Here is a 115343-nt window from a genome sequence, read left to right on the forward strand (position 1 = left end):
CCGCTCGTCGAACAGACCCGCGACGGCTTGGTGGAGAGCATCCACTATGGATCGCTGATCGCCCTGAACGCCGATGGCAGCAGTGCCATCGAAGCCGGCCAGCCGGACGCGCCCATGTACCCGCGTTCCTCCCTTAAACCGCTCCAGGCCGTAGCCCTCCTTCGCGCGGGCTTGGATATCCCCCAGAAGCTCCTCGCCCTGACGGCCGCCAGCCACTCAGGCAGCAAAGCGCATCGCGACGGCGCCGCCGAAATCCTGGCGCTTCACGGCCTGACCGAAGCGGCACTGGGCAACAGCACTGACCTGCCATACGGCGTCGTTGAGCGCGAAGAATGGCTCCGCGCCGGCAACGGCCCCACCCAACTTGCGCAGAACTGCTCCGGCAAGCACGCGTCCATGACCGCGGTGTGCGTCATTAATGGTTGGCCCGTGGAGGGCTACCTGAACCCGGAACACCCGCTTCAGGTCCTGGTTCGTGACACCATCACCGAACTGACCGGCGAGGACGCAGCCGCAGTGAGCACTGATGGCTGCGGCACCCCGCTTTTTGCCCACACGCTTCACGGAATGGCCCGCGCTTACGGCCGCATCGCCGCCGCTGACCAAAGCACCTACGAGGGCAAAGTTGCCCACGCCATGCGCCGCTTCCCGGAGATGGTAGGCGGCGAAGGCCGCGACGTCACTGCGCTGATGCGCGCCGTCCCGGGGCTGCTTGCCAAGGACGGTTTTGAAGGCCTCCAGCTGGTGGGCCTGCCGGACGGCCGCGGCGTGGCTGTGAAGATTTCCGACGGCGGTGACCGCGCGCGCATGCCCGTCACCGTTGAGGTTCTCCGCCAGTTGGGCGTCGACGGCGGCAGCCTGGACACGCTTCAAAGCCCACCGGTGCTGGGCGGCGGCCTTCCGGTCGGCGAGCTCCGCGCCGCGCAATTTTTCAGCAAGAACTAAACCAAGGACAGCTATGACCACCGTCGATCAGGCGATCCCCATCCGTTCCGAACACGACCTCCTGGGGGACCGCGACATTCCCGGGAACGCCTACTGGGGCGTCCACACCCTGCGGGCTATCGAGAACTTCCCCATCACCGGACAGCCCCTGTCCACCAACCGTCACTTGGTCCGCGGCCTCGCCGCGGTAAAAATGGCGGCAGCACGCACCAACCACGAGCTCGGCCTCCTGGATGCTGAACGTGCCGGAGCCATCGAGCAGGCCTGCCAGGACGTCATGGACGGCATGCTCCAGGAGCAGTTCATGGTGGACGTGATCCAGGGCGGCGCGGGAACCAGCTCCAACATGAACGCCAACGAGGTCATCGCCAACCGCGCGCTGGAAATCCTTGGCCACCCCAAGGGCGATTACTCCAAGCTGCACCCGAACGACCATGTAAACCTGAGCCAGTCCACCAACGACGTCTACCCGACGGCGGTAAACCTCGCCACGATCTTCTCGGTGAAGGAACTCCTCCTCGCCTTGGAAGAACTCGAGCTGGCGTTTGCCGAGAAGGGCCGTGAATTCCGCACGGTAGTGAAGATGGGCCGCACCCAGCTTCAGGACGCCGTTCCCATGACCCTGGGCCAGGAATTCGGCGGATACGCCGTGACCATCGCCGAGGACCGGGCCCGCCTGGACGAATCCCACATGCTGATCCACGAAATCAACCTTGGCGCCACCGCTATTGGCACTGGCCTGAACGCGCCAGTCGGTTACGCAGACGCTGCATGCCGCCACCTGGCCGAAATCACGGGCCTTCCGCTCCTCACGTCGGCGGACCTCATTGAGGCCACGCAGGACGTCGGCGCCTTTGTTCACCTGTCCGGCGTCCTCAAGCGCGTGGCAGTGAAGCTCTCCAAGATTTGTAACGACCTCCGCCTGCTGTCCTCTGGACCGCGTGCGGGTTTGGGCGAGATCAACCTGCCGGCCGTACAGTCCGGCTCGTCGATCATGCCCGGCAAGATCAATCCGGTGATCCCGGAAGTGGTCAGCCAGGTGGCGTACGAAGTCATCGGCAACGATGTCACAGTCACCATGGCCGCGGAGGCGGGCCAGCTCCAGCTGAACGCCTTCGAACCGATCATTGTGCACAGCCTGCACAAGAGCATCTCCCACCTGGAAGCAGCGTGCCGCACCCTTACGGCACGCTGCGTCCGGGGCATCACCGCAAACACCGAACGGCTACGGCTTACCGTGGAGCAGTCGATCGGTCTCGTCACGGCATTGAACCCCCACATCGGTTATGCCTCCGCCACGGCCATCGCCCAAGAAGCGCTGGCCACCGGCAAGGGTGTTGCAGAACTCGTCCTGGAGCACGGTCTGTTGACCGCTGCCCAGCTTGAGGAACTGCTCAGCCCGGAACGTCTGGCAAACCTGAGCAAGTAAGCCGAAACCGGCCAGTAAGCCCAGCGGCTCAAAAGAGCCGTCCCGCCCGATAAGGCACACCCCCGAGGCCCTGTCCTGCGCTCCGGCCCCCGACCAGACGCGTCCAGGACACCCCCAACAGGACACCCCTAAGGATTCCAATGACCAACCCACCCATTACGGACCACACGGTCCCGGCCCAAGCGCATGCCAGCGAGAAAGCCCTCCACACGGAGGACAAGGGCTACCACAAGGATCTGAAGCCCCGCCAGATCCAGATGATCGCGATCGGCGGTGCAATCGGCACCGGTCTGTTCCTCGGCGCAGGTGGCCGCCTCAACGCTGCCGGCCCTTCGCTCGTCATCGCCTATGCCGTATGTGGCTTCTTCGCGTTCCTGATCCTCCGCGCGCTCGGTGAACTCGTTCTCCACCGCCCGTCGTCGGGATCCTTCGTTTCTTACGCCCGTGAGTTCTTCGGTGAGAAGGCCGCGTTCGTTTCCGGCTGGTTCTACTGGATCAACTGGGCCACCACCACCATCGTGGACATCACAGCAGCGGCGCTGTACATGAACTTCTTCGGCAAATACGTCCCGTGGATCGGCGTCGTTCCACAGTGGGCCTGGGCGCTGATCGCACTGGTCGTGGTCCTGGGCCTGAACCTCGTATCGGTCAAGGTCTTCGGCGAGCTTGAATTCTGGTTCGCCATCATCAAGGTGGCCGCACTGGTGGCGTTCCTGGTGTTGGGCACCTACTTCGTCATCTTCGGCACACCCGTCGAGGGCCAGGAAGTTGGCTTCAGCCTCCTTTCGGACAACGGCGGCATCTTCCCCAATGGCATCCTTCCCATGATCATCCTCATGCAGGGTGTGCTGTTCGCCTACGCATCGATCGAGCTCATCGGCACCGCCGCCGGTGAAACCCCGAACCCTGAGAAGATCATGCCCAAGGCCATCAACTCCGTGGTCTTCCGTATCGCAGTGTTCTACGTCGGCTCGGTCATCCTGCTGGCTCTGCTGCTCCCGTACACCTCATACGAGAAGGGCGTCAGCCCGTTCGTAACGTTCTTCGGATCCATCGGCATCCAGGGCGTTGACGTCATCATGAACCTTGTGGTTCTCACCGCCGCACTGTCCTCGCTGAATGCCGGCCTGTACTCCACCGGCCGTATTCTGCGCTCGATGTCCGTTGCCGGCTCCGCACCGAAGTTTGCCCAGCGCATGAACAAGGCTGGTGTCCCCTACGGTGGCATTGCGATCACGGCAGGCGTCTCGCTGCTCGGCGTTCCGCTGAACTACCTCGTCCCGTCACAGGCGTTCGAGATCGTCCTGAACGTTGCTTCCGTCGGCATCATCGTCACGTGGGCCACCATTGTCCTGTGCCAGATGCAGCTCAAGCGCTGGGCAGACAAGGGCTGGCTCAAGCGCCCGTCCTTCCGGATGTTTGGTGCGCCGTATACCGGTTACCTCTCGCTCCTGTTCCTGGTGGGCGTGCTGGTGATGGTCTTCATCGACTCCCCGCTCACCATGCTTGTCACGGGTATCGCCTGCGCACTGATGGTGGTCGGCTGGTACCTGTGCCGCAAGCAGATCCATGAGCTTGCTGCGACCCGCGACGGCTACACCGGCAGCGCCCCGGTGGTTGCTAACCGCCCCATGCGTGGCGGCGACTCCTAACAAGCCCCAAGCAGCGCCCGACGGCGGCACCCGGGTTCCGTAACATCGGAGCCTGAGTGCCGCCGTCGTTGGTTAACGGGCCCAAGTAGCCGTGGTTGTTCCCAGGGCTGGGAACAACCACGGCTAGATGCGGGAGAACGCGCCTAAGCCAAACATCCGATGATTCGCGACTACTATGGACCCATGGCTGTCACAGATGAGGCGATTGGCAAGATCAAGGACATGCTGATCCGCGGGGAACTCAAAGCCGGGGATCGGCTTCCACCGGAGAAGGAACTGAGCGAGCGGCTCGGCCTTTCGCGCAGTTCACTGCGTGAAGCGGTGAAGGCGCTGGAGCTCATCCGCGTGCTCGACGTCCGCCGCGGCGATGGAACCTACGTCACCAGCCTCGACGCCAAGCTGCTCAACGAAGCCGTCGCTTTTGTGGTTGACCTGCATCAGGATCGCTCCATCCTGGAACTCTTTGAGGTCCGACGAATCCTGGAACCCGCCACAGCCCACCTCGCTGCCGGCAAGATCGGGCCAGCCGAACTCACGGCACTCCGCGCCACCATGGACGGCATCGATGAAAACACCGACGTCGAAGAACTGGTAGCCCACGACCTCGAATTCCACAGCATCATCACCGAAGCCGCAGGGAACGACTACCTGGGCAGCCTGTTGGAAGCCCTGTCCAGCAGCACGGTTCGTGCCCGGATCTGGCGTGGCCTGACGCAGGAAAAGGCCGTGGCGCACACCCTTGCCGAGCACCGTGCGATCGCCGACGCCTTGGAACGCGGCGATGCCGAGCTGGTCCGGGCCCTCGTGACGGTCCACATCAGCGGCGTGGAGAACTGGCTGCGGCAGGCGCTCTAATCCCTCGAAAGCGCTAGTCCTGTGGAAGCGGCGTAACCGGCAGCCCGTAGGTGCGAATGGCTGTCGCCTCGAGTACGGCATCCTGTTCCGGGACGCTCAGTGTAGACACGAGTTCCAACAACACATCCAAGGTCCTGCCGTACGGCGCACCGAGCGTACTGACTGGCCAGTCGCTGCCGATCATCAAGCGATCGGGGCCGAAGGCTTCCAGCGCTTCCTCGAACAGCGGCCGCAACGCATCAGCCGAGTACTCGACGCCGGGCAGGTGCAGGCCTGACACTTTAGCCACCGTGTTGGGCAGCCGCCCGAGTTCTCGAAAATCAGAGCGCCAAACATCAATCGCAGCCGCATCCGCAAGCGGTGGCTTCCCGAGATGATCCACGACCACGGTCAGCGCAGGAAGTTCTCGGGCAAGCCGGACAGTGGCTCCCAAGTGACGCGGGAAGGCATCCGGAACATCGAAGGCCAGGCCGCGTGCAGCAACCATGGCCAGGGATTTCCGTACCGAGGGCAGGTCAAGGAAGTCATCGCGGCGATCGTCGTGCACCAAGTGCCGGACTCCGCTGAACACGGAATGCGCGGTGAACGCGTCCAGCTGCTCCGCGGCCTGTGTTGGCGAATCCAGTTGGACCCACCCCACGACGCCGAGTACCCAAGGATTGCGCGCGGCCACCCCAAGCATGCTCTGGGTGTCGGCAACCGTATCGTCCGCCTGGACCAGTACCGCTCCCCTGATCCCGGCTGCGGCCAAGACCTCTCCGGCCTCATCCTCCCCGAAGCTGCGGAACAGCGCGCCGTGCTGCGGGCCCAGCCACGAGTAGGGTCGGACACCCCCGTTCATGGAGGCCTCGAGGTTCCACAGGTGCAGATGCGCGTCAATCACGCCCCCAGAGCCTCCAATGCATCCCACAATTCTTCCGGCACTGATTCCTGCATACGGCTGGCGTTCGAGGTGACTTGTTCAGCTTTGCTGGCTCCGACTGTCACGTTCACCACGGCCGGATGCCGCAACGGGAACTGGATTGCCGCCGTCGGAAGTTCAACGCCGAAATCCCGGCAGACCGCGGCAAGCGCCCGCGCACGCTCGACCACTTCACGCGGGGCGCGGTCGTAGTTGTAATGCGCGTCGTCGGGGACTTCGGGACGTGCCAACAACCCGGAGTTATAGACGCCAACATTCACGACGCCGGTGCGGCGCTCCACACACCGGTCAAGCAGCGGGACGCTGGGCTGCTCAAGCAGTGTGTAGCGGCCTGCGAGCATGACGAGGTCCAGGTCCGCGGCCTCGACACACTCCAAGGCTGCCTCCGCGGAGTTGGTGCCGACGCCAATGGCTTTGACCACCCCTTCTTCGCGCAGTTTTTCCAGCGCTGGAAGGGCCTGGGAGATCCCGGCCTGGAGATCGTGAACATCGGGATCGTGGAGGTACGCGATGTCCACGTGATCCAGACCCAGGCGTTCCAAGGAGTCCTCTATGCTGCGCCGAATGCCGGCTTCGGTGAAATCCCACACCCGCCTGGTGGTGGCGGGGACGTCGAAGCCTTCGTCGTCCTTTACTGAACCGTCCTTTGCCGCGGCGCCGCCGGTGTTGGCTTCCAACAAGCGGCCCACTTTAGTGGAGATGACGAATTCGTCCCGAGGTTTCTCCCGGAGGACAGCACCCAGTCTCTGCTCAGACAAGCCCAGGCCATAGTGCGGTGCGGTATCAAAATAGCGAAAGCCTGCGTCCCAAGCGGCCAGGACAGTGGCCATGGCTTCCCCATCAGGGATGGCCTTGTACAGGTTCCCGATGCCGGCCGCACCGAATCCGAGCCTGCCGAGGTTAAGTGGTTCCAGGTTCATGGCAGCTCCCATACTTTCTGGATACCCGAATCGTTCCCGGAGTAATCGTCCTGAACCTCAAGAAGTTCGGCCATCCGGGCTTGCCAAGGGACGTTCGCCGGATGATCGGCGAGCGCCCGCCGCATGGCTTGGTAGTCCTCGACGTCCACCACGTGGAAAAGGTCCAGCCCGCTGCGCCAGATCCGCCAATTCCGCACGCCGGCTCCTTTAAGGGCTTCGACCAGTTCGGGTGGGATGTTTGCGTGGGCGTGGGCGTATTCCTCCTCGGTTCCGGGCTTGAGGCGGGTGTGGAGGGCGATGCTTTCAGTCATTGAAGTCCCCCGGCTTCAGGAACAGCTCAAGCACGGGCACAGCGACGTCGGGCCGCTGGACGGGGAGCTTGATGGTCAGCGTCCCGGCCGGCTGGCCGCCGGGGGTGATGTTGATGGCTTGCTGTCCGGGGTCACCCTCTTGCAGGAAGACTTCGGACGCATCGTTGAGGAGTTGGGCGTACTCCACCTTGCCAGCCAGGTCCGGGAGATGGACGTATTCAAAGGGCCACGCGAAGAGGTGCACGTACAGCCGGTTCCCGCGCTGGGTGTAGCGGGTATCCGGTGGTGCTGTGAACTGGGATGTTCCTGCACCGTAAATGGAGCGGGAGTGCAGTTGCATCCATTCGCCGATCCCTTCGAGGGAGGCGAGCGCTCTGGGGTCGATGCTGCCCCGGCCTGTTGGGCCTACGTTGAGCAGAAGGTTTCCGCCCTTGGAGACGCCATCCACCAGCATTCGGATCAGCAGGTCCACGGATTTGTAGTTGAGGTTGTCGCGGTCGTAACCCCAGCTGCCGTTCAACGTTTGGCACGCCTCCCAGCTGACCGGGGCGCCGTCGACCATCATGGGACCTGCTGGCTGGTACTGCTCAGGGGTGACAAAGTCTCCGGGGATCCCCAGGCGGTCATTGACCACGATGTCGGGCTGGAGTTCCCGCACCATGGCGAGCAGCGTTTCGGAGTCCCAGTCCTTGGCGCCTTTGGCGCCCCAGAACCCGGCGTGTTCATCTTCGTCGTAGGAGAAATCGAAGAACAGGTAGTCGATGGTGCCGTAGTTGCTGAGGAGCTCACGGACCTGGCCGTGCAGGTACTCGCGGTAGCGTGCCATATCGCGCCCGGCGTTGAGGCTTTCGACGTCGGTGATGTTGCGTTGCGGGTGCACGCCATCGATGGTGAAGTCGGGGTGGTGCCAGTCGATCAGCGAGTGGTAGAAGCCGACTTTGAGCCCTTCAGCCCGCAGCGCTTGAACGTAGGGTGCGATCAGGTCACGGCCGGCTGGCGTGTTGGTGGCTTTGTAGTCGGTCAGAGCGGAGTCCCACAGGCAGAAGCCGTCGTGATGCTTGGTGGTGAGGACCACGTACTTCATGCCGGCCTTACGCGCTGCGCGTGCCCACTCGTTTGGATCGTAGAGATCGGGGTCAAAGCGCCGGAAGTATTTGGAGTACTCCTCCACAGTGGTTTCCTCCCGGTTCATCACCCACTCGTGCCGGGCAGGCAGAGCGTAGAGGCCCCAATGGACAAACATGCCAAAGCGGGACTCTTCAAACCAAGGTGCGTGCTGGATCAACGGGATACCTTCCGTGTGCCGGGAGTTGGTGGTGCTTTTGGAGCGACAGGGCAGGATTGGGAGGGGCGCAGAGGGGCACAGGGCCCCACCCAATCGGGCGTGATTCTATTCGTAGAGGTTGGGCTTAATGGTCTCGGAGTCGATGTTCTTTGCGTCGTACCAGTAGAAGCCCGTGTCGATCTTGCTCGGCAACTTCTCACCCTTGATGGCGGCAACGGCTGCCTTGACGGTTTCGTAGCCGATGCCGACCGGGTTCTGGGTGACGGCGCCGGCCATGAGTCCGGACTTGATGGCGTCGATTTGCGCCTTGCCGGAGTCGAATCCGACGATCGTCAGCTTGCCCTTGAGGCCGAGTTCTTCCACGGCCTTGACGACGCCGATTGCCGAGCCTTCGTTGGTTCCGTACATGCCTTTGAGGTTCGGATTGGCGGTAATGATTGCCTTGGCAGCGTCTGCCGAGAGCAGCTGGTCGCCACCGGCGTACTGGATGGCGACGATCTTGACACCGGGGTTGTTCTTCTCGATGTATTCCTTGAAGCCGTCGCGGCGGTCGGTGCCGGACTTGGACGTCTGGTCGTGGCCGATGATGGCGATCTCGCCTGACCCGCCAATCAGTTCAGCAAGGTGCTTGGCAGCCTCAGCTGCTGCAGCCTTGTTGTCGGTGGAGGCCGTGGTGGCCGGGATGGTGGAGTCGACGCCAGAGTCGAACGCAATGACGGGGATGTTCTTGCTCTTGGCCTGCTCCAGGAGGGGCGTGGCGGCCTGCGAGTCCAGCGCTGCGAAGCCGATAGCTGCAGGCGACTTGCCCAGGGCGGTGGTGAGCATCTGGATCTGCTGGTCCACGTCCTTCTCGGTGTTCGGGCCTTCAAAGGTGATATCGACATTGAATTCCTTGGCAGCTTTGTCCGCTCCTTGCTTAACGGCCTGCCAGAACTGGTGTTGGAAACCTTTGGACACGACAGCGATGTACGGCTTGGCGCCGTCTGCTGCTGCTCCGCTGGCACTCGCGGATCCGGCCGGTGCCTCGCAGCCGGCGATGGCGACGGCACCGAGGGCGAGGCCGGTGAGGGTAAGGAAGGAACGGCGGTTGTGGATGGACTTGCTCACGATTGAAGACTCCCTTTTTCTGAGGATGCGTTCTGGAGAGGATGTGGGTGGTTGGAGCGGAAGCACAGCGGCTATTTGGCGGTCTCCTTCCTGCGCAGCATGTCCAGATAGACCGCTACGAGGATCACGACGCCGATTGCCACGTTCTGCCATTCCTGCGGCACGGAGATGATGCGCAGGCCGTTGGTCAGGACGGACATGATGAGGGCGCCGATCACTGTTCCGACGATGGAGCCTTTGCCTCCTGCGAGGGATGTTCCACCGATCACGACGGCGGCAATCGCCTGTAGTTCGTAGCCCATGCCCTGCCCGGGCTGGGCTGAGTTGAGGCGGGCTGCGATGATGACGCCGGCCAGGCCTGTGAAGGCTCCAGCGGCCGTATAAATCCACAACTTCCAGTTCCGCACGTTGATGCCGGAAAGTGCCGTGGCTTCCTCGTTGGAGCCGATGGAAAAGGTGTAGCGGCCCAACAGTGTCTTGCTCATGACAAGCCCTGCCAGTACGGCCACTGCGAAGAAGATAAATACCGCGTTGGGAACCACCAGGCCCGGGATGGGCTTGCCGAGGGCGAGGTTGGCGAAGCCTTCAGTGCTGGTGAAATAGATCGGCTTGGTTCCGGAGACTACCAGGGCCATACCCTGTGCAACGAGCATGGTGGCCAAGGTGGCGATGAACGGTGGAATCTTCAGGAAGGAGATCAGGAACCCGTTGACGGCACCAATCACGGCTCCCATCAGGATGCCGCCAATGACGCCAGCCCACAGCGGCAGCCCAAGATAGGTCAGGACAACGCCTGTCATCACCGAGCACAGGCTCATGCCGGTACCGACGGAGAGATCAATGCCCCCGGTGATGATCACGAACGTCGCGCCGAGGGCCAGCAACCCGATCACCACTGTGGAGAGCAGGATGTCCGAAAGGTTGCTCGGCACCAGGAACCGCGAGTTCATTGCGCCGAAAAAGATCACCAGGACAATGAGTGAACCGAAGGCCAGGAGCTGTTGAAGGGATGAACGGAACCGGGTAGCCAGGTCACGTACGGGCTTCTGTTCGGCGGGTCCGGGCTTTGTACCCTGGTTGCGGGACGCGGGGGTCTCTACAAGGCTCATGCTGTCATTGCTCCTGGTGTGGCGATGGCGCGGCGGGTGGCCAGCTCCATGATGTGTTCCTGGGTGGCTTCAGCGTTGCTGAGGAAGCCTGTGATCCGGCCTTCGGCCATAACGGCGATCCTGTGGGACATGCGCAGGATCTCGGGAAGCTCCGAGGAGATCATGATGATCGATTTCCCACCGGCGGCCAGTTCGTTAAGGAGCCTGTAAATTTCCTCCTTGGCACCAACGTCGATTCCGCGTGTGGGTTCATCAAAGATGAGAATGTCGCAGTCCTTGACCAGCCACTTGGCGATCACGATCTTCTGCTGGTTGCCGCCGGAGAGATTGCGGGCCAGCTGGTGGATGGATGGCGTTTTGATCCGAAGCTTCCTGCTGTATTCCTCAGCGGTCCGGCGCAAGGCCGAATCCTTGATGAACCCGCCCGGCGCATTCGCGGCGAGCGAAGAGAGCATGATGTTCTCTTTCACGTCCCGCTCAAGCATGAGGCCAAGATGCTTGCGGTCCTCGGACACGTACCCGATGCCCAGTTTCGCGGCAGCAGCAGGGTTCGGGATGGCCGCATCAGCGCCGCGCACCTGTAGCCGCGTAAACGTGGCACGATCAGCGCCAACCAAGGCACGCGCCACTTCCGTCCGACCTGCTCCCATGAGTCCGGCAAAGCCAAGGATTTCGCCACGTCGCAGGTCGAAGCCGACATCCCGCAGCAAGGATCGCGTCGATAACCCCTCAACCGAAAGCACGACGTCGTTACGCACCTCGGTGGGGACCGCCGTCGGGCGCTGTTCTCCCGAAATCTGACGCCCCACCATCAAGGAAATGACTTCCTTCATGGTGGTCTCCGCCGTGCTGACTGTGTCCACGTACTCGCCATCGCGGATGACGGTGATGCGCTGAGAGATCTGTTTGAGTTCGTCCATGCGGTGCGAGATGTAGATGACGCCGGTGTCGGGAGAGATGAATCCACGGATGATCTGGTGCAGGGCGGCCACCTCGGCGTCATTCAGGGCTGCCGTTGGCTCGTCCATGATGATCACTTTGGAATCGTGGCTCAGTGCTTTCGCGATCTCCACCATCTGCTGCTTGGCGACCGTCAGCTGCCCTACTTTCTGACGGGGATTCAGCTGCAGCCCGATCCTGTCCAGCAGCTCCTGGGTCTGGTGGTTAAGGGCCCGTTCGTTCAGCACTCCGAAGCGCCGGGGTTCGCGGCCGATGAAAATGTTCTGCGCCACGGTGAGGTCCGGCATCAGGTTGAATTCCTGGTGGATGATGCTGATGCCCAGTTCCTGCGCGTGCTTGGGACTGTCCGGCACAAAGGCCGTACCGTTCAGCTCAAAGGCCGTACCGTTCAGCTCAAAGGTGCCGCTGTCCGGTGTATAGATGCCCGAAAGAAGCTTCATCAGCGTGGACTTTCCGGCACCGTTCTCTCCCACGAGCGCAAGGACTTCACCGTGGCGAAGCTCCAGCCCCATGTTGTTCAGGGCCCGGACTCCGGGAAAAGTCTTGCTGACTCCGTGGAGGGAGAGCAGTGGTGGTGCTTGCTGGGTCATGCGATCACTTCCTTGTGAGCGTGCACGTGCTGTCGCGGTACGTTATCGGGCCCAGACGGGGCCGTCGGGGAACGCGTATTCGGCCAGTGTTTCACGGACCATTTCGTTGCCCGCGCCAGGAGCCGACGGCGGCCAGTACACGCCGCTTCGGACATCCACGGGTGTGATGAAGTGCTCGTGCAGATGGTCCACGAACTCGATCATCCTGCCTTCTTTTGTCCCTGAAACGGCGACGAAGTCGAACATGGACAGGTGCTGAACGGCCTCGCAAAGCCCCACACCACCGGCATGAGGGCAGACAGGCACACCAAATTTGGCAGCGAGCAGCAGAATGGCGATGTTCTCGTTGACTCCAGCTACCCGGGCTGCATCAATCTGCAGGACCTGGAGGGAACCGGCTTGGAGCATTTGCTTGAACATCACCCGGTTCTGGACGTGCTCCCCCGTGGCCACGGGGACAGGGTCAACCCCGCGGGCAATCGCCGCGTGACCCAGGACGTCGTCAGGGCTGGTGGGTTCCTCGATCCAGGCGATGTCATAAGGGGCCAGGTGGGCCATCCAATCGATGGCTTCCTGGACATCCCAGCGCTGGTTGGCGTCCACCGCAATCCTGATGTCCGGCCCCACCGCCTCGCGGGCAATTCCCACGCGGCGAACATCGTCCTCCAAAGAGGCGCCTACCTTGAGCTTGATCTGCGCAAACCCGTCGGCCACGGCTTCCTTGGCCAGGCGGGTCAGTTTCTCGTCGCTGTAACCCAGCCAGCCCGGCGTCGTGGTGTAAGCGGGGTAGCCCTCAGCGCGAAGTGCCACTTTACGTACTTCCTTGCCCGCCTCCGCTGCGCGCAGGATTGCCAGCGCTTCATCCGGAGTGAGGGCATCGCTGAGGTATCTGAAGTCCACCAATGCCACGAGTTCCTCAGGACTCATGTCTGCGAGCAGTTCCCAGAGCGGCAAGCCCGCCCGCTTGGCCTTCAGATCCCAGAGGGCGTTCACCACCGCGCCAATGGCCATATGCATGACGCCCTTTTCCGGACCAAGCCAGCGGAGTTGGGAATCGTGGACCATCAACTTCCAGGTGGCGCCCATGTCTCCCAGGAGATCCTCCACGTTCCGGCCCAAAATGTGGTCCCGAAGAGCGTCGAGGGCTGCCGTCTCAACCTCGTTCCCGCGCCCGATCGTGAACACGAAGCCGTGGCCTTCATGACCGTCACCGGCATCGGTGCGAACAATCAGGTAGGCGGCTGAATAGTCGGGGTCCGGGTTCATGGCGTCGGAGCCATCGAGGTCCTGTGAGGTGGGAAAGCGGATATCGAAAGTGTCCACTGCGGTGATGACGCTCATTGCGCTCCTTGCTTGGCAGCCGGTTGATCTAGGTAGAGCTAAACATCCGATGTCTACCTTGTCAATGGGTCACATTTCCGTATTATGTAGTGAAACAGCACACTAGAGCTCGGATGTTAGTCCCAAACGCACGGAGGAAGCCATGACCTTGAAATTCGCCAGGCTGGGTACGGCCGGAAACGAACAACCGGCCGTCATCGCCCAGGACGCCGACGGCACAGAGAAGTACTTCGATCTCTCGCCGCTGACCAACGACATCGACGGCGTTTTCCTCGCCTCGGGCGGCTTCACCCGCACCCGCGAAGCCCTGGAATCCGGAAAACTTCCTGAAATCCAGGCAGAAGGCCTGCGCATCGGAGCGCCTGTGGCCCGTCCGGGCTCGGTCATCTGCATTGGCTTGAACTACACCGCCCACGCAGCCGAATCCGGGTCCACGCCGCCCGAGGTACCGGTGGTTTTCCTGAAGCCGTCCAACACCATCAGCGGTCCTTTCGACGCTGCCCCCATCCCGCCGTCGTCGGAAAAGTATGACTGGGAAGTGGAATTGGCAATAGTGATCGGCAAGGAAGCGTCCTACCTTTCGTCCCTGGACGAGGCCGAAGCATGCATCGCCGGCTACGCAGTGGCCAACGACCTCTCCGAGCGCGACTACCAGATTCCGGGAGCCGCCGGACAATGGACCAAGGGCAAGTCGCTCCCCGCCTCCACTCCCCTTGGCCCCTGGCTGGTTCCCGCAGCTGACGTGGATGCGGGCAACCTCCGTCTGAGGACCTCGGTCAACGGCGAAGCCCGCCAGGACTCGAACACCTCGGACATGATTTTCGATCCCGCCACGATCGTTCACCACCTCAGCCAGTACATGGTCCTGGAGCCTGGCGACGTCATCATCACCGGCACACCCGAGGGTGTGGCCCTGTCTGGTCGTTTCCCGTACATCCAGCCCGGCGACGTGGTGGAGCTGGAGATTGACGGCTTGGGACGCCAGCGGCAGGAATACTACCGCGCGCAGGCCGGGACCGTTTCCGCCGCCTCTGTCCACATCAACGCCTGATGGCATCCGCAGTGGGCCAGGAATTCGAAGGCCTGGCAGCACTCGTAACCGGCGGAGCGTCCGGAATTGGTGCGGCCATCGCCGACCGGCTTGCCGCCGGTGGCGCGCAAGTTGCCGTCCTGGATCTGACACCGGAAACCAGCCCGCACTTCGGCGTGGAATGCAACGTGGCCGATAACGCTTCGGTGCGCACCGCCGTCGAAACCGTTGCCAAGCAGTTTGGCCGCCTGGACATCGTGGTCAACAACGCCGGCATCGGCGCCCAAGGCGACATCTCCGCGAACGACGACGACGAGTGGCTCCGGGTCCTGAACATCAACGTCGTGGGAATTGCGCGCGTCAGCCGTGCTGCCCTGCCGTACCTGCGCGAGTCGCCGGCCGCTTCAATCGTCAACACGTGCTCCATCGCAGCCACGGCGGGGTTGCCGCAGCGGGCGCTGTACTCGGCGTCCAAGGGCGCGGTGCTGTCCTTGACGCTTGCCATGGCTGCCGACCACGTCCGCGAGGGCATCCGCGTGAACTGCGTCAACCCAGGCACTGTGGACACGCCCTGGGTCGGCCGCCTCCTGGATTCCGCCGCTGACCCGGCAGCTGAGCGCGCCGCACTCAATGCCCGTCAACCGCATGGCCGGATGGTGGACCCGGCCGAGGTTGCAGGCGCGGTGGCTTACCTCGCGAGCCCCCTGTCCGGTTCGACGTCGGGAACCTCCTTGGCGGTCGACGGCGGCATGCAGGGTCTGCGGCTAAGGCCGGTTCAGTAGGGGCTGCTTTGGTAGGGGATGCTGTGGTTGGGGCTGGTTTGGTGGCGTTTCAGTAGAGCCCGTTGAAGATGTTCCAGCCCCAACCGACAGTTTCAACACCCTTCCAACCGCCGCGGCCGTCGCCGTAGTACATCACCAGATCGCCACCGGCATTAACGCCGTGGACATCATTGAAACCGTCCCGGTTGAAGTCGCCAGCACTGCCGATCATCGTCAAGGCATTCCAGCCCTGCCCGATCTGCCGAGCGGTGGTCCAGCCACCGTGGCCGTCGCCGCCATACAGATACAGGCGTCCGGCTTTGTCTTTCGCCAGGACGTCCACGTTGCCGTCTCCATCCCAGTCACCAGGCCCGATGAGCAGGTCCATGACGTCCCAGCCGTGGCCGACCTTTTCCCGAGCACCCCAGCCGCCGAACGGCTGGGAAGGGAAGACGAAAAGATCGCCAGTTGCGTCGCTGGCCAGCAGATCGTTAGGTCCATCCCCGTTCCAGTCACCGGGCCCAATCGCGTTGTCCATGGCGCTCCACTCCCAGGTGCCCTGTGCGTTATCAGTGTGGAATCCGCCGTCGCCTGTCCCCGGGAACCGGTAGAGCGTCCCCGAGGTGTTCTCGACCATCAGATCAGCAATGCCGTCGTGGGTCAGATCGCCCCCGGCAATGATCCTGGTAAACAGTCCCCATCCCGGGCCTACCTGACGGCTTTCCTTCCATCCCTTTGATGTGTCCTCGCCGAGGTACAGCATGAGCGTCCAGTCATGGGTTCGGCCCAGCAGTTCGAAGACTCCGCGCCCCGTGAATCCTGCAGCCCGCAGTGGTTCTTTCTCTACCACTGCGGTTTGCTGCGTCACCACTTTCCGGCCGGCGCATGCGGCGGGCGAGCCACTGGCCACAGCGGAGATCCGACCGCCGAGGTCGTCCAATTCCACGACATGGAGGTAGGGGCTAAAACGGGGATCCGGTGCGATCGGTTCCCCGTCGCGAAGCCACTGAATGGAATATCCAGGGTCCCCGTATCCGCCGCAGCCTTCGAAGTGCTCCTGGGCCCCATCGACGATCAACACCGCCCCCACGATTGGGTTGCCCGATACTTTCACGTCCGGCGCGTCTACTGCGGACGCGGCCGGACCCGTTGCAGAAACTGCGAGCGCCAGAGCCAGCAGCACTGCTGTTGCGATTGACTTCCTTCTCGACACGTTCGCCCCCGCTCAGTAGAGCCCGTTGAAGATGTTCCAGCCCCAACCGACAGTCTCAACGCCCTTCCAGCCCCCGCGGCCATCGCCGTAGTACATCACCAGATCGCCAGCGGCATTCACCCCATGGACATCGTTGAAACCGTCCCGGTTGAAGTCGCCAGCACTGCCGATCATCGTCAAGGCATTCCAGCCCTGCCCGATCTGCCGAGCGGTGGTCCAGCCACCGTGACCATTCCCGCCGTAGAAGTAGAGCCTTCCGGTCTTGTCCTTGGCCAGCACGTCCACGTTGCCGTCGCCGTCCCAGTCCCCGGGGCCGATCAGCAGGTCCATGACGTCCCAGCCGTGGCCGACGTAAACTCCCGGCTTGATGACTCGCTCAAAACCTGAAGGGTAGAGGTAAAGATCGCCATTGGCCTCACTGGCGAGGAGATCATTCAAGCCATCGCCATCGAAGTCGCCGGGCCCCAGCACTTTGTCGAAGGCATTCCACCCCGGTCCAAAGCCATAGTCGATTCCGGGATCCTGATAAGTGTGGAAGCCGCCGTCGCCGGTGCCATTGAACTGGAACATCCTCCCCTCACTGTTCTGCGTGAGGAGGTCGTTGACACCATCGGCCCCAAAATCGCCGGCCCCGATGATTTTGCTGAAGCCTTCCCAGCCTGGCCCAACCTGCCGCACGTCCTTCCAACCCTTTGCGTTGTCCTGTCCGAGGTACAGCATCAGGGTCCCGTCATGCTTGCGTGCCATGACCTCAAAGGCGTTCCTGCCCGTGAAGCCCTCGGCCCTCATGGGTTCCTTCATGATGGGGTCCGATGGAGGCGTGGTTACTGTCCGATCGGCACAGTTCACGGGCGATCCCGTGACGACTGCAGAAATACGGTGACCGAGATCAGGGGTTCTCAAACGATACAAATACGGGTTCTCCGGTGGAACAACAGGAACGGGTACGCCGTCCCTCAGCCATTGAATTGTCATGTCGGGCTTCCAACTTCCGCTGCAGCCCTCGAAGTAGTTGGACGCGGCCACCGACAGATACGAACCCACAATGGTTCGCCCATCAAGGTGGACGTCATCAGGATCGATGGCCATTGCGGCGGGGGCCACGGCCGAAACCGCAAGTAGCACCGCCAAGAGCCCCGCAGCGCTTGCACGCCGGAAGCTGTCATTTTTCCATGAAATCATGCCCACATTTCTCCCAGCTCTTGCAACTACAGCCGAACAGCTTCCTTAGTAGAGCCCGTTGAAACCGCCCCAGCCGCGGCCCACTGTCTCCACGCCTTTCCACCCGCCTCGACCATCGCCGTAGTACATCAACAGATCACCGGCAGCATTTACGCCGTGGACATCACTGAACCCATCGTGGTTGAAATCCCCGACACTTCCGATTTTGGACAAGGCATTCCAGCCTTGCCCTACCTGCCTCGGCGTGATCCATCCGCCGCGGCCATTGCCGCCATACAGGAACAGCCGGCCGTCCTTGTCCTTCGCCATGACATCTACGTTGCCGTCACCGTTGAAGTCTCCCGGCGCGAAAATCAAGTCCATGGTGCCCCAGCCTTGGCCGACTTTTACCCGCGGACTCCACGAGCTTCTGTCAACCCTGGGGTATAGATAGAGGTCTCCCTTGGCGTCGCTCGCCAAAAGGTCGTTCAGTCCATTTCCATCGAAATCCCCGGGACCCACCACCTTATCCATCGCATTCCATCCTGAGCCGACGACATTTCGATAGTGGGTGGTGAACGCGCCGTCACCATAACCTTCGTACTGAACGAGGGCGCCTGAGAGGTCCGTAGCCAGGATGTCGTTGAGGCCGTCCGCGGTGATGTCTCCTGGGGCGATAATTCTCGTAAAGGACTCCCAGCCCGGCCCGATTCGCAGGACGCTCTTCCAGCCTTGCGACGCGTCCTGGCCCAGATACGAAAACAGCACCCCATCCGAGCGGCGGGCCTCCAATTCAAAGGCACCCCGGCCCGTGAAGCCCTCGGCCCGTGACGGTTCTTTCCGGATCACCCTTGGATCGTCCACCCGAACGGGCGGGCACTCCTGAGCACCGCTGACAACCGCCGAGATCCTGGATCCAACATCATCAATGGTCAGTGCATGGAGCGCTGTGGAATACCCAGGACTGGGCCCCACCGGCTTACCGTCCCGCAGCCACTGGACGGTGTAGTTCACCTGCGGGTTTGGATCGCATGCAATGAAGTAGTCGTAGGCTCGCTCGACGGAGAGCGCCGCACCCACAATGTTGGGGCCATAAATGACAAGGTCGTCGGCATCGACAGCGTTCGCCGCTGGCGCCAAGGACGTGCCGATAAGCCAGGCAGCCAGCACGCCGGCCGCGCCGCCTTTCAAGAATGATCTCCCAAAAAACAAGCCCACGATTCTCCCTCGCAACGCGCGCCACCACCGGTCTGTTGCGCCCATCCTAAATGGGATGTAAGACGCCGGGACGAAAGCGGGTGCCGACAGGCCGCCGTCGTGGGTTGCTCCGTAACGCAACGGGCCCGCAACGTTCCGGGCGGGTGGTTCGCCTATGCTCAACTCCAAGGCATCAACGGCGATCCACCAAGCACACCCAGGAGAAACCCCATGACCAACTGGCGTATCAGGGACTTCCATTCGTCCGATCTTGACGGCATCCTGCACCTCTGGGAGTCACTCAAGGCTGATGGTGTAGAGCCCGTGTACGCACTCTCTGAGGTCCTTGCCTCGTGCGAAAAGGACCACGCAGTGGTGGCGGTCCAGGGCGACCAAGTAGTTGGCGCCGCCGTTGGGCGTGCGGCCCATGACCAAGGCTGGGTCGTTTTCCTCGCGACACTGACAGAGTTCCGCGGCAGGGGCATTGGCACTTCTCTGCTGTCCGCCGTCGAGAACCGCATGGCTCCGCACGGACTCAACAAGCTGTCCGCGCTCATGCCGGAAACCGAGACACGCGTGGAAGCGTTCCTGGGCCGCGGCTTCGTGGTGAAGAAAAACCTGCGGTACTTCGAGCGGACCATCCCTGTGCAACGCCAGGAGCTGGAGCCACTGAGCCTGCTGGGTGGTCGGATCCTGGCCCGTGACCTGTGGGAAAACGTGGCGGGCATGAAGCGCGAGAAGGAACTCTTGGAACGCCGTCTGGTTCTCCCGCTGGCTGAGGCCGACCTCGCCGACGAGTACGGCGTGGTGCCGCCGCGCGCCGTCGTGCTTTTTGGTCCTCCGGGCACCGGCAAGACCACCTTCGCCAAGGCCATCGCGTCGCGGCTGGAGTGGCCATTCGTGGAGGTGTTCCCGTCACGGCTTGCGTCTGACCCCAAGGGACTGGCCGGGGCTCTGCGGGAGACGTTCCTGGAAATCGCCGAGCTTGAACACGCCGTGGTGTTCATCGACGAAGTGGAAGAGATCGCCTCGCAGCGGGCGGGCGATCCGCCGTCGCCGCTGCAGGGCGTCACCAACGAACTCCTTAAGATCATCCCGGCATTCCGCGAACAGCCCGGACGTCTCCTGGTCTGCGCCACCAACTTCATCCGCGCCCTGGACACAGCTTTCCTGCGCCATGGCCGGTTCGATTACGTCATCCCCATCGGCCTGCCGGACGTCCACGCCCGCGAGGCAATGTGGCAGCGGTTCATCCCCGCCACCGTGGTGGACGACGTCGACATCGCCCAGTTGGTGGAGCGCACCCAGGGCTTCTCGCCGGCGGACATCGAGTTCGCGGCACGCAGCGCCTCCCAGCGTGCCTTGGAAAAAGCAGTGTACGACGACGCACCTACTTCGGGTGCGTCGTCCACAGTCTCGTCGAACGGACGGAAGGGCCCGGTCACGCAGGACTACCTCGACGCCATCGCCGATACCCGGACGACCGTGAGTGACGAGGTGTACCAGGAGTTCCTCGAAGACATCGATGTGCTGGGCCGCGTGTAAGGGTTCCATCCGCGGGACCAGGTGCACCGGTAATCTTTGACCCATGTCCACAAATCCCCTGCGCCACGCGCTGTCCCGGATGGGCGGCCGCGATCCTCACGAGAAGCATCGCACGGCCACCCCGCTGGAGCTGTTCTTCGACCTGACGTTTGTCATTGCCTTCGGCGTCGCCGGTAGCCAATTCGCCCATGCTGTGGCGGAGGCACATTTCTGGCCGGGGCTCCTGGCATTCGCGTTCGCCATGTTCGCAACTATCTGGGCCTGGATCAATTTCACGTGGTTCGCCAGCGCCTATGACACCGACGACTGGGTGTTCCGCGTGGTCACCATGGTCCAAATGGTGGGAGTACTCATCCTGGCCATGGGCATAGAGCCGTTGTTCCACTCGATCATCGAAGGCAAGCACGTGGACAACGTGGCTATGGTGCTCGGCTACATCATCATGCGAGTGGCGCTGATCTTCCAGTGGCTGCGCGCTGCCCGCCAGGACCCTGCACGCCGTGAAACGTGCTTGCGGTATGCAAAGTACGTTGCAGTGGTGCAAGTCGGCTGGGTGGGGGTCCTCTTGATCGACGCGAGCGTGGCCACCACCTTCCTCATGGCAGCCCCGTTGTTCATCCTGGAGATGGCGGCGCCATACTTCGCGGAACGGAACATCCGCACCCCGTGGCACGCCCATCACATCGCAGAACGCTACGGGCTCCTGGCCATCATTGCGTTGGGCGAATGTTTGATCGGCGCGATTGAAACGCTGCGCGCGATCGTTGCCCTCCACGGCTGGACGTTGGATGCTGCGCTGGTTGGTTTGAGCGGGACAGGGCTGGCCTTTGCCCTGTGGTGGATTTACTTCATCCTGCCCTCGGGCCCGGCCCTCCACGTGCAACGGCACCGCTCATGGATATTCGGATACGGGCACCTTCCCCTTTTCGCAGCCATCGCCGCCACCGGCGCCGGACTTCACGTTGCCGCCTACTTCATTGATGATGAAGCCCACATCCCGGCGGCCGCCGCAGTTGCCTCGATCGCCATCCCGGTCATCCTGTTCAAGGTCTCGCTCAGCACCCTTTACGGCATCATGCTTGGGCTGGAGCGCAGCCACCTTTGGGGCACTACTTCGGTAGTGCTTGGCCTCGCCACGAGTATCGCAATGGCGGCCGCGGGCGCATCCGTGCCTGTGTGCATGCTGGAAATGATGGTGGTGCTCGGCCTCTCGATCGTTTTCGATGAACGCCAGGGACACAAGGGCCGGGCAGCAGCGTTGCGTCGACTGGAGGCGGCGGCGGGCTAAGGTGCGCTACTGGGCCGGTACGTTCGTGCCGGTTCTCATCGTAAATGCCCTTGATTTGGCTTTGCATAGGGAGCAAACTAAGGAATCGGCACGTTCGTACCGATTCCTACCAAGGGAGGACCGCGTGGCAGCCACCAACCTTATGGCAACTTTGGGTTCTGAAGTACGCGCCCGCCGTGCCTCGTTGAGCCTGAGCCAACAGGACCTCGCCGATCTCGCAGGTGTCTCGGAGCGGTTCGTCCGATTCGTGGAAACAGGCAAGAGCACAGTCCAGCTTGAGCCACTTTTGGCCGTACTCGACACCCTCGGCCTGGAACTTTCCCTCCGTCAAGCTGGCCTGCCCACGGCTTCTGAGATAGCTTCTGAGTCAGCACCATGACCTTCCACCGCATCGCCGACGTCTACAAGCAGGGCATCCTCGCGGCGCGCCTCGAACGCCATGAGGGCGGCACCAAGTTCAGCTACCTCCAGCGGTACCTCGACGCCGGCCTACCCGCCGTGGCAACGACACTCCCCGTGAGTCCCGAGCCCGTTTTCACGCCCAGCGGTGCAGTACCGCCCTACTTCACCGGCCTGCTGCCTGAGGGCCGGCGGCTCAACTCGCTACGACGCAGCGTCAAGGCGAGCGCGGACGACGAACTCGCCCTCCTCATGGCGGCGGGCGGCGACGCAGTGGGCGATGTCCAGACGGTCCCGCACGGCGAGGCGCTGGCGGAAGGGGGCGCCGCCGTCGTGCTTGACTCAAAACTGCCCCTGGACTTTGATGCGTTACTGGGCGATTCCGGATTGATCGATCCCGTAGCGTTGGCGGGTGTGCAGGACAAGTTATCTGCCGGAATGATTTCACTCCCCGTGGCGCAGGCGGGCAAGCGCTACATCCTTAAGCTCAACGCTCCGGAGTTCCCATCAGTGGTGGAAAACGAGTTCCTGATGTTCCGTTATGCGCGACGGCTGCGAATTCCGGTGAGCCATGTGCAGTTGGTGCACGACGTCGGCGGCCGGGTGGGGCTTCTGGTGGAGCGTTTTGACCGGGTCACCGCCCCCGACGGCTCGCCTCTGCGGCTGGCGGTGGAGGACGGCGCCCAAATCCTGGGGCTGTACCCGGCGGACAAATACAGCGTTCCGTTCAGCGAAGTCTGTTCAGCGCTGGCCGGGCATTGCCCTGCACGCCTTCCAGCAGTGCGCAATCTGGTCATCCAACTCGCGTTTGCCTGGCTGACGGGGAACGGGGACCTGCACGCCAAGAACGTTTCCATGGTGGAGGCGCCTGGAGTTCTTGGCGTCCGCGAATTCACCATCGCCCCGGTCTACGACATTCCCTCCACAGTGGTCTACGGCGACAAGACGCTGGCTTTGGCCGTCGGCGGGAAGAAGACCGGCATCTCACGCAAGCACTTCCTCGCCTGGGCCGCGAAGCTTGGGCTGACTGAACGGGCGGCCCAGCATTCAGTGGACATCGCCCTCAAGGCAACCGGCTCCTTGATCAGCGACCTCGACGGCGGCGCCTCACCGTTCGGAGCGAGGCAAACCAGGGAGTGGACCAAGGAGCTCAAGCATCGTCGGCGCCTGCTGGAGGGCTGACCCGTCGTGGCTGCTCAGGGCAGGCTTACTCAGGAACGATGTCGTCGAGCTCCGGAAGTAGATACGGGTTTACCCTCTGCAGGATCAACTCCACTTCTTCCCGCGGCACGGCCGTATAGAGCACCGGACGGGCGTCGGCGTAGCGGGTCATGGGCGGCTTGTCGGGCCATTTCTCTGCCAGCGCCTGGACTCGTTCCGGAAGGGAGTTGTGGGCATTATCGGCAATTTTGACCAAGGTGGCATCGTGATCCTCGGCCACAAACCGGATCCCTGCTTCATAATCGTCGGGGTCGTCGTGGAAGCGGCGTGTGACACGTTCAATGATGGCAAGGGCGCGCTCGGAGACCCCCATATCCAACAAGGCTTGCCGTGTGATGGGCGTATCCTCGGCGATATCGTGAAGGTAGCCCGCAATCTGGATGTCCTCGTCAAAGTCCGCTAGCGCGTCCCCCACCGCCAGGACATGCTCCCGATAAGGACGCTTGAGCTTGTCCTTTTGGCGGTTGTGGGCCACCTCGGCGAGTATCTTCGCGGTCTCAACGGTGAAGCGTGGTTCGGTCATGCTGGCCTCCGGATTGATGTAGGCCCCGAACAGGGATCGGACCTTTCTTCAGGCTAGCCGCAAAGTCCCGCGCAGCACCTACTCGGGTACAGCACCACTCCTGAACAGGGACTACTCCTGCCCTGGTACTACTCAACTCCTGAACAGCGACTACTCCTGAACAGCACGGGCAGCGATGCCTACCGCGAGCGCCCTCGGCACTCGCTGCGCGAGACCGGCGGCGATGCGGTTGGCCCAGCCGGACACAACACTTGCCGGCGTTCCGGGCCGGTCCAGCGCCTTGAGCGCTGTTTGCACAACCTGCGCTGAGGTTTGCATCCGCCCGACTGCCGCGGATTCGCTGCCGAGGACATCGAAGAACTCGGTGCGGGTGGCGCCCGGGCAGAGGGCAAGCACACGAAGTCCGGAGCTCTTGGCCTCGTGGGCAACGGCCTCGGTGAAGCTGAGGACGAACGCCTTGGTTGCCCCGTAGACGGCCATGCCAGGGATCGGCTGGAACGCGGCGGTGCTGGCGACATTCACCAGCGCACCCTTGCCCGAGGAGAGCATGCCCGGCAGGAAGGCCCGGGTGATATCCACCAAGGCAGCCACATTGAGTGCGATCTCGGAAGCGATGACTTCCGGGTCTTCCTCCACCAACGGAGCCCGGGTTCCGAAGCCTGCGTTGTTGATGAGGGTGTCCACTGTGATTCCACGCTTGGCCATTTCATCTACGAGTTCCTTGCCGACACCGGCCCGGCCAAGGTCCATGGGAAGCACGGCGACGGCTATGCCGTGCTCGCCCCGCAATTGCTTGGCCAAGTCTTCAAGACGGTCTGCGCGGCGGGCCACCAGGACAAGGTTGGAGCCTCGGGCAGCAAAGCGGCTTGCGAATTCAGCGCCAAGCCCGGAGCTGGCACCTGTGATCAGCGCAGTGGTACCGGAATAGGTCATGGTCATGGCGGTTCCAATCTGTAAACGCCGGCTTTGGATTTAACCGGCTCGACTCGAAGTAGTCAATGCCAACATCGTAGGCAGTGTCTACATTGTTGTCAATGACTACTTCTCAGCTAGACTATGAGTTATGACGGACCAGCCCTACCACCATGGCAAGCTGCGCGAGGCGCTACTGGAGCGCGCTATGGAAACCATTGAGCAAGCCGGCGTCGACGGACTCTCCCTGAGGCAATTGGCCCGGGACCTTAATGTCAGCCACGGTGCGCCGGCCAAACATTTCCGCGACAAGCAAGCCCTCATCGACGCCTTGGCGTTGGCTGGCTTTGAGCTGATGAACCAGCGCATACTCGCGGCTGCCCATGCCGGAGATGACCTTCGTCAGCGCTTTGCCAGCGTGGCCAACGCCTACGTGGACTTCGCGGTCTCCCACCCGGCACTCTTGACCGTCATGTACTCCACCAAGCATCACCCAGGGTCCAGCACTGAGTTGCGGAACATCGGCGAGCAAGGGATCCATGTGGCGCGCTCCCTCATTGCAGAGGCACAGGATGGTGGAGCGTTGGCTCCGGGCGACACGGAAACCCTGGCCATGGTGTGCTTCGTGAGCTTGCACGGCGCCGCGCTCCTTGCGGCAGGCAAGCAGTTGGACGGCAACAGCGTTGAGGACGTTGTTGCTGCCACCACGGACACCTTGTGGGCCGGCATGGCCGCCGGAGTTCCAGCCGCGCAGCTCTCAAAGACACCCCTCACCCGCCCCAGGACTGGGTGAGCCGCTCCAAACTCCAATGGAGAGCGGCTGAGTCCATCCGAAGGCCAGGAAATGAAAAAGAGCCCGCCGGAAGGCGGGCTCTTTTCCACTAATCTTTTGTCCGCGAGAGGAGGCCTAAGCCCACGAAGCACGCGACTCGTATTACCAAGCCTAGGATCAATACGTGTCTTATGCAAAGCCAGCCACCCAGACCGCGATACACGCGTCCCTCTCCGGACCTCGTATGTCCACCTATCTACAGGCCGCGTCAGGAGACATGAAGGTGGCTTTGGACCTTTACGGATGGAACGCCCGTGCGTCGGCGGCGTTGATGCTTCCCGCTCATTTCGCGGAAGTTACCGTTCGTAATGCTGTTTCGGAAGTCTTGACCGCCGTTTACGGTCCGGACTGGCCATGGAACAGTACGTTCGAAGGGAGTCTTCCGGGTACATCTCAGAACCGCGGCTACAGCCCACGGCGAGACCTCGTGGCGACCAGGAACAACGAACCCACTACAGGGAAAGTCATCGCTGAGCTCAAGTTCGTTTTTTGGCAGAAGATGTTTACTGCACGCCATGACGAGCGCATATGGGAACCGGCGATTCTGTCACTGTTCCCGCACACTTCCCTATCGACGGCCGCTTCACTGCGGGGGCGAATCTATGGTGACTTGGAAGCCATCCGCCTACTACGTAACCGCATCGCACACCATGAACCGATCTTCAGCCGCAACCTCGGAGACGACCTGCAGCGCGTCATTGAGCTTGTGGACATGAGATGCACCGAAACCTCCGGGTGGGTTCGAGACATAGAAACAGCGAGCACTATTCTCCAAGAGCGCCCCTAGCCCTCCGTTTTCCTCAATCCGCAGCATCGGGCCGGCCAACTCCCCGGACGAACAGCGCCTCCGTATGCAGCTGCCTTGGCGAGGTTCGAGGGACCCGCACCCCTGGCATGCTGGTGACGGCGGGTATTCGGGTGACCACCTACGACAGCCAGACCTTGGTTCCTGACCGGCAGCCAAAGTGGCCAAAAGGGCAACTGCGGGACTACGAAAGCCCCGCTATCGCCTCTCGCACGGCTGAACTGAGCAGGAGATTGTGGCAACCAATTCCTCCGGGCTCGGCCTGTTGCGGAACGTATCCAAAGCCAAGTTCATACGCCGGGTCCGCGAACCCCAAAGACGCGCTGGCGCCGTCGTGCCCGAACGCGCGGTAGCTGCCGAACGGCATCCGGCTGTGCGACTTCATGAAAACCGTGCCAAAGCAGCCGGTCTCGCCGAAGACGCGATCAATCCCGAACACCTGCTCAGCGGAAACCCTGCGAATGGTCTCCTCCGTCAGGAGGGGTGCGACGGCTTGACCGCCGGTCGCCAACCCCGTCGCTGCAGCAGCGTAGATTCTGGCCATGCCCTCAGCGCTGGAAACGCCCGCTACCGAGCTCATACCGGCGGCGCGGACCTCGCGGATGTTCGGAAGATCGAGGATGTCGCCCTCTGCAGCGTTGGCCGACAAGCCGAAATGGCTGGCGGGGTCCACCCAGGGCCACGTGGGATCTGCCGCCCAGCGGAAAGGCGCGAAGCGTTCTTCCTCAGCCTCCGGTAGGCCAAGGTAGAAGTGGGCACCCGTCACGGATCGGATGCGATGTTCGAAGACCTCCTGGACCGTGGAACCCGTGACTCGCCGGCACAGCTCCTCCATAAAAATGCCGATCGTCAGGGCGTGATAACCGAACGCCGCACCCGGCTTCCACAGCGGGGGAAGTTTGGCGAGCTTCGCGGCCGCGAGTTCGGAATTGTTGACTTCCTCAAGGCTCACGCCTCCCTCGACGCCCAACAGCCCGACCTGGTGCGAAAGGAGTTGGGAAACAGTGATGGAGGCCTTTCCTTCGGCACCGAACTCCGGCCAATATTTGACCACTTCCGCGTCGAGATCCAGTTCGCCGTCTTGAACCAGCAGAGCTATGACAAGGCCTGCCATGCCCTTGGAGCACGAGAAAACACCCGTGACTGAATCAGGACGGATGTGAGGCCCACCGCTGAGATCCAGCACTTTGACGCCCCGATGGTACGCCGCCACTTGGGCAGAATACTCAGGGTCTCGTTCGAGGAAACTACCGAACAGCTCGGCTACGGACTCGAAACCTGGGGCGATCACCTGTGAATGCATCCAGACAGCCTACTTGGCCCGCACTCAAGCTCTGGGAGTTTTCCACACCAAGGGCTCCCTCGGCAGCCTTCGGGGGTCGAACTCCGGCACGGCATCCTCCAAGGAACCGGCGGGTAATCCCAACGACTCAAGGAGGAGGTCGCGTACACGCTCCGCTGAAACTCCGACGGCGGCGAGGTCGCCCAGCGTCACTGCACCGTCCCGCTTTGCCAGCCTCACGCCGTCGTAGTTTACCACCAGCGGAACGTGGGCATATTCCGGGACTGGCAAGCCCAACAGGGTGGCCAAGTACACCTGCCGAGGAGTGGACGGAAGGAGGTCGTCGCCCCTGACCACTTGGTCGATTCCTTGGGCGGCATCGTCTACTACAACGGCCAGGTTGTAGGCCGTGACGCCATCGTTGCGCCGCAGCACAAAGTCGTCCACCGCACCCACGTAGCGGCCGTGCAACTGGTCCTCAACAGCCCACTCAGCGGCGTCCGATCGGAGGCGGATCGATGCCGGACGCGACGCCCGGCGGATCTCGCGCTCGGCCTCGGACAGCCTGCGGCACGTACCCGGATACGCGCCTTGTGGAGAGTGCGGCGCCGAGGGCGCTTCCTGGATTTCGCGGCGGGTGCAGAAGCACTCGTAGGTGCGGCCCTCGGCAGTCAGGCGGCTGATCGCTTCCTCATACAGCGCTCCGCGTTCAGTCTGACGTACGACGGCGGCGTCCCAGCTGACGCCGATGGCCTCCAGGTCGCGGAGCTGCTCCGCTTCCGCGCCGGACCGCGCCCGGTCCAGGTCCTCAACACGCAGCAGGAAGTCGCGGCCAGTCGATTTAGCGAAGAGCCAAGCGAGGATCGCCGTGCGGAGATTGCCTACATGCAGTTCGCCGGAAGGGCTCGGCGCGAAGCGGCCTGCAGACGTCATGGTCCAAGCCTATGCGTCGGCACACAACACAAGAGCCCCTCAGCTACCGCAACGATCCGGTGGCTCAGGGGCTCTTGCTGTGCTGCCCGTCAGGACGGCGGGTGCAGAATGACAATGCTGTGAACAAGAGTCAATCAGCGGCTGCTTCCTTGCGGGAAACCTGTACAGGGATCCGGGTGGTGTTCCAGGTGCCTGCTGCCTGCGGGATCCGGCGGTAGCCTCGCCCTGCTTCGTTGTCACCATTTCAGCAGTACGCATACAGTTGGTGCAATAGACGTGGCATTGAGTGGTCGATCTGACTAACCAGAGTTGAAATTGCAGACAGGAAGTGGTCATTTTGCAGGAACTCGACACGACGGACCGCAGGATCATCGCCGCCCTTGATGAGGATCCCCGCGTTCCCATCATGGTCCTTGCCCAGAAACTGCACCTGGCGCGCGGCACGGTCCAGTCGCGCCTGGAGCGGATGACGGCGTCGGGAGCATTGCGCCCCAACAGCAGCCGCGTGCTGCCCTCGGCACTTGGGCGAGGTGTGGCCGCTGCTGTGAGCGCCGAACTCGACCAAAGCCACCTCAATGAAGCCATCGCCGCGCTCCGGGAGATCCCTGAGGTGCTCGAATGCCACGCCCCTGCCGGCGATACCGACCTCATCATCAGGGTGGTAGCCAAGAGCCCGGATGACCTCTACCGGGTCTCCGAGGAAATCAGACTGTGCCCGGGAATCGTGCGTACGTCCACCAGCATGTTCCTACGCGAAGTGATTCCCTACCGGACTACCGGGCTGCTGAAGGAATAGCGCCTGGAAGGAATAGTCCTCAGACCGGCGGCCCAATGTTGGTCTTCAGGTTCTTCATCACCAACGTGGAAGTGAGACGTTCGACCGCCGGCAGGGCCGCCAGTTCGTCGTCATAGAAGCGCTGATAGGCAGGTAGGTCAGCCGCGATGACCTTCAACAAATAGTCGGGAGAGCCGAACAGCCGCTGCGCCTCAACGATGTTCGGGCTTGCGGTCACACGTTCCTCGAACTCCGCCATGATGGTGCGCTCCACCTGTCGAAGGGTGACGAATACGATTGCCTCGAATCCGAGTCCTACGGCAGCTGGATCGACGTCCGCGCGATAGCCCCGGATTACGCCTGAAGACTCCAGATCCCGGAGTCTTCGATGGCACGGAGCCACCGTCAATCCCACCTTCGATGCCAAGGCAGTAGCGGTCATTCGACCGTCTTCCTGGAGGTGGCGCAAAATACTTCTATCAATATGGTCAATCACGCAATGATCTTACCAAAATAGCCGGTTTCAGGGATAAATCAGGGAACACTTATCGGGCGATTTTCCCTAGAGTTTTCCTACCCACTACATTCCTGGAGAGATCGTGAACCCACAGCTGTTCCTCGCCTTCATGCTCGTCGCAGTCTCGTTGGCCTGCACACCCGGCGTGGATTGGGCGTATTCGATTTCGGCCGGACTTCGTCAGCGCAGCTTCGTGCCTGCTGTCGCGGGATTGTGCAGCGGCTATGTGATTCACACCGGGCTGATGACGGCAGGACTGGCAGCCTTGTTGGCGGGAGTCCCGGGCCTGCTTGGCTGGCTCACGATTGCCGGCGCCGCCTACCTGTTGTGGCTCGGCTTCGTAACCATCCGCTCATGGCGAGGGGCCAGCTTTAGTGCGGAAGGCGCCGTCGTGCAGTCCGGAAACCAACTCCGTACGTTCTTCCAAGGCATGGGCACCAGCGGCATCAACCCCAAAGGCCTGCTGTTCTTTGTGGCTCTGGTACCTCAGTTCGTCAGCCCCGAGGCCGCGCTGCCTGTCGCTGTTCAGTCCGGGTTGCTGGGGCTAACATTCGTGATCCTCGCCGGCCTGGTGTACACCGGGGTGGCGTTGACCTCGCGGAAGCTGCTCGCTTCACGTCCGGGCGCCGCGCGCGTGGTGACGCTGGCCAGCGGGATCATCATGGTTGGGCTGGGAGCAGTGCTGTTGACAGAGCAAATCCTTCCTGTCGTCGTGCGGGGCTAAGCGGCAAGAATCTCGTCAAGTCGCTCGTAGCCTTCGATTACGCCATAATTCATGCCTGTGGCTAGCGCCATGTCACGCGCTTCCACCGAAGGGTAGACCTCGCGGACGACGATTCTGGTGCGCCCGTCGATTTCCTCGAACCTGGTGGTGCTGATGCCCACCTGCCCCGGTGCGCCGTCGAATTCGAAGGTCATGATGATCAGCTCGTCGGTGTCTACTGTGTGGAAGACCCCACGGAATCCATACATTGCGTCCTCGTGGCCACTTTCGTAGTGCCAGCTGCCGCCGGTGGTGGCGTTGTATTCGGTGACGTTCAGTTTCGCGTCCCGCGGACCCAGCCACTTGGCCAGGAGATCGGGGTCCACGTGCGCCTTGAACACTGCGCTGACCGGTGCATCGAACTCGCGGACGGTATCTACGAACGGAACGCCGTCATCAGCAGTAATCGCCGTTGGATTGCTCATTTCAATTCCTCTTCTTCTTTTTGTTGTGACCCCTGGGGGACCCCGGGGCCGGATTCGATCAGGAGCTCGTCGAGTAGCCGGTAGCGACGCTCGGCGATCAGTCGATATTGGTCTATCCATGCCGTCAGCTCTTCGAGGGCGGCTGCGTCCAGGTGCACTGGCCTGCGTTGGGCGTCGCGGGAGCGGGTCACCAACCCTGCATGCTCCAGGACTTGGATGTGTTTTGAAACGGCCTGCTTGGTGATCGCGAAGGGCTCTGCCAGTTCGTTGACCGTTGCCTCTCCCCGTGCCAGCCGGGCAACGATTCCCCGTCTGACGGGATCAGCAAGGGCCATGAACGCCTTGTCCAGAGCGTCTGGATCCATAACCCTGCGCAACCTTTCTTTGTCAACCAAATGCTTTATCAATCACTTGGTTGATTACAAGATTACGCTTGCATCAGCGTCTGCACAATGACTTATTCCCCGCTGAGCTGCCTGAAGTCGTTCTCCCACAAACGACGCATCTCTGCGTCCTTCCGGATCACTTCCAGAGTCTCCAGCTCTGCCGGCGGGGCAGGTCGTTTGGAACGTGGAGTCAGCGTCCGCCGCCCCTGGTCCAACGCTAGAAGGGCGCGGTCCGTGAGGGCATCATTGCGCAATGCCAGGCTGGTCTTCCTCCGGCGAAGGACCTCTTTGAGCGCTGACTGGGCCGATTCAAAATCGCCACGCGCCCGCTGCGATCGAGCCCGGATCAGAAGCAAGGCTGCCGAGAGGTCATCCGTATTCAACAAACCCTCCGTGCACATCACCACGTCGCGGTGCCGGCCCAGCGCAAACGCTGCGGTGCAGCGCGCCAGGGCTGAAGGCAACGACGGCGGCAAACCCACCACTGCTTCCAACGCCGACTCGACCATCCCCATCTCCCGAAGGCAATGCGCGAGCGCCAGGAACACAGACTCCTCGCTGAACAAAACCGGGACTTCAATGCGTTCGGCCACCTCAACCCTGGTGACTACCTGCCCCAGGTAGATGGCCGAGAACTGGCTCGCGTCGTCGTCGATCCTTGTTGTTAAGCCGCGCCGCAACAACTCCGATGCCCGCAGGTAGCCGCCGTGTTTGTACGCCAATAGTCCCGCCATCACGTAGCACAGGCCCGCCCACCCAGGGTAGAGGCGGCCCAGGGAGATGAGCCGATCAGGCTCCGTTGCGGTGAAAACAGCCTCATGCACTGCCTTGGCCTGCTTGGTGGACAGGCGCTTCAACCGTGGGACATCGCCCAGCACAGAAAGTCGGGCAGGATCCCTGCCACTCAGGACACCGGAGAGCACCTCACCTACGCCGTCGGCCAATCCGCGGACCGTTGTGCGCACGTATCCTTCGCGGAAGGGAGTGAGATCCCGGGTGTCATGGAAGACCGATTGGAAGTCGCCGTTGGGAGCCTGGCTCATGAACCCATGCTAACTGGCACCAAGTGGCCATTCCCCTGCTATCGGAGGCATTTCAGGAGTATTATGGCGGCGTCGGCAAGGTTTTCCGACACCCCTTGCCGCGGGACGGTTCTCCATGAGAAGAGCCGTGTAACAGCGTGAAAGGGAGGACTTCATGACCACCGCTTCGCACCCCACCGAACACCATCATGCGATGGGGTTGTCGCTTCACAACACCGCCATGGGCGTTGGCATTGTTTTTCTGCTGGTAGGCGTCCTGGGCTTTATCCCGGGTATCACCACCAATTACGGCGCCATGACCTTCGCGGGACATGAATCCGGCGCCATGCTGCTTGGAGTGTTCCAAGTATCCATTCTCCACAACATCGTCCACCTGCTGTTTGGCGTGGCCGGTTTGGCCATGGCCAGGACAGGACGCATGGCTCGCCTCTTCCTCATTGGTGGCGGCGCCGTATATCTCGTTCTTTGGATCTACGGCCTGATCATCAACCAGGAAACGGGCGCCAACTTTGTTCCGTTCAACACCGCTGACAACTGGCTGCACTTTGTTCTTGGCGTGGCCATGATCGGTCTGGGTGCTTGGCTGGGCAGGGATGCCATGGACGAGACAACGACGGCACGGCGGAGGATGTAACGTCGCGGACGTCGGCTCAACGAACGACGGCGGTCGGCCCCTTAGTGGGGACGGTCGCCGTTATTTTTCCGCGCCGAGTTGGCATTTGACCCCAATGTTTGGGCCTGCGATTGGTCTTAAGTGCCATCTCGGTGATCCTCGCGCATGTTAGCCGAGCAACCTGTTTTCATAGGCGAACGCCACTAACTGGAGACGCGTCCGGACGCCAAGCTTCGTCAGCACGCTTCGCAGATGGCTCTTCACAGTAGCTTCGGAGACAAACAAGCTCTCCGCCATCTCGCCATTGCCCAAACCCTTTGCCGCGAGCAGGAAAACATCCCTCTCCCGAGCCGATAATGGTTCCAAAACAGAGAGATTGGGGCCCGCAACCTGCACCGTCCGGGCGGCATGCTGGAAGAGATCGTGGACAGAGCCGGGAGCGATCACGGAATAGCCGGAATGGACTGTGCGAATGGCGGCCAACAGAAACTCCGGCTCAGCGCTCTTGAGCAGGTACCCACTTGCGCCTGCCTGAACGGCCTCCACGACAGCGTGATCACGGTTAAAGGTGGTCAACGCAATGATCTTGGGTTGGTAGGATCCCCGCTGCTGCGCCAACTCGATGATCAGGCGGGTTGCGGTGACGCCGTCCATTTCCGGCATCCGCAGATCCATGAGGATGACGTCCGGCGGCTGTTCGGCTGCGCATTCCACGGCTTGTTTGCCATCAGACGCTTCCCAAGCCAACGTCATGTCGGGTTGGCTCTCCACCAGCATTCGGATTCCAGCGCGAAAGAGGGGTTGGTCGTCCACCAAGGCGACGGTAATAAGTGCGGACGAGTCAGCCACGCTCAGCGGCCTCCGGAACAGCAAGGACGCCTGCGGGTTCGAGAACTTTGATGTCGGATTCCGTCTCTGACGCTTCCTGCGCCGAGATTCCATGGCGTGTCCCGTAAGGGATGAAAGCAGTGACTCGGAAATGTTCGCCATCAGGTCCGGCGGTCAGCCAACCGCCGGCGAGGTGTGCCCGTTCACGCATCCCGGGAATGCCGCGACCGACTCGCTCAACCGGCTCTCCGGCGTCCGCTTCCCCCAATGGAGCGGACGCCGTGAGCAGGGAAGCAGCGTGCAGGGTCAAGCCTGGCCCGCTCCAATCCAGATGCAGGCGAACTGCCGTCCCGGTACCGGAATGCTTGAGCGCGTTCGTGAGGCATTCCTGAATGATCCGGAAGACAGCAAGTTCCTGCCCAGCACCAAGTTCCACGGTCTGGCCCGATTCGCTACGCTCGATCTTCAAGCTGCCGCGACGCATCTGATCGATCAATGCCGCCAAGTCATCCAGTCGCGGTTGAGGGGCAACCAGGCCATCTCCCCTTACTCCTTCTATAACCCGCTGCGCGTCCACCAAGGCGTGTCTTGCCGATCCAGCAATGTTTTCCAGTGCTTCAAGTACCACCTTGGGTTGGTTTTGGCTGAGGTAACGCGTCCCATCAGCTTGGGCAGTAATAACCGCTAAGGAATGAGCCAACACATCGTGGAGGTCCCGCGCGATCCTGCTGCGCTCCTGCTCCACGATGAGTTCGATTTCCGTCTCTTTCAGGCTCGCTTCGGCCACGGCCTGGGCTTGGGACAGGGTTCGCCGGTCCTCATACAGGGCCACCAGAATGCCCAACGTGCCGCAGGCTGCCGCTATGAGCATCAGGGTGCTGAGCAATTGCCAACCGTAGATCCGCAGTGCAGAAGCATCGCCTGAATAGAGCGGCATGAACCATCCCACGCCGCCGCCGTACCGCCAGGAAATCATCATGAAAGTCATGACTGCTGCAAAGAGGACATTGACCGCAGCCGACCAAATTCTCTGCTTCTTGGTGCCCGTCCACATAATGAAGGCCAAGGAAATGGACGATCCGAGGTAGATGGCCCAATGGTTCGCGGCCATCGCCGGTAAGACGTGCACAAGTTGTCCGAGCAGCAGACCACCGGTTAGCCCTAGAGAAACGAAGGGTTTCCTGCCCGCGAGGGCGATGCTCAGAGTCATCAGGACCAGCGGGACAGCACCTGGCCAATAAAAGCCCGGCCACGGCCCCATCCGGCCGGCTTCCCCCACGCACCACAGCACGAAGAAGATCACGGCCGCCGCAGGGGCGCCCCAACGCCGGAATACCTTCAGTGTTCTTTCCATGCCAGCCAGACTATCCACGCTGGAACACGGTTCTGGGCCAAATGACGTATCCAGCAGCCGATCTCCACCTGCGGGCCAGAAGATTCATCCTCTGGGCCAGCGGCTTCTTGTGGCTTGCGCGTCCTGCAGCTCAGCGTGGGGCGCGGCCACCAAGGCGTGTGGTGACCTTGGCCGCGGCGTCGGCACAAGCTTCGCCGAGGCTGGTCAGCGTGTCCTGCGAGACCCGGAACTTTGGTGCGGGGATGAGCACGGCCGCCACAATGTTTCCCCTGTGGTCGTAGACGGGCGAGGCCACGCCCACTTCCTCGATGGAGGTCTCGCCAAAGTTCACTGCCCAGCCGCGCTTGGTCGAGTCCTCCAGCCGCTCTAAGTACGCCTCCATGGCTTCCTCATCGAGGCCAGGAAGAGTGATCGCACCACTTCGGAGGAGATTACGGACACGATCCTTGTCCTCCGCGGCAAGGAAGACCTGAACGGATGAGCTGAGTGCCTCGTTGTAACGGACTCCCAAAGGGGCCAGGTGCTTGACCTGGTGCCGGCTGGGGATCTGCTCCACACTCATGGATTCGGTGCCGTTCCAGACCATGAGCGCGCTGGTCTCCCCCGTGCGCTCGGTCAGTTCCCGTAGTACCGGATACGCCACGCGCCGCTCTTCGAGTTCCGCCAGGAGTGGGCCCGCCATGGCGATCATTCCCAACCCCAAGCGGAACCTGCGCGAATCGACGTCGCGCTCCACCAAATGCTCTTGCTCCAAGGTCGCCAGGATGCGGGAAACTGTGCTCTTGTGCAGGCCAATGCGCCCTGCGATTTCAGTGACCCCCAATAGCGGCTCTTCTGCACTGAAACTCCGCAGGACCGCGATGGCGTTGACAATGACCGAGGTACCTTTGGCTTCGCCGTTGCCTGAAACGTCGTTGGATTCCGTGGGAGTCATGGGTTCACTATATTTGGCTGAGGCTGGCGGACTGTGACCGGGCTGGGCCGGTGGACGCCGTGCACTGCGCCCACCGGCCGGGTCACTAGGCTCCGATGATGTTGTACTCGGGGCCGAACGGGAACTTGGTGATGTTCTCCGCACCGTCTTCGCCCACCACGAGGATGTCGTGCTCGCGGTAGCCGCCGGCACCCGGTTGGCCGTCCAGGACTGTAATCATCGGTTCCATGGAAACCACCATGCCCGGTTCCAGCACGGTGTCGATGTCTTCGCGCAATTCAAGGCCTGCTTCGCGTCCGTAGTAGTGGCTCAAGACGCCGAACGAGTGGCCATAGCCGAACGTGCGATTCGCCAGGAGCCCGTGACCGACGTAGATCTCGTTGAGCTCGGCGGCGATGTCCTTGCAGACTGCGCCGGGCTTGATGAGTTCCAGGCCGCGCTTGTGAACCTCCACGTTGATGTTCCACAGTTCCAAGGAGCGCGCGTCCGGTTCGCCGTAGAACAGGGTGCGTTCCAGAGCCGTGTAGTAACCGCTGGTCATCGGGAAGCAGTTCAGCGACAAGATGTCGTGTTCCTGAATCTTGCGGGTGGTTGCCCAGTTGTGCGCCCCATCGGTGTTGATGCCGGACTGGAACCAGACCCACGTGTCACGGATTTCGGAGTCCGGGAAGGTGCGGGCGATCTCGTGGACCATGGCCTCGGTGCCGATCAAGGCGACCTCGTACTCAGTGATTCCAGCGGTGATCGCGCTGCGGATGGCCTCTCCGCCAAGATCGCCGATGCGGGCGCCGTGCTTGATGACTGCGATTTCCTCGTCCGACTTGATCATGCGCTGGCGCATCGCAGCCTGGGCAACATCCACCAGCGTGGCTCCCGAGAATGCGGCCTGGATCTTGTTGCGGTTGTCCAGCGGCAGGGAGTCATCTTCGACGCCGATGCGGCGCGGGTTGATGCCGCGGGTGCGCAGGACTTCCTGGATAGCGTGGATGTAGTTGTCCCGGCGCCAGTCCGTGTACACGAGGTTGTCGCCGTAGCTGCGGCGCCAAGGCATACCGGCGTCGATATTTGCCGTAATGGTGACAGTGTCATCCTTGGTGACCACCATGCCGTAGGAGCGGCCGAAATAGGTGAAGAGGAAATCGGAGTAGTACTTGATGGAGTGGTAGCTGGTGAGGATGACGGCGTCGAGGTCCTTCTCGGCCATGATGCTGCGAAGGCCGGTCAGGCGACGCTCAAACTCTGCATCCGAGAAAGTCAGGGAGACTTTCTCGCCGTTGTTGAGGACCTTGAGTCGATCGAGCTTGGCCACATCGTTGATGGCCTCGTTCTCGGTGATGGTCATGGTGGTTCCTTTCAATGGGTTGGTTGGTTTCAGACCTGCTGCAGTGGCTTCTTGGAAGTCTCGGCGGCGAACAGGACTGCGATGAGGGAAACAAGGGCGGCAGCCACGAGGTACCAGCCGGGGGCCAGCTGATTGTGGGTCATGCCGATGAGGAGCGTTGCCATGAACGGCGCAGTGCCGCCGAACAACGCGTTGGAGAGGTTGAAACTGACAGCGAAGCCCGTGTAGCGGACCTTCGTCGGGAAGAGTTCGGCCAGGAAGCTGGGTAGCGTGCCGTCGTTGAGGGTGAGCATTCCGCCCAGCAGGATCTGGACCAGCACGATCACCAGGAAGTTACGGGTATCCAGGAGCATGAACGCAGGGACGGTCAGCACCACGAACAGGACAGACGCGGTGATGAGCATCCGTTTACGGCCGAACTTGTCCGACGCGATGCCGGTCAGGAAGATGAAGCCGATGTAACTGGCCAGGGCGATCGTGGTAGCCAGGAACGATTCCGCCGCTCCGAAGCCCAGTTCCACTGACAGGTATGTGGGCATGTAGCTGAGGATCACGTAGAAGCCGACTGCGTTCAGCAGCACTGCGCCCGTGGCGATGATGAGTTGCTTACGGTAGGTCTTGAACATCGCCAGTGCCGGAGCCTTGACTGCGGGCTCCTTCTCGGACAGCTCACGGAACGCGGGCGTGTCCTCGAGCTTGGTACGGATGTACCTGCCGATCAAGCCCATGGGCGCTGCCAACAGGAACGGCAGGCGCCAACCCCAGTCGTTCAACTGTTCTGGCGTCAGGACTGAACTCAGCAGGGCGGCCAGCAAGGAGCCCAGCAGGAGACCCGCTGCGGTACTGGCAGGCACGACGGCGGCATAGAGGCCGCGGCGATTCGAAGGCGCATACTCCACCAGGAAGGCGGACGCGCCGGCGTATTCGCCTGCAGCGGAGAAGCCCTGGACCACCCTTACGAGCAGCAGCAGGATGGGGGCCATCACGCCGATAGTGGCGTACCCGGGGATCAGGGCGATACAGAACGTGGCCACCGACATCAGGACGATCGAGAGCGACAACGCCTGCTTCCGGCCCAGCCTGTCTCCGATGTGGCCCCAGATGAATCCGCCAAGCGGTCTTACGAAGAAGCTGACCGCAAAGACACCGAACGTCGCCAGCAAGGCTGTTTGGCGATCGGATTCCGGGAAGAAAACGGTCGAGATTATGCCGGCCAGGTATCCATAGACGGCGTAGTCGAACCACTCGACGAAGTTGCCGATGAAGCTCGCAGTGACGACGCGTCGGCGCGTGTCCTTGCTGACTGTGTGATTGCTGACTGTGTGATTGGGGCCGGATTCGGGAGAGGTGCCGGGTCCGCCATTGGACCGATCTCCCGGAGCGGCTGCCACAGAGGAAAGTTCATTACTCATGTGTTCCACCAAGAATATTTTGGGGTTGCATTAGAAGCAACACTGTTGCACCAGACTACGTGTGGGCTGCGTCACGGTCAAGAGTGTTTCCAAAAGTCATTCAAGGCTTTCCGGGCCGCTCCAGACGTATCCAGCGACGGAGAGCCGGATCCCATCGTTGTTGCAGTGAGGAAGACCATGTTGCATCAGTCGCCCCAAACCCCCGGATGTTCTCTCACATCGTGCAGCCGATTTCGGAACGTTCTCTCACTTTCATGAAGAAAGCCCGACGCCGGGCACCCACGGTGGGGGCCGACGTCGGGCTTTAGCGCGTGACAGCTATTCAACCGCCGCCGCAGGACATGAGAGAACGTCCTCCAAAAAACGGCAGGACATGAGAGCGCATCGGGGGCGGGGCTATTGGGCAGCGCGCGTCCAAGCGACGGCGACCCAGATGTTCTCTCACATCCTGCGGCCCATTTCGGAACGTTCTCTCACTTTCATGAAGAAAGCCCGACGTCGGGCACCCCAGATGAGCGCCGACGTCGGGCTTTAGCACGTGACAGTTATTCAGCCGGCGCCGCAGGACATGAGAGAAGGACCGCCCAAAGACAGTTGGACGTGAGAGAAGGACCGCCCAAAGACAGTTGGACGTGAGAGAAGGAACGCCAGAAGACGGCAGGACGTGAGAGAACATCGGGGGGCGGGTTGCGGTCGTATGGTTTTGTGAGACAGCTTGATGGGAGCTTCAGTTCAGATGACCACGCCCAGAAGAAAATACGATGCCGCTTTCCGTGAGGATGCTGTGCGGCTTGTTTTGTCCACGAACCGGTTGGTGAAACAGGTCGCCGAGGAGATCGGGGTGAAGGAAAGCACGCTGGGGAACTGGCTGCACAGGCATCGAGAGAGCCACCAGGGCGCCGCGCCGGTCCTGCCTGAAGAACGGGGGCCGGTGCCGTGGGACGAGCACCGGAAGGCACTGGCCGAAAATGAGCGGTTGAAGGCCGAGGTCGAGTTCCTGGGAAAAGTCAGCGCCTTCTTTGCCGCGAAGCAAAAGTAGAGGACTTCTACGAGTTCATCGAAGCGGAGAAGGCCAACTATTCCGTGGTGTGGCTGTGCCGGGCGTTGAAGGTCTCCCGGGCCTCGTTCTACCGGTGGCGCGCCCCTGCCGGGCCCTCACCGCGTGCCGTGCGGCATGAGGATCTGGTCACCGCGGTTACCGGCCTGTACGAGAAGGAAAATGGCCGTGCCGGCCGTGACCAGCTGACGCTTTTGCTCAACGCGGCCGGGACCAAGGTCTCCGCCCCCACCGTCGGGGCGATCATGCGAGAAAAGGGCCTGCGGGCCATCCGAACCCGGGCCTGGAAGAGGACCACGGTCCAGGACCCGCAAGCCAAGACCGCCCACATCGAGAACCACATGCTCGATGAACAGGGCAAACGCGACTTCACCTCCGCAGTGCCCGGGACCCGTCTGGTCGGAGACATCACCTACCTGCGCACCGGCGAGGGCTGGCTTTATCTGGCCACCGTCATCGACCTGTTTTCGGGCATGGTCATCGGCTGGTCCATGGCTGCCCACATGCGGGCAAGCCTGTGCACCGCAGCCCTGCAGATGGCACGGAACCACGGCCGTTTCGCCGAGCATGGTGTGGTGTTCCACTCCGACCGTGGCACCCAATACACCTCTGACGAATTCCAAGAATGGTGCGGCCAGAACGGGGTCACCCAGTCCATGGGCAAGGTCGGGGTGTGCTGGGACAACGCGGTCGCCGAGAACTTCTTCTCCCACCTCAAAACCGAGTTCTACCACCACCACGGATTCGGCTCCAGACTCGCAGCCCGGACCGGAGTGATGGACTACATCGAAGGCTGGTACAACCGCCGCCGTCCCAACCGCAGGGCCGGCGGCATCCCACCGGCCGCCGCCCACGAAAACCACCACAACCGCGCCCAGGAACCCCTGGCCGCCTAACACCAACGAAACTGTCTCAAAAACTTGACGAGCGCAGGTTATCCGGCAACGCGCGTCTAAGCGACGAAGGAGCGGAGACCTGGAGGACCCCACTGATCACCTCTCACACACAACCCTTCCGCAGATGTTCTCTCACATCCTGCAGCCGATTTCGGGAACGTTCTGTCACTTCCACGAAGAAAGCCCGACGTCGGCCACCCCAGGGGAGTGCCGACGTCGGGCTTTAGCACGTGACAGCTATTCAACCGCCGCCGCAGGACGTGAGAGAAGGACCGCCAGAAGGCCGTTGGACGTGAGCGAACATCGGGAGGGGGCAGGGTTGTCCGGAAGGGCGGGGCCTAGAGGACCTTGCGGATGGTCTCTTCGAAGCTGACCACGTGGTGCAGGGCGAGCTCGGCGGCGCGATCTTCGTCGCCGTCGGCTATGGCTGTCAGCAGTTCCGCGTGCTCGGAGATGTGGCCTGAGACGGAGGGCATCCTTTCCAGCATGTAGCACCAGATGCGGGTGGCGAGGTTGTCGTACCGGATCAGGACGTCTTCCAGGTGTGCGTTCGCCGAGGCCTTGTAGATCAGGCGGTGAACCTGGATGTCGTAGCGCATGAGTTCCTGGGAGGAATTGTCCTGGCCTTCAAGATCACGGATTGCACCAGCAACAGCGCGGAGCTCTGAACGCATGGCAGGGCTGGCCATGCGGGCAGCCTTCCTGGAGGCGAGTGGCTCCAGGAGCTCGCGGATCTCGGAGACTTCGGCCAGCTGGGTGATGTCCACTCCAGTGGCGAACGTCCCACGCCGCGGATAGGAGACCACCAAGTGGTCGCTTTCGAGACGCTTGATGGCCTCGCGGACGGGCGTGCGTCCAATGCCCAGTTCTGCAGCAATCTGGCCATCGTTGATGGGGTCGCCGGGTTTGATGTCCAGCATGATCAGCCTGTCGCGCAGGAGCAGGTACGCGTTCTCCGCCAGGGACGAACCCTGCGGAGTTGATTCCAGTGCTTCCAATGCGGCGCTCATTGCTCTCTCCCGTTGCTCGTACTTCAGTCTGCTGGATGAGTTACCGCAGTCCTGTTGACGACCATGTGATCTTCAACATACTATGGCAATAGTTCTAATATATCAGTTGCCTAACAGTCGGCCACTAGACAAGCTTTTGAAGGAGAACACCATGGTTGAACCGCTGATCCGCCCGCTCGCACAGGCGGACCCGGAGGTCGATCAGGCGATCGCCCTGGAACTCATCCGCCAGCAGTCCACGCTGGAAATGATCGCCTCTGAGAACTTCGCCCCCACGGCCGTCATGGAAGCACAGGGCTCGGTCCTTACCAACAAGTACGCCGAGGGTTACCCGGGCAAGCGCTACTACGGCGGCTGCGAACACGTTGATGTGATCGAGCAGCTGGCCATCGACCGCCTGAAGTCCCTGTTTGGCGCAGAGTTCGCCAACGTCCAGCCCCACTCCGGCGCCCAGGCAAACGCCTCGGCCATGCACGCACTGATCACCCCTGGCGACACCATCATGGGCCTGAACTTGGCCCACGGCGGCCACCTGACCCACGGTATGCGCATCAACTTCTCCGGCAAGCTCTACAACGTGGTCCCGTACGGCGTCCGCGAGGACACCCACACCGTAGACATGGCTGAAGTTGAGCGCCTCGCCCTCGAGAGCAAGCCGCAACTGATCGTAGCTGGCTGGTCCGCTTACTCCCGCCAGTTGGACTTCGCGGAGTTCCGCCGCATCGCGGACCTGGTGGGCGCCTACTTGATGGTGGACATGGCTCACTTCGCTGGCCTGGTCGCAGCTGGACTGCACCCGAGCCCGGTCCCGCACGCCCACATTGTCACCAGCACCACGCACAAGACCCTGGGCGGTCCCCGCGGTGGCGTCATCCTGACGAACGACGCCGACATCGCCAAGAAGGTTAACTCCGCCGTCTTCCCGGGACAGCAGGGTGGTCCGCTGGAGCACGTTATCGCAGCCAAGGCTGTGGCCTTCAAGATGGCCGCTGAGCCGGAGTTCCAGGAACGCCAGGTCCGTGTACTCGAGGGTTCCAAGATCCTGGCCCAGCGACTTCTCCAAGAAGACGTAGCTGCAGCCGGCATCTCGGTTGTCAGCGGTGGGACCGACGTCCACCTGGTGCTCGCCGATCTCCGCCACTCCGTCCTTAACGGCCAGCAGGCCGAGGACACGCTGCACCGCATTGGCATCACGGTCAACCGCAACGCCGTCCCGTTCGACCCCCGCCCGCCGATGGTTTCCTCGGGCCTGCGCATCGGCACCCCCGCCCTCGCCGCCCGCGGCTTCGGCGCTGAGGACTTCACCGAAGTCTCGGACATCATTGCGACGGCGTTGATCGCCGCAGCGAACAGCGGCACCCAAGCAAGCAGCACCGATAGCGGCACCGAAGGTGACGTCACCCTGGACGAAGCCACCGCCGTCGAACTCCGCCGCCGCGTCACCGCACTGGCGGACAAATTCCCGCTTTACCCACATCTCAGCAGCGGCAACGACGCCGCGACTGAACTCGAAGAAATGATTGGAGCAGCCCAGTGAGCGCGGACCACCTCCCCGAACACCCCGACTTCCTCTGGCGCAACCCGGACCCAAAGAAGAGCTACGACGCCATTATTGTTGGCGGCGGCGGGCATGGCCTGGCAACGGCCTACTTCCTGGCCAAGAACCACGGCATGACCAACATCGCCATCCTTGAAAAGGGCTGGCTGGCCGGTGGCAACATGGCCCGCAACACCACCATCATCCGGTCCAACTACCTCTGGGACGAAAGTGCTGCGATTTACGAGCACGCCCTCAAACTGTGGGAAATCCTGCCGGAAGAGCTGGAGTACGACTTCCTGTTCAGCCAGCGCGGCGTGATGAACCTCGCCCACACCCTGGGCGACGTCCGCGAAAGCATGCGCCGCGTAGGAGCCAACCGCCTCAATGGTGTGGACGCGGAGTGGCTGGACCCTGACCAGGTCAAGGAACTTTGCCCCATCCTGAACACCAGCGACAACATCCGCTACCCCGTCATGGGCGCTACCTACCAGCCGCGTGCCGGCATCGCCAAGCACGACCACGTGGCCTGGGCCTTCGCCCGCAAGTGCGATGAACTCGGCGTGGATATCATCCAGAACTGCGAAGTCACCGGCTTCATCAAGGACGGAAACCGGGTTACCGGTGTAAAGACAAGCCGTGGCAACATCAACACCGAAAAGGTAGGCCTTTGCGCCGCCGGTCACAGCTCGGTCCTCGCAGAGATGGCCGGCTTCCGCCTCCCCATCCAGTCCCACCCGCTCCAGGCGCTCGTGTCTGAACTGCACGAGCCGGTCCACCCCACGGTGGTCATGTCCAACCACGTCCACGTGTATGTGTCCCAGGCACACAAGGGTGAACTGGTGATGGGCGCTGGCGTGGACTCCTACAACGGCTACGGCCAGCGCGGATCGTTCCACGTGATCGAGGAGCAGATGGCAGCCGCCGTGGAGCTCTTCCCGATCTTCGCCCGTGCACACGTGCTCCGGACTTGGGGCGGCATCGTGGACACCACGCTGGATGCCTCGCCGATTGTTGGCCTCACTCCCGTGGAGAACATGTTCGTCAACTGCGGTTGGGGAACGGGTGGCTTCAAGGGCACTCCTGCGGCTGGTCTGACCTTCGCGCACACCATCGCAACCGGTACCCCGCACAAGCTCAACAAGCCTTTCGCCCTGGAACGCTTCGAGACCGGTGCCCTGATCGACGAACACGGCGCCGCAGCCGTGGCCCACTAGGAAGGACGGGAAAGACATGCTACTCATTTCATGCCCCAACTGCGGGCCACGCGACGAAACAGAATTCCACTACGGCGGCCAGGCACACGTTGCCTACCCGGAGAACCCGAACGACCTCACGGACCGCGAGTGGGCTGAATACTTGTTCTACCGCGAGAACACCAAGGGTTCTTTCGCTGAACGCTGGGTCCACAGCACGGGTTGCCGCCAGTGGTTCAACATGCTGCGGGACACCGTGACCTACGACATCCAGTCCATCTACGCGATGGGCCAGCCCCGCCCCGATGGCCAGCCCCGCCCGGATGGCGGAGCCAAGCCCGATACGCAAGCGGGCCTCGCTCCCGGCGCCGCAACAACAGGCGCCACAGCCCCCACCTCCTCGGAAGGAGTCTAGAAGTGACCAGCAAGAACGCACGCCTCGCCACCGGCGGACGCATTGACCGCAGCATCGCTTGGCGCTTCACCGTGGACGGCCAGGAATTCACCGGCCACCCCGGCGACACCATCGCCTCGGCTCTGCTGGCCAACGGCCACATCAACGCAGGCAACTCCCTTTACGAGGACCGCCCCCGCGGCATCATGGCCGCCGGCGTGGAAGAGTCCAACGCCCTGGTCAAGATCGCTCCCCGTTTCCCGGGCCACGTCGCCGAATCGATGCTTCCCGCCACCGCCGTGTCACTCGTGGACGGCATGAACGTCGAACTGCTCTCCGGCCTGGGCAAGCTTGACCCTGCCGAGGACAAGGCTGAGTACGACAAGAAGTACGTCCACACGGACGTCCTGGTGGTCGGTGGCGGTGTTGCCGGCCTGGCAGCTGCCCGCGAAGCAGTCCGCACCGGCGCCCGCGTCATCCTGATCGACGACCAGCCCGAACTGGGCGGTTCGCTCCTCTCCGGCTCCACGGCCGAAGGCCTGCAGGAAACCATCGAAGGCAAGCCGGCCCTGGAATGGGTTGCCGATGTGGAAGCCGAGTTGGTCTCCGCCGAAGAATGCACCGTGCTGAACCGCACCACCGCCTTCGGTTCCTACGATTCCAACTACTTCATCGCAGCCCAGAACCGCACGGATCACCTGACCGTTCCCGCCGCTTCTGGCGTTTCGCGTCAGCGTATCTGGCACATCCGCGCACAGCAGGTTGTCCTGGCACCGGGTGCGCACGAGCGTCCGTTGGTCTTCGAGAACAACGACCGCCCGGGCATCATGCTCGCCTCGGCTGTCCGCACGTACCTCAACCGCTACGCCGTCGCAGCCGGATCACGCGTCGTCATCAGCACCACCAACGACTCCGCCTACTTGCTCGCCACGGACCTGAAGGCAGCAGGCGTGGCGATTGCCGCCGTCGTCGATGCCCGTCCGCAGATCAGCGCGAAGGCCGCTGCCGCCGTCGAGTCCGGTATCCGGGTCCTCATTGGCAGTGCCGTGGCTGACACTTCCGCAGACGAGAACGGCCGCCTCAACGGCGTCACCGTCCGCAGTATTAACGACGACGGCGAACTCACCTCGGGCGTCGAGCACATCGCCGCCGATCTGCTTGCTGTTTCCGGTGGCTGGAGCCCTGTGGTGCACCTCCACAGCCAGCGCCAGGGCAAGCTGCGCTGGGACGACGACCTGGCCGCCTTCATTCCCGCGGCGCCCGTGAGGGACCAGCAGGTTGTTGGCGCAGGCCGTGGCAGCTACGAACTCCAGGACTGCCTTGCAGAGGGCATCTCGGCCGGAGTCGCAGCATCCATCGCTGCTGGTTTTGAGTCCGCAACCACCCCGGTGGACCTGCAGGCACCGGTGGCGAGTGCACCGACCCGCCAGCTGTGGCTTGTTCCCGGTCAGACCGGTGAGCCGGGCGAGTGGCACCACCACTTCGTTGACTTCCAGCGTGACCAGTCCGTAGCTGACGTCCTCCGCTCCACCGGGGCCGGCATGCGCTCCGTGGAACACGTGAAGCGGTATACGTCCATCAGTACCGCCAACGATCAAGGCAAGACCTCCGGCGTCAACGCGATCGGCGTTATCGCCGCTGCGTTGAAGTTCGGCGGTGCGGAAAGCGTTCCCGGCGTCGGCGAGATCGGCACCACCGCCTACCGCGCACCGTTCACCCCGGTGGCGTTTGCCGCTTTGGCTGGTCGCCAGCGCGGTGAGCTTTTCGATCCAGCTCGGGTCACCTCCATCCACCCGTGGCACGTTGCCCAGGGTGCGCTGTTCGAAGATGTTGGACAGTGGAAGCGCCCTTGGTACTACCCGCAGTCCGGCGAGGACATGGACACGGCGGTCCTGCGCGAGTGCGCAGCGGTCCGCGATTCCGTGGGCTTCATGGATGCCACCACGCTCGGCAAGATCGAGATCCGGGGCAAGGACGCCGGCGAATTCCTGAACCGCGTGTACACCAACGCGTTCAAGAAGCTCGCACCGGGATCCGCCCGCTACGGCGTCATGTGCACCCCGGACGGCATGATCTTCGACGACGGCGTGACCCTTCGCCTGGACGACGACCGCTTCTTCATGACCACCACCACCGGCGGCGCAGCCAAGGTGCTGGACTGGCTGGAAGAGTGGCACCAGACGGAGTGGCCGGAACTCGATGTGGTCTTCACCTCCGTCACGGAGCAGTGGAGCACCATCGCCGTCGTCGGTCCCAAGTCCCGTGCAGTGATCGCCAAGGTTGCTCCCCAGCTCGCCGAAAACGGTGGCCTGAACGCAGAAGCCTTCCCGTTCATGACGTTCCGCGAGACCACCCTGGCCTCAGGGGTGCAGGCACGTGTTTGCCGTATCTCCTTCTCCGGTGAACTGGCCTACGAAATCAACATCCCGTCGTGGTACGGGCTCAACACCTGGGAAGCCGTTGCTGCCGCAGGTGCCGAGTTCAACATCACCCCTTACGGCACCGAAACAATGCACGTCCTCCGCGCTGAGAAGGGTTACCCGATCGTTGGGCAGGACACCGATGGCACGGTCACCCCGCAGGACGCCGGAATGGACTGGATCGTCTCCAAGGCCAAGGACTTCATCGGCAAGCGCTCCTACCTCCGCAAGGACGCAAGCCGCGAGGACCGCAAGCACCTGGTGAGCGTCCTTCCCGTGGATCACTCGCTGAGGCTGCCGGAAGGCACGCAGCTTGTGGAGAAGGGCATCCCCGTCAACCCGGCGTACGGACCCGTCCCCATGGAAGGCTTCGTAACTTCGAGCTACCACAGTGCCGCGTTGGGCCGTTCCTTCGGCCTGGCCCTGATCCAAAACGGCCGCAACCGCATCGGCGAGACCCTCGTGGCCTCGGTGGGAGACCAATTGGTGGACGTGGTTGTCGGCGAAACCGTACTTTTCGATGTTGAAGGGACCCGCAAAGATGGCTGAAACAGCAACACCAGCAGAAACCGCACACGTCGACCGCGTACGGGGTGCCCGCCGCAGCCCGGCCGAGCACCTGGCCGACGCCTTCACCTCCGGCTCAGTGCCGGGCACGGTGACGCTCAAGGAAATCCCGTACCAGGCCATGGTGGGTATCCGGGTTGAGCGAACGTCCGACGCCGGAACCCGCGTTGCGTCCATCACCGGCGGCTTGCCTGCCACTTGTGGTGAAGTGACGGGATCGGACTCCGTCAACGTACTCTGGCTTGGCCCCACCGAGTTCCTGGTGGTCGCTCCGGAGGAGTCCCACGACTCGCTGGGCGGCTCCTTGGTCAGCGACTTGACCACGGCACTGGGCAGCGATGAAGGTCAGGTGGTGGACCTGTCCGCCAACCGCACCACGTTCGAGCTCTCCGGCAGCCACGCCCGCGCTGTGCTCGAAAAGACGTGCTCGTTGGACCTTCACCCCCGCGTCTTCAAGGCCGGTACAGCCGTGTCAACGGAGCTCGCACACATCCCCGTGATGCTGTGGAAGACCTCGGACGAGAACTACCGGATCTTTCCCCGGGCCTCGTTTGCCGACTTCCTGGGACGCTGGCTCCTCGATGCCATGCGGGAGTACGCCTCCCCCGAGGTCCCCTAATGGCACTGAGTGTGCTTGATCTGTTTTCTGTTGGCATCGGGCCGTCGTCTTCACACACGGTCGGCCCGATGCGGGCGGCAAAGCAGTTCACGGACGGTCTTGAATCGTCCGGCCAGCTTCCGGCCACGGTGCGCGTCCAGGCTGAGCTCTTCGGCTCCCTGGGCGCCACCGGCCGGGGCCACGGCTCCGATAAAGCCGTGGTGCTGGGGCTGCAGGGCCACTCACCCGAAACCGTCGACACCAAAACCGCGGACGATCAAGTGGCAGCGGCAGCCCTCGACGCCGAACTGCGCTTGGGCGGCGACCACCGGGTGGACTTCAATTGGGACGAGGACGTGATCCTCCACCGCCGCAAGTCCCTTCCGGCACACCCTAACGGCATGACCTTCCGGGCGCTTGACCACACCGGGGCTGTACTGCGTGAGCGCAGCTACTACTCGATCGGTGGCGGTTTTGTGGTGGATGGGGATGCCACGGGCACGGACAAAGTAGTAGCCGATGACACCGTGCTGCCCTACCCGTTCACAACCGCTGACGAGTTGCTTGCCATTTGTTCGCGCGAGGGCATGTCGATTTCCGATGTCATGTTGGCCAACGAACTCGTCTGGCGGTCTGAGGAGGAGCTCCGCGAGCGCCTTCTGGGCATCTGGGCTGTCATGCGTGAATGCGTGGACAACGGCTGCTCGGCCGAGGGAATCCTCCCTGGAGGTTTGAAAGTCAGGCGACGGGCGCCGTCGTTGTTTAAGAAGCTTTCCGAGACCGACGCCGAGTTGAAGGGCGAATCGTCAGCGGACCCCTTGCTCGCCATGGAATGGGTGAACCTGTTCGCGTTGGCGGTCAACGAGGAGAATGCTGCCGGCGGCAGGATTGTCACTGCACCGACCAATGGTGCCGCAGGGATTGTCCCTGCAGTGCTGCACTATTACACAAAGTTTGTTCCCGGAGCCAACGACGACGGCGTCGTGCGGTTCCTGCTCGCGGCGGCCGCCGTCGGGATTCTCTTCAAGATCAACGCCTCCATTTCAGGTGCCGAGGTGGGCTGCCAGGGCGAGGTGGGTTCCGCTTGCTCCATGGCCGCTGCCGGTCTTTGCGAAGTCCTGGGCGGAACGCCGGAGCAGGTGGAGAACGCCGCCGAGGTGGGGATCGAGCACAACCTGGGCCTCACCTGCGATCCCGTGGGCGGCCTGGTGCAGATCCCGTGCATCGAACGCAATGCCATCGCCAGCGTCAAGGCGATCAACGCTGCCCGCCTGGCCCTGCACGGCGATGGCAGCCACAAAGTGTCCCTGGACAAGGCCATCAAGACCATGCGCGAAACAGGCGCCGACATGAAATCCAAATACAAGGAGACCTCCCGTGGAGGACTCGCCGTCAACGTAGTGGAGTGCTAGCCATGACTGCCATCCAAACCGAATCCTCTACTGATTCCTCCGCCGGAACCACCGTGGAACACGTCCTTACCTTGGACTGCCCTGAAGGTCCCGGAATCGTGCACGCTGTGTCCGGCTTCCTGCTGGAGCATGGCTGCGACATCATCGACAACAAGCAGTACGGTGACCGCGCCGAGGGCCACTTCTTCATGCGGGTTCACTTCGCGTCCTCCGGTGACGAGACCACTGTGGATGCTTTGCGTGGCGCATTTTCCCCAGTGGGCGAGAAGTATGGGATGAACTGGCAGCTGGAACGCCAAGGGTCCAAGCGCCGCGTCTTGATCATGGTCTCGAAGTTTGGGCACTGCCTGAACGACCTGCTGTTCCGTGCGCGGATCGGTGAGCTGCCGATCGATGTCGTGGGCGTCGTGTCCAACCACACGGACCACCAGGGCTTGGCGGAGTGGCACGGGATTCCCTTCTTCCACGTCCCTGTGACCGCCGCTACCAAGCCTGCGGCGGAAGCGCGTTTGCTGGACATCATCGACGAACTGGACGTGGAACTCATTGTGCTGGCCCGGTACATGCAGGTGCTCAGCGACGACCTCGCCCGCAAGCTCGACGGGCGCGCCATCAACATCCACCACTCGTTCCTGCCCAGCTTCAAGGGTGCCAAGCCGTACCACCAGGCTTACGCCCGCGGAGTGAAGACCGTGGGTGCCACCGCCCACTACGTCAACGGCGAGCTGGACGAGGGCCCGATCATCTCCCAGCAGGTGGTTGAGGTGGATCACACGTTCGGACCGGACGATCTCGTAGCCGCCGGTCGGGACACGGAGTGCAAGGCCCTCAGCAACGCCGTTCGTTGGCACTGCGAGGGGCGGATCATCCTGAATGGGAACAGGACGATTGTGCTGAAGTAGGGCCTTGCGCGCCCCATTTCGATGGTTCCCTGCGCAGACGCTGTTGCGAACGGCGGTGTGTGCAGGGAACCATCGAATTGGCGTTTAAGGTGCCTGCAAACGCGCCAGCCGCGCCGCCAGATGCAGGGCAGCCAGCCTTCCCGTTCCCCGGGGATCTCCACCACACAGCTCGAAGATTCGCTGCAGCCGTTGGTGCATGGACTGCCGTTCCAAGTGCAGTTCGCGTGCGGCCTGGGCTGTGTTGCAGCCTGTGTCCAGCCAGACGGTCAGCGTCCGCAGAAGCTGGGATCGCCGCAGCCGGTCATGCTCGAGGACGGCGCCCAACTGCCGCTGCACGAACCCTTCCCGGGTGGTTGGGTCGAGATGTTCCTCAGCGAGGCGTTCCACGGCGAAGGCTTCAGCATCCACCACGCCATGTCCCACTAAATCAAGGTCCAGGGTCCGGCGCGCCTCCGCCAGCGACCACGGAGCCTCATCGATCCCCTTGCCCACCGGGCCAAGCGCTATCGCAGATCCGGCTGGCGTCTCCAAGGCCCGGAGCGCATCCATCAGGGCTGCCCGGGTTGCTGCGCCATCCCCAAGGGAAGCGAGCGCGATCAGCTCCGCATTATCCGCATAGCTGGCACTGTGCGGCACGTGTATACGCAGCAGTGCATCAAGGGCAGAGCGAAGATGCCCTGCACCGGTGGAGCGGATCACCAGCGCGGCAACCTGGCCATTGGCGGGAAAGCCCGACGCCGGCCCAAGCTGCTGGAGCTGCCACGATTGGCTCCCGGAATTGATGGCACGCATCAGTTCAATGCCCGCCAACTCCTTCAATCCTGGCGGCATCCGCTGCAACAGGGCCAAGCCAAGGATGTCCACGGACCGCTCTCCCGCCACGCGCGCGAGGCCACTGTCGCCGTCGTCGGGCACGTGCAGCTCCAAGCGGGCGGCGAGGACGCCACGCACCGGCACATCAACCGTGATGAGCCCGCTGTCCTCCGCCGGCGGCGCTGAACCTGCTGCTGGACCCGCTGCCGAGCTCGCCGCGGAACCCAGGGTGAGGCCCGACGGCGATACCAACCGCGCGCTGGCACCTGTCCGTTCTGCCAAGACAGCCAGAAGTTGGTCAAGTCCGCCGCCATGGGCGAGTTCAGCGGCCATCGCGTGGCTGGTTTGATCGCCGCGTTGAAGCTGTTCGACGGACTCGCTGACCAGGAGCGAGTTGATCTCCTGCATGACGGCAACGAAAGGAACAACGTGACGCAATTCAATAACGGGCAGGCCTGCGGCTTCGGCAGCTTCCAGCATGGGACCGGGAACTTCGGGCAGTGTCGATCCGGTTTCAAGGGCCAGTGCCGCTATACCGCGCGCTGCGAGCTCCCGGACGTATTCCGCTTGCCGCTCCGAGCTCTCAAGAGCAAGCGCCTGGCCGCCGCTGAGGAGCAGTTCGCCGCCACTGAGGAGCGGGGCGATGTCCAAAACCTCGCTGGAGTGCACCCAACGGACGGGGCGGGTCAGGGCGTCCGCCACCGAGTTAAGGAGACGGGGCTCGGCGGCTTTGAGGCTTTCACGTTCCAAGGCTTGGCCTAGAAGGATGGACATGACACTCCGTACGGTGGAATACAGTTTCTTTAGACACATCGTATCTTGTTGCTGTGATCTGTGGCACATACGCTGAAGGAGTCCCTTTCACACACGGAGGATCTCCCTCATGCAAGACAACCTCTCCCCTGCGTCATCGCGGCCTGCCTCACAGCAGCCTGCTTCACCGCAGCAAGGCTCAGCGCAGTCAGGTCCGGCAACGGCGCCGGCCCATGACAGCGAAGCCTGGCTGCAGCCCATTCCCGAGTCAGACCGCACCCGCAAGGTTTCAGGCCAGTTCTGGATCTGGGCCGGCGCCAACCTTGCTCCCATCAACTGGGTGCTGGGCGCACTCGGAATCCACCTCGGACTAGGCTTCGCCGACACTGTCTTTGTGTTGGTCCTGGGCAACCTGATTGGCATGCTGCTGTTTGGCTGCTTCGTCCTCCTTGGCCAAAAGACCGGCGCTACGGGCATGGTCCTCGCCCGGGCTGCGTTCGGCCGTCGCGGCAACTACCTCCCCGCCGCGATCCAGGCACTCCTGGTCATCGGATGGTGCGCGGTCAATACGTGGATCATCCTGGACCTTGTCATGGCTCTCTTCGGAACGCTGGGCTGGGTGGATCCCACCGCAAAGAATTACGTCTGGAAGATCGGCGTCGCCACCGTCATCATGGCCGCCCAGGTTGCCATTGCCTGGTTCGGCTACAAGGCGATCGCCGCTTTCGAAAAGTGGACTGTTCCGCCCACCATCATCATCCTGGCCGTCATGTCCGCCGTCGCATGGATCGGCATGAAGATCGATTGGGGTTACGCAGGTCCAGCTGGCCACATCCTTGAGGGATCCGAGCGGATCGCTGCAATGAGCGCCGTAATGACCGCCATTGGCATCGGCTGGGGCATCACCTGGTTCACGTACGCCGCGGACTACTCGCGCTTCGTCAGCACTTCGGTTCCCAAGCGCAAGGTCTACCTGGCTTCGGTCCTTGGCCAGTTCATTCCCGTGGTTTGGCTCGGCGTCCTCGGCGCGAGCCTTGCCACCAACAGCGGCGAGATCGACCCCGGCAAACTGATCGTTCAGAACTTCGGAGTCCTTGCCCTTCCTGTCCTCCTCATGGTGTTGCACGGCCCCATCGCCACCAACATCTTGAACATCTACACCTTCTCAGTGGCCACACAGGCCCTGGACATCAATATCAATCGTCGCAAGCTCAACCTGTTCGTCGGCGTCTTCTCGCTGCTCGCCGTCGTGTTCTTCATCTTCCAGGAGGACTTCGCCTCGGTGCTCGATGCCTGGCTGATTGGCCTGGTTGCGTGGGTAGCTGCATGGGGCGGCGTCATGTTGGTGCACTACTTCTGGCTGGAGAAACGTTGGCCCGGAAAGGTTGAACGGCTCTTCGACGGCGTCGGGACCAAACGTCTCCCCGTGATCAACTGGGCCGGCATCGTCTCCTTGCTGGTTGGCATCTTCTGCACCTGGCTGTTCATGTACGGGCTGATACCAGTGATGCAAGGCCCCATCGCCGTGGCACTTGGTGGCTGGGATCTCTCATGGTTGGCCGGCGGACTTACCAGCGCGGCAGCCTACGCAATCCTCGGGCCGCGGGCACACCGAAAGTTTGTCCTTGCCGACTCTGACCACGTCTCCGTCACCCAAACTGCTCCGGGTGCTCCCGCAGTTCCCGTAGCCTCCGAAAGGACCACAGCATGAGCCAGCCCGCCTTCGCGGACTCCCTCCACCCGATCACGTGGCCAGAGGGCTTCAAAGCCGCAGCGTCCTTCACCTTCGACGTCGACGCCGAGTCCTGCACCATCGCCCACGAACCCTCCAGCACCCGGCGCATGTCCCTCATGAGCCACCAGTCGTATGGTCCAAAAATCGCCGTCCCGCGGCTCCTCCAGATCCTGGATCGACAGGACATCAAGGGAACGTTCTTCATCCCCGGATTCACTGCGGAGAGCTACCCGGATGTAGTACGCAGGATCGCTGACGATGGGCACGAAATCGCCCACCACGGCTACCTTCACGAGCCAATGCAGGGCATCGACGCCGCAACCGAGGCCAATTACCTGGACCGGGGTTTGGAAGCACTTGCCAGCGTCGCCGGTGTTCGGCCCGTGGGCTACCGGGCTCCTTGGTGGGAGTTGAACTGGCAGTCGCCCGCGCTGCTCGCGGACCGAGGCTTCCTTTACGACTCAAGCCTGCTCGACGGCGATGCTCCCTACCGCATGTCAGTGGCCGAGGACGATCCCCGGGACATCGTGGAGATTCCCGTTGATTGGGCCTTGGATGATTGGGAGCAGTACGCCTTCTACCCCGGCATCACGGGCAGCGGGGTCATCGAAAGCCCGGCCAAGGCCTTGGAAATGTGGACTCTTGAGGCCCAGGCGCACCACGCCCAGGGCAGCTGCTTCGTCCTGACCAACCACCCGTTCATCTCCGGTCGGCCGTCCAGGGCCGTCGCCTTGGAGCAGCTGATCGAACGGGTCAAGGGCCTCGACGGTATGTGGGTCACCACTCTTGCCGAGATCGCACAGCACACGAAGGACACAGTCCAGGAAATCCACACCCACGCCCGGATCGACGTCCCCTTGTTCCCAGGAGCCGGTGCTTCATTCCGCCCGGCCCAGGTACGGGTACCCACCCTCCAGTAACTCCTCGCCGAGATGGCAGCACGCCCCCATGTTCTGGCTGCACATGGGGGTCTGCTGCCATCTCGGCGAAGGTTCTTAACCGTTTACGGCGTTGATCCAAACCCCAATGATCCAGGTGCTCGCGGCGGCACAAGCAAGACCGAATTCCACGAGAATCCCGATGCCGGTCGCCTTGAGCGCGGCGCCGCTCGTACGGACAGCGGTGCGGAAGTCACGGGTCCGCTGGACCTCGCTCAGCAGGAGCCCGACGGCGAACCCCACCACGAGTCCGACCACCGGAATCAGGAACATCCCCACCACGCCAAGAACTATCCCAACCACAACAGACCTGTTGGGAATGCCGTGTTGTTTTAGTTTTCGCCCTGTGAGCACAGCACTGGCAGCCATCCCGGCCACTACGAACAGCATGCCGATGGCGAAGATCACCCAGCCGAGCGTTCCGGCGCCGCCCCAAATTGCCCACGCGAGGAGGCTCGCACCAATGAGGATGCTTCCCGGAAGGACAGGGATGATGGTCCCGGCAACCCCAACCGCAATGGCCAGACCGCACAGGATGGTCACAACGAGTTCGGCATTCATGGGCCCAAGTCTATGAGCCAGCAACGCGGGGTCACTTCTGGCCCCTTTGGGAGGCCAACATGGGCCACAAGTGACCCCGGGTTGCTTGCTAAAAAGCCACGACGGCGACGCTCCCCGGCATGGAGGCGTCGCCGTCGTCGGTGTTTGGTCGGTAACCGCTATTCGGTCACTGCTGCGGCAACAGCCGCGGTGACTGCCGGTGCCACTCGGGCGTCCAGCGGGCTCGGCACGATGTAGTCAGCGGAGAGGTCTTCCTCGGCCAGCTCAGCGATTGCGCGTGCAGCGGCGATCTTCATTGCGGGCGTGATGCGGCGGGCCTTGGCGTCCAGTGCGCCACGGAAGATGCCCGGGAAGGCCAGCACGTTGTTGATCTGGTTCGGGAAGTCGCTGCGGCCCGTTGCAACTACGGCCGCGTACTTCTGGGCAACCTCGGGGAGAACTTCCGGGTCCGGGTTGGACAGGGCGAACACGATCGACTGGTCGTTCATGAGCTTCAGGTGTTCTTCATCCAGCTTGGAGGAGGAAACGCCTACGAACACATCGGCGCCGGTCAGTCCCTCGCCCGGACCACCCGTGATGCCGCGGGGGTTGGTGCGCTGGGCCATGCGGGCCTTGACGCTGTCAGGATCGGCCACAAGATCGGCACGCTCAGCGTTGACCACACCCTTGGAGTCGAGCAGGATGACGTCCTCGATGCCAACGGCAAGAAGAATCTCGGCAATGGCAATGCCTGCGGCACCTGCGCCGGAGACAACGACCTTGAGCCCGGAAAGTTCGCGCTTGGTCACCTTGGCAGCGTTGGTCAGGGCAGCGAGAACCACGACGGCGGTGCCGTGCTGGTCGTCGTGCATGACGGGGCAGTCGAGTGCTTCGATGAGGCGCTCTTCGAGTTCGAAGCAACGCGGAGCGGAGATGTCCTCAAGGTTCACTGCACCGAAGCTCGGGCGGAGGCGGACCAAGGTCTCGATGATCTCGTCCACGTTGGTGGTGTTGAGAACCAGCGGGATGGAGTCGAGGTCGCCGAAGGACTTGAAGAGGGCAGACTTTCCTTCCATGACCGGGAGGGAAGCGCTGGGGCCGATGTTGCCCAGGCCCAGGACGGCGGTGCCGTCGCTGACAACAACAACCAGGCGCTCAGCCCAGGTGTGGGTGCGGGCGAGCTCGGGGTTGGCGTGGATCGCGCGGCTGACCTGGGCGACGCCCGGGGTGTACGCGATGGAAAGGTCACGCTTGTTGTTCAGGGGAACGGTGCTGGAAATCGTCAGCTTGCCGCCCTCGTGTGCTGCGAAGATCTCTTCTTCGCTCAGTACCAAGGCGTCATTGTCAGTAGCGATTGTCTCAATGGACACGTCTTTGTCTCCTCAGGCTAGCCGTGGACCCACGGCATGATTCGGGCAGGAACAGAACTGCTGGTTCGGACCAAGGGTGGCTGGCCCGGAAGGTGCATCTGCAGGTATGGGCTGCTAGCCGCTTCGGTACTTCCAGCGTAGGGAAGCGTGGAGGGTACAAGATTCAATACCAAGAGAGACGATTCGAGAGTAAAACGTTTGGGCAGATTCAAAAGTGATCCAGCTCACGCGAAAAAACGCATTCTCAAGAGCCGGTGGTCTAGACCGGAAGACCTATATCGTCATTCTCCGGTCAGCAGGCTGCACGCCTTCTTGAGGTCCTTTTCGGCTTCAAAGAGCGACAAGCGACGACACCGGACGGCCTGGACCAGACCACTGACCAGATGCAACAGAATCCTGGCCTTCGGGGCGTCATTTCCCGGCTCTTTGCTCAAGGAACCCACAACTTCTTCGGACAGGAGGTCAATCTCCCGCAGCAGCTGGGCCGTATCGCTATCCTTGCCGGCAGGCCGGATCAGGCAGTGCTCCACCCCGGGCTGCATGACCCTCAGGTGGAAGATCTCCATCATCAGACCTGACAAAGCATGGCCCTTGCCCTTCCTCTGGCGCACGCCGTCGCGAAGCTCGCGCAACTGCTGCCGGTAGACGGCCAACATCAGGTGCGCTGTGGAGGGGAAGTAGCGGTAAAGCGTGCCCAGCGGGACGTCCGCTTTGGCGGCAACGTCCGACAAACTCAAGGTGTCGAACTGACGTTGGGCAAAGCCCGCCGCTGTCTTCAGGATGCGGGCATAGCGCAGCTGCTGCCGCGGCGTGGTCGGTGCGGCAGCCATACGGGGCAACCCCGTCGTCAGATCAAGGGAGTACGGTTCCAGGGAAAACGGTTCGGGCATTTCCGGCGATCTCTTGGCAGGCTGGCAAGGAAACGGCCGGCTTGGGTCACAGGACCCGCGGCAGGCCGATCGCATCAATGATACGTGAGCAAAATGACCGTTTCCTGAGAGCGCCCCGCTTTGAACGCATCCCATGCCGCTCCCGGGAAAGGGCGGGTGCCACACATACACTGCAGGAAGATTACGGACAAACAACTGAGTCGCAGATCAGCTCGTTCTGGGCCCTCAAAACGGCATCAACGGCGACTCAGTTGGGTTGGCACGCACGGGAGGAAGACCACTATGGGGAATTTTCGACGTCGGATGGCAGCGGCGCTACTGACCGCCGCTGTGGCGGCGGTGGCACTGAGCCCCCTGCCGGCGTCGGGCGCGTCCAGCAACGGGCCGGACCCCGTAGTCATCGGCGATGCGTTTGTTGGCAAGACGCTAACAACCGAAATCGGCCCGTATACCTTCTATGGCTGCGGCGGCGGAAAGGGCCCGGACTTCACCGTCTACTGGACAAGGGACGGCTTCCTCGTGGCGGGCGAAACCGGGCGCAGCTACCTCCTGCAGCAGGATGACACGGGCGCGCGGATGGCCGTGCACCTGACCGCCAGCAAAACCGCCTGCGGAGGTGAAACCCTCCACAGCGACGAGACCGGACCCGTCGCCGCGCCCAACCGGGCCAACGGATTCACGGGCCGCAGCTTCGAACTCCTGACGCGTGGAAGCGACGGCTCGTTGATGCTGTACGGGAGGACGGGCGCCGCATGGGATGCCGCCCGCACCGTGGGCTGGGGGTGGAACGTCTTCAACCTCGTCCTCTCCCCTGGCGACTTCAACGGTGATGGCAAGAGCGACGTGATCGCACGGGATGCTGCAGGCACTCTTTATCTCTACGCCGGCGACGGAACCGGTGGTTGGAAGCCGGCCCAGACCATCGGCAAGGGCTGGAACATTTTCGACTCAATCGTCAGCCCCGGCGACTTCAATGGGGACGGCAACAACGACATCCTGGCCAGGGAACCTGGCGGCGCCCTCTATTTGTACCCCGGCAATGGTTCCGGAGGCTGGCTGGCGAGGACCGCCGTCGGGCAGGGCTGGCAGGTGATGGACGCCCTGCTGACGCCTGGCGATTTTAACGGCGACGGCAAGGTGGACGTGTTGGCGCGCGACCGCAGTGGCTACCTGTATTTCTATGGCGGCAATGGGGCGGGTGGCTGGACGCGGTCGTGGCTGGTTGGCGTCGGCTGGAACGTCCTCAAAGCCGCTGGCGCCGCCGGTGATTTCGACAAGGATGGCTTCCCGGACGTTTACGGCGTGGACCAGCAGGGCCGCCTGGTGATCTATTACAGCGATGGCCGGACGGGATGGCGCACATCCCAGGTGGTGGGCAGCGGCTGGGGCGGCTTCACAGCAATCTTCTAGCTGAGTCCCAGCCGCGGTAAGATTAGCCGCATAAGTCTGGGGAGGACACAATGAACGCTCTATCATGCCGTGCATCAGGCGTGCGCCGAGCGGTAGCCGGGATTGCGGCCGCGCTTATTGCCGCCGTGGCTTTCGCCCCGGCACCTGCCATGGCAACCATGGACCCCACAGATCCCGTGGTTCACGGTGCGCCGTTTGTTGGCTCCACGCTCAGCGTGGAGATCGATCCTGCTTCCTACCGGGGCTGCGGCCAGGCCGCTGGCCCCGACTACCACATCTACTGGACCCGTGACGGCGAGCACGCTGACGACCACACGGAGTGGTGGAATTACAGGCTCACCGAAGAGGACCGCGGCAAGACCATCGCCGCTTACGTCGCCTCGAACTATCCTTGTGACCCCATGGAAGTTGGCAGCGCCGAGACTGTAGAGATCTCCGCCTCCAACCGGGCCAACGGCTTCACCGGTCGTGGCACCTTCGAATTGCTTGCCCGCCGCGCAGACGGCACCCTCATGCTGTATCCCCGCGTTGGCGGGGCCTGGGAATCCGCCCGGACCGTTGGACCCGGCTGGAATGGTTTTGGGACCGTCCTCTCCCCCGGCGACTTCACTGGGGACGGCAACAACGACATCCTCGCCAAGGACTCGGCAGGGAACCTCTTCCTCTACGCAGGAACCGGAGATGGCCGGTTCTCCGCAGGCCGCCAAATAGGCGCGGGATGGAACGTCTTTAACTCGATAGTCTCCCCTGGCGACTTCAACGGGGACGGCAACAACGACATCCTCGCCCGCGACTCCGGCGGTCTGCTCTACCTCTACCCCGGAAACGGCGACGGCGGCTGGCTCACTCGGTCCGTCATCGGCAGTGGCTGGAACGTGGTCAACAAGATCGTCACGCCCGGCGACTTTGACGGCGACCACAACGTGGACATCCTGGCTCGCGACACCTCAGGTGCCCTGCGCCTGTACAAGGGCAATGGAGCTGGCGGCTGGGCAGGCATGGCCGTGATTGGGCAGGGTTGGAACGGCATGGCAGCCATTGGCGCCGCCGGCGACATCGACGGTAACGGCAATGTAGACGTCTATGCAGTGGACGGATCCGGCCAGCTGCTGGCCTACTACGGCGACGGCGACGGCGGCTGGAACGGCGCCCAAACCATCGGCTGGGGTTGGGGCGGGTTTAACGCCTTGTTCTAGGGATTGGGGGATACAATGACGACTTTTTCTTCCGTGCGGCCGGCGGCTTTTGTGCATTCGGCTTTTGTGCGTTCGGTACGGACGGGTTTTCACATCCTTCTAGCCATCCTCCTGTGCTCTGCGCTGGCAATTGCAATCCCGCCTCCCAGCGCTACGGCTGCGGGACCAAACGTGCCGCTTCCCACGGTGGTCACCCGTACTTCGCCGGCCACGGTGGGTCCCGGGAGTGTTATCTCTTTGTCCTTCACCCTGAGCGGTCCCGCGAAGGAAGTAGGTTTCACCTACGTCAATGAAGACACCTTGGAGCAGGCCACCCTCTACGGACCTACCAGCCAGCTGTCCGGGCCCTACAGCGCGCAAGCCAAAGTGCCCGTGGACGGGAGCGCCTTCCAGCGAACCGGGCGCTACAAACTCCTCAGCGTCAACATCCTGCTCCCCTTGGGTCAGGGGGTTGTCCGCTACGGCCGCGACGGCAACATCCTCTTCCTTTCGCAGGGGCTGGAAGCACCAACCCAGCGGCCGGGGGCCTTGGACGGCGTCGACTTCGCCGTCAACAATCCCAATTTCCCGCTGGTGGACAATCCAAATATCAAGCCGCCAACCATCACCGGCGTAGCCCGCTACGACCAAGTGTTGACCACGGACAACGGCTCTTGGACCCAAACGCCCACCGGCTTCGCCTACCAGTGGCTGCGCAATGGCCAGCCGATCCCTGGAGCCACACTCAACACTTACCGCATCGCAGAAGCAGACCTGGACCAGACGCTGTCAGTACGGGTCACGGCCACGCGGGCAGGCTACCGGGCTGTCTCGGCGTCGTCGCTCCCTCTGACTCCCACGTCACCCATCACAGCAACCGCTCCTACCCTCCAGGGCAAGCTGATCGTGGGCGAGAAGCTCACCGGCGTCTTCAACGAGGGCAGTGTTTCCAGTGGGACAGTCGGCGGGCCCGTAAGCGTCAGGTATGAATGGGTGCGCAACGGTACGGTGATCAGCGGTGCGACGACGAAGACATACACCCTTCAGGCGGCGGATCGTGGCGCCGTCGTTGGGTTCCGGGCAGTAGCCCAAGCTGGCAATCCAGTGACGGCCACCCGCCCGTTTACGGTTTTCGGCCGCACCGTGATTCGGAACAAGCCGCACACGGCAGGTTTCGACGCCGGGGCCTCCATGGACCTGTTCGCGCGGAATGCTGCGGCGGACCTGCTCCTGTACCCCACTGACGGCGCTGGCCACTGGCAAACTCCCCGGACTATCGGCTTTGGTTGGGGCGTGTTCGATATCGTCTTCAACGCGGGCGACTTTGACGGAGACGGTTTCAATGACGTCATCGCCAGGGATCACGATGGGTCACTCTTCCTGTACCCGGGCAACGGGACTGGCGGCTGGCTTCCACGCAAGCAAATCGGCTGGGGCTGGGACGTCTTCGATTCCATCATCGCCGCAGGCGACTTCTCCGGCGACGGCAACAACGATGTCCTCGCCCGCACTCCCTTGGGCGCCTTGGTGCTGTACCCCGGCAACGGCACGGGCGGCTTCAAAGCCCCCGGCGCCGTGGGCCAAGGGTGGGACGCCCTCAGCCAGGTCTTCTCGCCCGGGGACTTCGACGGCGACGGCAACCCTGACGTCCTGGGCCGCGACAGCACCGGAAACCTGCGGCTCTACGGTGGCAACGGCAACGGCGGATGGACAACCGCCCGGTCCATTGGCACAGGCTGGAACGTCATGTCCCGCATTGGTGGGGCCGGCGATTTCAACGGAGATGGCTTCAACGACGTCTGGGCCATCGACGCCGCCGGCCAACTGAACGTGTACTACGGCAGCGGCATCGGAGGATGGAAAGGCGCCGGAGTTGTTGGCTGGGGCTGGGGCGGGTTCACGGCGGTTTTCTAAGCCGATTTTGGTTGCGTTTTCGGCTTGACTTGTCTTTTGCTTGAATTTTTGCCAGCAAATTCCCAGACTGTCGGTGTCTCCATGTACTCTCAAGTCACTTACACGCGCCGGCCATCTGCGACCGGCCTGATTTGGGGGAACCATGGGGAGCACTCCTCTGCGCCGCGTGCGCAGCTGGCTGGCCGCATTTATGGGCAGCGTTATTTTGGTCGGCGGGCTGGGTTTGGCACCCGCAGCCCATGCCGATGACACGTTCGCACCGGTACCTGTAGCGGTCTCCACGACGCCAGACGCGATCAGCGGTGGAGGGCAGGCAACATCACACGTTACCTTCCAGGCATCCGGTCCGATTACCGACGTGTACGTCCTGTTCCGGAATACAGCAACGGGTAAACTCCACACGACGATGACGCAGGGCTCGTACAGCACCGCTGATTCGACGTACTCGTTCGACGTCTTCTTTGCACAGGGGACCCCGCCGGGAACATACCTTGCCCAGTACATGCAGATTCAAACCGCCGCTGGTCAGGAAGTTGGCTACTGGCGCGACGGTTCCTTGATCCACAACCCCGGCAACCTCCCCTCGTCCGGAACTGCGGCTGTGGCCTTGGATGCCTTGGACTTCAACTACGTGACTCCCGTAGACATCGATCGTCCCCACACGTCCGGCTTCTACCGCGCCGAGTATTGGGATTCGTACACGATGAGCCTGTTCGTCCGGGACTCCTGGGGCCGCCTCGGCTTGTTCCCCACCGGTGGAAATGGCACGTGGCAGCAGGCATATGAAGTCGGCTCGGGGTGGAATATCTTCAACACGATGTTCGCTGCCGGCGACTTCAACAACGACGGCGAGAATGACGTGATCGCCCGTGACAGCGCCGGCTCGCTCTTCCTCTATCCAGCCGGCTGGCACGGCGGTTGGTACCCGAGACAACAGATCGGTTGGGGTTGGGGAATCTTCAGCACCATCTTCGCGGCAGGCGACTTTAGTGGAGACGGCAACAACGACCTCCTTGCCCGCAAGGCTTCCGGTGAGCTCGTGCTGTACCCGGGCAACGGCCAAGGCGGATTCCTGGCTGCTTCGACGATTGGGTGGGGATGGGGCGGCATGACTTCGGTGTTCTCCCCGGGTGATTTCGACGGCGACCACAAGCCTGATGTGCTGGCCCGCGACGGCGCCGGAAACCTCGTCTTCTACGGTGGCAATGGCCATGGCGGCTGGACCACCAGCCGTGTGATCGGCCAGGGCTGGAACGCCATCACCAAGCTCGGCGGCGCTGGGGACTTCGACGGAGATGGCGCCAACGACGTCTGGGGCATCGACACCTCGGGTCAGATGCGCATGTACTACGGCAACGGCTCAGGCGGCTGGAAGGGCTCCGCTGTAGTTGGCTGGGGCTGGGGCGGCTTCAACGCTGTCTTCTAGGGCTTTATCTCGTTGGAAGGGGCCCCGACCGGATTGATTGGGCGGGGTCCCTTCTTTAGCACTGCATGACCCTTACTACCGCCGGTTGGATCTCATCCAACCCATCTCTTGGAGGATTTCTTGGAGCCCTGTACTCCTTCACCCAACGTCGCGCCACGGCTGCGCCGTTTACTGTCAATCCTGACCGCGTCCCTGGTGGCGGGTCTTCTTGTGGCTCCGGCCCTGCCTGCACATGGTTCCATAGCGGCGGTTGGAGTGCCTTCCCGCTTGGTATATATCAACGGCACACCCCAACTGGGCGGCGATCCAACCGTCGGCGGTTTGCTAAAGGTGGACATCTCGCAGACGTTTGCCCATGTTTCACCTGAGGGAGGGACTCCGTCCGTTTCTTACTCCTGGACCAGGGATGGAGTGGTGATTCCTGGAGCAAGTGGCCTAACGTATCTCGCCACATCAGCTGATTTGGGACGCGTAATAGCTGCGAGCGTTACCATCGTCTACGACGCCGACTCGCAACTCACTGTCCAGGCAGCCAACCCGTTGCGGGTTGCGGCAGCGGCGCGCGCCCGCGGATTCAATGGGGACGGCACACTTGATATCTTCGCCCGTGACTCCTCCGGCCGTTTGTTGCTCTACCCCACGGACGGACACGGTAATTGGCAGGCAACCCAAGTGATCGGTTGGGGTTGGAACAACTTCGACCTGTTGGTCTCTCCCGGTGATTTCGACGGCGACGGCACAGTGGACGTCATGGCGCGGGACGCCCAGGGACGGCTTTTCCTCTACCAAGGAAATGGTTCGGGAGGGTGGAAGAAGGCTTTCCAGGTCGGCCAGGGGTGGCAGGGATTCAAGGACCTTGTGGCGCCCGGCGACTTCAACGGAGACGGCACAAACGACATCCTGGCGAAAGACAACTCGGGCAATCTTTTCCTCTATCCGGGGAACGGTCGGGGTGGATGGCTCTCCCCATACAAGATTGGGCCGGGGTGGGAAAGCTACTATGTCGTCGGTGCCGGACATTTCCTTGGCACTTCGGACCTTGTTGTTCTCACCCGCCCTTTCTGGGGAAACCTGGAAGTGCGAACCACACAACGAAACGGGTGGTTTGAAGAATATGGCCTGCCTGGTGGTTTTGCTGGCTCCATCGGTTGGGGCTGGGAATCAGTGGCACGCATCGGCGTAGCCGGTGACTTCAACGGGGACGGAGACTCCGATGTCTACGGAATCGACAGCGCCGGCCGCCTGACAATGTATCTGGGCGATACCTCGGGCATACGCCACTCCGGCATCTACGGCTATCGGTGGAAGGCTTCCTCTGTAGTCGGTTGGGGTTGGGGCAACTTCACCGCCGTCTTCTAGACAACGCTCTTAATCTTCACTACGAACACCGCACCCAGCAGCCCGATGACGGCGGCGGCTACGTACAGCGAGACGTAGCCGCCCCAGTACGTGACAAACGGGAAAGCAATCAGCGGGGCAACCACCTGCGGCAGCGAGTTCGCCACATTGATCACACCCAGGTCTCGGCCACGGTCCAATGCAGTCGGCAGGACCTGGGTGATCAGGGCGAAGTCCACGGCCAGATAGGCTCCAAAACCGATGCCCAGGACAATCGCGCCCGTAATGGCGCCGGCCCACGTCGGCGCAAACCCGAGAATCAATGACGCTATAGCGATGATCACGGACGACGCGATGACCAAAGGCTTCCGCTTGCCCATCCGGTCGCTCAATGTTCCGCCGATCACGCTGGTGATGATGACCATCACCGCGTAAAGACCGGTCAGGATAAGCACTCCGAACGCAGGTTCGATGCCCTCGGTTTCCTTCACGTGCACGGCATCGCTGAGGAAGAACAGCAGATAGAGCGTGACCATGTGGTTGCCAATATTCACCAGCAAGCGCGTGAGCCATGCCCAGGCGAAATCCGGGTAGCGTTTCGGGGAGACCCAGAAGCCTTGGAAAAAACGCACAAGACTGAACGGTGGACGCGCCTGGGCTGGAAGCGGCTGGTCGTCATTCTTGAACAGATAAAGCACGACGCCGGCCAGCAGCGCCGCTGCACACACCAGGTAGCCTGCGGCAAAGTTTCCAGCCACGACGGCGGCAATCACCGCGCCTGCCAGGATGCCAACTGTTTGTCCCATGGCTGCCAAACCACCGACAGTGCCGCGTTGGGGCACTGGAACGCGGTCTGGAATCGCCGCCGTGATGGCAGCGTAAGCGCCGTTGCACCCGGTCTGCACCAAGCACCACAGCACCGTCATGACTGCGACGTTCGGCGCTCCCGCCAGTCCTACGAGTGCCACTGCCCCTAGGATCGCTCCCACGAGGACCCACGGAACGCGGCGTCCGAAGCGGGACACAGTCCTGTCACTGAAAGCGCCGAACAAGGGGTTGGCCACCAAAGAGACGGCAGCGCCGCAGCCCGTGACCAGAGCGAGGATCGCTTCTTTTTGGGCTTCGTCAAAGTGCGCCGCCTGCTGCCCAAGGAGTACCTGGATGGGGCCGAAGAATGCCGCATTGATGCCCACGTTGATGAGCACGACGCCAGTAATCCACAGGGTGCGGACCCGGTCCACTGGTTCGGCGAGAGCTGTGGCCGTGCCGCCCCGGACTATGGCGGGGTCCGGTACAGGACCAGGCAGGTCGGACAGGCTCATGGCAGGTTCCCCCTAGATTGAACGTCTGGATTCAGATTAGCGCGGGTGAAGGGCATGGAACCGAAGTTCAGCTCAGTTATCCACATAGCCCACGACGTGCCCGTGCCGCTCACGTGGCGCACGCGTTAGTGTGGCCTCAAACGTATGGAGGAGAAGGACATGAGCGAGCAGATTAATACGGCTGATCTCTATGACGATCGGGGCGAGGAATTGGAATCAGTTGCAGTCCAATTCCAGAACCTGGGCGGTCACACCCACTTCAGCGGACAGGTACGTACCATCAGGTGCTTCGAGGACAACGCGCTGGTGAAGACCGTCCTTGGCACGCCCGGCGAAGGAGCCGTCCTGGTGGTTGATGGTCAGGGATCACTCAGGACTGCCCTCATGGGAGACATGATCGCTGAAAGCGCGGTAGCCAATGGTTGGGCAGGTGTGATTATTAACGGAGCCGTCAGGGATCGAGAAGCCCTTGCGCGCCTGCCACTCGGCATCAAGGCGCTGGGCAGCAACCCGAAGAAGAGCGCAAAGACGGGTGTAGGTGAGGTTGATGTCCAGCTGGTGATTGACCGCGTGAGGATCCAACCCGGTGTAATGATCTACAGCGATCCGGATGGCATTCTCGTGGAGCGCTGACCCCGGGGACTGGCCGACTTACGAAGGTTGTTCAAGAAACATTCTTCTTCCGGGAATCAAACAGGCATTAGGATAGTTACTGAAAGCAACTATCCTGCTTAAAATCCACTTTTCTGCCACCTCTGGAGAAGATATGTCCAAATCTGCGCCCGTCCGGGCCGCCGGCGAGGTCCTGACGCATCGTCAGACGCTCACCGTCATGGTGGGACTCATGCTCGGCATGTTCCTGTCCTCACTGGACCAGACCATTGTGTCGACGTCCATCTACACCATCGCCAATGACCTTGACGGCTTGTCACTCCAGGCCTGGGCCACTACCGCGTACCTCATCACTTCTACTGTGAGTACGCCGCTCTATGGCAAGCTCAGCGACATCTTCGGACGCCGTCCGCTCTACCTGGCAGCCATCCTGATCTTCCTGGCCGGATCGCTCTATGCCGGGTCTGTCCATTCCATGACGGAGCTTGCGATCGCCCGCGGCGTTCAGGGCCTTGGCGCAGGTGGCCTTTTGGCACTGGCGCTGACCATCATCGGCGACATCGTTGCTTTGAAGGACAGGGCCAAGTACCAGGGCTACTTCATGTCCGTATTCGGTATCTCTTCCGTCCTTGGCCCCGTCATCGGCGGAGCTTTTGCGGGAACATCGACCATCCTGGGCTTCGACGGCTGGCGCTGGGTATTCTTCATCAACCTTCCCATTGGCCTAGCGGCGCTCACCGTGGTCTTTATGTTCCTTCACCTGCCTGCGCGGCACGTGAAGCAGAAGATCGACTATTGGGGCGCGGCAGCGATCACCCTGGCAATCGTTCCGCTTCTTCTTGTCGCTGAGCAGGGCCGGTCCTGGGGCTGGGCATCGGGTTCATCCTGGATCTGCTACGGCCTTGGCGTCGTTGGCATCGTGGCCTTCTTGTTCGCAGAGATGCGGGCCGGGGACTATGCGCTGATCCCCTTGCGTCTCTTTAAGAACGCAACCTTCGGTTTGTCATCCTTGCTGAACTTCATCATCGGCATCGGCATGTTCGGCGCCATTGCCATGCTCCCCATGTACTTGCAGCTGGTGAAGGGCCTCACCCCCACCGAAGCCGGGCTCATGATGATCACGTTCACCGTGGGCATCCTGTTCGGTTCCATCAGCGCCGGGCGCACCATCTCGTCGTCGGGCGTTTACCGGATCTTCCCCATCCTGGGTACGGCAATCCTGACTGGAGCCGCACTCGTCATGGGCCTGGTGCTGGGGGTCGACACGGGTCTCTGGGTTCCCGGACTCATTGCCGTGTTCTTCGGCGTTGGCTTGGGCTTCTGCATGCAGCCGCTGACACTCGCCATGCAGGTATCGGTGCCGCCGAAGGACATGGGCGTCGGAACCTCCACGGCGGCATTCTTCCGTTCCATGGGTGGAGCTGTGGGCACGGCCGTGTTCATCTCCATGCTGTTCAGCCTGGCCGCGGACAAGATCGCCGATGGCATGAAGACCGCTGCTTCCAGCCCGGACTACCAAGCGGTCATGAAGGATCCGGCCGTGGCGGCAGATCCCGCGAATGCGAAGCTCTTCGATTTCTTCAAGAATGGCGCAAACAACGATTCCCTGAACGACACCAGCTGGCTTCACGCAGCCAACAGCACACTCACCAGGCCCATCACCGAGGGCTTCGCACAGTCAATTGACACTGTGATGCTCACGGCAGCTGGCCTGATGCTCGTCGCCTTCCTCATCAGCTTCGCGTTGCCTAACAAGAAGCTCATGGACCCGAAGGCAGCAGCCAAGGAATCCGTCCCCGCCCACTAGACGTCACCGCTCCAAAACAATACGGCAGACAGTCCTCGGACCGCCTGCCGTTATTGCTTTGGCCATTGTTATTCGAAGTCGGTGTCGTTCCGAGCCTGTGGATCAGTAAGACTCCCCGACAAGGCGCTGGGCCTGCTCAAGGTCATCCCGCAAGTCGCGGTCCTGAACGTCGGATGGCAAGGTGAAGCCTGCCTCCATCATGGCTCGGAGCCTGCGGCTACTGAATTCCTCCGGACGCCTGCCTTGCGCGCGAAGCGCCCGTGACGCACAAACAAGCTCGACGCCGGCTACCGTGGCCAGCGCGTGCGCTGTGGACTCCAGCTGCGCAGCACCCAGAGTTGCGAAGCTTGCATCTTCCTCGGCGCCCAAGGAGAGGTTCACGGTTTGCAGGCTTACTGGCTGGGCGTTGGCGCGAATACGGCCTACCGCTGCAGCGGCGACGTATTCCAGCATCATGACACCGGACTGGCCCGCATCATTGCCTGCCAGGAATCGGTGGAGACCAGTGAAAGTGGGATCGCTAAGACGGGTGATCCGGCCAAGTGTCGTGGTACACGCTGCGCCAACGGCCAACTGCAGGGCGTCGATGCGCCGGGCCAGTGTGGACATATGGAACAGGCCATGGTGTGCGACACCATTAGTGCCCTCTTCCACTGAGCCAAAGACCATGGGGTTCTCATGGCCCGCTACGGCCAAGCGCTCCAGAGTGATCCTCAGCGACTCGAGTTCCTCCATGACCGCCCCCAGAGAGTGCGGCAACATGCGCAGACAGTACGGATCTTGAATCCTTGCGGGCTTGCCGGATCCAGCCACCAATTCCTGCAGGGTTGCAGCGACATCAGCCATGGCGTCCGACTCAGTGGCCTTTGCGACTTCGGGGCTGAACGCTTCCGGATTTCCGGACATGGCCGTGAACGACATAGCACTGATGGTGGTCAGGTTCTCCATCATCGTGAGCAGCTTCTGGTGCGCAAGGATGGCTTGCCCGATGGTGAGGGCACTGGAACTGATGAAGGGAAGCGCGTCTTCTGTGGGCCAGGAATCCAATGCGATGGGTACTCGTGTGCCATCCATCGTGGGACGCTCACCCAGGAGTGTTAGCGCCGTTCCGGCAAGAGCAGGAAGGTCTGCTGTGCCAATAGCGCCGAATTCCCGCACTTCCGGCAAAGTATCTGCATTCAGCATCTGCACGACAGCCTCGGCAAGGGCCGGGTTAATCCCGGAAGCCCCGGCCGCCAGCTGGGACGCTCTGACCACGAGCATGGCCCTCACCGTTTCGCGGTCAAAGACTCGGCCGGCATCCACCGCATGGCTCCGAAGCAAGTTGAGTCCATGCAGGTCGGCGGACGCATCCGATGTATCCAGGGTCACGGAGCGGTTGGCCCCCACACCAGTGGAGCGCCCATAAACCGGCCGTGTCCGAGCCGTTGCGCGGGCTGATCGCTGCGAGGCAGCCATCCGTTCGATCGCCGACGGAGCCAGAACCACCTTCTCGCCGCCCACTGCAATTGCCACGATCTCGGCAAGCCCAAGTCGGCGTCCGTCGATCTCGACCATGATGATCCTTTCTTGAATTCGGATGTCCTCCCCCAACCAGGTAGCAGTTGATACCGTTTTCAGCCCTCAAAACGACATCTGCTGCGACCTAGTTGGGTTTGGGTGGGCTACTTTTCTGTTGCTTGCGATTCTGGGGCCACGCGAGCAGGGTTCCCTGACCGAGCTTGCGAGGTGAGGGGGCTCGTGGGGAGCATGGGGATGCGGACGCCGCGTTCGTTGGCGACTTCGACGGCGCGGTCGTAGCCGGCGTCGACGTGGCGGATGACGCCCATGCCGGGGTCGTTGGTCAGGAGCCGTTCGAGTTTCTCCGCGGCGAGGTCGGTGCCGTCGGCGACGGAGACCTGCCCGGCGTGCAGTGACCGGCCGATACCGACACCGCCGCCGTGGTGGATCGAGACCCAGGTAGCGCCGGAGGAGGTGTTCAGGAGGGCGTTCAGCAACGGCCAGTCAGCAATCGCGTCGGACCCGTCGGCCATGGCCTCGGTCTCCCGGTACGGGGACGCGACCGAACCGGAGTCCAGGTGGTCACGGCCGATCACGATCGGGGCCTTGACCTTGCCCTCCTTCACCAGCTGGTTGAACAACAACCCGGCCTTGGCGCGTTCGCCGTACCCGAGCCAGCAAATACGGGCCGGCAGGCCCTCGAACTCCACCCGGTCCGCGGCGGCGTCCAGCCACTTGTGCAGGTGCGTGTTCTCCGGGAACAGTTCCTTGATGGCCTTGTCCGTCACGGCGATGTCTTCCGGGTCCCCGGACAGGGCAACCCAGCGGAACGGGCCCAGGCCCTCGCAGAACAACGGACGGATATACGCCGGAACGAAGCCCGGGAACTCAAACGCCCGGTCATACCCGCCCTTGCGTGCCTCGTCACGGATCGAGTTGCCGTAATCGAACACCTCGGCGCCGGCGTCCTGGAACTCCACCATCGCCTGGACCTGACGGGCCATGGACGCCTGGGCCTTCTTGGTGAACCCTTCCGGATCCGCCGCGGCCTCGGTGTGCCACTCCGCCACGGTGATGCCCTCCGGCAAGTACGACAACGGATCATGCGCGGATGTCTGGTCGGTGACCACATCAAAGGTCACTTCCCCGGCCTTGTGGCGGCGCAGCAGTTCCGGGAACACCTCGGCGGCGTTGCCCACATACCCCACGGACCAGCCACGGCGTTCGGCCTTGGCTTTCTGGACCTTCGCGATCGCGGCATCCAGATCCGTTTCGACCTCATCCAGGTAGCGCTTGCCGGCGCGGCGGCGCAGGCGGGTCTCGTCCACGTCCACGATCAGGCACGCACCATCATTCAACGTCACGGCCAGCGGCTGCGCACCACCCATCCCGCCACACCCACCAGTCAGGGTCAGGGTCCCAGCCAGGGGGCCCTCGGTAGAGTCTTCCGTGGCGGGGGCCGGGTGGCCGGCGGTGTTCTGCCTGGCGGCCCCCAGCTTGTTACCCACCGCGGCGAACGTCTCGTACGTGCCCTGCAGGATGCCCTGCGTGCCGATGTAAATCCAGGACCCGGCCGTCATCTGCCCATACATCATCAGGCCCTCGGCCTCCAGACGGCGGAACTCCGGCCACGTAGCCCAGTCGCCCACGAGGTTCGAGTTCGCCAACAGGACGCGCGGAGCCCACTCGTGGGTGCGGAACACACCCACCGGCTTGCCGGACTGAACCAGCAGGGTCTCGTCCTTCTCCATGGTTTCCAGGGTCCGGGTGATCGCATCAAACGCAGCCCAGGACCGGACAGCGCGGCCCGTGCCGCCGTAAACCACCAAATCATCCGGACGCTCGGCGACCTCAGGATCCAGGTTGTTCATCAACATACGCAACGGCGCCTCGGTCTGCCACGACTTGGCAGTAAGCTCAGTACCCCGCGCGGCCTTAACCGGACGGGCACCAGTAGTGAAATCGGCAGTCATTCTTTACTCCTAAAAATCCTGCAAGACAGCGCAACCACGGGGGCGGCGTGTTTAGCCCAGGTTCTTGCTCTTGAGCCATTCCTTGGCAATCTGTCCCATATCCTCAAATTTGGCAGTCCTGCCGTTCATCTCAATAAGGTCCTCGGTGGATAATGCCGCCGAAACCTTGTCAAGCACACTCTTGACGGTGTCTGAGGACTTCTTCTCGTTAATGATGGGAAAGACGTTCTGGGCCACGAAGAGGTTCTTCGGGTCCTCGAGGGTGACCAGATGATTCTCAGCTATTGCCGGGTCCGTGCTGAAGAGATCAGCTGCCTGGACCTGACCGGAAAGGAGCGCGTTTAGCGTGAGTGGACCACCGGCGTCGAGCGCTGAGAAGTCCTGGAAGTCCAATCCATAGACCGATTTCAGCCCCGCCACACCGTTCACACGAGTCTTCCACTCCGGTGGGCCGCCCAGGACGAGCTCCTTGGCTACAGGTTGCAGATCCTCGATGGTCTTCAGATTGTACTTGTCGGCAGTTTCCTTCTTCACTGCCAGGACGTCGTTGTCCTGCGCTTTGGACGCCGTCAACTGGGTGAGTCCCGACGGTATTTTGGTGCCCAGCTCCTTGATGACGTCGTCAGGTGAGGAGGCCTTGGTGGTGGGATCCAGGTATTGCAGAAGTGATCCGCTGTATTCCGGCATCAGGTCAATGGAACCGTCCTTCAGAGCCGGGACAGTCACTTCGCGGCTGCCAATGCTGGGCTTTTCGGTGACATTCACGCCCTTGGCTTTGAGGGCCTCAGCGTAGATCTTGGCGATCAACTGGCTTTCGGGGAAGTCAGCCGAACCGACAATGATGCTGTCGCCGGAGCCTCCTGCTGCCGCAGTGTTGGATGTGCTCATGGGGTCCCCGCCGCCGCAGGCACTCAAGGTGATGGCCGCAACGGCGGCAAGGGTGAAACCGGTCAAGTACTTCTTCATGTCAACTCTCCTGAAATGGCGCTTACAAGGCATGCAGCAGCCAGGTGGGGGTGGGTGGAGGTGAAACTTGTGCGCCGGAAGCAGCGCCGGGTGTTGGTTAGACCGTGACGGGGGTCTTCACGGGTTCGGCTACTGGAACCGACTTGATGGTTCGCCGTGTCAGTCCGGGTGAGACAACGCGACGGGTGATGAAAGCGAGAAGCTGGTCGAAGAACAGGGCCAGCAAAGCTACGAGGACAGCGCCGGCGACCATTTGGCTGTAGTCATTTTGGGCCTTGCCGTCGATCAGGAGACGGCCCAGGCCGCCAAGCGAAATGTACGCTGCGATGGTCGCCGTCGAGATAATCTGCAGCAGGGCGCTGCGGACACCGGACAAAACAAGCGGAAGGGAGCACGGCAGCTGGACATCCGTAAGGATCTTCATGGTGCGGAAGCCCATGCCCTTTGCGGCGTCGACGGCGGCAGCATCCACTGCGCGCACGCCGGCGTAGGTGTTGGTCAGGATAGGCGGCACCGCAAGGAGGACCAGCACGATGAGGCTTGGCAGGATGTAGCCCATCCTCGATGGGAACGCTGGTGAAATAAGCAGGACCAGGAGGATCAGCAGGCCAACGCTCGGCAGGGCACGCAGCGCGTTCGCCAGGCCGGCGATCATGAACACGCCCTTGCCGGTTACGCCGATGTAGATGCCCAGTGGTATGGCGATAACGGCAGCGATGGCCAGAGCGATCAGGGAGTACAGGAGGTGCTCGCCGATCAAGGTCGGGATGCCGTCTGCGCCGCTCCAGTGCTTGGGGTCGAACAAGTAGTTCACGATGCCACCACCTTGGGGGTCCACGGTGTCAGCCACCGGTTGAGAAGGATGATCAGCCCGTCCAGGATCATGGCCAGAACCACGCAGAGCACGATGCCGGCGATGATCGGCGTGAAGAAGCGGAGCTGGAAGCCCTGCGTGAACAGGGAGCCGAGCTGCGGGATACCCAACAGCGCGGCAACGGAGACCAGGCTGACGTTGGACACAGCGGCTACGCGAAGGCCTGCGGAGATGACGGGAACGCCCACCGGCAGCTCAACCTTCAACAGGCTCTGGTAACCGCGGTATCCCATGGCCTTGGCAGCTTGGATGGTGTCTTCAGGGACGGAATCCAGGGCATCTGCCACGACTCGCACCAGCAGCGCCACCGTGTAGATGGTCAGCGCGGCCACGATGTTCAGCGGGTCCAGGATCTTGGTGCCGAGGACGAGTGGCAGGAGCACGAAGAGTGCCAGGGAGGGAACGGTGTAGAGGAGCCCTGCGATGCCCACCAGCAGCGGATAGATCCGACGACTCCGGTGCGCCCACCAGCCCAGCGGCAAGGCGATCAGCAGACCAAGGACCAAGGGGATGACGGCCAGCAGGACGTGCCAGCCGAGCAGGAAAACGATGTTGTCGAACTGGCGGCCCAGCCACTCAAAGTTCATCGGGCCGTCTCCAGGTGTGGTTCAGCTTCGATGGCCTTGACGACGTCGGTGGCCGTCACGGTTCCGATCAGCTCGCCGTGCTCGTTGACGACGACACCGCGGCGGCTGGGCGAGGACAGTGCGGCGTCCAGCAATTGGCGCATCGTTCCCGAGGCAGCTGCCGGGATACCGCTGAGGTTCAGGTTTTCACGCTTGAGCTCACCGTTCAGGAGCTCCGGCTGGGCCCACCCGAGAGGCTTCCGACCGCCGTCGACTACCAACACCCAAGCACCCGACGCCTTGGCGCGGGCCTCTTCTCCGGAAGCACCGAGCTGAACCACAGCTTCTTCACCGATAGCCACACTGCCTGCGGTCTTCGTGAAGCCGAGGGACCGATAACCGCGGTCACGGCCAACGAAGTCAGCCACGAACTCATCCGCCGGCGAGGTGAGGAGCTCCGACGGCGTTGCCATCTGGGCGAGCTTGCCGCCGACGCGCATCACGGCCACCTGGTCGCCGAGCTTGAGGGCTTCGTCGATGTCGTGGGTGACCATGATGATGGTCTTGCCGATCTCACGCTGGAGGCGGAGGAACTCCTCCTGCAACTGCCCGCGCACCACAGGATCCACCGCACTGAACGGCTCGTCCATGAGCATGAACGCCGGGTCCGATGCCAGTGCACGGGCCACACCCACGCGCTGCTGCTGGCCACCGGAAAGCTGCCACGGATAACGCTTGGCGAAGCTCGCGGGCAGACCCACGCGCTCCATGAGTTCCAGGGCCTTGGTGCGCGCCTTCTGGCGGCTCTCGCCCAGGAGGACCGGCATGGTGGAGACGTTGTCCACGATGCTCTTGTGCGGGAAGAGCCCTGCGTGCTGGATGACGTAGCCAATCCGGCGGCGGAGCAACGCTGCGTCCATGCCGGACGTGGGCTGGTCATCCAGGTAGATGGTGCCGCTGGTGGGTTCAATGAGGCGGTTGATCATCCTCAGCGAGGTGGTCTTGCCGCAGCCGGAAGGGCCCACCAGGATGGTCAGCTTTCCGGTCGGGGCCTCCAGGTTGAGGCCATCGACGGCGACAGTACCGTCAGGGTACGCCTTGGTGACATTTTCAAATTTGATCATTTCTCTTCCATGCTTTCCTGGGGCACTTCATGGTTTCCGTCGGGTTCCACGAGGATGTTGTCCGCTACCTTCACCAGTTCCTCGCCAAATGTCTTGGCCTCCGCCTCGTCCAAGCGGTAACTGGGAACAACGATGCTGAGGGCTGCCACGGTTCGGCCACCGATCACGATGGGCGCGGCAACCGCAGTGATGTCGTCTTCAACGCCGCTCCGCACGATGGCGTAACCGCGGCCATTCTGTCCGCCCGTGAGGACTTTGCCAGCGGCGGACCCTTCCAAGGGAATGCTCCTGCCGACCCAACTGGTGTGCCGGACAGAGCGGGTACCTTCGACGATGGCAATGTAGATCCCGGTTTCCCCAGGACCGGGAATGCTCAAATAGCAGGACTCGCCGGTTTCCGCGACGAGCCGCTTCATGTGCGGAGTGCAGAGCGACACCAGGGATTCCTGTCCCAAGGCGAGGGCTCCCAGCTGGATGACACTGGCTCCCGGACGAAAATTACCGCCCGGATCGCGTGTCACAAAGCCGCTGCCTTCCAGAGTGCGAAGGAGGCGGAGCGCGGTGCTGGCAGAAAGGTCAACCACCCGCGCCGCGTCACTCAGGCTGATGGAGCCATCAGTGCAGACTGCGCTAAGGAGAGCCAACGCCCTTTCGACTGTGCGGGTGGAGGAATCTGCTGCCACTGCCTGACCTGCTTTCAAGTGGTCTAAATCACCATGTCTTGCCACTAAGTAAAAATCAATTTTCATCGGATGGCAAGGCTTTGCTGGAGATTACTTGGCATTCCGGGATTTGAGACGCTGCTTGCTCCTTTAAGGCACCCGCATGTTTCTGGCCTGTTAATAGTTGCGCGAACCCTTGCCATGTGGTGGCATCTGGTTTTTACTTGGTGGCAGTCTTCATCAATCGGAGGAACACGTGGAAACCGTCAATCAGCTCCTTGCCTCAATACAGGATGTGGGCCGCGATGCGGTGCGCGGAGGCTACTCCAGGGCCGTCTACTCAACGCCCGAACTCGATCTCAGGCAGTGGTTCATCGAGCAAGCCAAACAACGGGGCCTGGACGTCGAGACAGATCGCAACGGCATCATCTGGGCCTGGTGGGGAGAACCACAGGATGGCGCCCTCGTCACCGGAAGCCACCTCGATTCCGTCCCCGGTGGGGGCGCCTTCGATGGACCCCTCGGTGTCGCTTCAGCTCTGGCCGCCGTCGATCTCCTCAAATCCCGCGGAGTTCAGGCGCCGCGCTCATTAGCCATCACGGTCTTCCCGGAAGAAGAAGGGTCCCGCTTTGGCGTGGCTTGTCTGGGTTCCCGGCTCCTCACCGGTGCCATTGACGTGAACAAGGCGCTGAACTTGCGTGACGCCGACGGAAACACCTTCGCCGACATCGCGCGGGACAATGGCCTCGACCCCCGGCACGTTGGCCCTGACTCCAAGGCCTTGGCGCGAATCGGCGATTTCGTTGAATTGCATGTGGAACAAGGCAAAGGACTGGGACAAGACGGGCCGGCTATCGCCGTCGGAAGTTCGATCCTGGGTCACGGGCGCTGGAAGATCAGCGTCAGCGGCCAAGGAAACCATGCCGGCACCACCCTGATGGCTGACCGGGCCGACCCGATGGTTGCTGCCGCCCGGATCGTCCTCGCTGTCCGCGACACCGCCGCCAAGCAACCGGATGCCCGCGCCACGGTCGGCCGCTTGTCTCCAGTCCCGGGTGGCACCAACGTGATCGCCTCGCGCGTCGATCTGTGGCTTGATGCCCGCCACCCCGACGACGCCGTGACCGCTCACCTTATCGAAGCCATCTACAGCACGGCGCAGGAAGTCGCCGCGGCCGAAGGGTGCACGCTAACCCTCACGGAAGAGTCCTACAGCGACACGGTTCACTTTGACCCGGGGCTGAGCCGACGCATCGGCGGGCTCCTGCCTGGAGCCCCCGTACTCGCAACCGGCGCGGGGCACGACGCCGGGGTGTTGGCGGGATATGTTCCCTCGGCCATGCTCTTTGTCCGCAACCCCAGCGGGATCTCACACTCACCCGAAGAATATGTGGCCGACGAAGACGCATCGGCAGGCACCGTTGCCCTCGCGGACGTTCTGGAGGGACTCCTGTGACCACGTTCTGGTGCGAAACGGCCATCATCAAGTCAGACACTACTGCGCTGGCGGCTGCCGCTGGAGTGCGGATCGAAACGCACAACGGCCGGATCTCCAGCATTACAACTGAGACTGAACCACAACCCGATGACACGAGGCTGACCGGGATCACCTTCCCGGCGGCTGCCAACGCCCACTCCCACGCCTTCCACCGAGTCCTGCGCGGACGAACCCATGATGGGCGGGGAGATTTCTGGGTGTGGCGGGAGCAGATGTACCGGAGCGCGTCGGAGCTGACGCCGGAGAAATACGAGAAGCTCGCCACTGCGGTCTTTGCTGAAATGGTGGTTACCGGCTTCAGCAGCGTGGCCGAATTCCACTACGTCCACCACCAACCCGACGGCGCGCCCTACGCCGAACCCCATGCCATGGAGCTGGCGCTGGCCCGTGCGGCAATGTCTGCCGGGATCCGCCTCACTCTCCTGGACACCTTGTATCTGGCAGGAGGAATCGGGACACCCCTCAATCCCGAACAGGCAAGGTTCGGGGACCCGGACGTGCACGCCTGGCTCGATCGCTTAAGCTCCCTCCGGACGGTCGTTGCCGAGCACTTTCCGCAGGAGCTTGTCAGCGTTGGCGCTGCCCTTCACTCCGTCCGGGCGGTGCCCGAAGAGGACCTGAAAGTTGTGGCCAGGCAGCTCCCCGCAGACATTCCCCTTCACATCCACCTCAGTGAACAGCCTGCCGAGAACCAAGCCTGCCTGGAGGCGTACGGCACCACGCCGGCGGGCCTTTTGGAACGCCACGGCCTCCTCTCCAACAGGCTCTCCACTGTCCACTCCACGCATCTGACGCAGGAAGACATCGCCCTGCTCGGAAATGCTGGCGCCACTGTGGTGATGTGCCCCAGCACGGAAGCCGACCTCGCAGACGGAATAGGTCCGGCGCGTCAGCTTGCCGACGCCGGAGCAGCCATTGCACTGGGCACGGACCAGCACGCAGTGATCGATCCCTGGACTGAAATGCGCATGTTGGAACACGGGGAACGGTTGGGCACAGGCCAGCGGGGCAGGTTCTCACCGCAGGAACTTCTGCGGGCCGCCACGGAGGGAGCCGCCCGGTCCATGGCTACTCCGATTGCCCCATCCGCTCTTGAGGTCGGCGCCGTGTGCGATCTCATGGTTATTGATTCGGCGTCCACCCGCACCGCCGGGTCCCGTCCTTTGCAGATGGCATTCAGCGCAACAGCCAGCGACGTCACCGAGGTCATCATCGCTGGAGAACTGGTGGCCTCGCACGGCGTCCACGCACGGCTCGGCAAGCCGGGCAGCCTTCTGGCGGAGGCACTGAAGGAGCTCTCCTAGCGTCGCGCCTCTACTCCCGTAAGGGGCCGACGGCGGCACGTGTGTTTGACTCCTAGACGCACCTGCCGCCGCCGTGCCCTGCGTTCAAGTAGTGGTGCCAAACGCGCACTTTTTGCCCTGCCGGGTCACCTCAAGAGCCTTCCAGCCCGCCCCCAGCCACCAATCAGGATCGGTGCGTTCATTTAGTGAATGGGCGTCATCTGAATCACCTTGACTGGAACTTGGCGGATATGGCGTGCCACACTGTGTAGCGCGTGTGCACCGGCGTCCCCGTCGGAACAGCCGACGACGTCCCGCACCGTGAATCCCACACCACCATTCCCAAGGGAGATCCATGTCCAATCCCAGCACCAAAGGCGTGCCCCCAGTGTCCAGGAAAGTGATCGGTCTGGCCGTCGCTGGAGCGGTGGGCGGCTTCCTTTTCGGCTTCGATTCTTCCGTGGTCAACGGTGCCGTGGATGCCATGAAGGACGAATTCCTGATGAGCGAGGCCGTCACGGGCTTTGCTGTCGCCGTCGCGTTGCTGGGGTGCGCGCTGGGCGCTTATCTGGCTGGCAAAGTCGCCGACCGCTACGGCCGCATTCCGGCCATGAAGATCGGCGCCCTCCTGTTCCTGGTGAGCTCCATAGGTACAGGGCTGGCATTTGGTGTGTGGGACCTGATTTTCTGGCGCCTGGTTGGGGGCTTGGGCATCGGCCTTGCTTCAGTCATCGCACCGGCCTACATTTCCGAGATTTCCCCGCGGCACGTGCGAGGCCGCTTGGCATCGCTCCAGCAGCTCGCCATCACGACCGGTATCTTTGCTGCACTGCTGTCCGACGCCGTCCTGGCCAACTCGGCCGGCAGCGCCGGAAGCACGTTCTGGCTCGGGATGGAAGCCTGGCGCTGGATGTTCATCGCATGCGCCGTGCCGGCTGCCGTGTATGGCTGGATCGCGTTCCGTTTGCCCGAGTCGCCGCATTTCCTGGTGCTCAACGGCAAGGAAGACCAAGCTCGAACAATTTTCGATACCCTCATCCCCAACGACGATACCGAACGGCACATCCGCGATATCCGCGAATCCATCCAGCAGGACCAGCTGTCCACCAAGAAGGGCTCGCTGCGGGGCAAGACATTCGGGCTGCAGGCAGTGGTGTGGATCGGCATCATCCTGTCGGTGCTGCAGCAATTCGTTGGCATCAACGTGATCTTCTACTACTCCACCACGCTGTGGAAAGCGGTCGGATTCCAAGAGAAGGACTCCCTCACCATCTCCGTCGCCACGTCCGTGACCAACATTCTGGTGACACTCGTAGCCATCGCTCTGGTGGACCGGATTGGTCGCCGCCCGATCCTGCTGACGGGTTCCATCGGCATGGCTGTCTCGCTCGGCGTCATGGCGTTGGCCTTCTCCTCCGCTGTTGGTACGGGCTCCGAGATCAGCCTCCCCGGCGCTTGGGGTCCGGTTGCCCTCGTGGCGGCCAACGTCTTCGTCATCAGCTTCGGTGCTTCCTGGGGCCCGCTCGTCTGGGTGCTGCTGGGCGAGATCTTCCCGTCCCGGATCCGAGCCCGCGCGCTCGGACTGGCGGCGGCCGCGCAATGGATCGCCAACTTTGCCATCACCCTCAGCTTCCCCATCATGGCGGCGGGTTCGCTGCCACTGACGTACGCCTTGTACGCGGCGTTCGCTGCGGCGTCGTTCTTCTTTGTGATGTTCAAGGTTCCCGAGACGAACGGCATGTCCCTGGAGCAGGCTGAGACGCTCTTCGTGCCCAAGGGCGCACCGGTAGCGCCGCTGCCGGTCACGTCCAACGAGCCGAAATAACACGAAAAGCCCGACGGATTCCGTCGGGCTTTTTCGTGGTTAAGGGCGCGACTACACCAGGTGCGGCTCGTGCGACCTCAGGTACCCGCGGCCTCCGAAGGCAATGAGAATCGCGATCACCATGGCAACGGCACCGGCATAGAAGGGCACCTGCGGCCCAAAGTGCTCGCCCAGCTGGGCGGCGGCGAACGGGGCCAGCGCACCGCCCATCCACCGCACAAAGTTGTAGCCGGCGGATGCGACGGGTCGCGGAGAATCGGAGACGCCCATGGCCAGTTCGGTGTAAATCGTGTTGTTGATGCCCAGCAGGGCACCCGCCACGATGACAAGCACGACGACGGCAGTCACCGAGTGCCCGGCAGCAAGTCCCAGCCCAATGAGGTCGAGCATGAGCGCGGCCAAGGTGCCGGTCAGGACCTTTACGGCGCCGAAGCGCTTCTGCAGCACGGGAGCCACGAACACCGAGAACACGGCAACGGCAACGCCCCAACCGAAGAAGACTCCCCCGATGCCGTATGCATCCATGCCGAGGATGAACGGCGTGAAGGCGAGGATGGTGAAGAAGCCGTAGTTGTAGAACAGGGCGCTTGCCGCCGTCGTACTGAGGCCCTTGTGTCCCAGCGCGAGGAGCGGATCCCTGAGACGTGACTTCCTGGCGGGAGCGGGTGTCTTGGGAAGCAAAGCCAGCAGCGCGATGAAAGCGGCAGCCATGAGGACCGCGGTTCCAAAGAAGGGCGCACGCCACTGCCAGCCGCCCAATAATGCCCCAAGAAGCGGGCCAAGCGAGATACCCAAGCCGAGCGCTGCTTCATAGAGAATGATTGCCGTTCCGGTGCCACCACTGGCCACACCAACGATCACGGCAAGGGCGGTCGCGACAAAGAGGGCGTTACCCAATCCCCAACCAGCACGGAAACCCACCAACTGCTCAACACTGCCGGACAAACCGGACAACGATGCGAACACCACGATCACGGCCAGCCCGATCAGTAGCGTCTTCTTCCCGCCGATGCGCGAGGACACGAAGCCGCTGATCAACATCGCAATCGCCGTCACCAGGAAGTAGCTCGTAAAGAGCAAGGAAACTTCGCTGGTGGACGCGTCCAGGTTCTTGGCGATTGCCGGCAGGATCGGGTCCACGAGTCCGATGCCCATGAACGCGAATACGGCTGCGAGCGCGGTGGCCCACACGGCCTTCGGCTGTTTGAGGAATGAAGCCTTTTCAGCTTCGAGGGTGGTTTCAGTAGTTGTCTCGGCGCTTTCTGAAGCGTCAGCCAGTTGGCGTGACATTCAAGGGCTCCTTGTCGGTGCGTTTAGTTCTGATTAGTTCTGGAATGAGCTGTTGAGTTTGCTGATGATAGGGAGCGCCGCGGCGAGCTGCTCGATTTCATCGCTGCTGAGCTCCTGGAGCAACCCCGCCACCATCGCGTTTCGGCGCTGGTTGGCAGATTCGACGGCGGCGGTCCCGGCTTTAGTGATAACCACCTGGACTGCGCGGGAATCGTTGACGTCGGGCTGCCTGCTGACGAGGCCTGAGCGTTCGAGCTTGATGATCTGCTCCGTGGCGCTGGGGACCTTGATCCCCAGGTTCTTGGCGATGTCACCTACGCGGAGTCCGCCGTCGGAAATCATGGAGAGCAGGCTGAGCTGCGCTGCGGTGAGTTCACCTTCCGGATCGAGGCGGCGAAACATATACACGCCCAGCCGCAAAGACTCGCGGAATTCCTGGGCGATATGGAGAAGCCGGGGGTCGGAAGCCGAAGTGCTCATCATATTTAGGTAGCCTAATAGTTAGGTGACCTAAGAGTCAAGCGTAAGCGGGTCAAAGCTTTAGTTTCATGCCCTCATGGCTAGCGACAAAACCCAATCGCTCGTAGAAACGATGTGCAGCCGCGCGGGACTTGTCAGTGGTCAGTTGGACCAGGGAGCATCCCCGCGCCCGCGCCTGATCGATCGCCCACTGGACCATGAGCGCGCCCACCCCCTGCCCGCGGAGCGCATCGTCCACACGGACCGCCTCGATCTGGGCACGCAACGATCCCCTGCGCGACAGGCCTGGGAGATAGCTGAGCTGGAAAGTGGCAACGACCTCCCCGCCGAGTTCGCCCACCACCAAAAGGTGCGCGGGGTCGCCGTCGATCATTTCAAAAGCACGCTCGTACGGCGCAAGGTCGTCCAGATTTTCGCGGGTAGCGCCCAGCTGGTCATCCACCAGCAACGCAAGGATTCGCGGCACATCGGCCTTGGTAGCGCGCCGAAGACTAAACGTTCCAGAGTCGACGGCGGCAGTCATCAAAGCGGGCGCGGCAGCAGGGTCTGTGGTCACCACCCCAGCATGCCATTTCATTCAGAACTCGGTATTGCTAAGTACCGGTACTTAGTTCTACTATGTAGTGGTAGCTAGTAATACTGAGTAGTGAAGGAGGTGTCCGATGGGCAAGCAGATGACGGAGATGCTCAAAGGCACATTGGAGGGCATCGTGCTGGCCCTCCTGACCGGAAAGGCAGCGTATGGATACGAGATCACCACGCTGCTCCGGGAGCAGGGCTTCACCGAGATCGCTGAGGGCACTGTGTACGCACTGCTCGTCAGGATCGAACAAAAGGGGCTGGTAGACGTCGAAAAGCGCCCGTCTGAAAAAGGACCACCCCGCAAGGTGTACACGCTCAACGCGCAGGGCAAAAACGAGCTGGACGAATTCTGGAACACCTGGAGCTTCTTGTCCGAACGGCTTGAAGAGCTCCGCAAGGAAGGAAACTGACATGGCAGCAAAATGGATCGAACTGGTGACCGGTTCGCTCGAGCAGAAGAAGCAGTACAAGCAGGCCAAGTCGCGGCTGGATGCCCTGCCTGAGCCCTACCTCACCGTGGCCACAGCCTTCAACCGGTACCTCATGTACTACGGCGGGGTTACCGAAGGGGACACCATGGTGCAGATGTTCACGGACTTGGCTGACCTGTGGGAACGAGCCGCAGTCGACGGAACGCCCGTGAGCGGGATCGTGGGCGAAGATCCGATCGAATTCGCGGAGGCCTTTGCCCAGGCCTACGGCGGAAAGCGCTGGATTGATAAGGAACGCGAACGCCTCACGAAGGCTGTCGATAAAGCCAAGGAGGCTGAATCATGACCGCAACGGCAATCCGGGTAGAGGGCATCGAGAAGTCGTACAAGGATCTCCATGTTCTGCGCGGGGTGGATTTTGAGGTAGCGGCCGGCAGCATTTTCGCCCTCCTCGGCTCCAACGGAGCGGGCAAGACCACCATGGTGAAGATCCTGTCCACCCTTCTGAAAGCCGACGCCGGCGCTGCCGCCGTCGAGGGTTTTGATGTTGCCACCGAATCGCTCCAAGTAAGGCAGTCCATCAGCCTGACCGGGCAGTTCGCCGCAGTGGACGAGGTCCTGTCCGGCAAGGAGAACCTGATCCTGGTGGCGAAGCTGCGTCACCTGAAAAACCCAGGCATGATCGCCGACGAGTTACTGGCTCAGTTCAGCCTCACTGAGGCAGGATCCCGCAAGGTGTCGACATACTCCGGTGGTATGCGTCGCCGCCTGGACATCGCCATGAGCCTGATCGGCAACCCGAAGGTGATCTTCCTGGACGAACCGACCACCGGCCTCGATCCTGAAGCCCGCCTCGACGTGTGGCAGATCGTCAAGAACCTCGCGAACCAAGGGACCACGGTCCTGCTCACCACGCAGTACCTCGACGAAGCAGAGCAACTCGCGGACCGGATTGCCATTCTGCATGAGGGACGCATTATCGCGAACGGCACCCTTGCCGAGCTCAAGCAACTGCTGCCGCCGGCCAAGATCGAGTATGTCGAGAAGCAGCCGAGCCTGGAGGACATCTTCCTGGCACTGGTTGGCACTGGTAACAACGAGTCAGTAAAGGACAGGTCATGAGCACCCACTTCTTCGCCGACACGTCCGTGCTGCTGGGCCGCTCCATGCGGCACATCTTCCGCAGCGTGGACACCATCATCACCACAGCGATCACTCCGATCGCCCTCATGTTGTTGTTCGTCTACGTATTCGGTGGCGCCATCAGGACCGATACGGACAACTACGTGAACTACCTCCTGCCGGGCATCATGCTGATCGCGATCGCCTCCGGCATCGCCTACACGGCGGTCCGCTTGTTCACGGACATGCAGAGCGGCATCTTCGAGCGGTTCCAGTCCATGCCGATTGCACGATCTTCGGTGCTGTGGGCCCACGTTCTCACTTCGCTGGTAGCCAACGGGCTCTCGCTGGTGATCATTGTGGCCGTGGCCCTCCTTATGGGATTCCGGACTTCGGCAAGCGTGCTGGACTGGCTGGCAATTGCGGGAATCCTGGCGCTCTTCACCTTGGCGCTCACCTGGATCGCCATCATCGCGGGCCTTTCTGCGAAGTCCGTGGATGGTGCCGGCGGGTTCTCCTACCCGCTGATCTTCCTGCCATTCATCAGCTCGGCCTTTGTCCCCACGGAGACCATGCCCGGCCCGGTCCGATGGTTCGCCGAGAACCAGCCAGTCACCTCCATTGTGAACACCATCCAGGATCTGTTCGCGCAGCGCCCCGTTGGCGGCGACATCTGGGTTGCCCTGGCATGGTGCCTGGGGATCCTCGTACTCGCCTACGCATTCGCAGCGGCAGCGTATCGGCGGCAGATCGCCTAAGGACTTGCCGTTTGAACTAGGCCTAAGCTCCCTTTTATCCACAGGGGAGCTTTCGCCGTGAGAGCCGATTAGCCATTGGTCAGACATTAGCTATAGCTTTATCGAAACAGATTTGTAACGGCCGTCACCATTTTGGTGGGCTCTTCGAAGGGTTCTTGAACTAATGTCCGATCAGACAACACAGGCGCAGACCGGCGTCTCCAGCAGGGACAGCGAGCCCCATCTGTCACGCTCGCTCAGCAACCGCCACATCCAGCTCCTGGCCATCGGCGGGGCCATCGGAACGGGCCTCTTCATGGGCTCGGGCAAAACCATCTCCGTGGCTGGACCCTCCGTGATCTTCGTGTACATGATCATCGGCTTCATGCTCTTCTTCGTCATGCGCGCCATGGGCCAACTCCTGTTGTCCAACCTGAACTACAAGTCCTTCAGCGACTTCGCCGGCGATCTCCTTGGCCCGTGGGCAGGCTTCTTCACCGGCTGGACCTACTGGTTCTGCTGGGTGGTCACCGGTGTTGCAGACGTTATCGCGATTGCCGGTTATGCCAATGAGCTGTGGCCAGGCGTTCAACTGTGGGTCCCGGGAATTGCGACGATCATCATCCTGCTCCTCCTGAACCTCCCCACCGTGAAGGCATTCGGCGAGACCGAGTTCTGGTTCGCGCTCATCAAGATCGTTGCAATCGTCGCGCTGATCGTCGTTGGCTTGGTCATGATCTCCACCGGCTTCCAGTCCAACGCCGGCACCGCCAGCTTCACCAACCTCTGGAGCCATGGCGGATTCTTCCCCAAGGAATTCATGGGCTTCGTGGCGGGCTTCCAGATCGCTGTCTTCGCGTTCGTGGGCATCGAATTGGTGGGCACTGCCGCAGCCGAAACCAAGAACCCGGAGCACAACCTTCCCCGCGCCATCAACGCTATCCCCCTGCGCGTCATGCTCTTCTACGTAGGCGCCCTCGTCATCCTCATGTCCGTCACCCCATGGACCGAGTTCAAGGCAGGACACAGCCCGTTCATCGCCATGTTCTCCCTGGCGGGCCTGGGTATGGCGGCCACGGTGGTCAACCTCGTGGTGCTCACCTCGGCCATGTCCTCGGCCAACTCGGGCATCTACTCGACGTCGCGGATGGTGTTCGGCCTGGCCAACGATGGCGACGCACCCAAGGTCTTCGGCCGGCTCTCCAGCCGCAAAGTACCCCAGAACGCACTGTTCCTTTCCTGCGTCCTGCTGCTGGCCGGCGTCGTACTCCTCTACGCGGGCAAGGACGTCGGCGCAGCGTTCGACATGGTGACCACAGTGTCAGCGGTCTGCTTCATGTTTGTTTGGTCCATCATCCTGGCCAGCTACCTCGTGTACCGCAAGCGCCGTCCCGAGCAGCACGCGGCGTCGCCGTTCAAGATGCCCGGCGGCATTCCGATGGTGTGGGTTGTGTTCGCCTTCTTCGCGTTCCTGGTCTGGGCCCTCACCACGCAGCCGGACACGCTCACGGCCCTGCTGGTGACGCCTATCTGGTTCGCGATTCTTGGCATCGCTTACGCCGTGGTCCGCAAATCACCGCTGCACCAGGCGCGCGTGGCCGAATGGAAGGCGATGGCGGAAGCCGAGACGGCGGCAGCGCGCTAACCCCCTCCCGATCCTCTCTCACATCCTGCGGCTTTTTGGGCGACGTTCTCTCACGTCCTGCGGGTTTCGGGTGAGTTCATCTCGGCTGGGACGGATTGCCCGGAACCCCCTGCGACGGCGGGTTGATAGGCGGCCCCGCAGTTGCGGGGCTGACATGCGAACCCGTGCTGGTTTGGCTGACTTCCGGGGTGGTCGGGGAGCTCGTGCCGCTCGGCTCAGCGCCGTTCTTGAGTGCTTCCAGCCGGTGCTCAAGTACCTGGATGACGGGGAGTCTGCTGCCGTGTGCCCGTTCGTAGCTGAGCAGCTGCTCGATGCCGTTCTGATCGAGGCCAGAAATGCGTGACGGCAAGGTTCCACTGGGAATATGGTCGTAATCCACCAAGGGCAACTCGCTGTGCTGAGGGATTTCGTTCACTGAAGACCTCCTGTTGTCCGCTGCGGGTCAGCGTCCTGACCGGCAATCAACGTCAGCTAACAATGCCAACGTAGCAGCGTTCAGAGAAGAAAATAAGGCTGCTGACCTTTTCAGAGGAGCGGTATAACGGCCGACGTCGGCACCCAAGGGTTGGGTGCCGACGTCGCGCTTTTCTTATGTGAGAGAACGTCTGGCAAAAAGCCGCAGGACGTGAGAGAACGTCCGGCAAAAAGCCGCAGGACGTGAGAGAAGAATCAGGCCTCGGCTTTGCGGTCCTCTATGAGCTTCTGGATCGCCGGGAACAGCGGGTGCGACGCCGGAAGTTCGGTAATGCGCTCGACGGCGGCGGCCGCGTCGAGCTCGGAGAGCATGTTGGCGAGTTCCACGGCTTCGTCGTCGGATCCGTCGTCGAAACGAAGGGCAGCCGACATCGCCTCCAGCAGGGCAACCGGCGTGACACCACGCTCGGCAAGCTCAGCCGCTGGGCCGACAAACCTCTCGTGCCGGCCAAGCTTCCGCAGCGGTGCCCGGCCGACGCGAACCACGGTATCCGGCAGGTACGGGTTGGTGAAGCGGGACAGGATCTTCTGCACGTACGCTTCCTGCTCGGCCTCCACGAATCCGTGTTTGGCCACCAGAAGTTCCTTGGTCTCTTCAAGAACAGCCCTGACCTTCGCCGCAACGGACGGATCGGCCATGGCATCGGAGATCTTCTCCAGGCCCGCCGCGTACCCGAAGTACGCGGCAGACGCATGCCCGGTGTTCACTGTGAACAGCTTGCGCTCGATGTACGGGCCAAGCTCGTCCACGAAAGTGGCTCCCGGAATGACGGGGACGCGATCACCAAACGGCGTGCGGTCGATGACCCATTCGTAGAACGTCTCCACCGTGACATCCAGGCCCTGGCCCGGCTCCTGATTCGGGACAATGCGGTCCACTGCCGTATTGGCAAAGACAGCCACTGAGTCCAAATCAGCCGCGGAGTCGTCCCAGGCCGCACGGACCTCCACTTCCAGGAGGTGCGTCGCGTTGATGGCGTTCTCGCACGCCATCACCTGCAACGGTGGCAACGAAGGCTCCCGTGCCGCCAGCCCACGTGCGATCACCGGTGCCACGAACTTCAGGATGTGTGGCCCCACCGCAGTGGTGACCACATCCGCCGTCGAAATTTCCTCAACAACGGCATCTTCCTGCGTACTCGAGTTCAGCGCACGGAACCCGTCCACGGTTTTGACCGCCGGGTTCTCGCCCACCTCATGGACGTCGTAGCTGCTGGCGGAGGCGAGCTGGCTGATCAGTGCATCCGCAACGTCGGCGAACACCACTTCATAGCCGGCTTCGTGCAGCAACAGCCCCACAAAGCCGCGTCCAATGTTGCCTGCCCCAAAATGGACTGCCTTCACTATGCGTTGACCTTTCCGAACAGCTCCAGCACTTCCTCAACGGTGGTCGCTTCCTCCAGCTGGGCCACCTGGGCCTTGTCGGTGAAGATCTTGGCGATCGAGGACAGGATGTGGAGGTGCTCATTGTTGAGGCCAGCGACGCCGACCACGAACTTCACTTGCTTGCCGCCCCAGTCGATGCCCTCGGGATACCGAATGATGGAAACTGCGGAGTGCCGGATGTGTTCCTTGGCATCGTTGGTGCCGTGCGGGATCGCCAGGAAGCTGCCCATGTACGTGGACACTGATTCCTCGCGTTCGTGCATGGCGTGCACGTAGCTGACATCCACGGCGCCGCGGTCCAGCAGGAGCTGCCCGGCTTCGTCGATCGCAGCATCGCGGTCATGCGCCATTCCGTTCAGCACAACGCTTTCGGGCAGCAGGACTCCCTTACCCCCGACGGCGGGAGCTGGCTCGGCGGCATGGGCACCGTGCGTGGCGGCTGCTCCGGCCGCGGCAGCTGCGGCGGGCTGGGCACCGGCGGTGGGCTCCGCCGTCGTGCTTGTGTCAGAAGCGGCGCCTTCCTCGGTGTTGCTTGCCTTGACCAACTCAACGATTTCGTCGTACTTCGGGCTGTTCATGAAGTTGTCCACCGAGAAGTGCATGGCGCTGGCCGTCCTCGGCTGGGCGCGTTCGGTGAGGTCTTCATGGGTAATGACGACGTCGTAGGAATCGCTGAGGTTGGCGATTGCCGAGTTGGTGACCTTGACCTCCGGGAAGCCGGCAGCCTTGATCTTGTTGCGCAGGACCGAGGCACCCATGGCGCTGGAGCCCATGCCGGCGTCGCAGGCGAACACAATGTTCTGGACGGGACGGGTCAGGACGGTGCCGCTGCGGTCGCTGGTCCGATCGCCAACCCTGTCGCCAACCAAGGCTGAAGAGACGGAGCTCTTCTTGCCCTTCATGGCTTCCATGCGGGATGTGGCTTCGGAAAGATCGTCCTCGCCCTTGTTCTTGGAGGTGCGCAGGATCAGTGAAGCAATCAGGAAGGAAACAGTGGCTGCCAGGACTACGGCCAGGATCACGCCGACATAGCTGTCACGGGAGGTCTGGGCGATCACGGCGATGATGGATCCTGGCGCGGCGGGAGCCACGAGGCCGGAGTTGGTGATCGCCAGGGTTGCGATGCCCGTCATGCCGCCACCGATGGCAGCGAGGATCAGGATCGGCTTCATCAGGACGTACGGGAAGTAGATCTCGTGGATGCCACCGAAGAAGTGGATGATCGCTGCGCCTGGTGCCGAAGCCTTCGCTGCGCCGCGGCCGAAGAACATGTAAGCCAGCAGGATACCCAGGCCCGGGCCAGGGTTGGCCTCAAGCAGGAACAGGATGGACTTGCCGTGATCCAGGGATTGTTGGATGCCAAGTGGGGTCAGCACGCCGTGGTTGATGGCGTTGTTGAGGAAGAGAACCTTTGCCGGCTCAATGAAGATGCTGGTCAGTGGGAGCAGGCCATTGTTGACCAGGAACTGGACCACCGTTCCTGCGCCGTCGGTGAAGATCTTGACGATATATGAGAGGCCGTAGAAGCCACCCAAGGCCAGTGCTGCGCCCCAGATGCCGGCGGAAAAGTTGTTCACCAGCATTTCGAAGCCGGGGCGGATCTTGCCATCCCACAGGCGGTCAAGCTGCTTGATGGTCCAGCCACCCAGCGGGCCCATGATCATGGCGCCAATAAACATCGGAGAGCTTGTACCCGCGATGACACCCATGGTGGCAATAGCGCCCACCACGCCGCCGCGGACGTCGTAGACCATGCGGCCGCCAGTATAGGCAATCAGCAGCGGCAACAAGTACTTGACCATAGGGCCAACGAGGCCCGGGTTGGCCACCCCCTCAGCGTTGGTCCCGAAACCGCCAAGTTCCGCGACTGGAATCCACCCTTCTTTGATGAACAGGGCCGTGATGAGGCCCCAGGCGATGAAGGCGCCAATGTTGGGCATGATCATGCCGGACAGGAATGTTCCGAACTTTTGGACGCCCACGCGCAGGCTGGTGCGGGGCTTCGCAACGGTCTCTGTTGCCATGTGAATTCCTAACGTGTGTCCCGCGGCGGCGCGGGGTCAGTCGATATAGATCGAGAGAGAACAGCCTTAGGAGCTGCTGGAAATGCGGTGAAGCCACTCAAGGAAGAGCTTCAATTCAGAGCTGGAAAGTTGGTCCGAATGCGAGGCCTGCAGTGCCGCATTCAGGGCGATTGCCGCAACAACCACGGAGGACTTACCGGAGTCCTCCGCTGCGGCGCCACGGGCGGTATCCGTGGAGACGGCGAAAATCATGGAATCCCGGGTCATCGTTGAGAGCTCGAGGTTCCGTTCTTCCACCGGTTCGGCGATGAGCATCAGCGTTACACCCACGTTGGCCGCGAGGATGCTTCGTGCCGCTTCGCGGGGCGGCACGTTGATCTGGCCGGCGATGGCGGCCTTGTTCAGCATTTCTTCGAGAAGCGCTTCAGCATCGGCCACGATGGCTGGGCGGCTTTCCGGCCGGATGTTGCCGAACATCACCAGATAGAGGTGGGGTTGGGTGAGCCCGAACTGGACGTGGTTGTCCCACATCCGCCGGACATCTTCCAAGGGCTCCCCGGACGGGGCAAAGTCCCGCTCCCCCGCCACGTACTCTTCAAAGCCGGCGGAAACGACGGCGTCGAACAGTCCTTCTTTGTCTCCAAAGTGGTGGTAGAGCGTTGGGGCCGTAACCCCGGCCAACGCTGTGATCTGGCGCGTAGAGACCGCTGACCCCTCCGAATTTGCCAGCAATTCAGCAGCTGCACGGAGCAACCGAATTTTTGGCGGAAGCTGGTCATCGAAACTCATAACCGCTACCCTAGCACCTATAGCGTTGCTATATGAAGTGGCTCACAACAGAATTTTGTAGGCTAATTTCGCAGGCTCGTGGTGCCGTCGCCGGTGGGTCTGAACCAACACGCAGGAACAGAGGATTCAGTGCAGAATTTCCAAGGAGTAGGGGTAAGCCCTGGCCGCATCATTGGTTCCGTCCGCCAGATGCCCAAACCGGTGAGTGAACCGCCGTCGGGCGAGCGGTTGGCCGCAGACGTCAGTCCGGAGGACGCCGTCGCGGGCTTGAAAGCCGCAGCGCAAGCCGTCCACGACGAACTCAAGGGGCGCGCGGACTCTGCCTCCGGCGACGGCAAGGCCGTCCTCGAGGCCACCGCGCTCATGGCCAAGGACACCATGCTCCTGAAATCCGCGGCCAAGCTCATCAACGCGGGCTCATCCGCGGAACGCGCCATCTGGGAAGCCGGCGCCTCCGTTTCCGAAATGCTGCACAACCTGGGCGGGTACATGGCCGAACGCGCCACGGACGTACTGGACGTGCGCGCCCGCATTGTGGCTGAGCTGCGTGGAGTCCCCGCGCCAGGCATCCCTTCTTCGGAGACGCCCTTCATTTTGCTGGCGGAGGACCTTGCCCCCGCGGATACCGCAACTCTTGACCCCGAGAAGGTGCTGGCCCTGGTGACCTCGGGCGGCGGGCCGCAGTCGCACACGGCGATCATCGCCCGCTCGCTCGGCCTTCCTGCTGTTGTCGCGGCTCATGGTGTTGATTCTGTTGTAGATGGCAGCGAGGTTTACGTAGACGGGGCCGCTGGCCTCGTGGTTGTTTCCCCCTCGGAGGAGCAGCGCTCATTTGCGGCAGCCTGGGCGGAAACGTCCGCAACATTGGCCGCCTTCGACGGAAACGGCACGACGGCGGACGGCCACTTGGTCCCGCTCCTCGCCAACGTGGGCGGAGCCAAGGATGCAGTGGCAGCAGCTGGCCTCGGCGCCCAGGGTGTTGGCCTGTTCCGCACCGAGTTCTGCTTCCTCGAGCGCGATACCGAACCCTCTGTCGACGAACAGGCCGCAGCGTACAAGGCCGTATTTGATGCCTTCCCGGGCAAGAAAGTTGTGCTTCGGACCCTCGACGCCGGCGCGGACAAGCCCCTCCCCTTCCTCACCGACGCCACCGAACCCAACCCTGCCCTTGGCGTCCGCGGCTACCGGACAGACTTCACCACGCCCGGTGTTTTGGAACGTCAACTCGAAGCCATTGCCCGGGCCGCTGCTGAGTCCGAGGCCGACGTCTGGGTCATGGCACCCATGATCTCCACGGCTGCCGAAGCCGGCCGGTTCGCCTCATTGTGCGCAGCTGCAGGCATCCAAACCCCGGGTGTCATGGTGGAAGTTCCCTCGGCTGCGTTGACCGCGGCCTCCGTGCTCCGGGAAGTTGGCTTCGCTTCGCTGGGCACCAATGACCTCACCCAGTACGCCATGGCCGCCGACCGCCAACTCGGGCCACTCGCGGAACTGAACACTCCGTGGCAGCCAGCCGTCCTGAGGCTGGTGCAGCTCACGGTGGAAGGTGCAGCGCAGGAAGCATCCGGCCGGGAGGGCTCCGCAAAGCCCGTTGGCGTCTGCGGTGAGGCAGCCGCGGACCCGGCCCTCGCCGTCGTACTTACCGGACTCGGCGTCAGCACACTGTCCATGACCGCACGCTCGTTGGCCGCCGTCGGGACTGTGCTGAAGACCATCACTTTGGAGCAGGCACAGGAACTCGCCCGGCTGGCCCTCACCGCGCCGAGCGCTACCGAGGCCCGCGACTGGGTCCGGGCCAAGCTCCCCGTGCTCGAAGAGCTCGGCCTTTAATTTTCGTTTCCGACCTTTAGGAGAAACCCATGCCCGAACGCACAGCCACCATCGCCAGCCGCTCCGGCCTGCACGCCCGGCCCGCCGCCCTGTTCGCCGAAGCGGCAGGCGAGCAGCCGGTGGAAGTCACCATTGCCATGCAGGGCGAACCCGCCGACGAAGCCCTCGACGCCGCGAGCATCCTCTCGCTCATGACGCTCGGTGCCGCTAAGGGCGACGTCGTCGTGCTGCGGGCCGAGGGCGACGGCGCCGACGCTGCCCTGGACGCGCTGGTGGCGTTGCTGGAGACGGATTTGGACGCGGAGTAGTTCTTGCGCGGCGGGTTCGGCTGCCCGATTCGATGATGCGCTGCGTACTAGACGGTAGGAGTCGTCTGGTCTGCAGCGGGTCATCGAATCGGGCTCGCCCGGCCTATGGCAGCGCGGACACCACCACGTCTTGGTAGGCCGCACGGCCATCGAACACGTTGACGCCAACCTTGCCCGATGTGAGCGCCGAGTCCGTGACATCGATCAGCTGCGTTCCATCAACAGAGACGGTGATCCTGTTGCCAACAACCGACGTGTCCAGTGCATAGCTCACTCCGTGGCTCAAGGCCGCCGGAACGCTCGCGAGCACCGTAAACACGCCGTTGTTCAACGAGAACACCCGCGCCATGCGGAGATTCGGGTCCAGATTCACGTAGTAGGCGCTGGATCCATCGGCGGAGGATCTGAGCAACACCGAACCCGCACCGCCGTACCCTTTCTCTGGAGCCAGGTCCCGGTTGAGCATCTCGCCGGCATAGGCCTCACCGCCGAACCGTACAGTTGCCTGCACCCGCACATTGGTGAATGCGGCTGCGCTCATGGCCGTCGAATCTTTGTCGAATGTACCGGCCAGCCCTGCGCCTGTGCTCTCCCACATGCCCCCGGGGACCACCGAATATGCGCCGAGGTCATGGCGTGCCGTCCCGCCAGCAGCAGGCACAACGTTCGACGGCGGCGCGGTAGTCAGGCGTGCCGTGTCGCTGAGCTGGTGTACTTTGACGGACACCAGCCGGGCATTCCCTCCGGTGGCTGTGAAGGACAGGCCTGTGGAGGAAGGGTCAGGGAAGATCAGCGAGGTAATGGCCCCTGTACCGTCCCCACCGAAGACTTCCACAGAGGATGCGTCCACCAGGATTCGGAGCTTCACGCGACGCTCGGAACCCACCACAGTGGAACTCCACGGTGCTGTGGAATTGTCCGCTGCGGAACCCGCGAAGTACCGGGTGAAGTCCTCGCGTCCGGCATTGCCGCGATCCACGGTGAGTGCGGCAGCACCGGCGTCGTACCTAACGGTTGCTTCCTGAGCCGTTGTTTCTTGAGCGCCGGTTGAGCCGGCCCCTTTCCTCAGCCCGAACGCGAAGGAAGTGGCCCCGCCGGAAGTAGGAATCCCAACCTCCGCTTCGAGCTCGAAGGAGCGGCCCGAAACACCCACGAGCGCGTTCGCCGAGCTTGGCGTCACCGTGACATCGGAGGCCTGCCACGTCCACGTGCGCAGCGACTCTTCCTCCACAATGGGAGTCTGTGTCAGCCGGAGCCCGGCGCCGGGAACATCGGCGAGTTTGAGCTCGCGCGGGATGGACAATTGCCCATTCCAGCGTCCTGTGGGCGGGCTGAACGCATAGTCCCAGTTGCTCATCCAACCGATCATGATCCGTCGGCCATCGGGCGCGCCAAAGAAGCTCATCGCTGCGTAGTAGTCCCGGCCGTGATCAGCCTGCAATACCTGAGAAGCGGGGGTGTCGGGCGTAAATGCGGTACCGTTCCACGTGCCCGTCACGTATTGCGCCACGGAGCCGTTGGTAGAGCGGACCGCTCCAGTACTCCACCACAGCACCCAGCGCTTAACGCCGGACTGTCCCTCCACAGGCATTTCGAAGAAGTCCGGGCATTCCCACACGCCCCCACGGGCCCAGTCGCCGTAGCCGAAGGTGCTGGCGAACGTCCAGTGGATGAGGTCTGTGGAGGAGTAGAAGCGGATGTGGTCGCCCGCAGCCACCACCATCACCCATTTACTGGAAGCCGCATCCCAGTTGACCTTGGGATCGCGGAAGTCCCAACCGCCGTCGGGGCCACCCGGGTTTTCCAGCACCGGAGCTGCCTGGACCGTCTGCCAGGTGCGCCCCTTGTCCTTGCTGTAGGCGGCGCGAACTGATTGGTTTCCGTTCCAGGCATCGTGGTTGAAGCTGGTGTAGTAGGCGATGAGCCCGGATCCGCCGTCGAACAGGCCGCTGGAATCGGAGGCGTCCACCACGGCCGAGCCAGACCACGACTCCCCCGCGGCCATATGCGGGAGGGCGATGGGCAGTTGCTTCCAGTGCATCAGGTCGGTGCTGACGGCATGCGCCCAGCGTCCGCGGTCCTGGTGGAAGAGATGATATTCGCCGTCGAAAAAGACCAGTCCGTTGGGGTCTGAGCTGTTCCCGGAGTTCTGGCTGTAGTGGTAGCCAGGCTGGTAGAGGCCGTTCATATACTGATTCACATCGTCTGCACGGACGTTCTGGAACCAGGCCGTTCCGGTAGCCAGCAGGGCGAAACCCTCTCCGGCGGAGGCCGGTACTGCGCCATTTAGCACGGGCGTGCCATTAATCAACACAGACGCTTCGCTGCCCTGGACAGTGAGCTGGACGCGGTTGAGTTGGCCGGCTTTGAAGCTTGTGGAGGGAAGGTTGCCGGAGTGCAGCAACGCCCCGGTGGCCCGGTTGTACAGCTTCGCCGTGCCCGCTCCTGGGTCGATCCTCAGTTCCACGCCGCCGCTGCCGTCGGCACCGCTGCGGACCACCACTGAGGCGGTTGCCGGGGAGGTGACAGTCAGGTCCAAGGAGGCAACGACGTCGGACGCCACCGCCGGAATGAACCGCGCCGCTGTGCCACTCGCCGCGTAGGTGCGCAGGCCAGCGGAGTCGGGTTCCCACGAACCGGAGGCAACACGCCAACCCTGCAACGACGACTCGAGGCCTCGAAGCGTCATGCTCTGGAACACGGCAGTGCCGTTGAAGGAGCCCAAGCCCACATGCCCGGAAGCATAGGTGGAATCCGTGGCGATGATAGCCGGGTTGGCGCCGTTCGGGTCCAGGAAGTCGGTCTGCCAGTAGACGGCCAACTGGTTGTCGAGCGCGGTGACCCGAAGGCGATAGACCTGGCTGAGAGTGATGGCAGCGCTGAAGGTCCCCAGCGTGGCGTTGTCCGAGATCCTGTAGAGGCGCAAACGTCCGGCGTTCGGATCCACCTCGGCCGCGTAACCCAATGTGCCCGTGGCATTGGTGCGGAACAGCACGGTCCCCACGCCGTACAGCGAGGTGACTTGGATGTCTGTGGAAAAGTCGACGTCGGTTGGTGACTGCCCCGTCGCGATGGCCCGGATGTTGCTGTTCGACGGCGCGACGCCGCGGAAGCCAGTGGCCGAGGCAAGCCAGCCCGTGCCCGTCAAGGCCCATCCACTCACGTTCGCGTCAATGCTCCGCACGCCGGGAGTGCCGAAAGACACTGTCCCGTTGAACGCGTGCAGCCCCACACGGCCCGATTCGTAGCGATAGTCCTTGGCGTCAATCCTGTTGATTCCATCGACGGCCACATAGATTCGAGGGCCGTCCACATGGACATCCACTGTGTAGGACTGCCCCGTATTCAGCGGGAGGGACACAGGGGTTATAACGTCCTGTCCGGTCGCGAGGTCGAACAACCTCACCCGGTCCAGGTTGGGGTCGATCGTCGCGGCGTAACCCGCACCGGCGTCGGGAGTTGCGCGGAAGACAAGCGCGCCCACACCGTAGGGACTCCCGGCGTCGACCGTCACAGAGGCCGTATACCGGGCGGTTCCCGCAACCACTTGCTCGCTGGTGGCCGCCGCATTCTGGCCGGAAGGCGCGACGGCGGTGTACCCGCCCTGCGCTGTGCGGGTCCACGAGCCGCTGACTCCGACGACATCCGGAATGGGGCTCGTGGTGCTGTTGAGGGTGACCGGCGCGGGATCGAGGGCCACCGCCGGAGCAGTGACCCCCGTCCCGGCCAAGCCAACACCAAGGACCGTGGCCGTGAGGCCGGCAACTATTCTCTTATGCATTCAGATCGCCTTTGATCTCAGGGTGAGAGAGCGTTCGCCAAAACCTCCCCTGATGTGAGAGAAGATCGGCGGAAAACGCTCGGGATGTGAGAGAAGGATGGTTGTGCGGTTGGTGTTAGGGGCGGTGTTAGGGGAAGAGCGGGCGCGGGCCTCCCCAGGAATCGGCCATGGTCCAGGCGTCGAAGCTCGCCAGGTTGACGGTGCCCTCTGCGGCTGTCAGGGTCACGCGCTCGCCTCCCAGAGTTGGATAAACCCGGGCGGTGAGCGGCTTGCCATTCGCGAAAATCTCGACGGCGGACCGGTCCACCAGGACGCGTAGGCGCACTCGCCCGTCGGGCATCGGGACGGGGCCGGACTTGTCCTCCACATCCACCTCGGAGTCAAGGCTGCTCCGGGTGCGGTCGAGTCGGAGGATGCTTTTGTCCTCAAGAGAGCGGCTGAGTTCGATCACCGTCTCCTCAGCACCATCCCCCGAGCCCAAGATGCCCAGTCGCAGCACCGCACCCGGTGCCAACTGCACGTCCAGCTCAAGGTCCAACTGGTTCCCTGAGACACCGGTATCTATAGGCGTACCGCCCCCGACGAGCACCTTGCCCGGTACGCTTACGTGGTTCCGTCGGAGCTTCTCAACCTCAGGAACCGGCGCAAACTCCAGCGTTCCGTCATCGGCCAAAGTGGTGACGCGCGGCAGGCTCATCACGCCCGACCACCCTGCCTCCACCATGGCGGCATCGCTGCGGCCTTCCTGCATCCAACCGAACATAATGCGCCGGCCTGATTCATCCTCGAACGATTGAGGGGCGTAGAAGAACCGTCCGCCGTAGTCGAGCCGGTGCAGGGCAGCAGGTTCGAAGGTGTCCCCGGAGTAGCGGCCGGTCCAGTACAAGGGGTGGCGGGTCTCGCCGTCGTCCCAGGCAGAGAAAACCAGCACATCAGGATCCTCACCCGCCCCAACGGAAGCGAGCGGGGCAGAACCCAGAGCACCGCCACCTGCCCTGAACAGGTCCACGCATTCCCACATGGTTCCGGTCCAGTCGGTATCTGCAGGATCGCCCTTGGATGCGTCGCCAATGAACAAAGGACCCACATAGGTCCACGAACGCAGATCCGAAGACTCGTAGAGGAACGCCGTCCCACCGCGCCCCCGAATGCCCGAGCCAACCAGCTGCCGCCAGGTGGTGCCCTCGCGCCATACGCAGTGGTCCCGGTAGGCGGTGATGTCGACGCCGGCCGGAGGGGCAGCGATCACCGGGTTTTCGGGAATTTTGGTCCACGTCATGAGGTCGTCAGATCCCACGGCAACGCACGGCAGCTCACGCTCGTCGAGTCGTCCCGAGTACACCAAGGTGGGCGTACCGCCGTCGTTCACCAACACACCTGACCAGCAACCGTCCGCATCTGCACCAGCCGACGGTTCCAAAGCAATTGGCTGGTCCGTCCATGTAACGAGGTCCGTGCTGGTGGCGTGGCCCCACTGGATGCGGTGGTGGAAGGCGCCCTCCGGGTTGTACTGGTAGAAGAGATGGTAGACGCCGTTCCACTGGCTGACGCCATTGGGGTCGTTGAGCCAGCCCGCCGGGGAAACGAAGTGGAATCGCGGCCGCAGGGGATCGGCTTCGGCGCGGGCAACCAGCTCGTCACGCGGAACGGTGGCGAGCGGGTGGGTCAGTTCAGTCATGCGGAAGCCTTCTTGTCAGTCTTTTCGGTCGCCAGGGGTTCAGTCGTCGCGGGTCCAGTCGTCCCAGCCGATACAGCCTCAGCCGGTTCAGTAGCCAGCGCATGTCCGCCCGCTCCGGCCCGCGGCCGGTAGAGGTGGCAGCGCACCCAGTGGCGGTTTGCGGCATCGCCCACCTGATGGCGTACAGGTTCGGAAGCGGAGCAGGCCTGGTTCGGGTCGCCGTCGAAAGCGCAGCCCGTGGAAGCCATGACGGCCTGCCGCAGTTCAGCGCGGCGGACAGGATCGTAGGAACCTGCGCGTGCCGGGTCCGGAACGGCCGACACCAAGAGTTGCGTGTAGGGGTGGGCCGGGTTGGCCAGCAGGTCCAGGGACTCCCCCTCCTCCACGAGTTCGCCGGCAAACATCACCGCGGTGCGGTCGGCCAGGTAGCGTGCCGACGCGAGGTCGTGGGTGATGTAGAGCATGGAAATGCCTTGCTCGTCGCGGAGTTTCCGCATCAGATTCAGCACGCCGATCCGCACTGACACGTCCAACATGGAGGTGGGTTCGTCAGCCAGGATGACCTCCGGCTCCACGGCGAGCGCACGGGCGATCGCGACGCGCTGGCGCTGCCCACCCGAGAGTTCGTGCGGGTAGGAGTTGAGCATGTCCGCCTGCAGGCCAACGGTGGTCATGAGTTCTTCAAGCCGGCGCTGCGTCTCGGACTCCGAACCGCCCTTCCCGTGGATGGCCAAGGACCTCCGCAGGAAGTGCTCGATCCTGTGGGCCGGATTCAGGGAACCGAACGGATCCTGGAAGACCATCTGCAGTTGTGACCGGAAGGCACGTGACGCTTGGAACCGGTCGCGCTTGAGGACGTCGACGCCGTCAACCAGGATCGCGCCGGAGCTCGGCTTTTCGAGCCGGGCAACACAGCGGGCCAGGGTGCTCTTGCCGGAACCGGACTCCCCCACGAGTGCCACGATTTCACCGCGGCCAATGGTGAGGTCCACGCCGTGCAGGGCGCGTACGGACTGCCGGGAGAACAGGCCTCCGATGGGGAACGACTTGCCCAGACCGCGGACTTCCAAGGCTGGCGTTTGGGAAGCACCGGCGTGGCGCGCCGAACCTTCGATCGCAGGGGACAGTGACGTAGTGGACACGGCAGAGTGGCTCATCGTGCGACTCCTTCCAGGATTGCGGGATCGACCGTGGAACCACCGGCAACCGTTGAAGCGCCGGGCACCGTCAAGGCATCCGTATCAAAAGGTGCCACCAGATGGCCGGGCGCCACCTCGGTGAGGTCCGGGATGTTCCGGAACTTCACGCCGTCGGGCAGTCCTGTGAGCGGAACGCGAGGACCGGTGAGTGGCGGGAACGCACCCATGAGGGCCTGCGTGTAAGGGTGCCTCGGGTTCGCGTAAACGTCTTGCGCCTTCGCGGTTTCCACAATCCGGCCGCCGTACATGACGGCCATGCGGTGCGAGAGCTCCACCATGAGGGACATGTCGTGCGTAATGAAGAGGACGGAGAACCCGAGTTCGCGCTGGAGTTCCTTGATTTGGGCCATGATTTCCTGCTGCACCACAACGTCCAGTGCAGTAGTTGGCTCGTCCAGGATCAGCAACGACGGCTTGAGGGCGACGGCCATGGCAATCACTGCGCGCTGCCGCATGCCACCGGAGAGCTGGTGCGGGTAGGACTTGAGGCGCGCGGGGTCGATTCTCACGAGTTCCAGCAACTCGCCCGCCCGGCGGAGTGATTCCTTGCGCGAGTAGCCGGCGTGTGTGGTGAAGATGTCCACGATCTGCTCGCCGATGGTCAGCACCGGGTTGAGCGAATTCATGGCCGACTGGAACACCATGGCCACGTCCTGCCACCGGAAGCGCCGCAGTTCCTCCGGGCTCATGGCCAGGACGTCCTTGCCACCAAAGGAGATGCTGCCCCCGGCGATCTTGGCTGGGTCCTTCAGGAGCCGCATGATCGAGTTGGCGATGGTCGACTTCCCACAGCCCGATTCGCCAGCCAGCCCGAACACCTCACCGGTGCCGATGCTGAAGGAAACGCGGTCGACGGCGGTGGTTGAGCGGGTATCGCCCACGTACTTTACGGTGAGGTTCTTGACGTCCAGGACGGGCTCGTGGGAGCCGAAGGAGACTTGGGAGACAGTCACTTGGCGGCGCTCCTTTCGGTGGTTGCAGGGGTCTTGGGTGTTTTGATCTTCCGCAGCCGCGGGTTCGTGACCTCGTCCACGGCGTAGTTGATAAGTGCCAGAGCGAAGGCGACTAAAGCGATGCAGACACCGGAGGGAACAAAGACCCACCAGCTTCCTGTCAGCAGGGCGCCTTCATTGCCGGCCCAGAAGAGGTTGTTGCCCCACGAGACCGTGCTGACGTCGCCCAGGCCGAGGAACTCCAGGCCAGCCTGGGCTCCGATGCCGTAGATGACGCAAGCCAGCAGCGTGCCCATGACGATCGAGGCCATGTTCGGCAGTATCTCGCGGAACATGATCCGGCCCGCCCGTTCACCGGACACCACGGCCGCGGCCACGAAGTCCTTGGAACGGATGGACAATGCTTGCGAGCGCAGCACGCGTGCCGAGCCGGCCCATCCCGTCACCACGAGGACCAGGATCACTGTGCCAAGGCCCGGTGGCAGGAAGGCGGCCAGGATGACGAGCAACGGCAGGCCGGGAAGGAGCAGGAAGACGTTGGTCACCAAAGAGAGTGCTTCGTCGATGAACTTGCCGAAGTAGGCAGAAGCCAGGCCCACCAGGATGCCGACGAACGTGGACGCGAAGCCCACAGTCAGCCCGACAAAGAGGGAACTCCGCGAGCCGTGGACGGTCAGCGCCAACACGTCCTGTCCCTTGGCGGTGGTGCCCAGCCAGTGCTCGGGGGAAGGTTCCAAGGAGGCCATCCCTGTGATGCGCGACGGGTCGCCAGGGAACAGCACGGGCGCCAGCAACGCAAGTGCGATGAACACGAACATCACGGCCATGCCCAGCATGGCCTTCTTATTGGTGAGGAGTCCGTGGACGAAGCTGCGGTTGGGCTTGCGGACAGCCGGGGTTGGAGTTGGCTGCTTCAGAAGTGCGGTTGTCATGATCTGTCCTCTAGTTGCTGCGCACGCGCGGGTCGAGGCGGACGTAGAGGATGTCCACCAGGAAATTCGCCAGCAGCACGGCTGCGGTGATGGTCAGGAACAGGCCCTGCATGAGGGGGTAGTCCAGGCCTTGGACGGCGTTGAGGAGTTGGTAGCCCACGCCGGGATACGCGAACACCACTTCGGTGAGCAGCGCACCACCGACCACGAAACCCAGTCCCATGCCGAAGCTCGTGACGGACGGCAGCATCGCATTCCGGGCTGCGTACCGGAGCATGATGCGGCCCGGACGCAGCCCCTTGGCCTCGGCCATGGTGATGTAGTCCTCCGAGTTCGTGGCGATCATGGTGTTGCGCATGCCCAACATCCAGCCACCAATGGAAACCAGTACGATCGTTAGCGCCGGCAGCACGAGGTGCGCACCGACGTCGCCGATGAACTCGGAGGTAAACCCGGGTTCCAAACCATCCGTGAACGCGTGGCGGATCGGGAACCAACCCAGCACCACGCCAAACAGGTACAGCGCACCCATCGCGAGCCAGAAGTACGGGAACGAGCCGATGAACACGAGCACCGGCGGCAGTGCCGAGTCGATCGCGCCGCCCCGCCGCCAAGCGGCCAGGATGCCCAGCAGGTTACCCACGACGGCGGCAATCACCAGCGCGGTTCCGCCCAGCAGGAGGGTCCAACCGATCTGGGAGGAGATGACCTCTGTGACCGGTGTTGGGAAACGGGAGATGGAGACGCCCATCTGGCCCGTGAAAATGTTGTGCATGTAGTCGATGTATTGCTCCCAAATGGGCCGATCGTCCACGCCAAGAAGCTTGCGCAGTGCCTCGATCTGTTCGGGCTGCATTCTGTCCTGGGAGCGGGCAAACATGCGGGAGACGGGGTCGCCGGGCATGAAGCGCGGGAGCAGGAAATTCAGGGTGATGGATGCCCAGAAGGCGATCAGGTAGAAACCCAGGCGGCGCAGGATAAAGCGCACGGTTTCCCTCCATTCGGGAATTACGGAAAGTTTGGGGGCACGCCCGGCGGACTGATCCTTCGACGACGCGTGGCGCCGCCGGGCGTGCAATGTAGTGCCGAGTTGCGGTTACTTACGCGGTTCCAGCGTGGTCAGCACCAGCACCGTTGTGGGTGACCGTACCGAGAGGGTTGCGTACGGGTTGCCCTCGGTGGGCCAGCCCGTGAAGCGGGTGTCGTTGAAGGCACCCCATTCCGGTCCGGAGAACAGCGGCACCAGCGGTGCGACGTCGTTGTACTCTTCCTGGAGCTTGTTGGCGATGTCCTTCTGCTTGGACTCGTCGGCCTCAGCTGCAAAGTCGGCGAGCAGGGCATCAGCCTTGGTGTCACCGAAGCGGTGGTAGTTATCGAACGTCTTGGTTCCCACCGGCTTCACGGTTGCCGTGCCCATGGAGGTGTTGAAGTACTTGTACGGGCTGGGGTCGTTGGCGCTCCAGACGATGCCGGAATCGAAATCGCCCGTCTCGTAACCCGCAACCACGGCAGCCCAGTCCGGGGAGTCAACCTTGGCCGTGACGCCAACCTCGGCGAGGTTCTGCGAAATCACGTTGGCTACTGAAAGCCAGTCGGAAGACGAGGCGCCCACGGAGATCTTGAACTCGAACGGTGAGCCGTCCTTCAGCTTGCGCTTGCCGTCGGCACCCTTGGCGTAGCCGGCCTTGTCCAGCAGCTCGTTGGCCTTCTGCACATCCAGCTTGGTCCAGGTGCAGTTGTCCTTGACCTCGGAGTTCTTCCACTTCTCGTAGTTCCCGGAAAGGCCGGTGCAGTCGGCAGGCTTGGCGTAGCCGCTCATGCCGATCTTGGTGACCTGGTCGCGGTCAACGGCCATGCTCAGTGCCTTGCGCACATCAACATCGTTGAAGGGAGCCTTGGCGGTGTTGAGCTGCCAGTTGATCATGGCGCCCGTTGCCGGGAACCAGTACTGACGGTGTTCCTTGTCCTTGGAAACGAACGTCTTTTCGATGTTCGGGATGTACTGCGGGGCCCAGTCGACGTCCCCGTTCGCAGCGGCGAGGTTGGCGCCGTCGTTCCCTGCAAAAGCGAGCATCTTGATGCCGGCGATCTTCTGCTTTTCCGGCTGCCAGTAGTTGGGGTTCTTCTTCAGCACGAAGGACTGGGCCTGGAAGCTGTCCACTTCCGTGTAGGGGCCGGTGCCCACGGGCTTGGCATTGGCATCCTTCTCCGGGTCGGCCAGAGCGGACCAGATGTGCTTGGGCAGGATGCTGAGCTGACCGACGTCGTAAAGGGCCGGCGACCACGGCTTGTTGAAGTTGAAGGTGACCTTGTTGGTTCCCTCGGCAGTCACGCTATCCAGGTACTCATAGCCACCCTTGATCTTCTTCTGAAGCTCGAACGTGTAAGCCACGTCGTCAGCGACGAAGGGCTGGCCGTCGGACCACTTCACGCCGTCACGCAACGTGAAGGTGATCGATTTGCCGTCGTCGGCGGCCTTCCACTCAGTTGCGAGCCACGGCACCGTGTCTCCCTTTGCCGGGTTGAAGATCAGCAAGGACTCGTAAATGGACTGCTGGACCATCGGGTTGACGGTGGGTGCGAACGGGTTGAAGTTCTGCACGAACGTGCCCATGTCCTCACGAGGAATGGTGAGGAACGCGCTCGCGTTCGCTGCGGCGTCCGTGCCGGCGGTCTTGTTGACGGTGGCGGCACAGCCGGTCAGCAGCATCGCGCCCACCGCCAGTCCGGCCGCCGTGATGCGGGCAGACCTCAGGAATCGGGGTTGTGTCATGATGGTTATCTCTTTCCTATCTTCATCGTCCAAGGTGAAGGGGTGGGTAAGGGGTTTGCTCTTCGAGGTTGATTTCGCGGTCAGACCGAAGAGCGTTCTAGCAGCGGACAGTCGACCAATTGCTGGTCGGCAATGATCGGCTGTCCTGCTGTAAGAGCGGCGAGCGTCTGGACTCCCAGGGCTCCCATTTTTTGGAACGGCAAGGCAACGGTGGTCAGTTTTGGCCTCAGATAGGCCGCAATCAACTCCTGGTTGTCGAAGCCGATCACGGCGATGTCTCCGGGGATGGTCAGGCCCCGTTCTTTGATGGCGTCGTACGCGCCCATCGCCATGCGGTCGTTGAGGCAGAACAGTGCGGTTGGCCTGTCCTTTTCCGGATAGCGGTCCAGGATTTCGCAGGCGGCCTCGTAGCCGCCGTCGGCCGTTGCATATCCGGCCACCACCAGTTCCGGGTCCAGCTCCAGCCCGGCTTTGGCGAGTGCTTCGCGGGCACCCTCCAAACGTCCGACTGCTGCAGGAATGACCGGGTCAAGGTTGATGATTCCGATCCGGGTGTGGCCGGCTTGAAGCAAGCGCTCGACGGCGACCCTGCCGCCCGCACGCTCGTCAGGGACGATCGAGGGCAGCTTTCCGTCCGCGTCGAAGCAGTTGATCAAGACGGTTGGTACTTCGTTGGCACTCTGCGGAACGTGCACGCCCCGGTGAAAGGTGGCTGCGTAGAGAAGTCCTTCCACTCGTTGTTCCAGCAGCTTTTCAATGGCGGCATCTTCCAAGCCTTTGTTGGGTCCTACGGCATCGGCCTGGTCGGAGGGCGCGATGAGCAGGAACCGACGGTCGAGCCAGGCCTGGTCCTGGGCACCTTTGATGATGTCGACGGCGAACGGTGCCGTCACAATCTCGGTGACAAGCCCGTACCAATCACTGCGCTGGGATGCCAGCGCCCGTGCTCCGGCGTTCGGGCGGTAGCCCAGTGCCTGCACGGCATCGTTGATACGGGTACGGGTTTCCTCGGAGATGCTGGCGTTTTCGCGGTTGCTCAGCACGAACGAGACTGCGGTCCGGGAGACGCCGGCGTGCTTGGCGACGTCATTCATGGTGACTCCCCGCTGCCGCACAGCCGCAGCTTTGTTGGGGGTGGTGCTTTTCGCCATTGAATGCTCCGGGTGTTGGTTCGGGTTGGTTCTGGTTGAGGATACTTTTGGTAACGCGCGTTACTTGGAACGTGTGATTTAGGTTACGCGCGTTACCTGTTTCCTGTCAACGTCTCGCGTTGACTCATTGAAAACCTCCGCGTAGCCGGATACGTTGCCTCATTTGAAAACCTCCGCGTAACGGCGTGGTTCGCAAGTGTGGCGGCGGTTCGGGGCTATGCCCGTTTTCATGGAGCTAACGATGGCCCAGCGGCAAGCTGTGACGAAGAAGAAAGCCCTCGCCTATAAGGGTGCTGATCGGTCAGGGAAGTCCCGGATCCTGAACGAACTGGTCGAGCTGACCGGTTGGCACCGCGACTACGCCCGGGCAGCGCTGCGGGAGGCTCTGGTCCTGAAAGTTGTCAGGCCCAGGCCGGGCAGGACCCCGGTCTACGGCCCCGATCTGGTGCCGCCGCTGATCAAATGCTGGGCGGTGCTGCGCGCCCCTGCCGGCAGGCTGTTGGCCCCGATGCTGCCTGTCTTGGTGCCGCTGCTGCGCCGGGACAAAGAGCTTGAGATCACCGACGGGCAGGCGGATTTGCTGATGCGAATGAGCGCGGCAACCATCGACCGCAAACTCGCCGGCGAACGGTCGAAGATGGTCCTGCGGGGCCGATCCCACACGAAGCCGGGCACTCTCCTGAAATCCCAGATCCCGATCCGTACGTGGGCCGAGTGGGACGACGCCGTCCCGGGATTTGTGGAGATCGATCTGGTCGGCCACGAGGGAGGCAACAGCTTCGGGGAGTTCTGCTGCACCCTGACGGTGACGGACATCGCCACGGGCTGGACCGTGAACCGGTCGGTGCGGAACAAGGCCGCCAAATGGGTCTTCGAGGCCCTTGAACACGTCACTGCGGTCTTTCCGTTCCCCATCATCGGCATCGATTCGGACAACGGTTCCGAGTTCATCAACGAGCATCTGCTGGCCTACTGCCACGCGCACCAAATCACGTTCACCAGATCCAGGCCAGGCAACAAGAACGACGGAGCCCACGTGGAGCAGAAGAACTGGGCCAGGGTCCGGGAACTGGTCGGCTACCTGCGCTACGACACCACCGCGGAGTTGGAGAAACTCAACGAGATCTGGGAGCTGGACCGTGTCTTCACCAACTACCTGCTGCCCCAGCAGAAGCTACTCTCCAAGCAGCGGCACGGCGCGAAAGTCACCAAGAAACACGACGCGCCAGCCACACCCCACCAACGCGCGATCCGGCATGAACGGATGCACAAACGCCCTGTCATCCAGATGAACGCCGCCTTCAAACGCATCAAGCCCGGAGCCCTCTCACGTCAGATTCTGGCGCTCACCGGACAGCTGGAAACACTGGCCCTGGTCAAGAAACCAGCACCCCTCAAACCCGTAAACCGAGCCTGGAACGGCTAGGCAATCCGGAGGTTCTTCAACGAGGCAACGAAGCCACTCATCCGGAGGTTTTCAAATGAGGCAACGTATTACTCTTCCCGGAGGTATTGCAATGAGGCAACAGGCGTCTTCTTTTTATCCGCCCGCGCCCTGCCCAGCCCCGAATAGACGACGCCCTGCCCACAAGACGACTCCTACCGTCTAGCATGCAGCGAACCATCGAGTCGGGTGATCTCCCCCAGCACCGCGCTAGGCTTCTGCCATGGCATTGATTGCTCCCCGCGTTACAGCCGGGCTCCCCGCCGACGACGCCCGGAATCTGGCACGCTCCCTCCAGGACAGCGACGACATCACCGTGTTCGTCGATGGCACGGTCCACCGCCTGCCCGATCAGGCGAGGGACGCCGTCGTCGATCTTCTTGCACGGCTGAGCCGGGGCGAAACCATCACGGTCAGCAGCGTGGAGGAAATGCTCACGACGTCTCAGGCGGCGGAACTCGCGGGCATCTCACATACATACCTGCGCAATATGACCGACCGCGGAGAGATCCCCGTGGAATACCGCGGCACGCACCGGCGAATCCGCCAGGCTGCGATCATGGCGTGGCTGGAAACGCAGAAGCGGAAGCAGGCTGAGATCTCCGCGGGAAATGACGCTCCGAGCGACTAAAGCGTCGGAGTGATAAGGATCAAGCAACGATCCCAGCCAACGGGCCAGCACCTGATTAGGCCGGGGTTACGCTTGTTTGGTGGGCAATTTCAAAGGGTGGCATATAGTGGCCGGGGTGGCCGCAATGGCCCTTGCCGCACCCTTGGGATCGGCCATGGGGTTGAACTTCGTAGCCACGTTCATGTTTGCCTGCGTTGTCTTCGTGGCGGTCGCCATGTGGACAGAATCCAAGATCGCCCGACGCCGGGAAGCAGCTGATGCTGCCGCCGCCCTTGATACTTCGCATCCGGCCGGCGACCCCACTGAGTCCGACGACGTCACCCGGGACTAGGTTCCGGGAGTCGGATTTGGAACCCACTTCAGCATGCGGCACCTCTTCCTTCTCTAGCAGGGGCGGGCTGACAACACTTGAGGGAGTTGAGTGGTTGCCGCCAGCCACTCTGCAAGATCCCGGTCCAGAATCCGAGCCAACTTCAGACAAGCCTCATGCCCCTGCTCTGCAGTGAGCCTCTGACGCTGCCCAGGTAGGGGAAAACCCGCTACGAACGGCTCATGGTGGGCAGCACGGTTCCGTACAGCATGAACCATTGCCACAACGCCTAGGGTCCAAGACCTCGTGAATCGTTCGCCATCTGCGGCAGCCACGGTCCTGCCGCCGCGGAATGCCTTATTCAGGCACGAGTTCCATAGATTTTCATGAGACATGTGAAATCTTTGCGGTTCTCTGCCTACGTAGCCGCCTGGCTCAAGCAGACCTTTCCAGAAGCCGAACATCAGCCCAGCGATAAGATGACCAGATGTTCGTCGGTCTTGGCCCAGCTTGGACCACGCTTCGGCCAACTTACTCCGGCTAGGGCCATCAAGGCCTATGTCGTTCGCATACCAGAATCGACCAAAGACAGTGTCCAGCTGCTTGGCCATCGCATTCCTCAGAGCTACCTCGACGATTGCAATATCAGCAAGAAGTGCGATCGCCACGTCGCGGTCCCAGACATAGAGCCGCCTGGCCAGCGACGCATCGTGGGAGGCAGCAGCCGCGTAAGTTGCCATCCGGACAGACGTAATTGCCTCATCGAGAGCTCGGTTGTGAGCACCGTTGGACCATGTTTCAAGATTGGCCAAGTCCTCATGCTCCTTGCTAGGCTGAGTGCGAAGTCCCCGGACCCGCCTCTCTGGACCAGAGCCATGATGCGGCCGGGGTTATTTCTTTGAATTGCCAGTCTAAGCACGTGATTTGCCTGGCCTTCCTCAGATCCGGGTTTATCCACAGCAGGGCTACCGCGGCGCTGTGTATGATCTGCAACCGCGCCGCGAATTTCCCATCTGCCAGCTCCTCCCTTACAGGAAGCCTCGGGCGCTATTCTCAACAAACAGGCAAGAAGAGCTATGGAGTCGCAGGGCTATCCAAAGCACAATTGAGAACCGGAGGTTCGGGAGCTGACGACGCTACTATCTGCCGACGTCGAGGCCTGCGGGCTGACCGGCAGGATTCTGTGGACGGATGGAACGGCACCGCCGCGGCCGGGCAGCCATGCCAACCCCGAGCCTGCCGAATCCGGGGACCCGAGGGAGCCCGCTTACATTCTCATCCACGGTATCGGCGTTTCGCACCGCTACCTGGCCAGGCTTCATGCCGTCCTCGCCGCCAGCGTCCCCACCTATTCACTGGATCTTCCAGGCTTTGCCGGGACGCCTAAACCGGGCCGGCAACTGTCCGTTGAGGACTATGGCGCATTCATTGCTGAGGCACTCAAGGTGTGCGGCATCGATTCGTACATTCTGGTGGGTCACTCGATGGGCGTGCAGTTCGCTATCGAAGCGGCCCTCCACGAGCCCGAATGCGCCCAGCAACTGGTGCTCATGGGCCCTGTGGTGGACTCCCGGCACAAGAACGTCGCCCGGCAGTCGCTTGCCCTGTTCCTGGACGGCCTTCTCCGGGAAAGCCCGTCGTCCAACTGGATTGTGGTCACGGACTACCTGCAATGTGGGCCGCGCTGGTACCTCACGGAGCTGCCCGTGATGATGAAGTACCCGACGGAGAAGCAGCTGGCCAAAGTCCGAACTCCCGTGCTGGTGCTCCGAGGGAGCCGCGATCACGTCGCCGGGCCGGACTGGGCTCTTCGCCTCTCGCGGGCAATTCCTCAAGGGCGGCTGGTGGAGATCCCGGGCGTGGGCCATGTTGCACAGCACATGCGCCCCAAGGCCGTGGCGGACGCTATCAGGAGCTTTGTCGCGGCGACATCCCGGCAGAGTTAGGCACTAGTGCACGACGTCGAATCCCGGCATGGGTGCCCCTTGTTGGGTTTGCGATCTGGAGACTAGGCTGGCCGGGCAAGCACAATAGTAAGTTTGCTTAGGAAGGGCGACCATGACCAGCTATGACCCAGAGGACGATCCCCGGACCTTCGGCGTCTCGGGCGCAGCCGAGCCGGATGACACCGCGGGCGACACTGCCGGCGATCCGGATGATGTCCACACCGACCCAGACATGCGCCAGGACGAAGACGACGATCCCGCAGCTTCCGCCAACCCCGATCCCCTGGATGGCAACGTCACGGGACTTGAGCCTGGCGGCGGCGTACCCCCAGGCGAAACCCCGCCTGCAGAGGACAGCATGAGCAGCGATCAGGGGCACGAAGAGTAGGTTGTCGCCAAGCCGCTAATACGTTGTTGGCCAACAACTTAACAGCGGTCGAACAACGTAACAGCGGCTCAACAAAACTAGAACCACACCTGAGGAGCAACAAAGGCTACGGCAACCTCAGGATCTCCCCGAGGTCATAATCAGCAGGCTCTTCGAGTTGTGAGTAAGTGCAGCTCTCCGGAGTCCGGTCCGGCCGCCACCGACGAAACTGGGTGGTGTGCCGGAACCGCTCGCCCTCCATGTAGTCGTAGGCAACCTCGATGACGAGCTCCGGCCGGAGGGGAACAAAGGAGAAGTCCTTACCGCCGCTCCACCGGCTCTGTGCGCCCGGCATTCGAGAACCTGTAGCTGCCGCGTCTCCTTGATCGGCCCATTGACCCCAAGGATGTTCGCTGAACTCCGTCTGGTACGGCTCGAGTTCGGCCACCAGGCTTTCGCGCTTGGCCATGGGAAATGAAGCCACCACCCCCACGTGCTGCAGCTGGCCGGCGTCGTTGTATAGCCCGAGCAGCATCGACCCCACAACCTTTCCCGTTTTGTGCCAGCGAAATCCAGCCACCACACAGTCCGCGGTCCGTTCATGCTTGGTCTTGAACATGACGCGCTTATTCGGCTGGTACGTCCCTCCGAGCGGTTTGGACAGTATGCCGTCGAGCCCAGCCCCCTCCAGCTTCACGAACCACTCCTGCGCTTGGTCAAGTTCCGCCACGGCAGGCGTAACGTACACGGGCGCCTCAGCCCTGGCGAGCGCCTTCTCCAAGGCGGCTCGACGCTCGGAAAACGGCTTGTCCATGAGGTTCTCCCCGCCCAGGGCAAGGATGTCGAATCCGATGAAGGAGGACGGTGTCTTTTCGGCAAGCATCCGCACACGGCTATCGGCAGGATGGATGCGCTGCTGAAGGCCCTCGAAATCGAGCCTGTTGTCAGCTATGAGGACGATCTCGCCGTCGATCACGCATTTGTCCGGAAGGTTCTTCTGAAGGGCTTCCACCAACTCGGGAAAGTACCGTGTCATGGGACGTTCGTTGCGGCTGCCCAGGATGATCTCGTCACCATCTTTGAAAACGATGGTCCTGAACCCGTCCCACTTTGGCTCAAAATGGCCCACATCAGGGATCGAAGGAACGGACTTGGCAAGCATGGGCGAAATGGGCGGCATCACTGGGAGGTCCATACGACTATGTTCTACCTGCCAGCCGCGGCGGAAGCTAGTCTTGGGCGATGGATATCTTGGCCGTTCTAGTGGCTGTACTGGCAGCACCTGCCTTCGTTGCGGCCCTTTGGTTCTGGGTCTCGCGACAGAACAGCAAGGGGAAAGTCCGGCGCGGCGCCATGGCCGGGATGCTGGGCGTGACGGACGAAATCTTCCGTCCAGAGACCCATTACGCACACCAAGTCCAAAGGATCCAGCACGAGCTGCCAGCCCCGGCTCCGGCCCCGGAGCCTAAGTCCTAACGGGCCTTCGCGCTGGAAGGCGTCCCGCCCGTTACATTAATGTGACTTTACTATGGCGCTCATGTACGGTCTAAGAGCGACCCGTATCTCCGCTGGGCCGCTTCCGGGTTGACGCCGAGCTCTGCCGCAAACCGGGATCCGCCAGACTAGCGGCAGAGACGGGGGACCCAGAGTTCCCGGGCCTGATTTTCCATGGGCCCTTGGGGTGAAGCCGCCATGTGCGGCCGGACGGCCTCGTCCGAACCCGACAGCTAACCTCGCAGGCGTTGAGAGGCAACCACCATGTCCCCAACCATGGATCAGCCGCGCCGCGCCCAAATAGCGCGCGAGCGTACCCAGCCAACCGGACGCCGTCGGGCCCAACCCAGCGGATCCTCCACCAGCACGCCGGAAGCAGAATCAGGTTCTACAAGCACGACGCCGGAACCCGCCACTGCTCCTGTTCCCACCCCTGCGGCACCCACCACGCGTGCAGCCGCTCGCGCGGCAGAGCGTGAACGGGCAGCCCAAGCTGTAATCGCTCCTGAAACAGCTCCGGCAGAAACTGCCCCAGTAGACTCCGCTCCTCTGGAGCCGGCTACGGCTGCGATTCCAACAGTTCTGGCGCCCACGCCGGTCGCTCCCGAACCGGCTGCAGATCCCGAGCCCGCCACCGCTGCCATCCCGATGGTGGCTTCTGCCGCACCCACCCCCGCCGCACACGAACCCGAGCCCGCCACCGCTGCCATCCCGATAGTGCAGGCGCCCACGCCCGGCACTGGGGATCCGGTCACAGCCGAAATTCCGACCGTTGCCGCCCCTCTTCCCACGCCTGCGGCTCCGGCGTTCCCTGCTTCGCCGGCGGAGTCAAAGAGCCCTGCCCAGCTCGCGGCAGCCGCCACCGCCGCAGCTGGTCTCGCAAGCCGGAAAGCCCTTCGTGCCCAAGCACCCGGGAGCGGGACAGCCTCTTCCGCGACAACGGCTGCCGAGTCCCCGACGGGCGTTGCCCCCACGTTTGGAGCGTCGTCCTTCAGCCACGAACCACATGCAGTCCTCACCAAGGCCGCCTCGGTCAAGACAATGGGCCAGCGCATGGCAGTCGTCGCTGGGGCATTGGGCCTGGTATTGACCGTTGGCACCATGAGCCAGGCCTTCGAGCTTCCCTTCTTCGGGCAGGAAACACCGGCTCAGGAAGCCAGTGACGCAAAGACGGGTGGCGACAGCAGGCAGTCAACCTCGGCCACCCCCGCACCCAGCTCGTCCAGCTCTACTGCATCAGCGTCGTCGGCGACCAGCGAGGCCGGACAGCCGGCAACTGTTGCAACGCAGTCGTCAGAAGAGGCACCTGCTCAGGCATCGCCGTCGTCCCTTCCGACTCCGCAAGTTTCACTCGCGGATCCTGTTTGGGTCCCTTCGGCAGTCCCGTCGGCAGTTGTTCCTGTCCCGGGCGTGACAACTCCTGTCCCAACCCAGCCGGCCCCGAGCCCGGTTCCCTCGGACACGGTTACCACCCCACCTGCCACGACGACACCGACTCCTACGACCACTCCGACGCCTACCCAACCACAGACTCCGACGCCAAAGCCAAAGCCGACAGGGAGCCCCAGCACCACGCCGTCAAGTGGTTCAGCCTTGGACCTGGACGGCATACTTGACGGCGCCACAGGGATCTTGAAGTGAGCACGCAACTTCCCAGGACCAGCAAGCACGTCGGATGGCACGGCCGGTACTGCAGCAGCAGCCGCACTGCCACCTTCCGCAGTCGGATGGGCCGTTGGAGCTGCCAACGGCTGCGTCGGGCCTAAGGAATCACAGCTACAGCAATCACGGCAACAAGATGAGGCAGGCACCCGGGTGCCTGCCTCATCTGTTCCGTCTTGCTTTCTGTTTCGTGTGGCTTTTTTCCTGGCATGGCGTTTCTAACCCAGCAGCCAAGCGACCATGACCAGCGCCCCGATGCAGAGCACCGTTGTGCAGAGGATGACGTCCCTGGCCATTGTCATTCCGCGTCCGTAGGGAGAAGCGAAAAGGAAGACGTTCTGGGCGGTTGGAAGTGCGGCCATGATGACGCTGGCCAAGAGGTGCTGACCCTCCAAGCCGAACACAAAGCGTCCCAGCGCCCAGACCACCACGGGCATGCCCGCCACCTTCAGGGTGGTTGCCACCACGGTCTCCACGCGGCCATCCCCCTTTTGGAGAGGTGCCTTGCCTGCCAGCGACATGCCAAAAGCCAACAGAACCATGGGCACGGCCGCGCCGGCCAGCATGTCGATGGGTTTCTGGACGAGTTCCGGAGCCTCCCACCCCGTCAGAGCCATCACCACTCCCAGCCCCGAGGCGATAATCATGGGATTGGAGAAGGGCTGCAACAACATTCGTTTCCACGAGATTTTTGTGCCACC

At 62.5% G+C, this 115343-nt stretch carries 103 protein-coding genes and 1 riboswitch (2 of these 104 cut by a window edge); of the genes, 49 read left to right on the forward strand and 54 right to left on the reverse strand.

What is annotated here, in order from left to right:
- From VUN82_22885 to VUN82_22900, 4 genes are all read left to right on the forward strand, one after another.
- Positions 1-945, forward strand: the 3' portion of a protein-coding gene (locus tag VUN82_22885; GenBank protein XAS74776.1) for an asparaginase. 60 nt of this gene lie to the left of the window's left edge; only the last 945 of its 1005 coding nucleotides appear in the window; the start codon falls outside the window, past its left edge; it ends in the stop codon at positions 943-945.
- A 13-nt stretch (positions 946-958) separates the two neighbouring features.
- A complete protein-coding gene (locus tag VUN82_22890) occupies positions 959-2374 on the forward strand; it encodes an aspartate ammonia-lyase (protein ID XAS71882.1) in 1416 nt (471 codons plus the stop codon).
- A 140-nt stretch (positions 2375-2514) separates the two neighbouring features.
- A complete protein-coding gene (locus tag VUN82_22895) occupies positions 2515-4026 on the forward strand; it encodes an amino acid permease (protein XAS71883.1) in 1512 nt (503 codons plus the stop codon).
- 183 nt (positions 4027-4209) lie between these two features.
- Positions 4210-4881, forward strand: coding sequence for a FadR/GntR family transcriptional regulator (locus VUN82_22900; protein XAS71884.1), 672 nt, complete (start codon positions 4210-4212; stop codon positions 4879-4881).
- A gap of 13 nt (positions 4882-4894) precedes the next feature.
- On the opposite strand, the gene VUN82_22905 is transcribed toward VUN82_22900, so the two are convergent.
- From VUN82_22905 to VUN82_22940, 8 genes are all read right to left on the reverse strand, one after another.
- Positions 4895-5764, reverse strand: a complete 870-nt coding sequence (locus tag VUN82_22905; GenBank protein ID XAS71885.1) for an amidohydrolase family protein — start codon at positions 5762-5764, stop codon at positions 4895-4897.
- On the reverse strand, positions 5761-6735 hold the full coding sequence (locus VUN82_22910) for an aldo/keto reductase (protein ID XAS71886.1): 975 nt from the start codon (positions 6733-6735) through the stop codon (positions 5761-5763). The genes VUN82_22905 and VUN82_22910 overlap by 4 nt, the downstream gene beginning before the upstream one ends.
- Positions 6720-7034, reverse strand: a complete 315-nt coding sequence (locus VUN82_22915; GenBank protein ID XAS71887.1) for an L-rhamnose mutarotase — start codon at positions 7032-7034, stop codon at positions 6720-6722. Before VUN82_22915 ends, VUN82_22910 begins: the two co-directional genes overlap by 16 nt.
- A complete protein-coding gene (locus VUN82_22920; protein ID XAS71888.1) occupies positions 7027-8319 on the reverse strand; it encodes an alpha-L-fucosidase in 1293 nt (430 codons plus the stop codon). The genes VUN82_22915 and VUN82_22920 overlap by 8 nt, the downstream gene beginning before the upstream one ends.
- Before the next feature lie 105 nt (positions 8320-8424).
- A complete protein-coding gene (locus VUN82_22925) occupies positions 8425-9426 on the reverse strand; it encodes an ABC transporter substrate-binding protein (GenBank protein XAS71889.1) in 1002 nt (333 codons plus the stop codon).
- 71 nt (positions 9427-9497) lie between these two features.
- Positions 9498-10535, reverse strand: coding sequence for an ABC transporter permease (locus VUN82_22930; protein XAS71890.1), 1038 nt, complete (start codon positions 10533-10535; stop codon positions 9498-9500).
- Positions 10532-12085, reverse strand: coding sequence for a sugar ABC transporter ATP-binding protein (locus VUN82_22935; GenBank protein ID XAS71891.1), 1554 nt, complete (start codon positions 12083-12085; stop codon positions 10532-10534). Before VUN82_22935 ends, VUN82_22930 begins: the two co-directional genes overlap by 4 nt.
- 42 nt (positions 12086-12127) lie before the next feature.
- Positions 12128-13426, reverse strand: coding sequence for an L-fuconate dehydratase (locus VUN82_22940; protein ID XAS71892.1), 1299 nt, complete (start codon positions 13424-13426; stop codon positions 12128-12130).
- 142 nt (positions 13427-13568) lie between these two features.
- Between VUN82_22940 and VUN82_22945 the strand changes: the two genes are divergently transcribed.
- Both VUN82_22945 and VUN82_22950 read left to right on the forward strand, forming a co-directional pair.
- Positions 13569-14477 carry a fumarylacetoacetate hydrolase family protein gene (locus VUN82_22945; protein ID XAS71893.1) on the forward strand — a complete coding sequence of 303 codons (909 nt, stop codon included), beginning with the start codon at positions 13569-13571 and terminating at the stop codon, positions 14475-14477.
- A complete protein-coding gene (locus VUN82_22950) occupies positions 14477-15238 on the forward strand; it encodes an SDR family oxidoreductase (GenBank protein XAS71894.1) in 762 nt (253 codons plus the stop codon). The genes VUN82_22945 and VUN82_22950 overlap by 1 nt, the downstream gene beginning before the upstream one ends.
- A 49-nt stretch (positions 15239-15287) precedes the next feature.
- Here the strand turns inward: VUN82_22950 and VUN82_22955 are convergent, their stop codons facing one another.
- The 3 genes from VUN82_22955 to VUN82_22965 are packed head-to-tail and all read right to left on the reverse strand — an operon-like array spanning position 15288 to position 18782.
- A complete protein-coding gene (locus tag VUN82_22955) occupies positions 15288-16430 on the reverse strand; it encodes an FG-GAP-like repeat-containing protein (protein ID XAS71895.1) in 1143 nt (380 codons plus the stop codon).
- Between the two features lie 12 nt (positions 16431-16442).
- Complete coding sequence (locus VUN82_22960) at positions 16443-17612, reverse strand: VCBS repeat-containing protein (protein XAS71896.1); 1170 nt, start codon at positions 17610-17612, stop codon at positions 16443-16445.
- 45 nt (positions 17613-17657) lie between these two features.
- Positions 17658-18782: a VCBS repeat-containing protein gene (locus tag VUN82_22965; GenBank protein ID XAS71897.1), complete on the reverse strand. Its 1125-nt coding sequence runs from the start codon at positions 18780-18782 to the stop codon at positions 17658-17660.
- A 237-nt stretch (positions 18783-19019) separates the two neighbouring features.
- Between VUN82_22965 and VUN82_22970 the strand changes: the two genes are divergently transcribed.
- The 4 genes from VUN82_22970 to VUN82_22985 all read left to right on the forward strand — a co-directional run bounded on the left by VUN82_22970 (position 19020) and on the right by VUN82_22985 (position 23202).
- Positions 19020-20333: a GNAT family N-acetyltransferase gene (locus tag VUN82_22970; protein ID XAS71898.1), complete on the forward strand. Its 1314-nt coding sequence runs from the start codon at positions 19020-19022 to the stop codon at positions 20331-20333.
- A gap of 43 nt (positions 20334-20376) precedes the next feature.
- On the forward strand, positions 20377-21621 hold the full coding sequence (locus VUN82_22975) for a low temperature requirement protein A (protein ID XAS71899.1): 1245 nt from the start codon (positions 20377-20379) through the stop codon (positions 21619-21621).
- A 124-nt stretch (positions 21622-21745) separates the two neighbouring features.
- Positions 21746-22000 (forward strand): helix-turn-helix transcriptional regulator, encoded by a 255-nt coding sequence (locus tag VUN82_22980; protein XAS71900.1) that lies wholly within the window; start codon positions 21746-21748, stop codon positions 21998-22000.
- Positions 21997-23202, forward strand: a complete 1206-nt coding sequence (locus tag VUN82_22985; GenBank protein ID XAS71901.1) for a HipA domain-containing protein — start codon at positions 21997-21999, stop codon at positions 23200-23202. The genes VUN82_22980 and VUN82_22985 overlap by 4 nt, the downstream gene beginning before the upstream one ends.
- 25 nt (positions 23203-23227) lie before the next feature.
- Here the strand turns inward: VUN82_22985 and VUN82_22990 are convergent, their stop codons facing one another.
- Both VUN82_22990 and VUN82_22995 read right to left on the reverse strand, forming a co-directional pair.
- Positions 23228-23764 (reverse strand): phosphohydrolase, encoded by a 537-nt coding sequence (locus tag VUN82_22990; GenBank protein ID XAS71902.1) that lies wholly within the window; start codon positions 23762-23764, stop codon positions 23228-23230.
- 150 nt (positions 23765-23914) lie between these two features.
- Positions 23915-24703, reverse strand: coding sequence for an SDR family oxidoreductase (locus VUN82_22995; protein ID XAS71903.1), 789 nt, complete (start codon positions 24701-24703; stop codon positions 23915-23917).
- A gap of 124 nt (positions 24704-24827) precedes the next feature.
- Here VUN82_22995 and VUN82_23000 point away from each other — a divergent pair, with 124 nt between their 5' ends.
- Positions 24828-25469, forward strand: coding sequence for a WHG domain-containing protein (locus VUN82_23000; protein XAS71904.1), 642 nt, complete (start codon positions 24828-24830; stop codon positions 25467-25469).
- Positions 25470-25632: 163 nt separating this feature from the next.
- A complete protein-coding gene (locus VUN82_23005; GenBank protein XAS71905.1) occupies positions 25633-26295 on the forward strand; it encodes a hypothetical protein in 663 nt (220 codons plus the stop codon).
- Between the two features lie 202 nt (positions 26296-26497).
- Here the strand turns inward: VUN82_23005 and VUN82_23010 are convergent, their stop codons facing one another.
- On the reverse strand, positions 26498-27616 hold the full coding sequence (locus tag VUN82_23010; GenBank protein XAS71906.1) for a serine hydrolase domain-containing protein: 1119 nt from the start codon (positions 27614-27616) through the stop codon (positions 26498-26500).
- A gap of 24 nt (positions 27617-27640) precedes the next feature.
- Positions 27641-28528, reverse strand: coding sequence for a tRNA glutamyl-Q(34) synthetase GluQRS (gluQRS, locus tag VUN82_23015; protein XAS71907.1), 888 nt, complete (start codon positions 28526-28528; stop codon positions 27641-27643).
- 337 nt (positions 28529-28865) lie between these two features.
- Here gluQRS and VUN82_23020 point away from each other — a divergent pair, with 337 nt between their 5' ends.
- A complete protein-coding gene (locus VUN82_23020) occupies positions 28866-29324 on the forward strand; it encodes an Lrp/AsnC family transcriptional regulator (GenBank protein XAS74777.1) in 459 nt (152 codons plus the stop codon).
- 19 nt (positions 29325-29343) lie between these two features.
- On the opposite strand, the gene VUN82_23025 is transcribed toward VUN82_23020, so the two are convergent.
- Positions 29344-29799 (reverse strand): Lrp/AsnC family transcriptional regulator, encoded by a 456-nt coding sequence (locus tag VUN82_23025; GenBank protein ID XAS71908.1) that lies wholly within the window; start codon positions 29797-29799, stop codon positions 29344-29346.
- A 103-nt stretch (positions 29800-29902) separates the two neighbouring features.
- Between VUN82_23025 and VUN82_23030 the strand changes: the two genes are divergently transcribed.
- A complete protein-coding gene (locus VUN82_23030) occupies positions 29903-30544 on the forward strand; it encodes a LysE family translocator (GenBank protein XAS71909.1) in 642 nt (213 codons plus the stop codon).
- Here the strand turns inward: VUN82_23030 and VUN82_23035 are convergent.
- From VUN82_23035 to VUN82_23045, 3 genes are all read right to left on the reverse strand, one after another.
- Positions 30541-31008, reverse strand: coding sequence for an SRPBCC family protein (locus tag VUN82_23035; GenBank protein ID XAS71910.1), 468 nt, complete (start codon positions 31006-31008; stop codon positions 30541-30543). The two genes, VUN82_23030 and VUN82_23035, sit on opposite strands and share 4 nt — an antisense overlap.
- The gene (locus VUN82_23040) at positions 31005-31373 is read right to left on the reverse strand and encodes a metalloregulator ArsR/SmtB family transcription factor (GenBank protein XAS71911.1); all 369 of its coding nucleotides are present in this window, start codon (positions 31371-31373) and stop codon (positions 31005-31007) included. The genes VUN82_23035 and VUN82_23040 overlap by 4 nt, the downstream gene beginning before the upstream one ends.
- Positions 31374-31465: 92 nt before the next feature.
- Entirely contained in the window at positions 31466-32437 is a 972-nt protein-coding gene (locus VUN82_23045) for a hypothetical protein (protein XAS71912.1), read from the reverse strand.
- A gap of 154 nt (positions 32438-32591) precedes the next feature.
- On the opposite strand from VUN82_23045, the gene VUN82_23050 reads away from it, so the two are divergent.
- A complete protein-coding gene (locus VUN82_23050) occupies positions 32592-33071 on the forward strand; it encodes a DUF4383 domain-containing protein (protein ID XAS71913.1) in 480 nt (159 codons plus the stop codon).
- 147 nt (positions 33072-33218) lie between these two features.
- On the opposite strand, the gene VUN82_23055 is transcribed toward VUN82_23050, so the two are convergent.
- From VUN82_23055 to VUN82_23075, 5 genes are all read right to left on the reverse strand, one after another.
- Positions 33219-33899, reverse strand: a complete 681-nt coding sequence (locus VUN82_23055; GenBank protein XAS71914.1) for a response regulator transcription factor — start codon at positions 33897-33899, stop codon at positions 33219-33221.
- Positions 33892-35232, reverse strand: a complete 1341-nt coding sequence (locus VUN82_23060) for a histidine kinase (protein XAS71915.1) — start codon at positions 35230-35232, stop codon at positions 33892-33894. The genes VUN82_23055 and VUN82_23060 overlap by 8 nt, the downstream gene beginning before the upstream one ends.
- A gap of 130 nt (positions 35233-35362) precedes the next feature.
- Positions 35363-36166 carry an IclR family transcriptional regulator gene (locus tag VUN82_23065; GenBank protein ID XAS71916.1) on the reverse strand — a complete coding sequence of 268 codons (804 nt, stop codon included), beginning with the start codon at positions 36164-36166 and terminating at the stop codon, positions 35363-35365.
- 85 nt (positions 36167-36251) lie between these two features.
- Positions 36252-37508 (reverse strand): aminopeptidase P family protein, encoded by a 1257-nt coding sequence (locus tag VUN82_23070; protein ID XAS71917.1) that lies wholly within the window; start codon positions 37506-37508, stop codon positions 36252-36254.
- 29 nt (positions 37509-37537) lie between these two features.
- On the reverse strand, positions 37538-38920 hold the full coding sequence (locus VUN82_23075; GenBank protein XAS71918.1) for an MFS transporter: 1383 nt from the start codon (positions 38918-38920) through the stop codon (positions 37538-37540).
- Between the two features lie 736 nt (positions 38921-39656).
- Here VUN82_23075 and VUN82_23080 point away from each other — a divergent pair.
- Positions 39657-40873 (forward strand): IS3 family transposase gene (locus VUN82_23080; GenBank protein ID XAS71919.1). Its coding sequence is split into 2 segments (ribosomal slippage): positions 39657-39921 and positions 39921-40873, totalling 1218 coding nucleotides; the frame shifts between segments, so codons are not numbered across the junction.
- Between the two features lie 338 nt (positions 40874-41211).
- Here the strand turns inward: VUN82_23080 and VUN82_23085 are convergent.
- Complete coding sequence (locus tag VUN82_23085; GenBank protein ID XAS71920.1) at positions 41212-41883, reverse strand: GntR family transcriptional regulator; 672 nt, start codon at positions 41881-41883, stop codon at positions 41212-41214.
- 151 nt (positions 41884-42034) lie between these two features.
- On the opposite strand from VUN82_23085, the gene glyA reads away from it, so the two are divergent.
- The 7 genes from glyA to purU are packed head-to-tail and all read left to right on the forward strand — an operon-like array spanning position 42035 to position 50909.
- A complete protein-coding gene (gene glyA, locus VUN82_23090) occupies positions 42035-43420 on the forward strand; it encodes a serine hydroxymethyltransferase (protein ID XAS71921.1) in 1386 nt (461 codons plus the stop codon).
- Complete coding sequence (locus VUN82_23095) at positions 43417-44637, forward strand: sarcosine oxidase subunit beta family protein (protein ID XAS71922.1); 1221 nt, start codon at positions 43417-43419, stop codon at positions 44635-44637. The genes glyA and VUN82_23095 overlap by 4 nt, the downstream gene beginning before the upstream one ends.
- Positions 44638-44653: 16 nt before the next feature.
- Positions 44654-45031, forward strand: a complete 378-nt coding sequence (locus VUN82_23100; GenBank protein XAS71923.1) for a sarcosine oxidase subunit delta — start codon at positions 44654-44656, stop codon at positions 45029-45031.
- Positions 45032-45033: 2 nt separating this feature from the next.
- Entirely contained in the window at positions 45034-47979 is a 2946-nt protein-coding gene (locus tag VUN82_23105; GenBank protein XAS71924.1) for a 2Fe-2S iron-sulfur cluster-binding protein, read from the forward strand.
- Positions 47972-48616, forward strand: coding sequence for a sarcosine oxidase subunit gamma family protein (locus VUN82_23110; GenBank protein ID XAS71925.1), 645 nt, complete (start codon positions 47972-47974; stop codon positions 48614-48616). Before VUN82_23105 ends, VUN82_23110 begins: the two co-directional genes overlap by 8 nt.
- On the forward strand, positions 48616-50007 hold the full coding sequence (locus VUN82_23115) for an L-serine ammonia-lyase (protein ID XAS71926.1): 1392 nt from the start codon (positions 48616-48618) through the stop codon (positions 50005-50007). Before VUN82_23110 ends, VUN82_23115 begins: the two co-directional genes overlap by 1 nt.
- Before the next feature lie 2 nt (positions 50008-50009).
- On the forward strand, positions 50010-50909 hold the full coding sequence (gene purU, locus VUN82_23120) for a formyltetrahydrofolate deformylase (GenBank protein ID XAS71927.1): 900 nt from the start codon (positions 50010-50012) through the stop codon (positions 50907-50909).
- Positions 50910-50993: 84 nt separating this feature from the next.
- Here the strand turns inward: purU and VUN82_23125 are convergent, their stop codons facing one another.
- Positions 50994-52496: a PucR family transcriptional regulator ligand-binding domain-containing protein gene (locus VUN82_23125; GenBank protein ID XAS71928.1), complete on the reverse strand. Its 1503-nt coding sequence runs from the start codon at positions 52494-52496 to the stop codon at positions 50994-50996.
- A 109-nt stretch (positions 52497-52605) separates the two neighbouring features.
- On the opposite strand from VUN82_23125, the gene VUN82_23130 reads away from it, so the two are divergent.
- Both VUN82_23130 and VUN82_23135 read left to right on the forward strand, forming a co-directional pair.
- Positions 52606-54186 carry a cytosine permease gene (locus tag VUN82_23130; GenBank protein XAS71929.1) on the forward strand — a complete coding sequence of 527 codons (1581 nt, stop codon included), beginning with the start codon at positions 52606-52608 and terminating at the stop codon, positions 54184-54186.
- The gene (locus tag VUN82_23135; GenBank protein ID XAS71930.1) at positions 54183-55130 is read left to right on the forward strand and encodes a polysaccharide deacetylase; all 948 of its coding nucleotides are present in this window, start codon (positions 54183-54185) and stop codon (positions 55128-55130) included. The genes VUN82_23130 and VUN82_23135 overlap by 4 nt, the downstream gene beginning before the upstream one ends.
- A gap of 75 nt (positions 55131-55205) precedes the next feature.
- Here the strand turns inward: VUN82_23135 and VUN82_23140 are convergent, their stop codons facing one another.
- The 3 genes from VUN82_23140 to VUN82_23150 form a co-directional block, all read right to left on the reverse strand.
- A complete protein-coding gene (locus tag VUN82_23140; GenBank protein ID XAS71931.1) occupies positions 55206-55709 on the reverse strand; it encodes a DUF456 domain-containing protein in 504 nt (167 codons plus the stop codon).
- A gap of 158 nt (positions 55710-55867) precedes the next feature.
- Positions 55868-57058, reverse strand: a complete 1191-nt coding sequence (locus VUN82_23145) for an NADP-dependent malic enzyme (GenBank protein ID XAS71932.1) — start codon at positions 57056-57058, stop codon at positions 55868-55870.
- 281 nt (positions 57059-57339) lie between these two features.
- Complete coding sequence (locus tag VUN82_23150) at positions 57340-57948, reverse strand: TetR/AcrR family transcriptional regulator (GenBank protein XAS71933.1); 609 nt, start codon at positions 57946-57948, stop codon at positions 57340-57342.
- Between the two features lie 282 nt (positions 57949-58230).
- Between VUN82_23150 and VUN82_23155 the strand changes: the two genes are divergently transcribed.
- The 5 genes from VUN82_23155 (at position 58231) to VUN82_23175 (ending at position 65232) form a co-directional block, all read left to right on the forward strand.
- Entirely contained in the window at positions 58231-59358 is a 1128-nt protein-coding gene (locus VUN82_23155) for a VCBS repeat-containing protein (protein XAS71934.1), read from the forward strand.
- A 50-nt stretch (positions 59359-59408) separates the two neighbouring features.
- The gene (locus VUN82_23160; protein ID XAS71935.1) at positions 59409-60554 is read left to right on the forward strand and encodes a VCBS repeat-containing protein; all 1146 of its coding nucleotides are present in this window, start codon (positions 59409-59411) and stop codon (positions 60552-60554) included.
- Positions 60555-60725: 171 nt separating this feature from the next.
- Positions 60726-62447 carry an FG-GAP-like repeat-containing protein gene (locus tag VUN82_23165; protein XAS71936.1) on the forward strand — a complete coding sequence of 574 codons (1722 nt, stop codon included), beginning with the start codon at positions 60726-60728 and terminating at the stop codon, positions 62445-62447.
- A 142-nt stretch (positions 62448-62589) separates the two neighbouring features.
- Positions 62590-63873: a VCBS repeat-containing protein gene (locus VUN82_23170; protein XAS71937.1), complete on the forward strand. Its 1284-nt coding sequence runs from the start codon at positions 62590-62592 to the stop codon at positions 63871-63873.
- A gap of 120 nt (positions 63874-63993) precedes the next feature.
- Complete coding sequence (locus VUN82_23175; protein ID XAS71938.1) at positions 63994-65232, forward strand: FG-GAP-like repeat-containing protein; 1239 nt, start codon at positions 63994-63996, stop codon at positions 65230-65232.
- On the opposite strand, the gene VUN82_23180 is transcribed toward VUN82_23175, so the two are convergent.
- Positions 65229-66533, reverse strand: coding sequence for an MFS transporter (locus VUN82_23180; protein ID XAS71939.1), 1305 nt, complete (start codon positions 66531-66533; stop codon positions 65229-65231). The genes VUN82_23175 and VUN82_23180 overlap by 4 nt on opposite strands.
- Before the next feature lie 159 nt (positions 66534-66692).
- Between VUN82_23180 and rraA the strand changes: the two genes are divergently transcribed.
- Positions 66693-67166, forward strand: coding sequence for a ribonuclease E activity regulator RraA (gene rraA, locus VUN82_23185; protein XAS71940.1), 474 nt, complete (start codon positions 66693-66695; stop codon positions 67164-67166).
- A 133-nt stretch (positions 67167-67299) separates the two neighbouring features.
- Entirely contained in the window at positions 67300-68952 is a 1653-nt protein-coding gene (locus VUN82_23190) for an MDR family MFS transporter (GenBank protein ID XAS71941.1), read from the forward strand.
- A gap of 102 nt (positions 68953-69054) precedes the next feature.
- On the opposite strand, the gene VUN82_23195 is transcribed toward VUN82_23190, so the two are convergent.
- The 7 genes from VUN82_23195 to VUN82_23225 all read right to left on the reverse strand — a co-directional run bounded on the left by VUN82_23195 (position 69055) and on the right by VUN82_23225 (position 76638).
- Positions 69055-70509, reverse strand: coding sequence for an aromatic amino acid ammonia-lyase (locus tag VUN82_23195; protein ID XAS71942.1), 1455 nt, complete (start codon positions 70507-70509; stop codon positions 69055-69057).
- Between the two features lie 107 nt (positions 70510-70616).
- The gene (locus VUN82_23200) at positions 70617-72425 is read right to left on the reverse strand and encodes a urocanate hydratase (protein XAS71943.1); all 1809 of its coding nucleotides are present in this window, start codon (positions 72423-72425) and stop codon (positions 70617-70619) included.
- Positions 72426-72476: 51 nt separating this feature from the next.
- A complete protein-coding gene (locus VUN82_23205) occupies positions 72477-73391 on the reverse strand; it encodes an ABC transporter substrate-binding protein (GenBank protein XAS71944.1) in 915 nt (304 codons plus the stop codon).
- 97 nt (positions 73392-73488) lie between these two features.
- Positions 73489-74241 carry an ABC transporter permease subunit gene (locus tag VUN82_23210; GenBank protein XAS71945.1) on the reverse strand — a complete coding sequence of 251 codons (753 nt, stop codon included), beginning with the start codon at positions 74239-74241 and terminating at the stop codon, positions 73489-73491.
- Positions 74202-74852, reverse strand: coding sequence for an ABC transporter permease (locus tag VUN82_23215; protein ID XAS71946.1), 651 nt, complete (start codon positions 74850-74852; stop codon positions 74202-74204). The genes VUN82_23210 and VUN82_23215 overlap by 40 nt, the downstream gene beginning before the upstream one ends.
- Positions 74849-75955: an ATP-binding cassette domain-containing protein gene (locus VUN82_23220; protein ID XAS71947.1), complete on the reverse strand. Its 1107-nt coding sequence runs from the start codon at positions 75953-75955 to the stop codon at positions 74849-74851. The genes VUN82_23215 and VUN82_23220 overlap by 4 nt, the downstream gene beginning before the upstream one ends.
- Positions 75952-76638, reverse strand: coding sequence for an IclR family transcriptional regulator (locus tag VUN82_23225; protein XAS71948.1), 687 nt, complete (start codon positions 76636-76638; stop codon positions 75952-75954). The genes VUN82_23220 and VUN82_23225 overlap by 4 nt, the downstream gene beginning before the upstream one ends.
- 235 nt (positions 76639-76873) lie before the next feature.
- Between VUN82_23225 and VUN82_23230 the strand changes: the two genes are divergently transcribed.
- The 3 genes from VUN82_23230 (at position 76874) to VUN82_23240 (ending at position 81223) form a co-directional block, all read left to right on the forward strand.
- A complete protein-coding gene (locus VUN82_23230) occupies positions 76874-78073 on the forward strand; it encodes an allantoate amidohydrolase (GenBank protein ID XAS71949.1) in 1200 nt (399 codons plus the stop codon).
- Positions 78070-79419 (forward strand): formimidoylglutamate deiminase, encoded by a 1350-nt coding sequence (locus VUN82_23235; GenBank protein ID XAS71950.1) that lies wholly within the window; start codon positions 78070-78072, stop codon positions 79417-79419. Before VUN82_23230 ends, VUN82_23235 begins: the two co-directional genes overlap by 4 nt.
- 334 nt (positions 79420-79753) lie before the next feature.
- Positions 79754-81223, forward strand: coding sequence for a sugar porter family MFS transporter (locus VUN82_23240; protein ID XAS71951.1), 1470 nt, complete (start codon positions 79754-79756; stop codon positions 81221-81223).
- A gap of 51 nt (positions 81224-81274) precedes the next feature.
- Here VUN82_23240 and VUN82_23245 read toward each other — a convergent pair whose 3' ends face one another.
- Genes VUN82_23245 through VUN82_23255 form a run of 3 tightly spaced genes read right to left on the reverse strand, consistent with a single transcriptional unit; the run spans position 81275 to position 83570 of the window.
- Positions 81275-82513 (reverse strand): MFS transporter, encoded by a 1239-nt coding sequence (locus VUN82_23245; protein XAS71952.1) that lies wholly within the window; start codon positions 82511-82513, stop codon positions 81275-81277.
- A gap of 33 nt (positions 82514-82546) precedes the next feature.
- Positions 82547-82996: a MarR family transcriptional regulator gene (locus VUN82_23250; GenBank protein XAS71953.1), complete on the reverse strand. Its 450-nt coding sequence runs from the start codon at positions 82994-82996 to the stop codon at positions 82547-82549.
- Between the two features lie 49 nt (positions 82997-83045).
- Positions 83046-83570, reverse strand: a complete 525-nt coding sequence (locus VUN82_23255) for a GNAT family N-acetyltransferase (protein XAS71954.1) — start codon at positions 83568-83570, stop codon at positions 83046-83048.
- An 85-nt stretch (positions 83571-83655) separates the two neighbouring features.
- Here VUN82_23255 and VUN82_23260 point away from each other — a divergent pair, with 85 nt between their 5' ends.
- From VUN82_23260 to cycA, 5 genes are all read left to right on the forward strand, one after another.
- Positions 83656-83985, forward strand: a complete 330-nt coding sequence (locus tag VUN82_23260; protein ID XAS71955.1) for a PadR family transcriptional regulator — start codon at positions 83656-83658, stop codon at positions 83983-83985.
- Position 83986: 1 nt separating this feature from the next.
- Entirely contained in the window at positions 83987-84352 is a 366-nt protein-coding gene (locus tag VUN82_23265) for a DUF1048 domain-containing protein (protein ID XAS71956.1), read from the forward strand.
- Entirely contained in the window at positions 84349-85128 is a 780-nt protein-coding gene (locus VUN82_23270; protein ID XAS71957.1) for an ATP-binding cassette domain-containing protein, read from the forward strand. Before VUN82_23265 ends, VUN82_23270 begins: the two co-directional genes overlap by 4 nt.
- A complete protein-coding gene (locus VUN82_23275) occupies positions 85125-85886 on the forward strand; it encodes an ABC transporter permease (GenBank protein ID XAS71958.1) in 762 nt (253 codons plus the stop codon). The genes VUN82_23270 and VUN82_23275 overlap by 4 nt, the downstream gene beginning before the upstream one ends.
- A gap of 163 nt (positions 85887-86049) precedes the next feature.
- Complete coding sequence (gene cycA, locus VUN82_23280; GenBank protein ID XAS71959.1) at positions 86050-87510, forward strand: D-serine/D-alanine/glycine transporter; 1461 nt, start codon at positions 86050-86052, stop codon at positions 87508-87510.
- A 76-nt stretch (positions 87511-87586) separates the two neighbouring features.
- Here the strand turns inward: cycA and VUN82_23285 are convergent, their stop codons facing one another.
- From VUN82_23285 to VUN82_23300, 4 genes are all read right to left on the reverse strand, one after another.
- Positions 87587-87925 carry a hypothetical protein gene (locus VUN82_23285; GenBank protein XAS71960.1) on the reverse strand — a complete coding sequence of 113 codons (339 nt, stop codon included), beginning with the start codon at positions 87923-87925 and terminating at the stop codon, positions 87587-87589.
- Between the two features lie 254 nt (positions 87926-88179).
- Complete coding sequence (locus VUN82_23290; protein XAS71961.1) at positions 88180-89328, reverse strand: mannitol-1-phosphate 5-dehydrogenase; 1149 nt, start codon at positions 89326-89328, stop codon at positions 88180-88182.
- Positions 89328-91394, reverse strand: a complete 2067-nt coding sequence (locus VUN82_23295) for a PTS mannitol transporter subunit IICBA (GenBank protein ID XAS71962.1) — start codon at positions 91392-91394, stop codon at positions 89328-89330. The genes VUN82_23290 and VUN82_23295 overlap by 1 nt, the downstream gene beginning before the upstream one ends.
- Positions 91395-91460: 66 nt before the next feature.
- Entirely contained in the window at positions 91461-92183 is a 723-nt protein-coding gene (locus VUN82_23300) for a TetR/AcrR family transcriptional regulator (protein XAS71963.1), read from the reverse strand.
- A gap of 129 nt (positions 92184-92312) precedes the next feature.
- Between VUN82_23300 and ptsP the strand changes: the two genes are divergently transcribed.
- Both ptsP and VUN82_23310 read left to right on the forward strand, forming a co-directional pair.
- A complete protein-coding gene (gene ptsP / locus VUN82_23305) occupies positions 92313-94013 on the forward strand; it encodes a phosphoenolpyruvate--protein phosphotransferase (protein XAS71964.1) in 1701 nt (566 codons plus the stop codon).
- A 29-nt stretch (positions 94014-94042) separates the two neighbouring features.
- Positions 94043-94321: an HPr family phosphocarrier protein gene (locus tag VUN82_23310; GenBank protein XAS71965.1), complete on the forward strand. Its 279-nt coding sequence runs from the start codon at positions 94043-94045 to the stop codon at positions 94319-94321.
- 103 nt (positions 94322-94424) lie between these two features.
- Here the strand turns inward: VUN82_23310 and VUN82_23315 are convergent, their stop codons facing one another.
- From VUN82_23315 to VUN82_23350, 8 genes are all read right to left on the reverse strand, one after another.
- Positions 94425-98102: a GH32 C-terminal domain-containing protein gene (locus VUN82_23315; protein XAS71966.1), complete on the reverse strand. Its 3678-nt coding sequence runs from the start codon at positions 98100-98102 to the stop codon at positions 94425-94427.
- 127 nt (positions 98103-98229) lie between these two features.
- Complete coding sequence (locus VUN82_23320) at positions 98230-99780, reverse strand: glycoside hydrolase family 32 protein (GenBank protein XAS71967.1); 1551 nt, start codon at positions 99778-99780, stop codon at positions 98230-98232.
- Positions 99777-100937: an ABC transporter ATP-binding protein gene (locus tag VUN82_23325; GenBank protein XAS71968.1), complete on the reverse strand. Its 1161-nt coding sequence runs from the start codon at positions 100935-100937 to the stop codon at positions 99777-99779. The genes VUN82_23320 and VUN82_23325 overlap by 4 nt, the downstream gene beginning before the upstream one ends.
- Positions 100934-101932 carry an ABC transporter ATP-binding protein gene (locus tag VUN82_23330; protein ID XAS71969.1) on the reverse strand — a complete coding sequence of 333 codons (999 nt, stop codon included), beginning with the start codon at positions 101930-101932 and terminating at the stop codon, positions 100934-100936. Before VUN82_23330 ends, VUN82_23325 begins: the two co-directional genes overlap by 4 nt.
- Positions 101929-102864 carry an ABC transporter permease gene (locus tag VUN82_23335; protein ID XAS71970.1) on the reverse strand — a complete coding sequence of 312 codons (936 nt, stop codon included), beginning with the start codon at positions 102862-102864 and terminating at the stop codon, positions 101929-101931. The genes VUN82_23330 and VUN82_23335 overlap by 4 nt, the downstream gene beginning before the upstream one ends.
- 10 nt (positions 102865-102874) lie before the next feature.
- Positions 102875-103852 carry an ABC transporter permease gene (locus VUN82_23340; GenBank protein ID XAS71971.1) on the reverse strand — a complete coding sequence of 326 codons (978 nt, stop codon included), beginning with the start codon at positions 103850-103852 and terminating at the stop codon, positions 102875-102877.
- A gap of 108 nt (positions 103853-103960) precedes the next feature.
- Positions 103961-105637, reverse strand: a complete 1677-nt coding sequence (locus VUN82_23345; protein ID XAS71972.1) for an ABC transporter substrate-binding protein — start codon at positions 105635-105637, stop codon at positions 103961-103963.
- A gap of 80 nt (positions 105638-105717) precedes the next feature.
- Positions 105718-106788 carry a LacI family DNA-binding transcriptional regulator gene (locus VUN82_23350; GenBank protein XAS71973.1) on the reverse strand — a complete coding sequence of 357 codons (1071 nt, stop codon included), beginning with the start codon at positions 106786-106788 and terminating at the stop codon, positions 105718-105720.
- 241 nt (positions 106789-107029) lie between these two features.
- Here VUN82_23350 and VUN82_23355 point away from each other — a divergent pair, with 241 nt between their 5' ends.
- From VUN82_23355 to VUN82_23375, 5 genes are all read left to right on the forward strand, one after another.
- Entirely contained in the window at positions 107030-108214 is a 1185-nt protein-coding gene (locus tag VUN82_23355; protein XAS71974.1) for a DDE-type integrase/transposase/recombinase, read from the forward strand.
- A 241-nt stretch (positions 108215-108455) separates the two neighbouring features.
- Positions 108456-108863: a helix-turn-helix domain-containing protein gene (locus tag VUN82_23360; GenBank protein XAS71975.1), complete on the forward strand. Its 408-nt coding sequence runs from the start codon at positions 108456-108458 to the stop codon at positions 108861-108863.
- 79 nt (positions 108864-108942) lie between these two features.
- The gene (locus VUN82_23365; GenBank protein ID XAS71976.1) at positions 108943-109194 is read left to right on the forward strand and encodes a hypothetical protein; all 252 of its coding nucleotides are present in this window, start codon (positions 108943-108945) and stop codon (positions 109192-109194) included.
- A gap of 1106 nt (positions 109195-110300) precedes the next feature.
- The gene (locus tag VUN82_23370) at positions 110301-111119 is read left to right on the forward strand and encodes an alpha/beta hydrolase (GenBank protein ID XAS74778.1); all 819 of its coding nucleotides are present in this window, start codon (positions 110301-110303) and stop codon (positions 111117-111119) included.
- A 112-nt stretch (positions 111120-111231) separates the two neighbouring features.
- The gene (locus VUN82_23375) at positions 111232-111507 is read left to right on the forward strand and encodes a DUF6480 family protein (GenBank protein ID XAS71977.1); all 276 of its coding nucleotides are present in this window, start codon (positions 111232-111234) and stop codon (positions 111505-111507) included.
- A 106-nt stretch (positions 111508-111613) separates the two neighbouring features.
- Here VUN82_23375 and VUN82_23380 read toward each other — a convergent pair whose 3' ends face one another.
- Positions 111614-112681 carry an ATP-dependent DNA ligase gene (locus VUN82_23380; protein XAS71978.1) on the reverse strand — a complete coding sequence of 356 codons (1068 nt, stop codon included), beginning with the start codon at positions 112679-112681 and terminating at the stop codon, positions 111614-111616.
- A gap of 47 nt (positions 112682-112728) precedes the next feature.
- Between VUN82_23380 and VUN82_23385 the strand changes: the two genes are divergently transcribed.
- Together VUN82_23385 and VUN82_23390 are read left to right on the forward strand one after the other, a co-directional pair.
- Entirely contained in the window at positions 112729-112962 is a 234-nt protein-coding gene (locus VUN82_23385; protein XAS71979.1) for a hypothetical protein, read from the forward strand.
- 129 nt (positions 112963-113091) lie between these two features.
- Positions 113092-113242: riboswitch (cyclic di-AMP (ydaO/yuaA leader) on the forward strand.
- A gap of 2 nt (positions 113243-113244) precedes the next feature.
- On the forward strand, positions 113245-114621 hold the full coding sequence (locus VUN82_23390) for a hypothetical protein (GenBank protein XAS71980.1): 1377 nt from the start codon (positions 113245-113247) through the stop codon (positions 114619-114621).
- 239 nt (positions 114622-114860) lie between these two features.
- Here the strand turns inward: VUN82_23390 and VUN82_23395 are convergent, their stop codons facing one another.
- Positions 114861-115343 carry the 3' portion of an AEC family transporter gene (locus tag VUN82_23395; protein ID XAS71981.1) on the reverse strand. Its footprint extends 438 nt past the window's final position, so only the last 483 of its 921 coding nucleotides appear in the window; the start codon falls outside the window, past its right edge; its stop codon occupies positions 114861-114863.

Source organism: Micrococcaceae bacterium Sec5.1, from assembly GCA_039636795.1.
GTDB lineage: Bacteria > Actinomycetota > Actinomycetes > Actinomycetales > Micrococcaceae > Arthrobacter.

Excerpts from the sequence above, each read along its gene's own strand:
- VUN82_23205 (XAS71944.1), bottom strand. The coding sequence starts at position 73,391 with ATGAAGAAGTACTTGACCGGTTTCACCCTTGCCGCCGTTGCGGCCATC.
- VUN82_23385 (XAS71979.1), top strand. The coding sequence starts at position 112,729 with ATGGATATCTTGGCCGTTCTAGTGGCTGTACTGGCAGCACCTGCCTTC.
- VUN82_23065 (XAS71916.1), bottom strand. The coding sequence starts at position 36,166 with ATGACTCCCACGGAATCCAACGACGTTTCAGGCAACGGCGAAGCCAAA.
- VUN82_23320 (XAS71967.1), bottom strand. The coding sequence starts at position 99,780 with ATGACTGAACTGACCCACCCGCTCGCCACCGTTCCGCGTGACGAGCTG.
- VUN82_23135 (XAS71930.1), top strand. The coding sequence starts at position 54,183 with ATGAGCCAGCCCGCCTTCGCGGACTCCCTCCACCCGATCACGTGGCCA.
- VUN82_23245 (XAS71952.1), bottom strand. The coding sequence starts at position 82,513 with ATGTCACGCCAACTGGCTGACGCTTCAGAAAGCGCCGAGACAACTACT.
- VUN82_23355 (XAS71974.1), top strand. The coding sequence starts at position 107,030 with ATGGCCCAGCGGCAAGCTGTGACGAAGAAGAAAGCCCTCGCCTATAAG.
- VUN82_22960 (XAS71896.1), bottom strand. The coding sequence starts at position 17,612 with ATGATTTCATGGAAAAATGACAGCTTCCGGCGTGCAAGCGCTGCGGGG.
- VUN82_23220 (XAS71947.1), bottom strand. The coding sequence starts at position 75,955 with ATGATCAAATTTGAAAATGTCACCAAGGCGTACCCTGACGGTACTGTC.
- VUN82_23075 (XAS71918.1), bottom strand. The coding sequence starts at position 38,920 with ATGAGTAATGAACTTTCCTCTGTGGCAGCCGCTCCGGGAGATCGGTCC.
- VUN82_23325 (XAS71968.1), bottom strand. The coding sequence starts at position 100,937 with ATGAGCCACTCTGCCGTGTCCACTACGTCACTGTCCCCTGCGATCGAA.
- VUN82_23000 (XAS71904.1), top strand. The coding sequence starts at position 24,828 with ATGACGGACCAGCCCTACCACCATGGCAAGCTGCGCGAGGCGCTACTG.
- VUN82_23110 (XAS71925.1), top strand. The coding sequence starts at position 47,972 with ATGGCTGAAACAGCAACACCAGCAGAAACCGCACACGTCGACCGCGTA.
- VUN82_23160 (XAS71935.1), top strand. The coding sequence starts at position 59,409 with ATGAACGCTCTATCATGCCGTGCATCAGGCGTGCGCCGAGCGGTAGCC.
- VUN82_22900 (XAS71884.1), top strand. The coding sequence starts at position 4,210 with ATGGCTGTCACAGATGAGGCGATTGGCAAGATCAAGGACATGCTGATC.
- VUN82_23335 (XAS71970.1), bottom strand. The coding sequence starts at position 102,864 with ATGACAACCGCACTTCTGAAGCAGCCAACTCCAACCCCGGCTGTCCGC.
- VUN82_23045 (XAS71912.1), bottom strand. The coding sequence starts at position 32,437 with ATGAGCCAGGCTCCCAACGGCGACTTCCAATCGGTCTTCCATGACACC.
- VUN82_23360 (XAS71975.1), top strand. The coding sequence starts at position 108,456 with ATGGCATTGATTGCTCCCCGCGTTACAGCCGGGCTCCCCGCCGACGAC.
- VUN82_23155 (XAS71934.1), top strand. The coding sequence starts at position 58,231 with ATGGGGAATTTTCGACGTCGGATGGCAGCGGCGCTACTGACCGCCGCT.
- VUN82_22915 (XAS71887.1), bottom strand. The coding sequence starts at position 7,034 with ATGACTGAAAGCATCGCCCTCCACACCCGCCTCAAGCCCGGAACCGAG.
- VUN82_23215 (XAS71946.1), bottom strand. The coding sequence starts at position 74,852 with ATGAACTTTGAGTGGCTGGGCCGCCAGTTCGACAACATCGTTTTCCTG.
- VUN82_22940 (XAS71892.1), bottom strand. The coding sequence starts at position 13,426 with ATGAGCGTCATCACCGCAGTGGACACTTTCGATATCCGCTTTCCCACC.
- VUN82_22910 (XAS71886.1), bottom strand. The coding sequence starts at position 6,735 with ATGGGAGCTGCCATGAACCTGGAACCACTTAACCTCGGCAGGCTCGGA.
- VUN82_22985 (XAS71901.1), top strand. The coding sequence starts at position 21,997 with ATGACCTTCCACCGCATCGCCGACGTCTACAAGCAGGGCATCCTCGCG.
- VUN82_23390 (XAS71980.1), top strand. The coding sequence starts at position 113,245 with ATGTCCCCAACCATGGATCAGCCGCGCCGCGCCCAAATAGCGCGCGAG.
- VUN82_22945 (XAS71893.1), top strand. The coding sequence starts at position 13,569 with ATGACCTTGAAATTCGCCAGGCTGGGTACGGCCGGAAACGAACAACCG.
- VUN82_23295 (XAS71962.1), bottom strand. The coding sequence starts at position 91,394 with ATGGCAACAGAGACCGTTGCGAAGCCCCGCACCAGCCTGCGCGTGGGC.
- VUN82_22995 (XAS71903.1), bottom strand. The coding sequence starts at position 24,703 with ATGACCATGACCTATTCCGGTACCACTGCGCTGATCACAGGTGCCAGC.
- cycA (XAS71959.1), top strand. The coding sequence starts at position 86,050 with ATGTCCGATCAGACAACACAGGCGCAGACCGGCGTCTCCAGCAGGGAC.
- VUN82_23315 (XAS71966.1), bottom strand. The coding sequence starts at position 98,102 with ATGCATAAGAGAATAGTTGCCGGCCTCACGGCCACGGTCCTTGGTGTT.
- VUN82_23300 (XAS71963.1), bottom strand. The coding sequence starts at position 92,183 with ATGAGTTTCGATGACCAGCTTCCGCCAAAAATTCGGTTGCTCCGTGCA.
- VUN82_23040 (XAS71911.1), bottom strand. The coding sequence starts at position 31,373 with ATGGATCCAGACGCTCTGGACAAGGCGTTCATGGCCCTTGCTGATCCC.
- VUN82_23100 (XAS71923.1), top strand. The coding sequence starts at position 44,654 with ATGCTACTCATTTCATGCCCCAACTGCGGGCCACGCGACGAAACAGAA.
- glyA (XAS71921.1), top strand. The coding sequence starts at position 42,035 with ATGGTTGAACCGCTGATCCGCCCGCTCGCACAGGCGGACCCGGAGGTC.
- VUN82_23350 (XAS71973.1), bottom strand. The coding sequence starts at position 106,788 with ATGGCGAAAAGCACCACCCCCAACAAAGCTGCGGCTGTGCGGCAGCGG.
- VUN82_23130 (XAS71929.1), top strand. The coding sequence starts at position 52,606 with ATGCAAGACAACCTCTCCCCTGCGTCATCGCGGCCTGCCTCACAGCAG.
- VUN82_23265 (XAS71956.1), top strand. The coding sequence starts at position 83,987 with ATGGCAGCAAAATGGATCGAACTGGTGACCGGTTCGCTCGAGCAGAAG.
- VUN82_23035 (XAS71910.1), bottom strand. The coding sequence starts at position 31,008 with ATGAGCAATCCAACGGCGATTACTGCTGATGACGGCGTTCCGTTCGTA.
- VUN82_23255 (XAS71954.1), bottom strand. The coding sequence starts at position 83,570 with ATGAAATGGCATGCTGGGGTGGTGACCACAGACCCTGCTGCCGCGCCC.
- VUN82_22895 (XAS71883.1), top strand. The coding sequence starts at position 2,515 with ATGACCAACCCACCCATTACGGACCACACGGTCCCGGCCCAAGCGCAT.
- VUN82_23270 (XAS71957.1), top strand. The coding sequence starts at position 84,349 with ATGACCGCAACGGCAATCCGGGTAGAGGGCATCGAGAAGTCGTACAAG.
- VUN82_22890 (XAS71882.1), top strand. The coding sequence starts at position 959 with ATGACCACCGTCGATCAGGCGATCCCCATCCGTTCCGAACACGACCTC.
- VUN82_22975 (XAS71899.1), top strand. The coding sequence starts at position 20,377 with ATGTCCACAAATCCCCTGCGCCACGCGCTGTCCCGGATGGGCGGCCGC.
- VUN82_22970 (XAS71898.1), top strand. The coding sequence starts at position 19,020 with ATGACCAACTGGCGTATCAGGGACTTCCATTCGTCCGATCTTGACGGC.
- VUN82_23250 (XAS71953.1), bottom strand. The coding sequence starts at position 82,996 with ATGATGAGCACTTCGGCTTCCGACCCCCGGCTTCTCCATATCGCCCAG.
- VUN82_23200 (XAS71943.1), bottom strand. The coding sequence starts at position 72,425 with ATGACTGCCGATTTCACTACTGGTGCCCGTCCGGTTAAGGCCGCGCGG.
- VUN82_23085 (XAS71920.1), bottom strand. The coding sequence starts at position 41,883 with ATGAGCGCCGCATTGGAAGCACTGGAATCAACTCCGCAGGGTTCGTCC.
- VUN82_23180 (XAS71939.1), bottom strand. The coding sequence starts at position 66,533 with ATGAGCCTGTCCGACCTGCCTGGTCCTGTACCGGACCCCGCCATAGTC.
- gluQRS (XAS71907.1), bottom strand. The coding sequence starts at position 28,528 with ATGACGTCTGCAGGCCGCTTCGCGCCGAGCCCTTCCGGCGAACTGCAT.
- VUN82_23345 (XAS71972.1), bottom strand. The coding sequence starts at position 105,637 with ATGACACAACCCCGATTCCTGAGGTCTGCCCGCATCACGGCGGCCGGA.
- VUN82_23375 (XAS71977.1), top strand. The coding sequence starts at position 111,232 with ATGACCAGCTATGACCCAGAGGACGATCCCCGGACCTTCGGCGTCTCG.
- VUN82_22935 (XAS71891.1), bottom strand. The coding sequence starts at position 12,085 with ATGACCCAGCAAGCACCACCACTGCTCTCCCTCCACGGAGTCAGCAAG.
- VUN82_23275 (XAS71958.1), top strand. The coding sequence starts at position 85,125 with ATGAGCACCCACTTCTTCGCCGACACGTCCGTGCTGCTGGGCCGCTCC.
- VUN82_22930 (XAS71890.1), bottom strand. The coding sequence starts at position 10,535 with ATGAGCCTTGTAGAGACCCCCGCGTCCCGCAACCAGGGTACAAAGCCC.
- VUN82_23150 (XAS71933.1), bottom strand. The coding sequence starts at position 57,948 with ATGCCCGAACCGTTTTCCCTGGAACCGTACTCCCTTGATCTGACGACG.
- VUN82_23140 (XAS71931.1), bottom strand. The coding sequence starts at position 55,709 with ATGAATGCCGAACTCGTTGTGACCATCCTGTGCGGTCTGGCCATTGCG.
- rraA (XAS71940.1), top strand. The coding sequence starts at position 66,693 with ATGAGCGAGCAGATTAATACGGCTGATCTCTATGACGATCGGGGCGAG.
- VUN82_23070 (XAS71917.1), bottom strand. The coding sequence starts at position 37,508 with ATGACCATCACCGAGAACGAGGCCATCAACGATGTGGCCAAGCTCGAT.
- VUN82_22950 (XAS71894.1), top strand. The coding sequence starts at position 14,477 with ATGGCATCCGCAGTGGGCCAGGAATTCGAAGGCCTGGCAGCACTCGTA.
- VUN82_23010 (XAS71906.1), bottom strand. The coding sequence starts at position 27,616 with ATGCATTCACAGGTGATCGCCCCAGGTTTCGAGTCCGTAGCCGAGCTG.
- VUN82_23050 (XAS71913.1), top strand. The coding sequence starts at position 32,592 with ATGACCACCGCTTCGCACCCCACCGAACACCATCATGCGATGGGGTTG.
- VUN82_23190 (XAS71941.1), top strand. The coding sequence starts at position 67,300 with ATGTCCAAATCTGCGCCCGTCCGGGCCGCCGGCGAGGTCCTGACGCAT.
- VUN82_23170 (XAS71937.1), top strand. The coding sequence starts at position 62,590 with ATGGGGAGCACTCCTCTGCGCCGCGTGCGCAGCTGGCTGGCCGCATTT.
- VUN82_22990 (XAS71902.1), bottom strand. The coding sequence starts at position 23,764 with ATGACCGAACCACGCTTCACCGTTGAGACCGCGAAGATACTCGCCGAG.
- VUN82_23115 (XAS71926.1), top strand. The coding sequence starts at position 48,616 with ATGGCACTGAGTGTGCTTGATCTGTTTTCTGTTGGCATCGGGCCGTCG.
- VUN82_23380 (XAS71978.1), bottom strand. The coding sequence starts at position 112,681 with ATGGACCTCCCAGTGATGCCGCCCATTTCGCCCATGCTTGCCAAGTCC.
- purU (XAS71927.1), top strand. The coding sequence starts at position 50,010 with ATGACTGCCATCCAAACCGAATCCTCTACTGATTCCTCCGCCGGAACC.
- VUN82_23310 (XAS71965.1), top strand. The coding sequence starts at position 94,043 with ATGCCCGAACGCACAGCCACCATCGCCAGCCGCTCCGGCCTGCACGCC.
- VUN82_23125 (XAS71928.1), bottom strand. The coding sequence starts at position 52,496 with ATGTCCATCCTTCTAGGCCAAGCCTTGGAACGTGAAAGCCTCAAAGCC.
- VUN82_23240 (XAS71951.1), top strand. The coding sequence starts at position 79,754 with ATGTCCAATCCCAGCACCAAAGGCGTGCCCCCAGTGTCCAGGAAAGTG.
- VUN82_23195 (XAS71942.1), bottom strand. The coding sequence starts at position 70,509 with ATGGTCGAGATCGACGGACGCCGACTTGGGCTTGCCGAGATCGTGGCA.
- VUN82_23260 (XAS71955.1), top strand. The coding sequence starts at position 83,656 with ATGGGCAAGCAGATGACGGAGATGCTCAAAGGCACATTGGAGGGCATC.
- VUN82_23060 (XAS71915.1), bottom strand. The coding sequence starts at position 35,232 with ATGGAAAGAACACTGAAGGTATTCCGGCGTTGGGGCGCCCCTGCGGCG.